Below are 115,343 nucleotides of genomic sequence, written 5' to 3' on the forward strand. Positions count from 1 at the left end.
GGAACCGGCGCCGAGGAAGGTGACTGTCTGATCGCGCAGCTGGCTGCCGGCGGCGCGGCTGGCGGCGATCAGGCTGCCGAGGGTGACCGCGGCGGTGCCCTGGATGTCATCGTTGAAGCAGCAGATCTCGTCGCGATAGCGGTTCAACAGCGGGGTGGCGTTGTTCTGCGCAAAGTCTTCGAACTGCAGCAGCACGTTCGGCCAGCGGCGTTTGACCGCCTGAATAAACTCTTCGACGAAGGCGTGGTACTCCTCGCCGGAGATGCGCGGATGGCGCCAGCCCATGTACAGCGGATCGTTGAGGCGCTGCGGGTTGTTGGTGCCGACGTCCAGCACCACCGGTAGCGTGTAGGCCGGGCTGATGCCGCCGCAGGCGGTGTACAGCGACAGCTTGCCGATGGGGATGCCCATGCCGCCGATGCCCTGGTCGCCTAGGCCGAGGATACGCTCGCCGTCGGTGACCACGATCACCTTGACGTTCTGCTTGGTGGCGTTTTGCAGCATGTCATCGATGCGATCGCGGTTCGGGTAGGAGATGAACAGCCCGCGCGCGCGGCGATAGATATCGGAGAAGTGTTCGCAGGCCTCGCCGACGGTCGGGGTGTAGATGATCGGCATCATCTCGCTCAGGTGCGAGTCCAGCAGGCGGTAGAACAGGGTTTCGTTGGTGTCCTGGATGTTGCGCAGGTAGATGTGCTTGTCGTTGTCGTTCTTGAAATCCTGGTACTGACGGTAGGCGCGTTCCACCTGTTCTTCGATGGTTTCCACCGCTTCCGGCAGCAGGCCGTGCAGGTTGAAGTGGCTACGTTCTTCCTCGGTGAAAGCGCTGCCTTTGTTCAGCAGCGGAAATTCCAGCAGAATCGGGCCGGCGTAAGGGATGTAGAGCGGGCGTTTGCTTTCGTATTCTAGTTCCATCAGTTTTACTCTTCACGTATCAGATAACTTTATTGCCGACGATCCTAAGAGATAAAGAGAAGATGTACAGCATTTGTTGCCAGATGATGAACCAGGTTGGCGTAATTATCGACAATCAAATGATTTTTTAACTAAAGAAAGTCTCTCTGGCGGCGTTGGGGCATTGTATTTGGCGGGCGGGGCTGTTAGCGGCGGAACCGGATGGCTCCGCCGTGGTGCGCTTAGAACGCGGCGCGGCTGACGTTTTGGCAGCCCAGTGCCGCCAGCGTGGCGCGGGTGGCGTCCCACTGGCTGAGGATTGCCTCTTGCGGTTCGACCAGCACGGCGCGGCGGATGTTCAGGCAATCGCCGCCGGAGAGGTTCAGCAGGATCAGCGCGGCCTGCAGCGGCGGCAGGCTCGGGTTGAAGGCGGCGTTTTCTGCATAGCGGCCGGCGTAGAGGTTACCGTCCTGCGTTTCCAGCGCCACGCCGCTGTGGGCGTTGCTGTACGGTGCGTGGCTCTGATTGGCCGCCGCCAGCGCCGCCTGCGTCAGCGCATCGTCCAGCGCCAACCGATGGCCGTGATCGACCTTGTCCATCAGCAGCGAAGCGATATCCAGATCTTTCGGGCCGAAGGCGTCCGGCAGATAGTCCGCCAGCGTGGCCGGCGCGCGGCCCGGCAGACGGATCTGCAGTTCGCCGCCGCTGTTCAGTTCATTCATAAACTGACGGCAGTGGCCGCACGGCGTGTAGTTGACGGTGACCGAGGCCAGCGCCGGCTCGCCGCGCAGCCAGGCATGGGTAACCGCGCACTGTTCCGCATGCACGGTTTGCTGCAGCGGTGCGCCGCTGAATTCCATATTGGCGCCGAAATAGAGGTTGCCACTTTGCCCGCGTGCGATGGCGCCGACGTGGAAGTGCGATATCGGGGTTAACGAGCAGGCCGCCGCCAGCGGCAGCAGCGCGAATGCCAGCGCGTCATCGTCCAACCCGCAGCCTGTGCGGATCGCCGCAGCTTGCTCGGCCGTGAACATCGCCGGAAAGTCAGGCGCGTCCAGATAGGGCCGCAGGGCGGATTGCAGTGTCGCAGGCAGTGCGCTGAACGCGGTGTGAAAACGCGGATGCATAGAAAGTCTCTCTACAGGTTAACGGGATAACATTCTAGGCAGGCCAGAGACATTAAAGTGTGATTAATGTCTCTTAATTGGTGAAATTAATGCAATGAGATACATAAATGCGAGATGTATCGCATGTTTCACCCTGTTCAACCAAACAGGTGCAGCAGCACCGGGAACAGGAACGGTGCCAGCAGCGAGGTGATGATGCCGCAGATCACCAGCGCCAGCGAGCCGAAAGCGCCTTCCTGGTAGTCCATCTCCGCGCAGCGTGCGGTGCCCAGAGCGTGGGATGCGGTACCCATCGCCAGACCGCGCGCCGAGTGGGTGGTGATTTTCAACAGGTTGAACAGCGTATGGCCGAACACGGCGCCGAGGATACCGACGAAAATGACGCAGACCGCGCTGATCGCCGGAATGCCGCCGAGCGAGTCCGCGACGGCCATGGCGATCGGCGTAGTGACCGATTTCGGCAGGATAGAGGCGGCGATTTCCGGCGTGGCGCCTAGCCACAGGGCGATGGCGCCGCCGCTGATCATGGCGGTCAGGCTGCCGATGAAGCACACCGCGATAATCGACTTCCAGCGTGCGCGGATCTGGTGCAGCTGTTCATACAGCGGGAAGGCCAGCGCGACGACCGCCGGCTGCAGCAGATCGTTGAGGATTTTGCTGCCCTGAAAGTAGCGCTCATAGGGGATGCCGGTGAGCAGCAGCAGCGGGATGATCACCGCCATGGAAACCAGCAGCGGGTTGAGCAGCGGCATGTTCAGCTTGCGCGCCAGCCAGCGCGCGGCGAAATAGACCGCCAGCGTCAGCGGCAGCGACCACCAGATTTCATGGATCATGGGTTGCCCTCCGTGTCATCGGGCTTACCGGCGATGCGGCGCTCGCGGTGAAAATAGTGTGAGGTATAGCCGACCACCACCAGCACCATCAGCGTGCTGATGAGGCAAGAGATAACCAGTGGGCCCAGATGCGCGACGATCTGGTCGTAGTATTTCATCACCCCGACGCCGATCGGCACGAACAGCAGCACCATGTAGCGGATCAGCAAATGGCAGCCGGGTTTAACCCATTTGGCCGGCAGGATCTGGGTAGAGAGCAGGGCGAACAGCAGCAGCATGCCGAGGATGCTGCCGGGAATGGCGAACGGCAGCAGCGCCGCCACTGCGTTGCCGACGAACAGACAAAGGTAGATGAGGAGCAGGGCTCTCAGGTATTTCCAGCACAGTGTGAGCACGTTGGCCATTGTCTTTTCCCGTTTAACCGATGCATTCATCATACAATTAAACTGTGAGCCATGCCACAGATCGCACCATGAATTCTCGCTATGGATGCCATGCCCGTTCGGCGGGTTGACAGCCCGCAATCGCCGGTACGCGTGGTTTCAGCGCGTGTCTTCGGCGGTTGCCGCCGCGTGTTCCGCCAGCCGGTGGCCGAGGAAGAAAAACAGCAGGCTGAGCAGCGCGGCGACGATCAGCATCACGAACATCAACGGCGGCGCAGCATAGCTGAGCAGCACCCCGCACAGCACCGGGTTGATGGCGCCGCCCAGCGCGCTGAGGTTCTGTACCCCATAGTAGCTGCCTTTCAGGTGCGGCGGCGCGATAAAGTCGATGAACATGTATTCCACCGGGATAACGATGATTTCGCCGAGGGTAAACACCGCCATCGCCGCCAGCCACAGCCAGACCGTCTGGCCGGCCACCATAAAACCGAGCAGCCCGACGATGAAAAACAGCGTGCCCAGCGCCAGCCAGCGCAGCATGTTTTCCTGACGCATGCCGCGGCTGAGCAGGTATTGCAGGGCGATGACGATGCTGGCGTTGACGATCATCACCAGCCCGATGATTTTGTAGGCGAACTCGGCGCTGGAGACGGTGATCAGGTACTGCGACAGATAGCCGGTGAACTGACCGAACACGACGGCGCCCAGGGTACTGCCGAGAGTGAAGTAGATCAGCCGCCGATCGCTACGCAGGATAGTCACCGTCTGGCGGAAGTTGGGGAGCGCCGCGGGGGCGGCGGCTAGCGTTGCGCGCTGTTCCCGACCGCGCAAGCGCAGGCTTAGCGTCGCCACCGTCGCCAGCGCCAACCCACCCGACAGGTAAAACGGCAGCAGTGGGCTAAGCCCGGCCACCAGAACGCCGAGCGCAGAACCGATCGCCCAGCCGACGTTGACCAGCGTGTAGTTGATTGAAAAAGCCTTGATGCGCTGCTCGACCGGCAGCCAGTCGGCGAAGCAGGCCTTAATGGTGATGCTCAGCACCGAATAACAGGTATGCAGGATCGCCAGCACCACGATCACGCCGCCGGGGCGCGGGATCCAGGGAAGGGCGAAGAAGCTCAGCGCAAACAATAAAATCGACAGCAGGATCAGGCGGTTCTTGCTGAATTTGTCCACCAGATAGCCGCCGTACAGGCTGGCAAGGATGCCGAGGGTCAGGCTTACGCCCAGGATCACGCCCACGCTCTTCGGCAGCAGATGGAAATGCTCGGTGAGATAGATGGTAATGAACGGCAGCGTCACGCCGCGGCCGATGGTCAACACCAGCGAACTGGCCAGCAGCATGTTAATCAGCGAGGGGAATCCCTTCATTCGAAGCCTGTGTATGCATACAGTTATTGGGCAATGCAGATAACATAGCGTATTTTGGCGAGGACGGAAGGGGAAAGCCGAAAATTAGTTTAAAAACAGAGGCTGCGTCGGCAGCCTCGTCAAAAACAGCATTATTTACCGTGTTCGGCCTGCAGCGTGGCGAACCACGGCTGCACGAAGTCGCTGCTGCTGCCCCAGCCGGGGATGATCTTCGCCAGCCCGGCGACGTTGACCGGCCCCGGCTGCGCCAGCAACAGCGCCTGCGGAATGACCGTCGCTTTGAACTGATAGCTGTCCGGCGTGCTTTCACCGGCAATCTTGTTGGCCACCAGGCGCAGGTTGACTGCACCGATAAGTTTCGGATCCACCGCCACGCTGACCTGCCACGGGCTGCCGGCTTCGCGCATCAGTTGTAAGTCCTGGTTGGAGATATCGATGCTGTACAGCTTGATCTCGGTGCGGCCGTTCTCTTTCAATGCCTTGTAAGCGCCCTGGGTGAAGGCGTCCCAGGTGCCCCAGATGGCGTCGATCTTGCCTTTCGGGTATTTCGCCAGCACCGCGCCCACTTTATTGGCGGTATCGCCCTGTACGTCGGAGGAGACCGCGCCGATCGATTCCAGCTCGTGAATGCCCGGATGCTGTTTCAGCAGCTGCTGATAGGCGGCCTGGCGGCGTTCCATCGGCGGGAAGCCGGCTACCCAGAGTTTGATGATGTTGGCCTGGCCGTTGAAATCCTTCACCAGCTGGCCGAAGGAGGCGTTGGCCAGCGAAGCGTCGTCCTGCTGCGAGACGGTGACGCCGGGAACGCTGCCGCTGACGTCGGTATCGAAAGCCGCGACGGCGATGCCGGCCGCCGCGATGCGTTTGACCAACTCGGTGGAATAGGGGGCTCGCCCCTGCGAGAGAATGATGCCGTCATATTTCTGGCTGATAGCCTGGTTGACGAAGTCCTGGAAGCGCGCGTCGTCGCCGTTGCTGAGGAAGGTGTCCACCTTGAAGCCCAGCTTGCGTCCTTCCTGAATGGCGCCCGCCAAAAATTGCGTGGTGTTGTCGTCGGATCCGAGGTTGCGGATCACCGCGATGCGCACCGGCCCCTGATGCTGAGCGATGGCGGCCGGCACGGCGGCGTTTTCTGCCGCCTGCAGCGGCAGGGCGGCCAGCAGGCTGAGGGCGAGCAGCGAAGTCTTGAGATTTCTCATTATTATAGGCTCCAAAAAAGCGGGTAAACGGTCCCGGTGAAGGTCTGTTATAGCAGTCTTTCTGTCTGGACGTCTATTTGTTGTTGCGGAGCATCATAGCGAGATGCGGCAGGCGAGGGAATCAGAGCGGTTATGACTTTTTCTTACTGTTTATAACGTCGGGTTTGAGGCATTAAAAAAGGGCCGAGCAAGCTCGACCCTTGATGTAACGCGCCGGCGCGGTTACTTGACCTGCATACCAGGCTGCGCGCCGCTGTCCGGGCTCAGCAGGAAGATCTCTTTCCCGCCGGGGCCCGCTGCCATCACCATGCCTTCCGAAACGCCGAAGCGCATTTTGCGCGGCGCCAGGTTAGCGACCATGATGGTCAGGCGGCCTTCCAGCGTTTTCGGATCCGGATAAGCGGAGCGAATGCCGGAGAAGATCTGGCGTGATTCGCCGCCCAGATCCAACTGCAGCTTCAGCAGTTTGTCGGAGCCTTCGACAAAGTCGGCGCTTTTGATCAGGGCGATGCGCATGTCCACCTTGGCGAAGTCGTCAAAGGTGATGGTTTCCTGAATAGGATCATCGGCCAATGGACCGGTCACCGGCTTGGCGGCGGCCATGTCTTCTTTCGAGGCGTTGACCATTTCGCTGACCTTGTCCAGATCGATGCGGTTGAACAGCGCTTTGAATGCGTTCACCTGGTGGCCCAGCAGCGGCTGCGGGATTGCGTCCCAGCTCAGCTCGGCGTTGAGGAACGCTTCGGCGCGTTCGGTCAGCGAAGGCAGCACCGGCTTCAGGTAAGTCATCAGCACGCGGAACAGGTTGATGCCCATCGAGCAGATGGCCTGCAGATCGGCGTCGCGGCCTTCTTCCTTCGCCACCACCCAAGGTGCCTGCTCATCCACGTAGCGGTTGGCCAGATCGGCCAGCGCCATGATTTCGCGGATCGCGCGGCTGAACTCGCGGCCGGCGTAAGCTTCGGCGATGCTCTGCGCCGCGTCGACGAAGGTCTGGTACAGCGCCGGATCGGCCAGGCTGTCGGCCAGCTTGCCGCCGAAGCGTTTGTTGATAAAGCCGGCGTTACGTGACGCCAGGTTCACCACCTTGTTGACGATGTCGGCGTTTACGCGCTGCACGAAGTCTTCCAGATTGAGATCGATATCATCAATGCGTGAAGAGAGCTTGGCGGCGTAGTAATAGCGCAGGCAGTCGGCGTCCAGATGCTGCAGGTAGGTGCCGGCCTTGATGAAGGTGCCGCGCGATTTGGACATTTTGGCGCCGTTCACCGTCACGTAGCCGTGCACGAACAGGTTGGTCGGTTTGCGGAAGTTGCTGCCTTCCAGCATCGCCGGCCAGAACAGGCTGTGGAAGTAGACGATGTCCTTGCCGATAAAGTGATACAGCTCGGTGGTGGAATCTTTGCGCCAGAACTCGTCGAAGTCCAGATCGCCGCGCTTGTCGCACAGGTTCTTGAAGGAGCCCATGTAGCCGATCGGCGCGTCCAGCCAGACGTAGAAGTATTTACCCGGCGCACCCGGGATCTCGAAGCCGAAGTAAGGCGCATCGCGGGAGATGTCCCACTGCTGCAGGCCCGATTCGAACCACTCCTGCATCTTGTTCGCCACCTGCTCTTGCAGCGCGCCGGAGCGCGTCCACGCCTGCAGCATTTCGCTGAAGGCCGGCAGGTCGAAGAAGAAGTGCTCGGAGTCGCGCATCACCGGCGTCGCGCCGGAAACCACGGACTTCGGATCGATCAGTTCCGTCGGGCTGTAGGTGGCGCCGCACACTTCGCAGTTATCGCCGTATTGATCCGGCGATTTGCATTTCGGGCAGGTGCCCTTCACGAAACGGTCCGGCAGGAACATGCCTTTCTCCGGATCGTACAGCTGAGAAATGGTGCGGTTCTTGATAAAACCGTTTTCTTTCAGGCGGCTGTAAATCAGGGTGGACAGCTCACGGTTTTCATCGCTATGGGTCGAATGGTAGTTGTCATAGCTGATGCCAAAGCCGGCGAAATCCTGTTGGTGCTCCTGGCTCATCTCCGCGATCATTTCTTCCGGTTTCACGCCCAGCTGCTGCGCTTTCAGCATGATCGGCGTGCCGTGCGCGTCGTCCGCGCAGATGAAATGCACTTCGTGGCCGCGCATTCGTTGGTAACGCACCCAGATATCCGCCTGGATGTGCTCGAGCATGTGGCCGAGATGGATGGAACCATTTGCGTACGGTAGCGCGCACGTCACCAATAATTTTTTCGCGACTTGAGCCATAGTGAGAACTTGCTTTCTGTAATGAATAAAAGGGCCTTCGATGTTAACCGATCGCGCCCTTCGCTGCTAGGGCGGTTTCTTGCAGGTTATATGCGCCAGCGGCAGCGCAGTTCTGATATGCTTAGCCGGAAGCTACTCATTCAAAATCAAGGAGCCGGGATGAACGCAAAATCCCCTGAGCAGACCAACCCCGAAGTTCTGCGCGCCCTGGTGACCGGTGTACTGGCCGCCTTTGAACACCCGACGTTGAAAAACAACCTGACCGCATTGAAGGCCATTCATCACTGCGCGTTGCTGGACGATGTGCTGCATATCGAACTGACGATGCCGTTTGCCTGGCAGAGCGGTTTTGAAGCGCTGCAGGCGAGCGTCGGCCCCGAATTGCTGCGTGTGACCGGCGCTTCCGCCATCGACTGGAAGCTGAAACACGACATCACGACGCTGAAACGCGCCAACGGCCAGGCCGGCATCAAAGGCGTGCGCAACATCGTCGCCGTCAGCTCCGGCAAAGGCGGGGTGGGGAAATCCAGCACCGCCGTCAACCTGGCGCTGGCGCTGGCCGCCGAAGGGGCCAAGGTCGGTATTCTGGACGCCGACATTTACGGCCCGTCGATCCCCAACATGCTGGGTACCGAACATGAGCGGCCGACCTCGCCGGACGGTCAGCACATGGCGCCGATCGTGGCGCACGGCCTGGCGACCAACTCCATCGGTTACCTGGTGACCGACGATAACGCCATGGTGTGGCGCGGCCCGATGGCCAGCAAGGCGCTGATGCAGCTGCTGCAGGATACGCTGTGGCCGGATCTGGATTACCTGGTGCTGGACATGCCGCCGGGCACCGGCGACATCCAGCTGACGCTGTCGCAGAACATTCCGGTGACCGGCGCGCTGGTGGTTACCACCCCGCAGGATATCGCTTTGCTGGATGCCGCCAAGGGTATCGTGATGTTCGAGAAAGTGCATGTGCCGGTGCTGGGCATCGTGGAGAACATGAGCGTGCACATCTGCAGCAACTGCGGTCACCATGAGCCGATCTTCGGCACCGGTGGCGCTGAGAAGCTGGTGCAGAAATACCACAGCCGTCTGCTGGGGCAGATGCCGCTGCATATCTCGCTGCGCGAAGACCTGGATCGCGGTACGCCGACGGTGATCAGCCGCCCGGACAGCGAATTCGCCGAGATGTATCGCCAGCTCGCCGGCCGCGTGGCCGCGCAGATGTATTGGCAGGGCGAGGCAATCCCGACGGAGATTGCTTTCCGCGCGCTGTAATCTGCCTATGGCAATGCACGAGCCCGGCTTAAACGCCGGGTTTTTTTATGGGATGCGAGCAGGGTTGTGCAAATCCGCGCGGGTATAAGGACGTTCGATTTGCGCCAGCGTTTTGGCGATATGTTCCAGCAACCCCTGGGTGGGGGCCGGCTGACGCTGTCCCATCAGTGCCAACGGCAAGGCCAGCGCGATGACGAATTGCGGCCAGGAGAGGTGCGGGCGCGTTTTGCTCTGCTGCAGCCACAGGAACAGTGCGCTGGCCAGGTAGCCTAAAATTAGCCCGCTGATCACCTCGGATACCGAGTGAACGCGAATTTCCAGCCGCGACACGCCGATGGTGAAAGGCAATATCCACCCGGTCAACAGCGCGAGGCTGCGCACCGGATGGGAAAATCGGCCGGTCAACGCCCAGAGCAGCGGCGGCCAGATGCTGGCCGCGAGGGCCGAATGGCCGCTGAATCCGGTGAAATCATAGCGCTCGCTGCCGATGCCCCAGCCCATAAAGGCCAGTTTGGACAGGCAGACCAGCCCGCCGGTGAAGCCGAAGGTCAGCGCCCACTGCCAGCCTGCCGCGCGGGTGGCGGAAGACGTGAGCAGCAATAAAAACAGAATCAGCGCGCAGGGCAGCAGCAGCATGCTGTCGCCGAAAAAAGTCAAAAAATACCAATCCAGCACATCAATCTCCGATGAAGGGCCACGGGGAGCATAAGTCAGCGCAGGAGTGTATCTTGTTACCGCGCGTTGCCCTAGCCGTGAGATTCTTAAAATGCTGCAGTGCCGATAAGACGAGACAGCCCGAATTCGCCCGCCGTCGCGCAATATACAGTGGCGCAAACCCCGACGACTCCCTATAATTGTCGCGTTTTAGTTCCCCCCTTCACATTACGAAATCAGGTCTTTAATTTTATGACTGACAATCCGCATCAGTGCGTCATTATTGGTATAGCTGGCGCATCTGCCTCCGGAAAAAGCCTTATTGCCAGCACGTTGTACCGCGAACTCCGCGAGCAGGTCGGCGATGAGCACATCGGCGTTATTCCAGAAGACAGTTACTATAAAGACCAGACTCACCTGACCATGGAAGAACGGGTCAAAACCAACTATGACCACCCGAGCGCCATGGATCACAACCTGCTGTTCCAGCATCTGCAGATGCTGAAGGCCGGCAAGGCGATTGAACTGCCGCTGTACAGCTACACCGAACACACGCGCAAGAAAGAAACCGTCCATCTCGAACCTAAAAAAGTGATTATTCTGGAAGGGATTTTGCTGCTGACGGATATCCGCCTGCGCCAGGAGATGAACTTCTCGATCTTCGTCGACACGCCGCTGGATATCTGCCTGATGCGCCGCATGAAGCGCGACGTCAACGAGCGCGGCCGCTCGATGGATTCGGTGATGGCGCAATACCAGAAGACCGTGCGCCCGATGTTCCTGCAGTTTATCGAACCTTCCAAACAATACGCCGATATCATCGTCCCGCGCGGCGGCAAGAACCGCATCGCGATCGATATTCTGAAAGCCAAAATCAGCCAATTCTTTGAATAATGCCGCTTAATGGCCGGAAATGTGCATTTCCGGCCGGTGGCCAACTATTTGCACCCCGGCGTAGACCTTTCGCCCGTTGTGTGGCAATTTTTGTTTAGTGACGCGTTTTGATGGAGAAGAAAGACATGAGACTGTGCGACCGCGATATAGAAGCCTGGCTGGATAGCGAGAAACTGGTGATTTCCCCGCGCCCGCCGCTCGAACGCATCAACGGGGCCACAGTAGATGTCCGTTTGGGCAATCAGTTCCGCGTGTTCAGTGGCCATACCGCGCCTTTTATCGATCTTAGCGGGCCGAAAGACGAAGTCAGCGCCGCGCTGGATCGCGTGATGAGCGACGAGATTGTCCTGCCGGAAGGCGAGGCGTTCTTCCTCCATCCCGGCGAGCTGGCCCTGGCGGTGACGTTCGAATCCGTGACGTTGCCGGACGATCTGGTCGGTTGGCTCGACGGCCGTTCTTCTTTGGCGCGCCTGGGGCTGATGGTGCACGTGACCGCGCACCGTATCGATCCGGGCTGGCATGGGCGCATCGTGCTGGAGTTCTACAACTCCGGCAAGCTGCCGCTGGCGCTGCGGCCGGGGATGCTGATTGGCGCCTTGAGCTTTGAGCCGTTGTCCGGCCCGGCGGCCCGGCCATACAACAGCCGCCAGGACGCAAAATATCGCGATCAGCAGGGCGCAGTAGCCAGTCGAATCGACAAGGACTAACGGCGCGGGATGCACCGTCGGTGTGGCGCTGACAAGAGGGTGGCATGAGAAGATTACTGACGACATTGGCGATTTTACTGGTGGTCGTGGTGGCGGGGATGTCCGCGCTGGTACTGCTGGTCAATCCGAATGATTTTCGCGGCTACATGGTCAAAAAAGTCGAGCAGAAGAGCGGCTACCAGCTGACGCTCGAAGGCGACCTGCGGTGGCACATCTGGCCGCAGCTCAGCATTTTGGCCGGCCGCATGACGCTAACCGCACCGGGTGCCAAAGCGCCGGTGGTGAGTGCGGAAAACATGCGCCTCGATGTCAAACTGTTGCCGCTGCTGTCGCATCAGCTGTTTGTGAAGCAGGTGATGCTGAAAAACGCGGTTATCCGCCTCACGCCCGACAGCGAAGAGCACTCGCAGGTGGATGCCCCGATCGCACCCGCCGGTAGCGGTACTGACGCGGCAGACGCGGCCTGGAAGTTCGATATCGATAACCTTCGGGTGGTGGACAGCCTGCTGATTTGGCAGCGTGCCGATAACGAACAAATCAATGTTCGGGATATCAACCTCACCCTGCAACAAACGCAAAAACGCCAGGCGCAGCTGGAACTTTCCAGCCGGGTCAACCGCGATCAGCGTGACCTGACCTTCAGCATGGCGGCCGATGTCGATCTGCAGCAGTTCCCACGCCAGATTGGCGCCAAAGTGACCCAGTTCAATTACCAACTGGCGGGCGCGGATATTCTGAACGGCGGTATTCAGGGAGAGGGGAATGCGCAGGTGGTCTATCAGCAGACGCCGGCGCAGATTGCCGTCAGCCAGCTGAACGTCAGCGCCAATAACAGTCAGTTGACCGGCGATATCAGCGCCACGCTGGGGGCAGTGCCCGGCTATGTGGTGAACCTCAATTCGGCAAACCTCGATCTTGACGCGCTTTCCGGCTGGCAATCCAGCACCACGACCGCCGAGCAGCCCGCCGTGACTTCCGCGCCGGTGATCGCCAGCCAGGTTGACGATCGGCAGCAAAACCTGGAGGCGCTGCGCGATTTCACTGCACAGTTGAACCTGCAGGCGGCACAGGTAACCTATCGCGGTATGAACGTTACCCAGTTGGCCGTTACGGCGGACAACCAACGCGGCCTGCTGACGTTGCACAAGCTTGCCGGGCAATTGGCCGGCGGAGATTTCTCCTTGCCGGGAACGCTCGACGCGCGCGGCAATAAACCGGTGATAAGCGTACAACCGGTGCTGAATCAGGTTGAGCTCGGCACGGTGCTCAAGGCATTCGATATGCCGCAGATGCTCACCGGCAAGTTCAGCATGAAAGGGGATCTGACCGGCGATCGCCTCTCTTCACAGGCATTTGAGCGCCGCTGGCGCGGTACGGCGCAGCTTGCGATGCAGGATGCGCAGCTGCACGGCCTGAATATTCAGCAGCTGATTCAGCAGGCGGTGGCGCGTAATGATAACAGCGTACGTGGGCAAGACAGCTATCAGCGCTATACCGAAGTCAAAAGCGTCTCGGCGCAGGCCAGCCTGAGTCAGGGCACGGTCAAACTCAGCGGCCTGACGGCGGATTCGCCTTTGCTGGCGCTGACCGGCGCCGGCAGCATCGATATGCCGGGCAAACAGTGCGACATGGCGCTCAACGTGCGCGTCACCGGCGGTTGGCAAGGGCGCGGCGAGCTGATTGAGCAACTGCAAAAAACGCCGATCCCGCTGCGGGTCTATGGGCCTTGGCAACAGCTGAATTATCAACTGCAGGTCGATCAAGTGCTGCGCAAAACGCTGCAGGATCGGGCCAAGGATGCGTTGAACAAATGGGCTGAAAAGAACAAGGATTCGCGCGAAGGCCAGGATCTGAAGAAGCTGCTCGACAAGCTGTAATCTCCTCTGACGCGGGTCGCATTGTGGCCCGCGTCAATCTCGATGTTTCCCGCGATAATTTCTCTCCGTTACCTTGATGAAGGTCATGAAGACTCGCGCGCAGTTTGTGCAGAGTAAGGGACTGTTCTGCTATGACTATGCGCCTGAGCGCGAAAACATGACGAGTTGAGGAAACATGATAGAGCTTCTTATTGGCGCCGTAGTGGCGGCGGGCGTGGGCCGTTACATCATCAAAGGGTATTCCGCCACCGGCGTCTTGATGGTGGGCGGGTTACTGCTGCTCGGTATCAGCGCCCTGATGGGGAAAACGCTGTTGCCGTCCGGCGCGGCCTCTACCGGCTGGCGCGCGACCGATATCATCGAATACGTCAAGATCCTGCTGATGAGCCGCGGCGGCGATCTCGGCATGATGATCATGATGCTGTGCGGTTTCGCCGCCTACATGACGCATATCGGCGCTAACGACGTGGTCGTCAAGCTGGCCTCGCGCCCGTTGCAGATGATCAATTCGCCTTATCTGCTGATGGTGGCGGCATACTTTGTCGCTTGCCTGATGTCATTGGCGGTCTCTTCCGCTACCGGCCTCGGCGTGCTGTTGATGGCGACGCTGTTCCCGTTGATGGTGAACGTCGGCATCAGCCGTGGCGCGGCGGCGGCTATTTGCGCTTCGCCGGCGGCGATTATTCTGGCGCCGACCTCTGGCGACGTGGTGTTGGCGGCCAAGGCGGCGGAGATGCCGCTGGTGGACTTCGCGTTCAAAACCACGCTGCCGATCTCGATTGCCGCCATCGTCTGCATGGCCGTGGCGCACTTTTTCTGGCAGCGCTATCTCGACAAAAAGAACAATGAACAGCATCACATCATGGACGTCAGCGAAATCAACACCCACGCGCCGGGGTTCTATGCGATTTTGCCGTTTACGCCGATCCTCGGCGTGCTGATTTTCGACGGAAAATGGGGGCCGGAGCTGCATATCATTACTGTACTGGTCGGGTGCATACTGTTGGCGGCCGTGATCGAGTTTGTGCGCAGTTTCAGCGCCAAACAGGTATTCAGCGGCCTGGAAGTGGCCTATCGCGGCATGGCGGACGCTTTCGCCAGCGTGGTGATGCTGCTGGTGGCCGCGGGTGTATTCGCGCAGGGGCTGAGCACCGTTGGCTTTATCAGCGGCTTGATCGGGCTGGCACAGTCGTTCGGCACCGGCGGTTTGATCATGATGTTGGTGCTGGTGGTGATCACCATGCTGGCGGCCATGACTACCGGTTCCGGCAATGCGCCGTTCTATGCGTTTGTCGAACTGATCCCGAAACTGGCGGCGCAGATGGGCGTGAATCCGGCCTATCTGGTGATCCCGATGCTGCAGGCGTCTAACCTTGGCCGCACGCTGTCGCCGGTCTCCGGCGTGGTGGTGGCGGTTTCCGGCATGGCGAAAATCTCGCCGTTCGAGGTGGTGAAACGCACTTCGGTGCCGGTGATTGTCGGGTTGGTGGTGGTGATCGTGGCGACCGAGCTGTTGGTTCCCCAGTAAAAGAAAGGCCGGGCGATGCCCGGCCTCAATGCTAAACCTCGTAGTCCTCCGGTGGGGGAGGCGGGGTGATCTTCACTTTCAGAATGCGGTGGCTGTTAACCTCCAGCGGTTCGAACAGATAGTCACCGATCTTGATTTGCTCGCCTTCTTGCGGCACACGCTGGCTGTGTTCCATCAGCAGCCCCGCCAGCGTGTGGTATTCGCGTTTTTCTTCCAGCGGCATCGGCAGGTACAGCACCAGATCTTCCAGCGGCATATAGCCGTTGGCAATCCAGCTGCCGTCTTCGTTTTGCTGAATGTCATGGCGTGCGTCCACCTCTTCGCCGGCCTCCGGCAGATTGCCGGCGATGGTTTCCATCACGTCCGTCAGGGTGACGATACCTTCGACGGAACCGAACTCGTCGACCACAAAGGCAAAGTGCGTCTGCGCCTGGCGGAACTGTTCCAGGGCGCTTAACAGCGTGAGCTGTTCCGGGAAGATCAGCGGTTGGCGTATCAGCGCGCGCAGATCCAACGGCGCCTGCGCCAACTGCTGTTTGAGGACGTCGATAGTATGGATAACGCCCAGCGGTTCGTCGCTGGCGCTGCTTTCCACCACCACGATGCGCGTGTGCTGATTACGCTCCAGCAATTGCGTCAGTTTTTCCTGCGGATCGTTCAGCTCGAGGTATTCGACGTCGTGACGCGAAGTCATGATGCTGCTGACTGTGCGCTGCGCCATGCCCAGCACGCGTTCGATCATGCGCCGCTCTTGTTGATTGAAGATCTCGCCGTTTTCGCTGTCGCTGTCCGCCAGCAGGTTGGCGGAGTGGCTGTCGACCTCCGCTTCTTCGTGTTTACCACTCAGCATGCGCAGTACCGCCTCGGCGGTGCGCTCGCGCAGTGGCCGCACCTTCGACAGGAAGCGCCGGCGGTTGAACTGTGCCAGTTGGTTCAATGCTTCGATCATCACCGAGAAGCCGATCGCCGCGTAGAGGTAACCTTTCGGAATGTGGTAGCCGAAGCCTTCCGCCACCAGGCTGAAGCCGATCATCAGCAGGAAGCTCAGGCACAGGATAACGATAGTCGGGTGAGCGTTGACGAAGCGCGTCAGCGGCTTGCTGGCCAGCAGCATCAGGCCGATGGCGATACACACCGCGATCATCATCACCGCCAGGTGGTCGACCATGCCGACTGCGGTGATCACCGAGTCGAGCGAGAAAACGGCATCCAGCACCACGATCTGCGCCACTACCGGCCAGAAACGCGCGCCTTTGCGTGTGCCGTGCTGCTCTTCATCCTTGCCTTCCAGCCGCTCGTTCAGCTCCATGGTGGCTTTGAACAGCAGGAATATCCCGCCGACCAGCATGATCAGATCGCGGCCGCTGAAGGGGTGCTCCGCAACGATGAACATCGGTTTGGTCAGCGTCGCCAGCCACGAGATGGAGGCGAGCAGCGCCAGACGCATCACCAACGCCAGCAGCAGGCCGACGACTCGAGCCTTATCTCTTTGTTGTTTTGGTAGTTTATCCGCCAGAATGGCGATGAAGACAAGGTTGTCTATACCCAGAACGATTTCCAGCACGACCAAGGTGGCCAGGCCGGCCCAAATTGTTGGATCAGCGATCCATTCCATACGCCCAATTTCACCTGTAAGTTCTACGGCTTATGCCGCAGGGGAATGATGGGCGCTGAGGCGGCAAAATTCAACTTTAAAACAGTGAAATCCACATGTTTACACGGTTTCCCCGCCCGCGATTGAGGGGGAAACAATGGGTAGGTTCAGGTAGGCGCCTCAGCGTGGCAAAGTCAAGCCGATCGATGACAATAACGATTTTGGCGCCGTGTACGGAGTTTGTCGATAAAGTAGTCATAACTATATTTTTTAAAATCAAGGTGTTATGCACGTTTTTCACAGCTACACTTAATTGCTCGGTAAACCCATAGTAGTCTTATTCTGAAAAGGACTCACAGGGGGGATCTTAGACTTGTGTCGTTAGAACAATAGTATAAGAATCTTAACCATGAAATGGGGGGGAACAATAACATCTGGTTATAAAAAGACCCAATTTTTTGTGATTATGTGAACCAAATTGCAGAAGTATCATGGTGCTGAATCCTGTTCATAGAAAAGTGTGATTAAGATTCAGTCGATAGACTAGGCGAGCGTGATTCAGTGCTTTGGTAGCTGCAAGCCAAGGGCGGTAGCGTGGGAGCGATGCGGTGCGAGGGTTCATTAGGCATGTTTTTTAAGTAATCCATTGATTTTTTATATTAAAATGTCAATTTTCGCACCTCATCATCTGGCGTTCATGCGAGATAGCCTGCCCTGGGAAATTTCATCGTTGTGCGAGGGGGATTTACACTTTTCTTCTCGACAAGTCCGACAGGATAATCGGAGTCGCTGAGTTCAAAATAATAATGTCAGAAAAACAGGCGGCATTTGGCTCTCGTACCGTTATCCTCTCGCCATTATTTACATTTTTGAGCGGAGCAGATATTTCCCGCATATACAATTTCGATGAATTTACCATAGTGATAAAAATGTAATGGAAAAACTGAAAGAAAAAACAACCAGAGGCCTGAAATGGAGTGCGCTGGAACGAGTGATGGCGCAAGGAGTGCAGCTTTGCGTAATGCTGATTTTAGCGCGAATGCTGGGGCCGACTTCATTTGGTCTGGTTGGCATGCTAGCGGTGTTTATTGCCGTAGCCCAGGTCTTTGTCGATAGCGGCTTCAGTGCGGCATTGATACGCAAACCGGAACGTAGCGAGGCCGATGTTGCCACTACCTTCTATTTTAATATCACGGTGTCGTTGGTTTGTTATGCCGTGCTGTATTTCAGTGCGGATAGCGTGGCCAGATTCTATAATCAAAGTGAGTTATCTTTATTACTGAAAGTGCTGGGGCTGGCCGTTATCTTTAACTCATTCCTGGTTATTCCCAGAACCAATCTGACGATCGCGATGGATTTCAAATCGCAGGCGAAAATTTCAATTTTAAGTGTGTTGGTGAGTGGTACGATTGCGTTGTTCTTGGCTTGGAAAGGCTACGGCGTATGGGCCTTAGTCGCGCAGACCTTGCTCGCGTCGCTAACCAGCGTAGTGATGTACAATATTATTTCCCCATGGAAACCTAAAGATCGGTTCTCTTTTGAGTCGTTTCGTTATCTTTTTGGTTTTGGTAGCAAGTTGCTTTGTTCATCGTTATTGGAAACGATCTACAATAATATTTATCAGCTCATTATCGGTAAGCATTTTTCGCCGAATTATGTCGGGCAATTTACGCAGGCTAATCAACTCGCCAGCGTACCTGCAATGACGGCGACAACCGTGATCCAGCGGGTTACCTTTCCCATGTTTAGCCACATGCAGAGCAGCCCGGAAAAAATGGATCAGGCCTATTTACTGACGTTAAAACTGGCGGCTTTCGTCATTTTCCCGCTATTGTCGATATTGTGTGTTGCTTCGACGCCGTTGCTGACCTTGATATTGGGTGTAAAGTGGATTTATGCCTCTCATCTTTTATCGATTTTATGCATTGGCTACCTGCTATATCCTATTCATGCGATAAACTTGAATATACTGCAAGTCAAGGGGCGTTCGGACCTGTTTCTAAAGCTTGAGGTTATCAAGAAAGTGTTGGGTGTGGCGATTTTGTTGGTCACTATGCAAATCAGTATCACGGCTATGTGTATAGGCATTGTGCTTCACTCATATCTTTCTTTGATTATCAATACTTACTATACAAGCCAGCTTACGCAGATTGGCCAATTGACTCAATTTAAAGCTTTATGGTCATTGTGGTTAGGTTCTGTTATGAGCGCTGCAAGCGCGTTTTATCTTAACCAGGCATTTGTTTTTTCGTTGCCTGTTGAGATCTTTATCGCGATATGTATTCCGGCTATTCTCTATATAATGTATTCGGTACTATTCCAAAGAGATTTGCTGAAGATTATCTTCACTGCAGTAAAAAAATAAACTCACGATAAGGATTAGCATGAAAAAGAATATTCCTGTAACACAGCCATTTCTTCCTGAGCTTGGCGAATTTGTCCCTTATCTGGAGGAGATCTGGTCAAATCGCTGGCTAACCAATAATGGTCCATTTCATCAACGACTGGAAAGTGAGCTTTGCGATTATTTAGGCGTTGAGCATATTTCTCTATTCAATAATGCGACTATCGCTTTGATTACGGCGCTTCAGGCATTGCGTATTTCTGGCGAAGTGATCACCACCCCTTACTCCTTTGTTGCGACTGCTCACTCTATTCTTTGGAATGGTTTGACGCCTGTTTTTGTTGATATCGACAGCGATAGTTACAATATCGATCCTAAAAAGATTGAGGCGGCAATTACGCCTCGAACCTCTGCAATCATGCCTGTGCATTGCTATTCTAATCCTTGCGCCGTTGAAGAGATTCAAAAGATTGCAGATAACTACGGTTTGAAGGTTATTTATGATGCTGCGCATGCCTTTGGTATAAACTACAAAGGTGAGAGTCTGCTGAGATATGGTGATCTTTCTATCTTGAGTTTCCATGCCACAAAAGTATTTAATACTTTTGAAGGTGGAGCTATCATCAGCCCTGATGCAAAAACCAAGCAACGTATTGATCGCCTGAAAAACTTTGGTATTGCTGATGAATTGACGGTAACGGCTCCTGGAATTAATGGGAAAATGAGTGAGATCAATGCAGCCTTTGGTTTGGTACAGCTGAAGTATATCGATCAAGCAATCAAAAAGCGCAAAGAGATTGATGAAAAATACCGTCAAGTGCTGTCGACAGTGAAGGGCATTACGCTGTCCAAATTGTCACCTGACTCCAATAGTAATCATTCTTATTTTCCCGTTCTGATCGAGAAAGAATTTCCACTCACTCGTGATGAGCTCTATGATAAGTTGAAGAACAACAATATTCTCTCTAGGAAATATTTTTATCCATTAATCAGTAATATGCCAATGTACCGCGGCTATGCCTCCGCTGCTCCTGAGAATCTGAAGCATGCGAACACCATCTCTGATAAGGTGCTGTGCCTGCCTATTTTCGATGCGCTGGAAGATGACGATCTGAATCTGATCATTACTTTGATCAGGGAGTGCTAGATCCGAAGGGCACAATTATAACTCTATATTATAAGATTAAATGTGCCCATGAATTGAACGTAGATGATAATTATATGGCAAAAAATTTATAAAGGGTAAGGAATGAAGTATTTAATTGTTGCCACGTCATATGATGAAAATAGCGGTGGCGTCATTGCTTTACACAAATTATGTCATGTGATTAATTCTCTCGGTGGTGAAGCTTATTTGCATCCGCGCGTAACCGAATCTCGCGCGGATTTTAAAAGCATGTTAAGAGCCGCCAAGTCCTTCTTGCGAGTGAGCTTCGGTAAATATAATACTAATCCTTCTTTTAATACGCCAGTTAAAAGACGAATCACTAAAAAAGAGCTGGAAGATTTTTGCGTAGTTTATCCTGAGAACATTAGCGGTAACCCTATCGGGGGCAAACAGGTTGTCCGTTGGTTTCTGCATCACCCTGGCTATCATTCAGGCCAGGTAAACTATTTTTCAGGTGAGTTGTATTTTTCATACGATTCCTTTGGCAGCGACTTCGCCATCCATGGTTCGAAAACCTCTGAGCATCCTCTGCGCGTCACGCACTTCTTTGACGAATATTATAATGATATTGGTACAGAGAAAGAGCGAACGGCTGTCGCCTACTGTTTACGTAAAGGTAAAGACCGTGAGATGGTTCATGATGTGGACCGTTCAACGTTGATTGACGGCCTCTCTCACCGAGAAGTGGCCTCTATTCTGCGGCGTTCTGATATTTTTGTCAGCTACGATCTTTATACGGCATATAGCTGGTTTGCCATTATGTGTGGTTGTGTACCGGTTATTATTCCTCAACCAGGGCTTAGTATTGACGAGTGGTATCCCAACTCACAGTCTAGATTGGGATTTGCTTATGGCTTTGACCAAATAGAACAGGCCAGAGCGGAGATGGAATCAGCGAAGAAAAACTTGAAAAACAAAGAAATTGAAACGATAGAAAACGTTAAGGTATTTTTGGCAGAAGTTGAAAACTATTTTTCAAAATGACCTTTTGCAGAAATAACGGTTAGTTGAATTTCATGCTGTATATAATTTGGAGGCTGAATTGATTTTGTTCTCCAGAATTAACGTTCGTTGGATGTTATCGGGGGAGGGGAATACATGAATGATTTTTATGAATGATTTTGTAACGGCTTTGCAGCAAAAGGGCGACAGATTGAGTATCTTCTTTAATTCAATTCGTTCGGATGCTAAGTAGTCTTATTCCTAAAAATCTCTTCATGGCGATGTAAGCCTTGTATCAGTAAGTTAATCGTATAAGAATTTGGTGCATATTTAGAGATGACATCACTTATCGAGGCGATAATACAAAATAGCCGTTTGCTGAACTGCAAGAAAGCGGCGCTGACGATGTTTATGTAATTACGTCAGTTACCTGGCTGAGAGCATGTTGCCATAGCATATTGGCCATGAAAGCCGAGGGCGGTAGCGTGCCTGGAACGTCGGAGCAAGCGCTTTCGGTTTTTTGCGCGCAATGAGGGAGTGAGTTGCCTAACCGGGTTTCCGACGCTGTGGTGGACCTTTGGCAGGTGTTGAACATGTATCTAGAACGGGGTTATGGGTAGTGAAGAACATTCTTTTTGTTATGCCGATTTTAGGACTGACTGGTGCGGATCGGGTTATTTTCACCTTATTGAACAACCTGGACAGAACGCGCTTTCGCCCAATGTTGCTGCTGTACAAAAATGATCCAAGCCTGAACGTGCTGGTCAAAGAGCTACGCCCGGACGTCGAAGTGACGTATCTGAACATCTCCGGGCGGGCCAGATTCTCTTTCCCAAAAATTTTGACCGGGATCCGGCGAGTCTGCCGGGAAAAAAATGTCAGCACGCTGTTCATCAGTTCAGGAACATCCAATGCGGTTATTTCACCTTTCTTGTTCCTGTTCGGCAAGCGAGTGAAAACAATTGCGCGAGAGTCGAACTTGCCGAGTTTGTTTGAAAAGAGCGCGATCGTTAAGTTTCTCTATCAGTACAGTTACAAGAATTATGACAAAATCGTCGCGCAAAGTGATGATATGCGTGAAGATTTGATTAAAAACTTCCAAATTCCTGCCGATAAGATAGTTAAAATCAACAACCCCCTCGATTATCGCTATATCAACGCATTATCGCAGCGGGACGGTGAACCATGTTTCAACGAGAACAAGATTAACCTGTTGAGCATTGGGCGACTGACATACCAAAAAGGTTTCGATTTACTGCTGAACGAATTCGCCAAGGTCGACGATCCGCGCTATCACCTGACTATTATCGGTGAGGGGGAGGACAAGGCCGCTTTACTTGCCTTACGTCGGCAGTTGACGTTGGAGGAGCGGGTTACTTTTATCGATAGCACGGATAATCCGTATCGCTTCATGCGGCAGGCTGACGTGTTTATTTCGAGTTCTCGTTGGGAAGGATATCCAAACGTCGTCATTGAGTCGCTGCTGTGCGGTACGCCTGTTTTGGCTAACAACTATCCGGGTGGAATCAACGAAATCATCGACAGTGAAAACGGCCAGGTTTGCGATCTGACCCGAGATTTTTCGTCGGCTCTCAAGCATGTCAGCGGTTTGCGGGATGTGAGTTTCGACGTGAAAAAGGTTGATGAAATTTTCAATAAATATAATGAGCTGGTTGATTAAAAGGCGATTTTAGCCGCGTGCACCTATGGCGGGCGCGGTGTGCGGAATCATTTGTGCATAGCCAACGGGTTCGGTTGACGCCAATCCGCTGCGCAGGCGGTGAGCCTTCACCTTTGCAGGCCGCCGGAAATTGCACCCTACATGTCTCATTTGGATAGAAACTATGCAAAAAAGAATCAAAGCCGTAATCCCTGTTGCAGGATTGGGAACCCGAATGCTTCCCGCCACAAAGGCGATTCCGAAAGAGATGTTGCCTGTCGTCGATAGGCCCTTGATTCAATATATTGTGGACGAGTGCGTTGCGGCAGGGATCCGAGATATCATTTTGGTCACCCACTCGTCGAAAAACGCGATTGAAAACCATTTTGACACTTCTTTTGAGCTGGAGGCGATGCTCGAATCCCGCGTCAAACGCCAGCTGTTGAAAGAGGTTCAGTCGATCTGTCAGCCAGATGTCACCGTTATGCAAGTGCGCCAAGGGCAGGCAAAGGGGCTGGGGCATGCGGTGCTTTGCGCTAAACCTATGGTGGGCGACGACGCTTTCGTGGTGGTCTTACCCGATGTTTTGCTTGATGATACGACGTGTAATCCGCTGCGTGATAATTTGGCCAAAATGATCTCGCGTTTTGAGCAAACCGCAGTAAGCCAGATTATGGTTGAACCCGTGCCGGAACAGGATGTATCAAAATATGGCGTGGTTGACTGCGGCGGCGTTGAATTGAACGCCGGAGAGAGTGCGGCCATGTCAGCCATTGTGGAAAAACCGGAGCGCGACGTTGCCCCCTCCAATCTGGCCGTCGTGGGGCGTTACGTGTTGTCTGCCGACATTTGGCCGTTGTTGGAAAAGACCCCGCCCGGGGCCGGCAATGAGATCCAGTTGACCGATGCGATTGCTATGTTGATGCAACGGCAAAAGGTAGAAGCTTTCCATATGAGCGGTAAATCACATGATTGCGGCGACAAACTGGGTTATATGAAAGCATTTGTGCAGTACGGCGTGCGCCATGCGTCGGAAGGGCAAGCCTTCAATCAGTGGTTGAAGCAGAAAATTAAAGGCTAATTTAGTGCCTGCCGTACGACGGCTCAATAGGTTAAAGGTAAATTCGATGACGACATTGAAAGCGGTTATCCCCGTAGCAGGGCTTGGCATGCGGATGCTGCCAGCGACGAAAGCTATTCCTAAAGAAATGTTGCCAATAGTCGACAAGCCACTCATTCAGTATATCGTTGGAGAGTGTGTGGCGGCGGGGATCAAGGAAATTATCCTGGTCACGCACTCTTCCAAGAATGCGATCGAAAACCATTTCGATACCTCTTTCGAACTTGAAGCCATGCTCGAAGCCAGGGTGAAAAGGCAACTGCTGGACGAAGTGCAGTCCATTTGCCCGAAAGGCGTTACGCTTATGCATATCCGTCAAGGGCAAGCAAGGGGGTTGGGGCATGCGGTACTGTGCGCCAAACCGCTGGTGGGCGATCACCCTTTTGTCGTCGTTCATCCGGATATCTTGTTGGACGATGCCACCTCGGATGCCAAAAAAGATAACCTTGCCCACATGATCGCGCGTTTTGAAACGACGGGCGTTAGCCAGGTGCTGGTGCAGGAAATGGATGCCGCTCTTTTGCGGAATTACTCTGCGGTGGCGTGTGAAAATCCGGATCTGCAGCCGGGAGACAGCAGTCGCATGCTCTCCATCATCGAAAAACCGGAGCCTGAAGTTAAACTCAGCTCAAATTTTTCCGCAGTAGGCCGATATGTTTTATCCGCGGACATCTGGCCAGTATTGGAAAGGACGGCACCTGGTGCTTGGGGGCGCATACAGCTCACCGATGCCATTTCCGGACTGCTCCGGGATAAAGCCATCGATGCGGTGCGCCTGGTGGGGGAGTCGTTTAACTGCGGCGAAAAAATGGGTTACCTGAGGGCGTTTGTCAGCTACGGGCTACGCCACCCTGTGCAGGGGGAAGCGTTTCGCAAATGGCTGGCGGAATTCGTAGCGTAAACGTTTTTGTCTGCTCAATGTACAGGGCCCTGCCAAAGGCAAAAAGTGATAATGGCCCCGTCGAAGCGGGGCGCTGTGGCTGAGGGCCATTTTTGAGCGTGAAGCATCGTGGCGGCATTAGCCGGATAGATGATACGATCAGAGAAAACCATCTAACGGTTATGGAATATGAAAATATCAGACTATAAATTACACTTGGCGGCGGTTGTTTTTCTCTTTTTATTCACGTTTTCGGGTGTCTTTTCCATTATCGCGGTTAAATTCGATAACCCGTTGATAAAAATATGGAAAGAGATTCTGATCATCGTGCTTTTCACGGCTTGCACGTTATTCGTATTTATGAAACGGAGCATAAATATCAGAAAGGTTTTGCTGCTCTTGATCTTTCTTATGCCATTTTTGGTTATTTATCTTATACTTACGATAGATTCCAATCGTCTTCTGGTTGCTTATCAGATTAAGAATGACGTAGTGCCATTTCTGTTTGTCGCTGCAGTTGCATTTATCGTCAATAGCCGAGAGTCAAAAGAGCATATCTATCTGAAGATGGTTAAGGTCGTCATTATCACCGGCATGATCAACTCAGTGTTCGTGTACTTTGAAAGCGCATTCTCTTCGCTCTTCATGTCGGTCCTCGCCATAGATGATATGAACAATGCCGGCGGCGCATCTGGCGTACGTCTTGATAATACGCTATGGGGACTTCGGGCGATGGGAACCATGACATCGTTCATCAACTCTGGCACGTTGATATTTTTCGCCATTGTTTGTCTCCTGGAAACCAAGTTGTACCGCGGTTGGAAGAAATTGGTCATGTTTGCCATGCTCGTAGCGGCAATGGTGCTGACGACCTATAAAACGACATTGCTGGCGATTGCGCTGTATTTTGGCGTAAAAGCGGTATATATGATGTTTAGCCGCGTGCGCGGCGCAAAAATGATCTATTTCTTTGCCACCGTTGTGGTGTTCACGGCGATGACCTACGTCTTTAACAGCATGGACGTCTATAATAAACTCGCCTTCACGCGGTACAAGGATGTGGCTTATAACTCTATCTACATTCGTGTTTTACAACATGCTGATATTATCAGGGATATGGAGGGTCGTGGCCAGTTCTACACCGGGTTGGGCGTTGGCGTAAACGGGACTTCAGGGCCGAGTGAAGATCTAAAGGTGAACAGTAAGGCGCTGGATAGCACTTACATTTACATCATGAGCAATTATGGCTTTATTGGCGTGTTTATCTATGTCTCCACGGCGTTCCTCATCTTGCTCTACCTGTGCCTCCAGGGGCGTGAGAACGATAATATCGCGATTGTTCTTTTATTCTACTCATTGTCGGTTGAGTTCTTTACCAACAATATTTTCGCCAATTTCCCCTGTAACTTGCTCATGTATACGCTGGTGTATCTTTCGATGATTTATTGCCGGCCGCAGGTCGTCAGGGAGAAAAAAATGCCGGCGATAAAAAGTGCTCCTGGGAACATGTTGGGGGCGTAATGTAAACCGCCTGCATGCGGGCGGTGTTGTTGATGAGGGAAGGCCTTTTTGTGAGAATAAACAGGTATCTTTCTTCATCAATACCCTTTACCTTTTGGCGTGGCAGCTACTCGCAAGCGGGGTGCTACATAAGAAACATCTGGACAGATGTTCCGGCCACTCCCTGACGCGCCATTTTCCTTTATCTGAAATAACTGATGGTAGTAAGTAGACATGAGAAAAATGAAAACTAAGCGAGTCGCCGTTCTGATCGCTAGTGCGCTGCTCGCTGGTTGTACTATCGCTCCTGGACAGCATCTTAGTACCAGCAACAAGGATGTTGTCCGACAGCAGGATGAAGATTTCGATCTCAACAAGCGGGTCAACGTTTATCCGATGACGCCAAAGCTGCTCGAGAGTTTGCGCGGCAAGCCGGTGATCGCCCAAGCGAACCCGCAGCTTGATCGTGAGCTGAAAGCGCATCAGTACCGGATCGGCATCGGCGACGTATTGATGATTACCGTATGGGATCACCCTGAGTTGACGACGCCGGCCGGTACTTACCGCAGCGCCAGCGATAGCGGCAACTGGGTCCATGCGGACGGCACCATTTTCTATCCGTACATCGGCAAGGTAAAGGTGGTGGACAAAACCGTGGTGGAGATCCGGCAGGATATCGCCAATCGCCTGGCCAAATATATTGAAAGCCCACAGGTTGATGTCAGCATCGCGGCTTTCCGTTCACAGAAAGTCTACGTGACAGGTGAGGTGAAAACCTCGGGTCAACAGCCTATCACCAATATTCCTCTGACCATTCTGGATGCCATCAATGCCGCCGGTGGTTTGACGGAAAATGCCGATTGGCGTAATGCGGTGTTGACCCATAACGGCAAGGAAATCCCTATTTCGCTGCAGGCTTTGATGCAGAACGGCAACTTGCAGGAAAACCACCTGCTTTATCCTGGTGATATTCTCTATGTTCCGCGCAACGACGATCTGAAAGTCTTTGTGATGGGCGAAGTTAAGCAGCAATCCACGCTGAAAATGGATCGTAGTGGCATGACATTGACAGAAGCGTTGGGTAATGCCTCCGGCGTTGATCAGGCCATGTCGGATGCGACCGGTATTTTCGTCATCAGACCGCTGCGTGGCAGACAGCCAGAAGGCAAGATTGCCGATATTTATCAGTTGAACGCCAGCGATGCGACGGCGATGGTATTGGGAACCGAGTTCCAGCTACAGCCATACGACATTGTTTATGTTACCACCGCACCAATAGTTCGCTGGAACCGCGTTATTACTCAACTGGTGCCGACCATTGCAGGTGTTCACGATATGGTTGAAACCGTGCGTTATATCAGGAGCTGGCCGCAATGAAGTTTGATTCCATTCTGGTCATTTGCGTTGGCAATATTTGCCGCTCGCCAACGGGAGAGGCGCTGTTGCGTCAAATGCTTCCCGGCAAGAAAGTGGCCTCGGCAGGATTGCAGGCGGTTGTGGGAGAAGGCGCCGACGCTAATGCGAAAATCACAGCCGAAAAGCATGGGGTATCGCTGGACGGACATGTCGCGCGTCAACTCACATCAGCACTATGCCGTGAGTATGATTTGATATTGGTGATGGAAAAACGTCATATCGATATGGTCGGCAATATCGCTCCGGAAGTCAGAGGAAAAACCATGTTGTTCGGCCATTGGATGGGGCAGCAGGAAATCGATGACCCCTATCGGAAAAGTTTGGAGGCCTTTGAATATGTTTATCAAATGTTGTCCAACTCTGCGAGTAAATGGGCCAAAGTGCTAGCTTCCTAATACGAGAATTGTTATGTCAGAAAAGAATAAATTGCCTAGTGGTTCTGCAGAGAGGCCTGAAGAAATCGACTTACGCCGCCTGCTGGGGGAACTGGTAGACAACAAGTGGCTGATTGTCGGCATCACCAGCCTGTTTAGCGTGTTGAGCTTGCTGTACGTTTTATTTGCGACACCGGTATATGAAACGGATGCATTGGTACAAGTAGAGCGTAACGTTGGCAATACGCTATTGACGGATATTTCTTCCATTCTTCCAGACAGTCAACCGCAAAGTCAGGCTGAGATTGAACTGATTCAGTCACGAATGGTAATGGGAAAAACGATTCAGGATCTTGGCCTCGAAACGAGCTCCGTGGTGAAGTATTTCCCCATTTTCGGCCGCGGTTGGGCTCGATTGATGGATGAAGAGCCGGCCAAGATCGCCTTATCGCGCTTGGTAGTGCCGGAGAAGTGGTTGAATATTCCGTTGGAACTCACCGTTGGCAAAGAGGGGCAGTATCAGCTTACTGCGGATGGTTCAACTGTGCTGAATGGCAAAATTGGCCAGTTGGCGTCAGGCAATGGTTTCACTTTACTGGTCAGCGATATTGATGCGGATGTCGGCACTACTTTTTATGTCATCAAACGCACCCCGCTCAATGTCATGCAGGAAATGTCCAAAAACCTGACGGTTGCGGATAAAGGTAAGGATACCGGCGTACTTGGGCTGACCTATACGGGGGACGATCCGGTACTGATTCAAAAAATTCTGAACAGCATCGCGCAAAACTATTTGCAGCAGAACGTTGAGCGTAAATCGGAAGAAGCCGGTAAGAGTCTGAAATTCCTAGAGCTGCAACTGCCTAAAGTTCGCGAGCAACTGGAGATTGCGGAAGACAAGCTTAATAGCTATCGCCAGCGAAAGGATTCGGTCGACATGTCGCTTGAAGCCAAATCGTTGCTGGATTCGGTTGTTGGTGTCGAATCGGAGCTGAATCAGCTCACCTTGAAAGAAGCCGAAATTTCGCAGCTATATACCAAGGACCACCCGGCATATAAAGCGTTGATGGATAAGCGACAGACGCTTACCAATGAACGGGATCGCTTTAATAAGCGCATTAGCACTATGCCGGCGACGCAGCAGGAAATTCTGCGTTTGACTCGTGACGTTCAGGCTGGGCAAGAAATTTACATGGAGCTGCTGAATAAGCAGCAAGAGTTGAGCATCAGCAAAGCCAGCACTATCGGTAACGTTCGCATTGTCGACAGTGCGATCACGTCGCCAAATCCGGTATCGCCGAAGAAAACGTTGATGATCCTGTTATTCACCTTCCTGGGCGCTTTGATCTCCTCCGGGGTGGTATTCCTGCGTGCATTGTTGCACAAAGGGATCGAAACGCCGGACGAGCTTGAGGAGTTGGGAATTAGCGTTTATGCCAGCATCCCTATTTCTGAGACTCAGCAGAAAAAGGATATGCTGTTCAGCCGCAGCAAAGGACGCTCCAAACATAGTGACATGCTGTTGGCATTGGCAAACCCGGCTGATTTGGCGGTGGAGTCGATTCGTAGCTTGCGCACCAGCTTGCACTTCGCCATGTTGGAAGCGAAGAATAATGTGCTGATGATTTCAGGGGCATCGCCAGAAATTGGTAAGACATTCGTATGTAGTAACCTTGCTGCCGTGATTGCCCAATCCGGGCTGAAAGTATTGCTGGTAGATGGCGATATGCGCCGTGGCCGTGTGCATGAGGTCATGCATGTGTCTAACGATAAAGGGCTGTCGGCCGTGTTGTCCGGGCAAGTTCCTATGGAGGAAGCGCTGTGCAAAACGGAAGTCGCTAACCTTGACTTCATTCCGCGTGGCAAGGTGCCGCCAAACCCTTCGGAACTCCTGATGCATCAGCGTTTCAGCCAGCTACTATCCTGGGCGCAACAGCACTACGATCTGGTGCTGGTGGATACACCACCGATTCTGGCGGTAACCGATGCTTCTATTGTGGGGCGTCATGCTGGTACCAACATGATGGTAACTCGCTTTGGTGTGACGACGCAGAAAGAAGTTGAGGTGAGCATGTCTCGCTTTGAAAACAGCGGCGTAGAGATTAAAGGGGTTATCTTCAACGCCATCGTGAAGAAAGCCAGCAGTTACTACGGCTATGGTTATTATAATTATGGTTACGAAAGCAAGTCAGAATAAGCTAGAGAAATAACCCACGCCCCGCAGTTCATACTATGGCCTGCGGGGCTGCTTTCTCATGATTTCATATAATAGATTAAAATCTTGATTTTATAAGTTTATTATATGTGATTATTTTTTTATTTGTTGTTAATTATGGTTTCGATTTTCGCAAGGACAGATTATGCTTTATATTAATGCACGTTTTTTGGCGCAAGATCTTACGGGCGTCCAGCGTTTCGCTGAACAGATATCTATAGCGCTTAATGAGATTCGTGATGATATTATTTTCCTTGTTCCTAAAGATACTAAGCGAAACGGCTTGTTGAAGAAGGTTAAATTTGAAGAGGTTGGCGAGCGTCAAGGTCACTTGTGGGAACAGTTGGACCTACCGGCATATTTGAAGAAAAAAGGCTCTCCACTATTATTGAATCTGTGCAGCACAGCACCGATATTTTACCGGAATCAAATTGTCACTCACCATGACGTGACCTATAGACGCTATCCAGAAAGCTTCTCAAGAAAATTTAGAGCGCTTTATCGAATTTTAATTCCTACCATGCTGAAAAATAGCAAAAAATTGATTACCGTTAGTGAGTTTTCTCGCAATGAGATAAATGAAGTTTATCATTGTCCAAAAGAGAAAATTGCGGTGGTGTATAATGCGGTTAGCGGTGATTTTTTCAGAAAGCCAGCTGTGCAACAAGAGAAGTATTTGCTTGCCGTGTCGTCGCCTAATTATCACAAAAATTTCCACGGAATGCTGGAAGCATTTGCTAGTTTACCGAAGGAAAGCGGCGTCTCCTTGAAAATCATTGGCAAGTCGGCAACAACTTTCGCAGCACAAGACTTCAGCAAATTGATTAATGGCTCGGATGACATTCAATTCATGGGGCGTGTCGACGATAAAGAATTAATTGAGCTTTACCAGAATGCTTTGGCTTTCGTTTTCCCGTCATTCTATGAGGGGTTTGGCATCCCACCGCTAGAGGCACAAGCTTGCGGTTGCCCGGTGATTGCCGCTAAAGCTGCATCTATGCCAGAAGTGTTGGCGGATAGCGTGGTTTATTTTGATCCGAATAATGTCAGTGATATTGCGGCGGCAATGGAAAGAATCATCACCGATGAGCGGTTGCGCGAGGATCTGATCGCCAAAGGCGAACAGAACGTCGCTCGTTTCTCGTGGCATCATTCCGCGGAGAAAGTGGATCAGATCGTAGGAGAGATTCAGGCTGTCTCCCAGGGGAGAAATGCATGAGGGTATTGCACGCAGCTGAAACGATCAAGGGCGGCGTTGCGACCGTACTGCGGCAGTTGATGATTAGCCAGCAGGATAATACTGAAATAGAGTCACTGGATTGTCTGGTTCCCGATGAACAGCGCGATGAGGTTAGCGCGGTGCGTGCAGAAAATGTGACGACATTCCACCGCACAGGAAGAAATATTGCTTCGTTCATCCGCTTCTTTATCGGTTTTTCGTCATTATTGCTTAGAAAGAATCCCCACATCGTGCATCTTCATAGCACTTTTGCCGGCGTGCTCGGCAGAATAGCTTTGATTATGCTTTGGCCGATCAGAAGGCCGAAAGTGATTTACTGCCCGCATGCGTTCTCATTTTTGATGCAGGGCAGCGAGAAACAGCAAAAAGCTTTTTCACTGGTCGAGAAGGCTCTGACAGGCATCACAGATGCTATTATCTGTGTCAGTGAACATGAGAGGGATAAGGCGATTGAATACGGTTTTCCCGCGCATAAATTGCATGTGATTTATAACGGCGTGCCCGCTGTTGCCAATGAAAACACAATGGCTAATCCGTACCCCGAAAATGTTCTTAACCTTCTTTTTGTCGGTAGATTTGATTATCAAAAAGGGTTCGACATCCTTATCACGGCGATGGAGAGTTTACGTGGGCACCCCATTCATCTCACTGCAGTTGGCGGTGGAGTGCATAACAAGTATGCGCCGGCCGACACCGCGCCGCAAACGACCTATACCGGGTGGTTAAATGCAGAAGCGCTGGAACCTTATTTTCGTCATGCCGACGTGCTGATCGTGCCTAGTAGATGGGAAGGATTTGCTATGGTGCCGTTGGAAGCCATGAGCTATGGATTACCGGTAATTGCCAGCAACTGCACCTCTTTTCCTGAAATGATTGAAGATCGCCGTACGGGGCTGCTCTTTGATCTGCAACAGCCGGAAATGCTCGTCCGCTACTTAATCGATACGCCTAAAGAGGATTGGAAGCGCATGGGGCAGGAGGCAAAACAGCTGTTTCTGCTCAAATTTACCGCTGAGACGATGATTGGCACTACGGCGGCTCTTTATAAGAAGGTTTTAGGCGCTTAACTTAAATTTTTGGCTGAATAAATTTACTATTTTAACTCGAGGGCGAAGTGTGAAAATGTTGCCAATTATCATGGCGGGCGGAAGCGGTAGTCGTCTTTGGCCTCTGTCCAGAGAACATTTCCCGAAGCAATTTCTAGCACTGCATGATCACCAGTCCATGTTGCAAATGACCATAGAGCGGCTGGGGGGATTAGAGGCCGGGAATCCTATTGTTATTTGTAATGAGAATCATCGCTTTATCGTAGCGGAACAGCTTCGTCAGATTGGACAACTATCCCACAATATCATATTGGAACCTATTGGCCGAAATACGGCGCCAGCCGTTGCCCTTGCTGCGCTCAGAGCCGTGAGTGACGGCAGCGATCCTTTGCTGCTGGTATTGGCTGCGGACCATGTCATCACGGATGCTGAAGAATTTCAACGGCAGGTTATCAGGGCGATGCCTTTCGCTGAGCAGGGCAAGTTGGTGACGTTTGGCATTGTTCCTCATGTACCCGAGACTGGTTATGGTTATATTCGCACCGGTAAACTGATGGATGATGGGGTACTGGCGCAGGTAGCTGAGTTTGTCGAGAAGCCCGATTTGCCAACGGCTGAGCAGTATGTTGCCTCGGGCGAATACTTGTGGAATAGCGGCATGTTCCTGTTTAAAGCCAGCACCTATCTTCGGGAGCTAACCCGTTTTTGTCCGGAAATCGTCACCTGTTGCGAAGCGTCTTTGCAAAATTTGGCGGAGGATATGGACTTTGTTCGGGTCGATCGTGAGATTTTCGCCACCTGCCTGGACATGTCGATTGACTATGCGGTGATGGAGCATACGCAAGATGCCGTTGTGGCACCCTTGGATGCTGGGTGGAGCGATGTTGGCTCATGGTCGGCATTATGGGACATCAGCGAGAAAGACGGCCTAGGTAATAGTATAAGTGGCGACGTCATTTGCAGGGATACCGCTAATAGCTATATTCGTTCCGAGCATAAGCTGGTGGCGACCGTAGGTGTTGAAAACCTCATCGTCGTTGAAACCAAGGACGCTATTCTGATCGCAAACAAAGATCGGGTTCAGGACGTGAAATCGGTCGTGGCAGATCTGAAGCTTCAGCAGCGCAGTGAGTATTTGCAGCACCGAGAAATCTATCGTCCGTGGGGGAAATATGACTCCATTGATGAAGGAGAACGCTATAAGGTGAAGAGAGTGACGGTAAAGCCAGGAGAAGGATTGTCGTTACAGATGCATCATCATCGTGCTGAACATTGGATTGTTGTTGCCGGAACGGCAAAAGTTACGCTTGATGGCCAAACGAGCATCGTTGCTGAAAATGAGTCTATTTACATTCCCCTCGGCGCTGCACATTCTTTAGAAAACCCTGGGAAGATTGCATTAGATATTATTGAAGTGAGATCCGGTGCCTATTTAGAGGAAGATGACATTGTTCGTCTCGAAGATCGTTATGGCCGTGTTTAGGGTATGTCATTTTTTTGATAAAACGAAATGAAACCAATGATTGCGTAACGGTATTGGAGTAATAATGACCAGCTCACTGACTTGTTTTAAAGCATATGATATTCGTGGAGAGTTAGGCAAGGAGTTAAACCCGGAAATTGCTTACCGAATAGGTCGCGCTTACGGAACCTTTCTTAAACCCGGGAAAGTCGTTGTGGGAGGCGATGTACGCCTAACGAGTGAAGAATTGAAAATGTCTCTGGCTAATGGATTGCGGGATGCCGGTACCGACGTTGTAGATATAGGCTTGAGTGGTACGGAAGAAATCTATTTCGCAACCTTCCATCTAGAGCTTGATGGCGGTATCGAGGTAACGGCGAGTCATAATCCGATTAACTATAATGGGATGAAGCTCGTAAAAGAAAATGCAAAACCTATTAGCGGTGACTCGGGGTTGAGAGAGATCCGGCGGCTGGCCGAGGAAAATCATTTCCCGGACGTTAAGCTGCGGGGGAGTTATGAGAAGATATCGGTTATTGACGCCTATGTTGACCATCTATTGAGTTACGTCAACTTCGCGAATTTAAAGCCCTTAACGCTGGTGGTGAACTCCGGAAATGGTGCTGCGGGTCATGTGATTGATGCGATTGAGCGTCGTTTCGCCGACCATAGCGTGCCGATTAAATTTGTTAAGATTCACCATGAGCCGAACGGTCATTTTCCTCATGGGATCCCCAATCCGTTACTGCCCGAGTGTCGTGCCGATACCGCCAAAGCCGTGATCGAACACGATGCGGACTTAGGTATTGCTTTCGATGGCGACTTTGACCGCTGCTTTTTGTTCGACAGCACCGGCAATTTTATTGAAGGCTATTATATCGTCGGTTTGCTGGCCGCCGCCTTCCTGACAAAAGAGCCGGGTGCCAAGATCATTCACGATCCACGGCTGTGCTGGAATACCATCGACGTTGTAACAGAACATCGGGGAACGCCAGTGATGTCCAAAACCGGCCATGCCTTCATCAAAGAGAGAATGCGTCAGGAAGATGCCGTGTATGGCGGCGAAATGAGTGCGCATCACTATTTCCGCGATTTCTCTTATTGCGACAGTGGGATGATCCCATGGTTGCTGGTGACCGAGTTGCTCTGTAAGACAGGACAATCTTTGTCTTCTCTGGTGGCCGAACGTATCACTGCGTACCCGGCTTCAGGGGAAATTAATGTGCGTTTAAACGATGCAAATACGGTGATTGAAAATATTTGTCAGATTTATCAACCAGGCTGTCTCGCCATCGATCGGACGGATGGTATCAGCATTGAGTTCGCCGACTGGCGATTTAATGTCAGGACCTCAAATACGGAGCCGGTGGTTAGGTTGAACGTTGAATCACGTGGGGACATCTCGTTGATGAAGGAAAAAACCAGCGAGTTACTGAAGTTATTGCAAGATTAGCCGGCTAAAATTTGGCCAGGCAAGCATGATTTAACGATAGGTAAGTCGGCGTCTTTGTGGCTTCTCGGCTCTTGCGGAATTATAGATAACGAAAGAGAAAATAGGGAATCGGTAATTGCATTGGATACTTAACGTTGCATTTTAGGGTGGTGGTTGCATGCGGGTGTATGCCTGAGCAACATGATAGGCAGCTAAAGCACAGCATGCACGGAACAACGTTAAATATATATCCTTAAAGCTAATTAAAAGAGCTATCTATGAACAGTGAAAATATAAAGTCAAAACCAGTGCTTGTTAAGTTCACACTGGCATTTTCAGATTTGTTTTTCTTTAATTTCTCCTTATTTTTGTCTGTGGCTGTTATTTCAGTTATCTCAAATGATATTTATGAGTACATTCCTAAGTCAGTGATGGGGACTTTTTTCTTTTCTCATTTTGTTTTGTCATTAGCCTGCGTATTCTGGTTTTTGGTCAGATTGCGTCATTATTCATACAGGAAGCCCTTCTGGTTTGAACTTAAGGAGATGCTAAGAACAATAATAATATTTGCTATTATCAGTCTGGCATTTGTCGGTTTCTCAAAATGGGAGCTGTCGCGCTATGTGTGGTTATTGACCTGGCTGTTTGCTTTGATTCTTATTCCTGCGTTCAGAATTATTACCAAACATGTTTTTAATGTGCTGGGTTTATGGAAAAAGCAAACCATCATTATAGGCAGTGGAAGAAATGCTGAGGAAGCCTATGTTGCGCTGCAAAGTGAAGAAATTCTTGGTTTTGATGTTGTGGCATTCTATTGCTTGTCACCTGAAGATGAAAGAGAAAGCCTGTTCGGAAAGAAACTGATAAAGTCTGAAGAAGAACTTTGGGACTTGGTCGATCCCGAGAATACACAGATTATTGTCGCCGTTGAGTTCGAGCAACACGCCCTGCGGGATTACTGGCTAAAAAGTTTTGCTAAGCACGCGTGCCGTTCGGTATCGGTCATTCCGACTTTGCGAGGGGTCCCGCTGTATGGAACAGACATGTCATTCATTTTCAGTCATGAAGTGATGATTCTGCGGGTCAATAACAATCTCGCAAAACTGACATCCAGATTTGTGAAGCGAATTTTTGACATTTTTGGCTCCCTGGCCATTATGACAATATTATCGCCTGTGTTATTGGGGATTTTACTGATGGTGTCCAAAGATGGCGGAAAACCTATCTACGGGCACGAGCGAGTTGGTCTGAAAGGACGAAAATTTAAATGCTTGAAGTTCAGATCAATGGTGACGAACTCTAAGGAAGTGTTGGCTAATTTGCTGGCGACAGACAGTGAAGCGCTTGCCGAGTGGAATAAGGATTTTAAGCTTAAGAATGATCCGCGGATCACAAAAATTGGTGGTTTCATTCGTAAAACCAGTCTTGATGAATTACCGCAATTGTGGAATGTTTTACGAGGCGATATGAGTCTGGTCGGCCCTCGACCAATCATCGAAGAAGAGCTGGAAAGATATGCCGGCGATGTCGACTATTATCTGATGGCAAAACCTGGCATGACGGGGTTGTGGCAGGTTAGTGGGCGTAACGATGTCGATTATGATACCCGAGTGTATTTTGACTCATGGTATGTGAAGAATTGGTCGTTGTGGAACGATATTGTCATCCTTTTCAAAACGGTGAATGTTGTTCTAAGAAGAGATGGGGCATATTAATAAAGGTACTCACGCCGAGTTAACTTGGCGTGATGACTCGTCTTGTCATTTTTTGCTGTGGCAGGCAGGAATAATTGCGGATGGTATGAGTCGCAATCTATCTGTCATTTATTCTAAGGTGTTATATGGATCTATGTGTCATTATTGTTACTTATGGTGAACGAGCCCATTTTGTCAAGCAGGTCGTCGATTCTTGTGCGGGTGAAATGGTCAAAAAAATCGTTATTGTAGATAACGGTTCTGGTGAGGAGAATAAGCGTAGTTTATCTGCTATTGCTGAAGCATATCCACAAACCGTTATAATACTGACTATGGATAGCAATACGGGTTCCGCCGGGGGGTTCTATGCCGCAATGGAATGTGCTGCGAGCATTAACGGCGTGAACTTTATTCTGGCTTTAGATGACGATAACAAGATTGCATCCGAAGATATCAATAAATTGGCTTGCTACTGGCAAGATCATGTTAATAAACACGTTGAAGATAATACGGCGTTACTCGCTTTACGTGAAGATAGGCTGCATTATATGAAGTTTATTGAGACGAGAAATGATGACGTATTACTCGGTGCAAAAAATAGTTTCATGGGTTTTCATGTTGCTAATTATGTAAGAAAAATCATCGGCGTATCAAATAAGAAAAAAAACATTGCGGAGAAAATTGTTTCGCCGATAGCACCTTATGGTGGCATGTTTTTTCATAAGAGCCTGCTGAAAAAACATGGTCTCCCTAAAAAAGAGATGTATTTGTACTGCGATGATACAGAGTTCTCCTATAGAATTACTAAGGCCGGGGGGGAAATTATCATCATCCCTGACGCGAAAATTGTCGATCTGGATCAGTCATGGGATTCCGGCGCGCGAAAGAAACGTTTTAACTCTCCGGTGCTTGAGACGAAAGATGATTTTCGAGTGCGCTATAGCTTCCGGAATCGCGTTTATTTTGAAAGGAATTACTTAGTTACTAATAAATTAATCTACTTGATGAATATCATAATATACTTATCAGACTTGGCCGTGAAGGCCGTATGCCATGGCAAGTTAAAACGAGTCGGTCTGGTTGTACGCGCTATTCGCGACGGTTTCAGAATGTGATTAAAGTAACAGTTTAGTCTCGGTGGATTTACAGATTTCAGGCAGTTGAGATGTTATTTTATGGGGTATGCTTCTTTATTCTATGACACACATAACCGGTGAATCTGTTAGTTATCGTTGTGAGCTTATGGATCATATTCCAAGTTTATTCCTTTGAGGGTTTATATGATGGCGACCAACCCCAGCAAGAACCGCCTCTTTTTTGCTCGCAGGCGAATGACCATGGCTGCATTGATGTTGATGAGTTCCAGTCAGGTAATGGCGTTGGATGCCATAGGCATTCACAGCCATTTTAATCACTACCCAGATTCGAGTGATACCTATCTAGCCATGATTAAGCAGTTTGGGTTTAATTCATTCCGCTCGGATCTGGCATGGAACTCCATTGAATCCCAGAAAGGGGTGTTCTCGATTAATGATGCGGGTAACCAGAAAGAGGATCTGGCTTTTCAGACAGGTTTCTCTCAATATGGGCTCAGTGCCTTAATGGTGCTCGGTTATGGTAACAAGCTCTACAGCAATAATGCGATTGATTTCCCAAGAACGCCAGAGCAGATCGCAGCATTCGCAAACTACGCGGCTTGGGTCGCTGCGCGCTACAAAGGAAAGGTCAAGTATTTCGATATCTGGAATGAGTGGTTGTATGGAACAGGGCTGACGTCTAAACCCCGTAATGTGCCTCCCGCCCAGGTCTATTTCGACGTGGTGAAAGCGACATCGGCCGCTGTGCGTAAAGTTGATCCGAACGCGGTGATACTGGCAGGTTCCTTTAACACGAATAAGCCCAGGGACGTCGCTTGGTTTGAAGAGCTGATGAAGCTAGGGATTCTGAACTATATTGATGGCGTTTCAATTCATCCATATTCACTTAAGTTGCCCGAAGATAATTTAGCGACTATCGATAAATTCGAAGAGCTTGCCAAGCGTTATGCCGGAAAAGAAGTCCCTGTTTATATTACCGAGATGGGGCAATCCAGTTCGACAGCACCGGGGTATGTCTCGGATGACGCCACCGCGCAGTTTGTTGTCAAATATACATTCCTGGCAAAAGCGCGACCTTATATCAAAGGATTGTGGTGGTATGACCTGGTGGACGATGGCCCCGACGTCAAAAATCGCGAGCACCGCTTTGGTTTTGTCACGCAGAGCAATCAACCGAAGTCCATGGCGTTGCAATTCCAAAAAATCGCCGAAGTTGCTCGCGACTACAAGGTTGAACGCTACCAGACGAACACGGATGGCAATGTCAGCATATCATTGAGCCATGGCGGGAAATATGCTCTGCTCGCCTGGCAGCAAACACCCGTTCAGGCTCAGGCTCCTCAGCAGGATCTGCTCAAGTCAGTAAAGAGTTTTGTGAAGATGGAAGGCGATAAAAGCGAAGGGGCGATACGCATGATTGATCCGCATTTCCAAGGGCAGTCATTGTATGAAGAAAAGTCTGCCTTGACGAAAAATTACGGCAATGTGCCTGTATTGGTGCAATCCGATAAGCCTATTGCGGCGCCGCAATAAGTTATTCTTTGTCTCGTCGTAATAGATGAAAAGCCCTGTAAAAAGGGCTTTTTTTGTGCCTGAGCGATCGTCGTCAGCTTGCAGGACTGTGAAGATAGACAGCATATGAAGCAAGAAAAGGCCCGGAGTGAAATCCGGGCCTTTTTTGTTACTGGTGCGCGCCATTAGGCATAGTGCAGATCGCTAACCAGACTTGCATGACTTTGACCCGTCAGATAAATCACGGTGTCGCCAGCATCCAGAGAGTGGTTATTGTTGTTATCGATAATAACGTAGTTGCTGTTGGTGCCGTTATCAAAGGCAACGGAAGCAACACCTACTTTCGCAGTCAATGAGCCTGTACTCAAGCCGAGAATACCGCCCAGCAAGCCGACGACCCCGCCGGTCAACGAGCCCAGCAAGCTACCCAATACGCCGTCGAGGATATCCGCCGAACGGGTACCGTAGTCCGCAACCGCTGTCCCTGTGTTCGACAGGGTCAGGCCTGACAGATGGTCGATGATCTTGTCTTTGGCGGTATTGAAGTCGGTAATGGTGTTACCTGCTTGCGAGGTACTGGATTGCAGCATGTAAGTGTTGGCGCCGGCGCCGCCGGTCAACGTGGTGTTTGCGGCAACGTTCAGCGTATCGCCGGCGCTGGATCCTTCAACGGTCATCTGATAACCGTTCAATCCCAACGTGTTGAGCACCGGTGTCAACAGCGATGTCGTCAAGGCGCTCAACGGCAGGATATTCAGCAATTGAACGATGAGGCCGTCACCCGTACCGCCGTTGCTGGTCGTCAGATTCAAACCGCCACTGTTGCCGGAGGCGTTGATGTCATGGATAAAGGTGAAGCCTGAACCTACGGTTAAGTCTAACTGGTGGTCGCCGGTCACGTTGATGTTGGTTAACACACTGTTGCTACCGGCCAATGACAGCACGTTCGCAAAGCTACCGGTACCGCCGGAAGCGATATTGAGTGCCGTCAGCGCGCTGCCGGTCAGGCCGATGGCACCAGCATTGACGTTAGATGAGCTGACGGCGTCAAAGTTGATACCAAACTGCGTTGCGGCGTTAACGAAGCTGAAGTTCAGCGTTGTCGACGCAGTCGCATCACCATTCACTTCCAATGCGGCTGCGGCACCGCCTGCGGCGTTGATGACGCTGGCGTTCGTCAGGCCATTCAGGACAAATCCCTGCGAACCCATATTGGTCGGCGTGGTTGCCTGGGTGACGGTGCCCCCGGCTGTACCTTCTACTGTTGCAGTGCCGTTTAGCAGACCGAAGTCAAAAACGTGGGACGGCGTGGTAACCGGTGTAGTGGTCGGGCTGCCGATCAGTGGCGTGGTGATCAGCGTACCGGTGGACTGGCCGATATAGCCGGTCAGATCGATTTTTTCAAAGTTGCTGAAGTTGTTGGCGTTGCTGCTGATCGTACTGGTGCGAATACCCAAGGCGTTTTGGTTGGTCACTACCGACTTAGTAAAGAAGTTAGCGGAAATGCTGTCCGTGCCGGCACCGCCATCCGCTTTGATCGCGGCGGATACGGTATTCGGACTGTTGGCTGCGGCATTACCTGCCCATTTCAGCGCATCGTTGCCGGCGCCCAGGTTGAAATTGGCCGTTCCGGTTGCGATGTTGGCTGTTGATGTGACGTTAACCACGTCGTTACCGGAGCTGGCGTTCAGGATTACATTACCGTTATTGACAGATACCGCAACGCCTGGGTTGACGCCGTTGGCGGAAAGATTAACGGTAGACGCCGCCGTGCCGTTGATCGTCAGGTTGGACAGATGATCGGCGAACTGCAGGTTAACCGTGCTGGCGGTGCTAGCATTCAGGATAACGTTGAGCAAAACAGCGGTTTCGGCATTGCTCAGCACATGGCTGCTGCCGGTGTTGATGGTGCCAGTGGCGTTACCGCCGGCGGCGGTGCTGGACAACGTGGCGTTAGTTTTATACAGCAGGCTGGTGCCGATAGCGTCTTCAAATGCGTGTTGTGCGCTGACGGTCGCGTTATCCGTAGCGGTAGAACTACGCAGATCATTGATGATCGCTTGCGCAATGGCGGTATTGTTGCCCAATGCGGTGTAGGTCGCCAGCTGAGTTGGTGTCGGTGCTGACCCCCACACATCCGTGAATACCTTGGTCACGAAGGCAGAACCGCTTAGCGCCGCGCCTTTGGCCTGGAACTCATTAGTAGCTAGCAGGGTGGTCAACAATTTACTGAACGTCGTGCCTGAGGCCAGCTGTTTACTGAAGGTGTCCAGCGCCTGCGAGTCGATGCCGCGATTCGGCACGGCAAGGTAAATCGACGCCACTTGTTCCTGGAAGCTCAAACCCGGCAATTGGCCTGGACTGTATACCTGGGTCGCGAGGTTGAATTGCTGTTGCGCGGCCAGATCGCCACTGGCGACGGTGCCCTTAATCAGGTTGATAATATCAACGATGACGGTGCCTCGGGTTGCACCACCATCCAACAGCGCCACATAGGTTGAAGATTCACTGGAAGTTGGCGCACGCAGGAAGGCGCTTTCAAACAGACGTGCGACAAAGTCTGTATTGTTCAATGAGGTCAGATAAGCGCGATCGTTAACAAATACCTGGGCTACGTTGGCAAGGTTTGCCCCGTTGGCCATTTGAGTGCCCCAGTAGTTAATACCTGACTGGGCTGCATCGACACCAATAACATAGTAAATGGCTTCAACCGCAGAGGCGCCAGCCGCTGCGGAGGATTGGGCGACTGGGTAAAGCACGGTGTTAATCGTGTTCTCGAAAGTGGCTTGCTGAGCAAGAGTCGTTGCATCAAACCCTTGGTAATTAAGTAGATTAGTCACCAGTTGGGACACAGCCGTTGTGGTTGACCCCACATTCAACAGATCTGTCAGCTGTGCGCTGGTCGGCGCTGTACCAAAAATGTTGGTGTAAATCTGCGTCAGGATCTCCGCTTGCGTTTTGGTAGCAAAGCGTGCCTGTCCATCGCTACCGGTCAGGAATACGTTGACCAGCTGCGCAGCGGTGGCCTGCCCGGTCTGCAAATACTGGCCGAAGTAATCATAGGTGGATTGAGACGCATTCTTACCCAAGACAGCGTAGTAGAGTGCCGCTGCCGCTTGCTGTGACGCTAGAGAAGCCATAATAAATTACCCCTTGGATAAATCAATTTAAGGAACAAATGTCCGGCCAGCATTGGGCTAACTATTTCCTTTATAAGGAATGTTTAGCGTCAAGCTGAAAGTTATTCTTTGCAAGAAAACAGAAAATAAAATCGAGAGGCAATGACGCGTGCAATAACGCGATCCTTTACTCTCTACCTAAGGAAAGGTGCGGAAGCCTATTTTGTCAAGGCTGTGGTCAACTTTTTGGGTTGAGGGGTGGTAACTATTTGTAATGGTTATAGGATTATTATTACTATATAAAAAATATAGTTTTTTTTCTTTTAATTAATAAAAAGTTTATCTGTTTCCATCTGGATTGTTTCATTTGAAATTATTGCATTTTGTTTGTTAGCTGCCTAATGATTTCCATTGGGCATCAATCACGGTGTTTATTTTAGGCCAAAACCGCAAGAATCGTGGGATTGGCATAGCTTATCCCATTGATTTTATATGCTGTTAATTCTTTTCCCCGGCGCCGGTTTTTTTTCCGTTTCGCCTTGCGGGATTTCAACTTGTCTAACTATAGTTAGTAAAAAAAGTATCTGCATTCTCGGGCATTTTTGGGGTGGTTTGGATATAAGATATTTCTTATGCAAATCAATGCGGGTGGGTAGTTGGTGCAGGTGAGGTTAAGGGATAGAAAGTGAATCAATTCATACCGCGCAATGAAATTGCGGATGTTATACGGACGCGCAGCAAAGTCTTTTGGACCGTTGGTATATTCACCGCATTTATAAATCTATTAATGCTTGTTCCTTCTGTCTATATGTTACAGGTTTACGATCGGGTTCTTCCCTCTCGTAACGAAATAACCTTGCTGATGTTAACGCTGATTATGCTGGGCCTGTTTGGCGTGATGGCGTTATTGGAGTATGTTCGCAGCATGGTGGTTATCCGCATCGGCAGCCAATTAGATATGCGTCTCAATACGCGCGTTTATACTGCTGCCTATGAGGCTAACTTGCAAAATGGTTCATCAGACGCCGGTCAGATGCTGGGCGATTTGACCACCGTAAGGCAATTTCTTACCGGTAGCGCGCTGTTCGCCTTTTTCGACGCTCCGTGGTTCCCCATCTATTTGTTGGTCATCTTCCTCTTTAACCCTTGGTTGGGCCTCTTTGCGCTCATTGGTTCGTTGCTGTTGATCGCGCTGGCCGTCGTCAATGAAATCGTCTCCAAAAAACCATTGGGCGAGGCCAGCAAGCTGTCCATCATGTCGGGCAATCTGGCGAGTACCAATCTGCGCAATGCGGAGGTGATCGAAGCGCTGGGCATGTTGCCTAATTTGAAACGCCGCTGGTTTGGGCTGCACCAACGCTTCCTTAACAGCCAACGCGTAGCCAGCGAACGTGCGACTACCGTCACGTCCATCACCAAATTTGTCCGTCTTTCCTTGCAGTCGCTGGTTCTCGGATTGGGGGGATGGCTGGCCATTGATGGGCACATCACGCCGGGTATGATGATCGCCGGTTCTATCTTGATGGGCAGAACGCTGGCGCCGATTGAACAGGTGATCAATATCTGGAAAAGTTGGAGCTCGGCCAAACTGTCTTATCAACGCCTGGTCAAGCTGCTGGAGATGCATCCGCAGCGGGGGACCGGGATGTCGCTGCCGCGGCCTGAAGGGATCGTGTCCGTAGAAGGCGTTACCGCTACACCTCCTGGCTCGAAGGGAGACTCGGTGCTGCACAATGTCAGTTTTGCGATTCAGCCTGGCGACGTGCTCGGCATCATTGGTCCCAGCGCCTCAGGCAAGTCGACGTTGGCACGCCTGTTAGTCGGGATCTGGCCGGTGAGCGAAGGCATCGTGCGCCTGGATAACGCGGACATTTATCAGTGGAACAAGGATGAGCTTGGGCCATATATCGGGTATCTACCGCAGGATATCGAACTGTTCGCCGGCACGATCGCCGAGAACATCTCGCGGTTTAACGATGTCGACTCCGAAAAAGTCATTGAAGCCGCCAAATTGGCGGGGGTGCATGAGCTGATCTTGCGTTTCCCGAACGGCTATGACTCGCTTATCGGCAACGGCGGGGCCGGATTGTCCGGTGGGCAAAAACAACGGATAGGCCTGGCGCGCGCCCTGTATGGCGATCCGTCGCTGATCGTCCTGGATGAACCGAACTCGAATTTGGATGATGCCGGCGAAAGGGCGCTGAACCAGGCGATCCTGTTCCTCAAGCAACGTAATAAAACCGTCATCTTGATTACGCATCGTACAAACCTGCTGTCGATGACCAGTAAGCTGTTGCTGCTGACAAACGGCGTAGTCAATGCTTTCGGGCCGACTCAACAGGTATTGCAGGCATTGACTAACGCACAAAAGACGCAGGCTAGCCAGCAAGCGGCTCGTGCGGTGAATGCGCCGGCGGATGAAGGCCCTTTCCCTAAAACTCAAACCAATTAGTTCTGAACTTGGCCGGTGGCGCAAATGCGTCGCCCGCACTGAAAGGAGTAGGTATGTCTACGCATGTTGGCGAGTCTCAGGACCCGTATGTTGAAGAGATCCCGCAAGATGAGCGGCGATTTACGCGTTTGGGATGGTTGGTGGTTGGCATAGGGCTGTTTGGTTTCTTTATCTGGGCTGCATTCGCACCGCTGGATAAAGGGGTGGCATCGCCCGGTTCAGTGATCGTTTCCGGCAACCGTAAAACGGTTCAGGCTCCGGCTGGTGGGATCATCAAAAGCATACTGGTGAAGGAAGGGGATCGGGTTAAAGCCGGTGAAATGCTGGTGCAACTCAGTCAGGTTCAGGCCCAGGCGCAGGTCGATTCTTTTCGCGTCCAGTATTACACCACATTGGCCACCGAAGGTCGGCTTCTGGCTGAACGCGATGGCGCAAGCCAGATCACCTTTTCCCCGGAACTGCTGAAGGCGAAAGAACAGCCGCGAGTAGCGGAAATCATCGCGTTGCAAACACAGCTGTTTTCATCCCGCCGCCTCGGTTTAAACAGTGAAATCGATGGGTATAAGCAATCGATGGACGGCGTGCGCTTTCAATTGAAAGGGCTGCAGGACTCCCAGGCGAACAAAAGTATTCAATTGTCCACCCTGCGCGAGCAGATGAACGGAATGAAACAGTTGGCCGCAGACGGGTATATTCCGCGCAATCGTTATTTGGAGGTGCAAAGGCAGTTTGCTGAAGTGAATGGTAGCATCGATGAAACGCAAGGGCGCATCGGCCAATTGCAAAAGCAATTGCTTGAATCGCGGCAGCGTATCGATCAGCGGTTTGCCGATTATCAGCGTGAGGTTCGCACGCAGCTGGCGCAGACGCAAATGGACGCCAACGAGTTCAGGAACAAGTTGGAAATGGCCAATTTCGATCTGGGTAACACGGCGATCGTTTCTCCGGTTGACGGCACCGTGGTTGGGCTGAATGTTTTCACTCTGGGGGGCGTGGTGGGGGCCGGCGATCATTTGATGGATATCGTGCCGAGCCAGGCGACTCTGGTGGTGGATTCACGTCTCAAGGTCGATTTGGTCGACAAGGTGTATGACGGCTTACCGGTTGATTTAATGTTTACCGCCTTCAATCAGAATAGGACACCGAAGATCCCGGGAACGGTGACGTTAATATCGGCAGACCGCCTAGTGGATAAAACGAATGGCGAACCCTACTACCAGATGCAAGTGACCGTTACCCCTGAAGGCATGAAAATGTTAAATGGCGATGATATCAAAGCCGGCATGCCCGTTGAGGTTTTCGTGAAAACGGGGTCTCGCTCGCTGTTAAGTTATCTGTTTAAACCTATTTTGGATCGCGCCCATACTTCATTAACAGAGGAATAATTTTGATTCGATTTAAACGACAGGTTGCTGGCCTTACTATCAGTACCCTATTGTTTGCGATATCTGCGCCAGTTTATTCCATAGGGATTTTAGACGCATATTCGCTGGCACTTGACAAGGATCCGACCTTTAGGGCGGCATTTAAAGAGAAAGAGGCGGGAGACGAGAGCAAAAATATCGGTATGGCAGGTTTATTGCCGAAGGTGGCATTAAACTATCAAAATTCACCGAAAAACTGGCAAACGGTAAAGTATCCGCAGAGCAACATATTTACCGGCGAGACTATCGAGGCGACGAACAGCCAGAAATACCGCAGCTACTCAAGTTCGGTCTCTGTGACGCAGCCGCTATTTGACTACGAGGCCTATGCTCGTTACAAGGCGGGGGTGGCGCAAACGCTGATGTCAGACGAGCGTTACCGTGCCAAGTTTATGGATTTGGCGGTGCGGGTCGTGACCGCCTATGTAGAAGTCGCTTACGCAAAAGATCAGATCTCTCTCGCGCAAGCGCAGAAGGCCGCTTATGCCACGCAGTTAAGCCAAAACAGCGAGCTGTTGCGGGCGGGTGAGGGGACGATTACCGATGTCTCCGAAACACAGGCGAGGTATAGCCTGGCAGAGGCACAAGAAATAGAGGCTCAGGATGCCCTGGACTCTGCCAAACGCGATTTGGAAGTCATCATCGGGGCTCCGCTTGAGCAGTACGGTTCGCTTCAGTTGCTTAAGCCGGGCAAATTCCAGGTTGCCCCATTGATCCCTTCGAAGTTTGAAGAGTGGCAAAAGATTGCCCTGGAGAATAACCCGGAGTTAGCTGCATCCCGCCACAGCGTAGATGCGGCAAAATATGAGGTCGAGAGAAATCGGGCCGGTTTTATGCCTCAGGTGCAGCTTTACGCTTCTCATTCTGAAAATGACTCCAGCAGCGATAACACCGTTAACCAAAAATACCGTACTGACAGTATAGGGGTACAGGTCAGCATGTCGCTTTATTCCGGCGGGGGCGTAGCAGCTTCTACTCGCCAGGCTGCAGCGCGTTACGGCCAGGCGATGTATGAAATGGATGCCCAGGTCGGGGACAAGCTGAACGATCTGCGTAAGCAATTCAATCTTTGTCTGAGCAGCCGCGCAAAGTTGGCCGCCTATGAGCTGGCGGTGCAATCCGCGACGAAACAGGTTGAAGCGACTAAAAAAAGCGTCGTTTTGGGGCAGCGGGTCAACGTCGATGTGCTGAATGCGGAGCAGCAACTGTACTCGGCTCGCCGCGATCTGGCATCGGCAAAATACACCTATATTAAATCTTGGATCACATTGTTGAGCGATTCCGGTACCTTGGATAAGAGCGATATTAATCGTGTCGCGCAATACTTTGAGTATGCTCGTTAGTGAGACCTCCCGGCGGCCTAACCCGCCGGGCAGGAGAGTAGGGCTTTTCTGAAAGCGCGCCAGAAGACTGCTTTTTCAAGCGGCTATGCGTTATGTTACTTCCATCCATTCCCACTCTCTGAGCTATCTGAAATGAATTCGGCGCATTCTCATATACGCGTCTTCGGTGTGCGGCAAGGGAGCGTAGGCGATTGAATCAATTTTTGAGGGGTTTATGAAAATTATTGTTACCGGTGGCGCCGGCTTTATTGGTTCCGCAGTTACCCGACATATTATCAATAAAACGATGGATCAGGTACTGGTGCTGGATAGCCTGACTTATGCAGGTAATCTTGAGTCCCTAAAACCGGTAGCGGGCTCTGACCGTTTCAGCTTTGAACCGGTGGATATTTGTAACCGCAGCGAATTGGACCGCGTGTTTGCTGATTTTAAACCGGATGCGGTGATGCATTTGGCCGCAGAGAGCCATGTGGATCGCTCTATCGATGGCCCGACGGCTTTCATCGAGACCAACATCGTAGGCACCTACACATTGCTTGAAGCTGCCCGGCAATACTGGCATACCTTACCGGAAACAGCGAAAAAGGCATTTCGGTTCCATCATATCTCTACTGACGAAGTGTATGGCGATCTGTACGGCACCGAGGATTTGTTCACTGAAACTACGCCTTACGGGCCAAGCAGCCCTTACTCTGCATCGAAAGCCGCCAGCGATCACCTGGTGCGTGCCTGGTTACGAACCTATGGTTTACCGACCCTCGTCACCAATTGTTCCAACAATTATGGACCGTACCATTTTCCCGAAAAACTCATCCCTTTGACGATCCTGAATGCGTTAGAAGGTAAGCCATTGCCGGTATATGGCGACGGCGCACAAATTCGCGATTGGCTGCATGTCGAGGATCATGCTCGCGCCCTATACAAGGTTGTGACGGAGGGCGAAGTAGGCGAAACCTATAATATCGGTGGCCATAATGAGCGCAAGAATATCGAGGTTGTGCAGACGATTTGTCGGTTGTTGGATGAGCTGGCGCCGATCAAGCCGGCAGGACTGAATAACTACTCAGAGTTGATAACCTTCGTGACCGACCGACCCGGCCATGACATGCGCTATGCCATTGATGCGACGAAAATAGACCGCGAGTTGGGTTGGAAACCCCAAGAGACCTTCGATAGCGGGATTCGCAAAACGGTTGAATGGTATCTGGCGAATGAAATCTGGTGGAGCCGTGTCAAAGACGGCTCATACGCCGGTGAACGCCTTGGGCTGACTCAATAATTTAAGGAACGGCTATGAAAGGTATTATTCTTGCAGGCGGTTCAGGCACTCGCCTTTACCCCATCACCCGCGGCGTGTCGAAACAGCTATTACCTATTTATGATAAACCAATGATTTATTATCCGATCTCGGTGCTGATGCTCGCCGGGATTCGCGATATTCTGATCATCTCCACCCCGGAGGATCTGCCTTCGTTCCGGCGCCTGTTGGGCGATGGGCAGCGTTTTGGTATCAAACTCAGCTATGCGGTACAGCCGAGTCCGGATGGATTGGCGCAGGCCTTTTTGATTGGCGAAGAGTTCATTAACGGCGAGCGCTGTGCGTTGGTCCTGGGCGATAATATTTACTTTGGTCAGAGTTTCGGCAAAAAGTTGGAAAGCGTTGCTGCACAGGAGGAAGGCGCGACGGTATTCGGCTACCAAGTGATGGATCCTGAGCGTTTCGGGGTGGTGGAGTTTGATCAGAACTTTAGGGCGTTATCGCTGGAAGAAAAACCACCGGTGCCAAAATCGAACTGGGCCGTTACCGGGCTCTATTTCTACGACCGCCATGTTGTTGAATTGGCTAAGCAGGTAAAACCTTCGGCCCGCGGCGAATTGGAAATCACCACGCTGAATCAAATGTATCTGGAACGCGGGGCATTGAACGTTGAAATCCTGGGGCGCGGTTTTGCTTGGCTGGATACCGGCACGCACGATAGCCTGATTGAAGCCGCCCAGTTCATCCATACTATCGAGCATCGTCAAGGCTTTAAAGTCGCCTGTCTGGAAGAGATCGCCTACAGAAAGGGGTGGCTCAGTACAGAACAGGTGGCGCAAGAGGCAAAATTATTGAGTAAGACCCAATACGGTCAATACTTAGCGCAACTGTTGGTGGAGAAGTAAAATGCAAGTGAGCGATACCCGAATTCATGGCGTCAAAATCGTCCAGCCTAAAGTGTTTGGCGATGCACGCGGTTTCTTTTTGGAAACGTTCGAAAAGAAACGTTACCAAGAGGCGCTGGATATAGAGTTCGAGTTTGTCCAGGACAACCATTCGCGCTCTTCAAGAGGAGTGCTGCGTGGCTTGCATTTTCAAACGGTAAACCCTCAGGGAAAGCTGGTGCGCGTCGTTCGCGGTGAAGTGTTTGATGTCGTCGTTGATATTCGTAAAGACTCGCCTAGCTACGGTGCCTGGGAGGGCGTCGTGCTTTCCGAAGAGAACAAGACTCAATTCTGGATCCCGCCAGGTTTGGCACATGGCTTCGTCGTGCTCTCGGATATCGCTGATTTTGAATATAAATGTACGGATTATTACAATGCCGCGCATGAAGGATGCCTGCTGTGGAACGATCCTGATGTCGGTATTGAGTGGCCTCTCGACAATCCACTGTTATCTGAAAAAGATAAACAGGGCAATTTTTTCAAAGCGTTGAAGTAAATTAATCGAGAAGATTGACGTTGAGAAGTGGGTCTTACAGGGTTGATCATATTTTTAATAACCACCGTAAGTTATTCTACGGAACTGGCATACATAATAGAGAGAAAGTATGACAATTTTAGTTACCGGTGGCGCCGGTTACATTGGTTCTCACACCGTTTTATCTCTGCTGGAACGTGGCGAAGACGTGGTGGTGTTGGACAATCTGTCGAACTCATCTGCAGAGTCTTTGCACCGCGTGGAGAAACTGGCGGGAAAGGCCGCGCTGTTCTATCAGGGAGACGTGCAGGATGCCGAATGCCTGCATCGCATCTTTGGCGCGCATGAGATCACTGCTGTCATCCACTTCGCTGGCCTTAAGGCCGTCGGGGAGTCGACGCGCAAACCGCTGGAGTATTATCAGAACAATGTCACCGGCACGTTGGTACTGTTGGATGCTATGCGTCAGGCCGGCGTACATGATTTCATTTTCAGCTCCTCTGCTACCGTATATGGGGCCAATTCGCCGGTGCCCTATGTCGAGACGACACCGATCGGCGGGACAACCAGCCCTTATGGCACATCCAAGTTGATGGTGGAACTGATCCTGCAGGATTTTGCCAAAGCAGAACCGCAATTCTCGATCATTGCTTTGCGTTACTTCAATCCGGTAGGGGCTCACGAATCCGGCCTGATTGGCGAAGATCCTAATGGTATTCCCAATAATTTGTTGCCGTACATCTCGCAGGTGGCGATCGGCAAACTGGAAAAACTGGGCATTTTCGGTGGGGATTATCCGACTAAAGATGGGACGGGAGAGCGTGATTACATCCATGTAATGGATCTGGCTGAAGGTCATCTGAAGGCAATGGATCATCTGCCGAAGCTCAACGGATTTAAGGCCTATAACCTGGGCGCTGGCATAGGGCACTCAGTGTTAGCAATGGTTCATGCATTTGAGAAAGCATCAGGCGTAACAATTCCCTATCAAATCTTGCCGCGCCGCGACGGTGATCTACCCGCGTTCTGGGCGGATGCAGAGCTGGCTTATCGAGAGCTGGGATGGAAAGTGACCCGGGGTCTCGATGACATGATGCGCGATACCTGGAACTGGCAAAGTAAAAATCCGCATGGCTATCGCTAATCTTTACTGAGATATCTTGATAGTGACAACTAGTTATGGGGGGGTAATTAGGGACGGGACGAGAAGCAATGAGGGCATAAAGATTTTTTTGCCCTCATGTCAAATTTGGCCTAACCTAAATATGCCCTCATGTTAAGGTGGGGCACTAAAATTGGATTTCTCTCTATATAACCAGCAAGTTATAAAGTGAGGCTGGCGTTATTTTTTAAGCCAATTTCTATTTACTATTTATTCCCATGAGCTCTTTGCTTTATGAGCCTAATTTTAGGCTCGGGCATTCGGTAGGTTGATTATGCAATCCGACGCGGGAGTGAATGACTACTCGATAACCCGTTGTTATCTAAAAAGACACCCTGGGTAAGTTTTACAGAGCGATAAAATAAGCGATATCAGAACGCCGGGCAGGTCAGCGGCTTGCCTTCCGGTTCGAATAAGATGAAACGTTGGCAGCCACTAAGTTTTAGGGCGTGAGTGTCGGGGCTTGTGAAGTAAAGATCTAAGTGAGATGCCACAGTGATGTCCGATGTGTTGAGCAAAGACCGTTGTCATGCTCGACGAACCCCCTGTTGGCATACCTGGTTAACCCATTCAGTATTTCTGCAAGATGTAAGCCACTTTCTGAGTTCGACGTGCTGAAACGTTCACGAGATTTTCAACGGTCGAACAATCAGCAAATTCCTAGATTATATGAATATTTCTTAAACAATCACTTTAAGGTAATGGCGAGAAGGCAGATAATCTGAGGGTCTTTTCGGATAGATGGTGATATCATATGGGCCGAGTTTTTTTGCAGAATGTGCTTTGGTTATCGCGCTTTATGTCGGGTCAAAAAGTGTGGTTTAGCATCTGTTAAGCTAGCCTTGTTTAAGCTGCAAAGATAAATCGCGAGACGGTACGGTCAGCTATTGGTTGCTGTAAGCCAAGGGCGGTAGCATTTCATAATGAAAGTGGTCTTTGTAACTACTTGATATTACTTAATATTTATTCTCTTCATCAATGTGGTTTGTGACCCTTTCAGGGCTCTAACAAGCAGTCCGCTGTCTCTGACGGCAGCATACGCGTTGTCAACGTGTTACAGGTTTAGCATCGCAATAACCTGATCGACAAGCGGGGCACTTCGGTGGTCCATTCAAGCTGTGGTTAATGTTAAGATATTTTAATGATAGATTTATGTCTAGTGAGCTATTGGATTAGTAAAAATGAATGTTATTTCGAGTAAAATTGCAGGTGTCAAAACAATCCTCCCAAAAGTATTCGGCGATGCACGGGGATTCTTTTTAGAAACATTCGAGAAAAAACGTTACCAAGAGATGCTCGATATTGACCTGGATTTTGTTCAGGATAATCATTCACGCTCTTCGAAAGGGGTGTTACGAGGCCTACATTTCCAGACGCGGAACCCACAGGGAAAACTGGTCCGTGTCGTGCGCGGCGAGGTTTTTGACGTCGCTGTCGACATTCGTCCCGACTCGCCGACATTTGGTCAGTGGGAAGGTGTCATCCTGTCTGAAGAAAACAAAACTCAGTTTTGGGTACCGCCTGGCTTGGCGCACGGTTTTGTCGTTCTGTCAGATATCGCCGATTTTGAATACAAATGTACGGACTATTACGATCCTTCTTCAGAAGGTTGTCTGCTTTGGAATGATCCGACTGTGGGTATCGAATGGCCTCTTGAGGCGCCCCTGCTGTCAGATAAAGATAAAGTGGGAAAATTCCTAATGGATCTTCAGCAGAGCAAATAATACTTTATTGCGTCGTGATTCGCGGCAATATCAATGTCACAGTGAGCAAATTTATCAGGTCATGATGATGAAAATTTTGATAGTGGGTAGTGCGGGGCAGGTGGGTAAAGAACTGGTTCTGCGAGCGCCAAAAACGTGGGAGGTTTTAGCACTTGATCGTCAAGCGCTTGACATCACTTGCATGGAGCAGGTAGAAAAAGTCGTTAATTCATTTTCCCCCCACGTGATTATCAATGCCGCTGCCTATACTGCCGTTGATCGTGCAGAGATGGATAGCGATCAGGCCTACATGATAAATCGTGACGGTGTTGCGAATCTGGCCCGTGCTTCTCAAGCATGTAATTCAAAGTTGTTACATATATCAACGGATTACGTTTTCCAGGGGGAGCAGCAAGCTGCCTATTGCGAACGGGATGAAACGGGGCCTACAGGTGTTTATGGTGCCAGTAAGCTTGCCGGCGAAATTGCGGCCGCAGCGGCCTGCCCGCAACATATCATTTTGCGAACTGCCTGGGTATTTGGTACACATGGTGGCAATTTCGTGAAGACGATGATTCGTCTTGCACAGGATAGAACGGAACTCAACGTAGTTGGCGATCAATTTGGTGGGCCAACCTATGCGGGCGATATTGCGGAAGCTTTATTGCTCATCGCCGGGAAAGTTTGCGATAAAAGCTTCGCTGATTGGGGGGTCTACCACTTTACTGGAACCCCTTATATCAATTGGGCGGGATTTGCTGACCAAATCATGCAACGGGCGCATGCGCGCGGCCTCACTCCTCATCTGACTAAAATCAACCCGATCCCAAGCAGTGATTATCCAACACCTGCCAAAAGGCCAGCCAACTCCATGCTCAACTGCAAAAAAATCCACGAAGTCTTTGGCATCGCACCAAGCGATTGGCAGACAGCATTAAATGACATAGTCAGTTATGCTGCGAAGGGATGAGATAATGCCTGAGTGGCGAAGCGTTACAGATAGAAAAATTAAATAGGTTTTTTGATGCAAAATTCGTTTAGCTCATCACCGCGGGAGATTGCAGCGACTTTCTTCCGGCACCATAAACTAATTTTTAACTTGACGAAACGAGAAGTTACTGGGCGCTATAAGGGGTCTCTGTTTGGCATCTTATGGTCTTTTTTCAACCCTATCTTCATGCTCGTCGTCTATACATTCGTTTTTAGCTTTATATTTAATGCACGCTGGAGTGTAGAAAGTACATCAAAAGCTGAGTTTGCGTTAGTTTTGTTCGCTGGACTTATTGTGTTTAACTTTTTCAGTGAATGTGCGATTAAAGCACCAGGAACAATATTATCTAATGTCAACTATGTTAAGAAGGTAATATTTCCGCTAGAGATATTACCGATCGTCAATGCAACCTCCGCATTATTTCATGCTTGCATCAGCATTATCGTATGGCTGATTTTTTATCTGATAGAGGTTGGTTTACCACACGCCACGGTATTGTTATTCCCAATATTTATTCTCCCCTTATTCATTTTTGTGCTCGGTGTCGGTTGGTTACTGTCTGCGTTAGGTGTTTTTTTGCGGGATGTCGGGCAAATGATCTCTATTTTCGTGACTGCTTTGATGTTTTTATCTCCTATATTCTATCCAATAACTGCAATCCCAGAGAAATATAGACCGCTCTTGAATATTAACCCACTGGCCCCAGCGATTTCTCAGTTTAGAGAAATTTTTTATTGGGGTACAGTTCCTTCACTGAGCGTGTACGTTAGCTATCTTGTTGGTTGTACAGTATTCGCATGGTTTGGGTTCGTTGTTTTCCAAAAAACAAGAAAGGGATTTGCTGATGTCCTCTGATAACGTTGCCATAAGCATTCAGGACATAAAAAAATGTTTTTATGTCTACAATAACCCTCATGACAGACTGAAACAGTTCATTTTGCCAAGAATAAATCATATGTTCGGGCGTGAACAGAGTAGCTACTACAAAGAATTTTGGGCATTGAAAGGTGTCACCTTTGAGGTTAACAAAGGGGAAACCGTTGGTTTGATTGGTAAAAATGGCAGCGGAAAGTCGACATTACTACAAATCATTTGCGGTACCTTGACGCCGACTAGCGGTGCAATAAGTACGAAAGGGCGTATTGCCGCTCTATTGGAACTCGGTTCTGGCTTTAACCCGGAGTTTACCGGGCTAGAGAATATTTTCCTCAATGCGGCGATCTTGGGCCTTAGCAAAGAAGAAACCGAGCGTAAGTTAGATGCAATCGCTGCCTTTGCGGATATCGGTGAGTTTATCCATCAGCCAGTAAAAACCTATTCCAGCGGAATGGTAGTGCGATTAGCCTTCGCTGTTCAGGCTCAGGTGGATCCAGATATCTTGATTGTCGATGAGGCATTGGCTGTGGGGGATGCCAAGTTTCAGGCAAAATGTTTTGATCGTCTACGCCAGTTAAAAGATAACGGAACCAGCATTCTTTTGGTGACGCATTCTGGTGAACAAATCGTCACTCACTGCGATCGCGCTGTGTTATTGAACTCCGGTGAAAAACTGTATCAGGGAACGCCGAAGATTGCAGTCAATAAATACATGGATATTCTTTTTGGCAAGAGTCAGCCAACTGCTCAGAATGGAGTAATAACTTCCTCTGCTGGAAGCTCGGTTGAAACTCACGCGGTTACGAGTGAAACGCTTAATTTAGAATGCGACAAGTTCAGCGATAAAAGCAATTATAATAAGAATGAGTATCGTTGGGGAGACGGCGCAGCGACTTGGCTTGATTACCAGGTTTGTGTTGGAGAACGATTGAATCCAACGACAATTTACTCCGCTGAAAAAGTAAAGATTAGATGCTCGATGTGTTTTGAACGGGATGTTCATAATCCTATTATTGGTTTTGCCATTAAGACGAAAGAAGGTCAAACTGTTTATAATACTAACTCCCATCTTTTGAATAATGAGAACACCTTAAAACATGGGGCTGCGGGGAGCTCTTCCGTCGTTGAATTCGAATTTTCAAATAAGTTAGGTGCAGGGGATTATTTTATTTCTCTCGGCATTGCTTCAATGATGAGTAACGAGGTCATTCCGCATGATCGAAGATATGATGTCATTCACTTTTTGGTGCCCACCGTTGATTCTTTTTCGGGTATCGCAGATTTAGAGTTGAATTTTGACATTAACCCACCTTCCGGTAGATAACTATGCTTTTAGATAAAAATATTTATGCTTTTCGTGAAAACACGGGCATTTGGGCAAAGCCAGATTATGCGGGTATCCCCTATAGTGATGGGGATACGCAGGAAAATTTGTTATTGAGCATTATTCAAAATACTCAAGATCGAAGTGTATCTTCCGCTGAGCTCAAAGCTCAATGCACAGATTGGGTAACGACCTACCATTTTTCTAGCTTGCGTTCAAATTTGTTACGGCCACTAAAATCTATCCTGCAGCCTGGTACTAAGATTTTGGAAGTCGGTGCAGGGTGCGGAGCCATCACGCGGTTTTTAGGCGAAATGGGATGCGAGGTAGTCGCATTAGAGGGAAGCTTGCGACGCGCCGCGATCGCCAGAACCAGGACTGAAGGCCTGGACAATGTTACCGTAGTCAGCGAAAGATTTGATGATTTCGAGAGTGATGTGCTCTTTGATGTGATCACTTTGATTGGCGTGCTCGAATATTCTAACCTATTCAGTCAAGGTGAAGATAGTGCAGTGAGCATGCTTGAAAAAATTAAAAAGCGCCTTAAACCAGGCGGAAAGTTGATCATTGCAATTGAGAATCAGCTTGGCTTGAAATATTTCTCCGGCGCGCGAGAAGATCACCTGGGTCAGGCGATGTATGGTATCGAAGGGCGCTATACGAAAGAACAGGCAGAAACTTTTGGGCACCACATCCTGAAGCAGAAGCTCGTAAGCATTGGTTTGCAGGCGATAGAAACGTTGCTGCCGTTCCCTGATTATAAACTGCCTGTTTCCGTTGTGACGTCTAACGGTGCTAGTGATCCCAATTTCGATGCATCCGTTTTTGCTGCGCAATCTGTACGTGCTGATATGCAATTGCCGGAGAAGTTAAACTTTGTGCTCGAGCTGGCTTGGCCAATTGTTTTCAAAAACAATTTAGCTTGCGAACTCAGCAACTCTTTCTTGCTGGTGGCAAGTGATGAGTCGAGTGAACTTATCGATAAGGACTTGCTTGCTATTCATTATGGCAGCGAACGCTACTCGCCGTTTTATAAAGAAACAGTATTCAGCAAAGATGAGAATGAGGAAATTAAGGTTAAACGCCATTTGCTGAGCCCCGGAGTGGCGATTGAAAATGATTTTGTTGATTTTAAATTAGATGGGTTTGAAAAATATATTAAAGGCGTTCCTCTACCCATAGAGTTCATCAAGATTGTGACGACGCCTGGGTGGGATATTGAGCAAGTTGCCGGCTATTTTCGCTATTACATCGAATGTCTGGAAGTGTGTTTAAAAGGCGAAGGAATACATTTTGAAGAGTTTAGCCAGCACACTGTTCTACCGTCGACTTATTTGGATGCGATTCCTTCAAATATATTGATAGATGCCGAGAGGCAGCCACGCTACTTTGAACGAGAGTGGTTGGCGAAAAAAGGGATTACGCTGGGTAATCTGACATTCAGAGCGGCGTTATCATTGCTCGGAAAAATATCCTCTTTCTCGCCGCCGGCCAATGGACGTTCATTAACTCGTGGAGAGTTTATTAAGCAACTCTTCGAGGCTTTGTCATTCTCTGCCGATAGTTCACTCTTTGAGCAATATCTGGTTCTTGAATCAGAGTTGCAGGTTTTCTCATCGGGATCGGATAAACATAAGCTTGATACCTGGTATCCTGAGCATGTGTTGCCTGGCTTACATGCATTGGAGCAAGCTGAAAGCCAGGAGGCTGAGCGCGTTGAAACCGAATCTGCATTGGAAGAACAGCGCCGAGCCTACGGCGAATTGTTGAAATCCAAAGATTATGCCGAGAAATTGGCATTTGAACGTATGGACGAGATAGAAACGTTAAAACTAGAATTAAATAATATTAAGTCCGGCATCTTTTGGCGGATCTCAAGACTATTCAGAGGCAAGAGGAATTGATATGAGCAGTGAGACGCTTCATTGGTCAATTGACTCGATGGTCAAAAGAGGGACAACGGTCTTCAGTTATGGCTGGATATTTAGCAAAACCAAAAGTATTAAGCGGCTCGCATTACTCCAGGTTGATGAAAGTGGTATATTATCTAGCATTAACATTGACTATGGTAAAAGCCGAGAGGATGTAGGTTCCTATTTTTCTGAATTCGAGCAAGCTGCTCATTCGGGGTATATTGTTTATGGCTCATTCAGTACATCCGTGGCACAGCATCGCTTAAAACTGCTTTGCACCTACGAGGACGGTACGACGGATAGCATTGATGTGCCAGAAAGCCATTATATCCACGCCGGCAATGATAATAACGAAGCGGCTATAAATAAAAAAATTGTTTTAAAGCAAATGTATGTGCTCGTCAAACGTGCTTTGATGTTACTTAAAGGTGGGAATATCTCCCTGCTTTATAATAAAATAAAACGATATAAGCGCCATGACCCCACTACAGGGTTAAATGTCGCGAGCGATATTTCTAAAATTTTAAATCCGAAAGAACGAGAGAAGGTTATCTTTTTCCTGGATCATGATCTGGGCGGGGGCGCTAATCATTATAGAAACAGGCTGATACAAGATAAGCTCGGAGATGGGTTCTCTGCACTGGTTCTTGCATTCAATATAAGAACACTGTCTTATAAATTGATTGTCAAAAGTGAGCGCGCCGAGGGGCATTATAAAATTCCGGATGAAGGGTTTGTTTTTGAACTTTTGAATTATGTGAAAATTCAGGAGATCGTCTATAATACCGGGGTTTCATTTGTAAACCCTGAAACCATCCCGAGTTTTTTGCTCGATCTGAAGCTTAAAACCAATGCTACACTGACGACATTGGCTCACGATCTTTTCCCTATTTGTCCTTCGCATTTTCTGATCGATGACAAAGGAAAGTATTGTGATGTTCCTGATCCTCAAGTTTGCCATTCATGCTTAAAAAATAACACGTACGGATTTACAACATTATTTGAATCTGGAGATATTAATGAGTGGCGCGATCAGTGGGGCGGATTGATTATCGCTTCAGATAAATTTATTACTTTTTCTCAAAATACGTTGGATATTTATCGGCGTGTTTACCATCAAATACAACCAGAAAAAACGGTGGTCGCTCCACACGTTGTGAGCTATATGCCTAGAAAGGCTGAAGTTCAGCAAAAAGAGAGATTACGCATTGGTGTCGTAGGGCAAATTGGGTATCACAAAGGGGCTGAGTTTGTTAAAGAGTTAGCCCTCGAAATCAAGAAAACGGGTAGTCCGGTGGATATTGTCATTATCGGCGCTATTGAAGCCTCGTGTCCATCAGATATCGTCACTCAGACAGGTCCTTATAAGCAGAGTGAGTTGCCAGATTTGCTTGAAGATAAAGGGGTGAATGTTATTTTATTCCCTTCGATCTGGCCTGAGACGTTTTCCTACGTCGTACAGGAAATGGTTGAGCTTGGTTATCCCGTCGCTTGCTTTAATCTGGGAGCGCCTGCTGAACGACTTAAGAATTATCCAAACGGTTTGATTTTGTCCTCAATGTCTGCTGGCAACGTCTTGCAAGAGTTGATAAAATTCCACCGAAAAATTTATACAATCCAATGAGGCAGGTATGTCTGAGATTCATGTTTTTACTAGCGCAGCGTTTAACTATATTCCGAAAGTGAGAATGCTGTTTCAGTCTATTCGTAAATATCACCCTGAATGGACAATTCACCTCGCCTTGGCCGATGAGAAACGGCCTGAAATTGATCTTAGCAATGAACCGTTTGACGAAGTCGTCTCAGTTTCTGAATTAGACATCCCGGATTGGAAAGGTTGGGCATACTGCCACACCATCGTGGAATTGGCGACGGCGATTAAACCTTTTATGCTGGCACGGTTGCTGCAACTGCCTGGTTGTAAAAAGGTTATCTATCTTGATCCCGATACGGTGGTCTTTTCTCGCCTCGATGACATTCTGGAGGCATTGGACTCTGCAAATGTCGTGCTGACACCACACCAGACAAAACCTGAAACGTCTCTATCCGCTGTGATGGATAACGAGATCTGCAGTCTGAAGCATGGCGTGTATAATCTGGGTTTCTGCGCCGTAGCGGCAACCGATGTCGGCCTCTCTTTTGCAAAATGGTGGGGAGAGCGCATTTATCATTTCTGCCGTGCAGACATTCCAAACGGCCTGTTTACCGACCAACGTTGGATCGATCTGGTCCCTGCCTTCTTCAACGACGTGGCGATCATGCGTTCCAGCCGCCACAACGTGGCCACCTGGAATTTAACAACTCGCGATTTTACCGTTGACGAGAAAGGAAATTACTTTGTTGATGGTGAACCGTTAGGCTTCTACCACTTCACAGGCTTCGACAGCGGCGCTCATCGAATCATGGCTTCTAAAAATGCCGGGGATAATTCTGATGTGCACAAACTGATTGATTGGTATGACGATCAGACGAAGAATCTTGCGCAGGATCCTTTAGCCAAAGTGGTGTGGGCTTACGGCCTGCATTCCGATGGCTCTGCCATTTCAAAGGCGCAGCGCCTGGTTTACCGTGAGCGTATTGATTTGCAAAAAGCTTTTCCTACGCCGTTTGATGCGAATACCTATAATCAGTGGTGGCTGCAACAAGGTCCAAAAGAATACCCTGAGTTGTTCGATAATAGCAGTAAAGATGATGCATTGCGTCAGTTCAGCACGGTGCTCACCCCTGGATTCCGCGGTGGCAATGCTGAGTTTGATAAAGATCGTTTTGTTGGCATTATTAAGCGTTCGCTTTCCAATCCCCGCACTGGCGTCACAATGGGTAAGAAAGGTTGGGAAGTATTAAAGAATGAAGGCATCAAAGGTATTAAGCGTCGCTTTCTGAACTAAATTCGTCCTGTTTCTCGCTGTAAGCCCTGTACATAGTTATGTGCGGGGCTTTTTAACGTAGTTCATATCTAAAATCACCGTTGAGGTTTTAAATATGAACTTTTTAGCACGTAGGTTAGCGGTGAACGATGAAAATAATATTTTCAATGTTTAGCCTGGTGTTGAAGCGTACTGCTTTATGATGAAGAATTTGTTGGCAGATTCAACTGTGACATGGATTCATCTTAAAACTCTTCAGGAAGTTTATGTTTCCCCTGACTGTACTTTAAACCTTGGTATGTTAAGTGAAAATAATTGCATCTCTTGTATTGTACCGACATGAATATCAATCTGTTCAGAAGACATTGGCTTCTCTTCTTGCAGAGGAAAGTATTTCTAAACTGGTCATTGTTGACAATGGCAGTTATTGCGATTGGCTTCTAAATTTAAATGAGCCAAAGCTCGAGATTATTCGAACGAAAGATAATGCGGGGTTTGGTGCTGGCCATAATGCTGTTTTTGAAAGGTTTAAAAATCTTGCCGATTATTTTTTAATTTGCAATCCAGATATTGCCTTTGAGAAGGGGGAGGTAGATAAGCTCTACCGATTCAGTCAAGTGGAAGCCTTGGGGTTGGCTATCCCTAAAATCGTCTATCCAGATGGACGGTTACAGCATGGTTGTAAATTGTTACCCTCGCCTTATCAACTTTTTGCTCGTCGATTTGTGTCTCGTTTCTCGCGATCTTTGAATCAGCGGTATGAATTGCATTGTGCAGACTACACTAAGTCTTTCTTTGCGCCGTCTCTTTCCGGTTGTTTTATGTTAGTGAGTAATCAGGCTATTCAGGATGTCGGGTATTTTGATACTCGCTTCTTTTTGTATCTTGAAGATGTCGATCTTTCTCGTAGAATTTGCTTGAAACATAAGACACGTTATTTCCCTGAATCCCTGGTAATTCACGAGTCTCAGCGTCGTTCTTATCAAGACAAGCGTTTTCTTGTATACCATATAATTTCAGCAATAAAGTATTTTAATAAATGGGGATGGTTTTTCGACCGGGATAAAGAATTCCTTAACCAGAGTTGCCTGAGCCAATTGCCAAAACAAAAATAGCTTAATCAGGGAATGGGAATAAAATAAGTCAAAATTTAACCATGACTTTCCAAGCTCAAGTCGTTAACGATTTTTGAGCTTGTATTTAAATGAATTGTCTTATTAAGGACAAGATAGCGATGCACCCAATACAGCAAAAAGAAAGAACTCAGAACGTGAAGTATCACTTTGATTCAATTGATATCCTTAGAGGCTTTGCCGCGATATCTGTCGTTGTTTACCATGTCATAGAGCATTTTAACTGGAGCTCTTTCCCTACCAATTGGCCGTGGCTGTGGTTCCGCTTTGGTTGGATGGGGGTCGATATGTTTTTCGTTATTTCCGGTTTTGTTATTGCTATGTCAGCCTTCAACCAACTGGATAGAAGTGGAAAAGATAAATTTTTTGTCCCTTTTATGAAGCGTCGTCTCAATAGAATTGTACCGCTTCATTATTTGACGTTGGCTGTTTTTGTCATTTTTGTTTCTCCCTATCTTCTCTTTAATCATTTTTCAATAAACCTGGTCTCTCATTTACTATTTATACATAACCTTAGTTATGATTTGCACGGCTCGATTAATGGAAGTAACTGGTCGCTTGGTGTAGAGATGCAATTTTATATACTTATTGCACTCACCGCACATTGGCTAAAACATGTTAAATGGTGGGTGCTGCTACTCTGCTCGTTGGGTATTTCCTATGCCTGGCGCTTGGCTGCAGTGTATCTCGTCGATTTACAACAACCACTTGGCGTTTTCAAATTATTTGTCAGCGCCACTCAGCTTCCGGGCATGTTAGATGAGTTCGCCGTGGGGATTTTACTTGCCCGTTTGCTCACTTCTGAACTTGGTCAGAAGTTGGTTTCCAACAGAAAATATTCTACAATTTCCTTAATGATTTTGGCCGTTGCACTTACCACAGGCGTAATGTGTATATACCTGAAGTATTCATCTTTCTGGAATTATCCTGCGATGGTTATCTTCTTCCGGACCCTGCTGGCGGCGGCATTTGGCATGATCGTGTTGACCCTCTGTTCGCTTAAAATTACACCATTCCTGAAAAGAGTATTGTACCCACTTTACTATTGCGGAACGATTTCTTACGGCATCTATCTATGGCATTTACCGATCTTGCTTTCTATCAAGAAATTAGATTGGTTAACTCATGGTCAATCACTCGCACTGGTATTGGCGCTAACGTTGGTAATGGCATCATTATCGTGGCACTTCTTTGAAAAACATTTTATCAAGAAGTAAGTTTTTCCGTCATTGCCCCGTTTTCACTGGCGATAGCGCATATAACCATCTTACGAGAAGACAATTATGTGACCTATCGCACCAATCACTACCCACCCGGTTCAATCCTGAGTTAACATGTGTGCCACATCACAAAACCTGCTGGCTGACGTTGCCGGCAGGGTCATCCTCAGACAGGAGTTCCTAAATGTCCAAGCAACAAATCGGCGTTGTCGGCATGGCGGTAATGGGCCGCAACCTCGCGCTGAACATCGAGAGCCGGGGTTACACCGTTTCCATTTTCAACCGTTCTGGCGACAAGACTGACGAAGTGATCGCTGAGAACCCGGGCAAAAACCTGGCGCCGTATTACACCGTTGAAGAGTTTGTTGAATCGCTGGAAAAACCGCGCCGCATCCTGCTGATGGTGAAAGCGGGCGAAGCGACGGATAAAACCATTGCCTCGCTGACTCCGCACCTGGACAAGGGCGATATCCTGATCGACGGCGGCAACACCTACTATCAGGACACCATCCGTCGTAACCGCGAACTGTCCGACCAGGGCTTCAACTTCATCGGCACCGGCGTTTCCGGCGGTGAAGAGGGCGCGCTGAAAGGGCCTTCCATCATGCCTGGCGGCCAGAAAGAAGCTTACGAGCTGGTGGCGCCAATCCTGGAGAAAATCGCTGCGGTTGCGGAAGGCGAGCCTTGCGTGACCTACATCGGCGCAGACGGTGCCGGCCACTATGTGAAAATGGTGCACAACGGTATCGAATACGGCGACATGCAGCTGATTGCCGAAGCCTATTCTCTGCTGAAGCAGGCGCTGAACCTGAGCAACGAGCAGTTGGCCGAAACCTTCGCCGAGTGGAACAAGGGTGAGCTGAACAGCTACCTGATCGACATCACCAAAGACATCTTCACCAAGAAAGACGAAGAGGGTAAATACCTGGTCGATGTGATCCTGGACGAAGCCGCCAATAAAGGCACCGGCAAGTGGACCAGCCAGAGCTCGCTGGATCTGGGCGAACCGCTGTCTCTGATCACCGAATCGGTGTTCGCACGCTACCTGTCCTCGCTGAAAGACCAGCGCGTTGCTGCCTCTAAAGTGCTGACAGGCCCGAAAGTGGCGCCGTTCACCGGCGACAAAGCCGAATTCATCGAGAAAGTGCGTCGCGCGCTGTATCTGGGCAAGATCGTGTCCTACGCGCAGGGCTTCTCTCAGCTGAAAGCCGCGTCTAAAGAAAACAACTGGGATCTGCACTACGGCGAAATCGCTAAGATCTTCCGCGCCGGCTGCATCATCCGCGCCCAGTTCCTGCAGAAGATCACTGACGCGTATGCGGCGGACGCCGATATCGCCAACCTGTTGCTGGCGCCATACTTCAAGCAAATCGCCGACGAATACCAGCAGGCGCTGCGTGACGTGGTGGCTTATGCCGTGCAGAACGGTATCCCTACGCCAACCTTCTCCGCCGCGATCGCCTACTACGACAGCTACCGCTCCGCGGTGCTGCCGGCGAACCTGATCCAGGCGCAGCGCGACTACTTCGGCGCGCACACCTACAAACGCATCGACAAGGAAGGCGTGTTCCATACCGAATGGATGGAATAACCCCGCCCGTTGAGCGATAAAAAAAGCCGCCGAGGTTAACGCCCGGCGGCTTTTTTATTGCGCGCGATTTAACGTTACGCTTTTTTCTGATGCCGCTCGCGCAGCCGGCCGATCACCGCGCTCAGATCCAGATCCTGGTCCTGCAGCAGCACCAGCAGGTGATAGATCAGGTCCGAAGCTTCGTTGGTCAGCTCTTCGCGATCGTTGACCGTGGCGGCCAGCGCGGTTTCCACGCCTTCCTCCCCGACCTTCTGCGCGATGCGCTTGGTGCCGCTGGCATACAGGCTGGCGGTGTACGAGCTATCCGGGCTGGCGTGCTTGCGCTCCGCCAACAGCTGCTCCAGCTGATAGAGGAACGCCCAGTCGCTGGCGGCCGGGTGGAAGCAGCTGCTGTTGCCGAGGTGGCAGGTCGGGCCGATCGGGTTGGCCAATACCAGCAGCGTGTCGTTATCGCAGTCCGGCGTGATGCTGACCACCTTGAGGAAATGGCTGGAGCTTTCCCCCTTGGTCCACAGACGCTGCTTGGTGCGTGAGAAGAAGGTGACGTTGCCGCTCTGCTCGGTAGCCGCCAACGCTTCCTGCGTCATGTAACCCAGCATCAGCACGTCGCCGGAAACGGCGTGCTGCACGATGGCCGGCATCAGGCCGTCGGTTTTTTCCCAGTCCAGCTGGTTTCTCTGTTGTTCTGTCAGCACACGCGAATCTCCACGCCTTGTTCAACCAGGAACCTTTTCAGTTCGCCGATATTGATGATTTGTTTGTGGAACACCGACGCCGCCAGCGCGCCGTCGACGTCCGCATCGCGGAACGCTTCCAGGAAGTGCTCCATGGTGCCCGCGCCGCCGGAGGCGATCAGCGGCACCTTGCAGGCCTCGCGCACCAGGCGCAGCTGCTGCAGATCGTAACCGTTGCGCACGCCGTCCTGGTTCATCATGTTCAGCACGATCTCACCGGCGCCGCGGCGCTGCACTTCCTGTATCCAGTCGAGGGTTTCCCACTGGGTGATGCGGGTGCGGCTCTCATCGCCGGTATATTGGTTGACGTGATATTTGCCGGTTTCACTGTCGAACCAGGTGTCGATGCCTACCACGATGCACTGCACGCCGAAGCGTTCCGCCAGGCGACTAATCAGCTCAGGATCGGCCAGCGCCGGCGAGTTGATTGAAATCTTGTCGGCGCCGAAAGACAGGATCTGGCTGGCGTCCTCGGCGCTTTTAATGCCGCCGGCGACGCAGAACGGGATATCAATCACCTCCGCCACGCGCGATACCCAGCTTTTGTCCACCACCCGGCCGTCGCTCGAGGCGTTGATATCGTAAAACACCAGCTCGTCCGCACCTTCTTGCGCATAGCGCTGCGCCAGCGGCACAATGTCGCCGATGATTTCGTGGTTGCGGAACTGCACGCCTTTCACCACTTGCCCGTCTTTAACATCCAGGCACGGGATTATCCGTTTTGCCAGCATGCGATCGCCTCCTCAACGCTAAATTTACCTTCCAGCAGGGCGCGCCCCACGATCACGCCGGCAACGCCGCTGCCGCGCAGCTGGGCGATGTCGTCCAGATTGCCGATGCCGCCCGAGGCCTGGAAGGCCACCTGCGGATAACGGCGGCCGATCTCCTGATACAGCGCCACGTTGGACCCAGCCAGCGTACCGTCGCGCGAAATGTCGGTGCATAGCACGTGCTTGAGCCCGTAGGGCAGGAACTGCTCCACCACCTGTTCCAGCGTGGCGTCGGAATCCTCCTGCCAGCCGCTAATGGCTACGCGTTTCACGCCCTGCGCGTCGATGCGCACGTCCAGCGCCAGCACCAGCGCGTCGGCGCCGTAGCGCTCGAACCAGCTCTGCACCAACTGCGGCTGTTTCACCGCGGTGGAGCCGATCACCACGCGCGTGGCGCCGGCCTCCAGCAGGGCGCTGACGTCCTGCTCATTGCGGATGCCGCCGCCGACCTGCACCGGTACGTCAACCCCCGCCAACAGCTTGCGCAGCAGCGGGATCTGGCGCGCCGCCGGATCCTTGGCGCCGGTCAAATCGACCAGGTGCAGCACCTGGGCGCCCTGTTGTTGATAGTCCTGCAGGCGCAGCAGCGGATCGTTGCCGTAGTCGCGCTGTTGGCCGTAATCGCCCTGATGCAAACGCACCACGTTGCCGTCGATCAAATCCAAAGCCGGAATAATCATGCTGCCTACATCTCCAGAAAGTTTTTCAACAGTTGCGCGCCGGCCGCTCCAGATCGTTCTGGATGAAACTGCACGCCGAAGAAGTTGTCTTTTTGCACGGCGGCGGTGAAGGGCTCGCCGTAGTTCGCCTGGGCGATGGTGCTGGGGCATATCGGCATCGCATAGCTGTGAACGAAATAGAAGTAGGCGCCGTCATCGATGCCGCGGAACAGATGGTGGCCCGCCTGCGCGGACACTTGGTTCCAGCCCATGTGCGGCAGCGGCAGGCCGAAGTCGGTCATCTGCTTGACCGGCGTATCGATGAGGCCGAGCGTGGTCACGCCGCCGTTCTCTTCGCTGCTGGCCGCCAGCAGCTGCATGCCGAGGCAGATGCCCAGCACCGGCTGCGTGCAGGCCTTGATCAGTTCGATCAGATCGCGCTCGCGCAGTTGATCCATCGCCGCCTGTGCGGTGCCGACGCCCGGCAGGAACAGCTTGTCGGCGCGCAGCACGATCTCCGGATCGCGGCTCACCTCCGGCTGATAGCCCAGGCGCCGCACCGCGTAGGTGACGGAGGCCAGGTTGGCGCAGCCGGTATCCAAAATCACCACGTTCATCACAGCACTCCTTTCGAGCTCGGCAGGGTATTGCCCTCGACGCGGATCGCCTGGCGCAGCGTGCGGCCAAACACTTTGAACAGGCTCTCGACCCGGTGGTGGTCGTTTTTGCCCTTGGTCTTCAGGTGCAGCGTGCAGCCCATGGTGTAAGAGAGCGAACGGAAGAAGTGCTCGACCATTTCGGTGCTGAGATCGCCGACGCGCTGATAGTTGAACTCGGCCTTGTACTCCAGGTGCGGGCGGCCGGAGATATCCAGCGCGCAGCGCGCCAGGCATTCGTCCATCGGCAACACGAAGCCGAAGCGGGCGATGCCGCGCTTGTCGCCGAGCGCCTTGTTCAGCGCTTCACCCAGCGCCAGGCCGGTGTCTTCCACCGTGTGGTGATCGTCGATATACAGATCGCCTTTGACGTCGATCTCCATGCGGAAGCCGCCGTGGGTGGCGATCTGATCCAGCATGTGATCGAAGAAGCCGACGCCGGTTTTGATCTTGCTGCCGCCTTCGCGATCCAGCCACACGTTGACGTCGATCTGCGTCTCTTTGGTCACGCGATTAACCCGCGCGTGGCGATCGCGCAGCGTCAGCTGGCGCACGATCTCTTTCCAGCCCAGCACGCCGCGCTGGTAGCGCAGCCCATGGATGCCCATGTTTTCCGCCAGCTGCACGTCGGTCGGCCGATCGCCGATCACGTAGCTGTGGGCGGCATTCAGCACGCCGGGTTCGAGGTAACCCTTCACCAGCGCGGTTTTCGGCTTGCGGCAGTCGCAGTTGTCCGCCGGCAGGTGCGGGCAGATCAGCACATCGGCGAACTGAATGCCCTGCGAGCTGAGGATCTGCATCATCAGGTTGTGCGGCGGATCGAAGGTTTCCTGCGGGAAACTGGCGGTGCCGAGCCCATCCTGATTGGTGATCATCACCAGCTGATACCCCGCCTGTTGCAGCGCCAGCAGGGAAGGGATCACGTCCGGCTCGAGCGCCAGCTTGTCCAGGCGGTCAACCTGGAAATCTTCCGGTGGCTCGGCGATCAGCGTGCCGTCACGATCGATAAAGAGGATTTTTTGGCTCACATTGGCTCCTGGCGAGTCTGGTTGGCACCGGGCAGGGCGGACAAGGCGTCCACCACGCGTTGACATTCGTCGCGGGTGCCTATGGTGATGCGCAGGCAGCCGGACAACCCGGGCTGTTTGTTTTGGTCTCGTAAGATAATGCCCTGATCCCACAAGCTTTTAAACACATTACTTGAGGCGGTGAAGCGGGCCAGCAGGTAATTGCTGTCGCTGGCGAAAACCTGCTCGACGCAGGCGCATTTTTCCAACTGTTGCTGCAGCCAGCTGCGGGTGGCGGCAATGTCGGTGACGCGCTGGCGCATGGTGCGGATACCTTCTTCGCTCAGCGCCTGCGCGGCGATATCCGCCACCGGCGTCGAAAGCGGGTAAGGCGCGATCACTTTCAGCAGCAGGGCGATCAGATCTTCGTTCGCGAGCGTAAAGCCGCAGCGCAGGCCGGCCAGCGCAAAGGCCTTCGACAGCGTGCGCAGGATAGCCAGGTGCGGATAGTCGCTCAGCCACCCGGCCACCGAGGCCTGCGGGCAAAACTCGATATAGGCTTCGTCCACCGCGACGATCGCCTTGCCTTTGGCCAGCTCCAGCAGGTTGCGCAGAGAGTCCGGATCGATCAGGTTGCCGGTCGGGTTGTTCGGGCTGCAGACGTAGATCAGCTTCACGTTGTCCATGCTGTCTGCGATGGCCGGCAGATCCAGCTGCCAGTCTTCTTTGGCGGCTACGGTGCGGCGCTCCACGCCGAAGGTTTCGGCGCTGACGGCGTACATGCCGTAGGTCGGCGGGCAGAACAAGATGGCGTCTTTACCCGGCTCGCAGAAGGCGCGGATCAGCAGCTCGATGCCTTCATCGGCGCCGCGGCTGACCAGCACCTGCTCTTTCTTCACCCCGGCGTAGGCGGCGTAGCGTTCGATCACCAACGCCGGCTGGCACTCCGGATAGCGGTTGAAGGTTTGCGCGGTCAGCTGGAACTCGGGCGCGATCGGGTATTCGTTGGCATTGAGCCACACGTCGCCCTTACCGCCGAGGCGACGCGCCGATTGATAAGGGGTCAGCTCGCGAACGTTGGCGCGTGCCAGTTTTTCGATGCTCATGCTTGCTCCTTCAGGGCGGCGACGCGCAGGGTCACGGCGTTCTTGTGGGCGATCAGCTGCTCGGCGGCAGCCAGCGTCTCGATGGTGGCGGCCAGGTTGCTGAAGCCCTGCGGCGTCAGCTCCTGCACCGTCATGCGTTTTTGAAAATCGGCCAGCCCCAGGCTGGAGCAGGTGGCGGTGTAGCCGTAGGTCGGCAGCACGTGGTTGGTGCCGGAGGCGTAATCGCCGGCGGACTCCGGCGACCAGTCGCCGAGGAACACCGAGCCGGCGCTGGTGATGCCGTCTACCAGCTCGCGCGCATTGCGGGTCTGAATGATCAGGTGCTCCGGGCCGTAGCGGTTGCTGATGGCCACGCACTCAGGCAGATCGCGCGCTACGATCAGGCGGCTGCTCGCCAGCGCCTGGCGGGCGGTCTCGGCGCGCGGCAGCTCGGCCAGCTGGCTTTCCACCGCTTCGGCCACTGCCTGCGCCATTGCCGCGTCCGGCGTCAGCAGAATCACCTGCGAATCCGGGCCGTGTTCGGCCTGCGACAGCAGATCGGAAGCGACGAACGCCGGGGTGGCGCCGGCGTCGGCGATCACCAGCACCTCCGAAGGCCCGGCCGGCATGTCGATGGCGGCGCCGTCGAGACGCTGGCTGACCTGCCGCTTGGCTTCGGTCACGAAGGCGTTGCCCGGCCCGAAGATTTTCGCCACGCGCGGTACGCTTTCGGTGCCGAATGCCAGGGCGGCGATCGCCTGTGCGCCTCCGACCTGAAACACTTCCTGCACGCCGCACAGCTGTGCCGCATACAGGATCTCATCGGCGATCGGCGGCGGCGAGCACAGCACCACCCGGCGGCAACCGGCGATGCGCGCCGGCGTCGCCAGCATCAGCACGGTGGAGAACAGCGGCGCCGATCCACCGGGAATATACAGGCCCACCGAGTCGATTGGGCGGGTCACCTGCTGGCAGCGCACGCCCGGCTGCGTTTCGACGTCCACCGGCGGCAGTTGCTGCGCGTTGTGGAAGGTGTCCACGTTGGCGACGGCCACCGCCATCGCCTGTTTGATGTCATCGCCCAGTCGGGCGCAGGCGGCGGCGATCTGCTCGGCGCTGACGCGCAGCGCGGCGACGTCCGCCTTGTCGAAACGGGCGCTGTAGTCGCGCAGCGCCCGATCGCCGTTGGCCTTCACGTTGTCGAGGATCTCGCTCACCGTGCGGGTGATGCTATCGGAAGCGGCGATTGCCGGGCGCATCAGCAGCTCGGCCTGGCGTTCGGCGCTGCACGTTGCCCAATCGATCGGCGTGTTGAAGGTCGACATGGCGTTACTCCATCATCTTTTCAATCGGCAGCACCAGAATCGAGCTGGCGCCGAGCGCTTTCAGTTTTTCCATGGTTTCCCAGAACAGGGTTTCGCTGCTCACCATGTGCATCGCCACGCGGTTCTGCGCGCCGGCCAGCGGCAGAATGGTCGGGCGCTCGGCGCCCGGCAGCAGCGCGACGATCTCGTCCAGCTTCTCGCTCGGCGCGTGCAGCATGATGTATTTGGATTCGCGCGCCTGGATCACGCCCTGAATGCGGGTCATCAGGCGGTCGATCAGCTGCTGCTTGGCTTCCGGCATTTCGCCGTCGCGCTGAATCAGGCAGGCCTTGGAGCGGTAGATCACTTCCACTTCGCGCAGGCCGTTGGCCTCCAGCGTGGCGCCGGTAGAGACCAGATCGCAGATGGCGTCGGCCAGGCCGGCGCGCGGCGCCACTTCCACCGAGCCGTTCAGCAGGCAAGATTTAAAGCGCACGCCCTGCTTGTCGAGGTATTGCTTCAGCAGGTGCGGGTAAGAGGTGGCGATGCGGGCGTCCTGCAGGTTTTGCGGACCGGTATATTCGGCGTCGAGCGGGGTGGCCAGCGACAGGCGGCAGCCGCCGAAATCGAGGCGGCGCAGGGTGAAGTAGCGCGGGTCTTCGCCCTGAGCGCGGCGGCTGAGCAGCTCTTCTTCCAGCACGTTTTCGCCGATGATGCCCAGATCGACCACGCCGTCCATCACCAGGCCCGGAATGTCGTCGTCGCGCACGCGCAGGATATCGATCGGCATGTTTTCCGCGAAGGCGATCAGGCGCTGTTGCTGCAGGTTGATCTTGATGCCGCAGCGCGCCAGCAGCTCCTGGGATTCATCGCTCAGGCGGCCCGACTTCTGCATTGCGATCCGTAAACGTGTCTTGTCCAGCATGGTAACCTCTGTTTAATCTGTAATTTTATGAATTTATTGTAAAAACTATTCTTTTCTGTCTGTCCGGAGCCAAAAAAAAAACCCTCGGAAGAAATCTTCCGAGGGCTCTCTCTTGCGTTCTGCGCGCCACTGGAAGATTAACAAACCGTCTTCCAGCACTCATCGCCTGAAAGACTAGTCAGGGTGATGGTGATGATGGTGGTTGAACTGAACGCGTGTCATGGTGTTTTTCTCTAATCAAAAGCCGGTAAAAACCGTATGCCAATTAAGCTAAACTATCCGCTGTCCACCGCGCAACCCTTTTTTAACGTCATAAATTTAATTTATTGAAACAGGTTAGGTTATTAGCCACAGACGGCTTTACCTAACCTTAAGCCGGGCAGATTGTATCGTCGTGCACAGTGGCGTAGCCTTAGGGGTAGGGCGCTGCGATCTTCAGGAGAGGAAGAGGATGAAAAAGGTAGCCATTATTGGTTTGGGTTGGCTGGGCATGCCGTTGGCGCTGTCGCTGATGGGGCGCGGGTATGATGTGGTCGGCAGCAAAACCACGCCGGACGGCGTCGAGGCCGCGCGCATGAGCGGCATCGAATGCTATCAACTGGAGCTGACGCCGGAGCTGGTGTGCGATCCGGACGATCTGGAATCGCTGCTGCGCGTGGATGCGCTGGTGGTGACGCTGCCCGCTCGCCGCACCGTCGAAGGCAGCGAGAACTATTTCAATGCGGTGCGTATGCTGGTGGACAGCGCGATGGCCTTCGGCGTGCCGCGGGTGATCTTTACCAGTTCCACCTCGGTGTACGGCGAAACCGCCGGCACGCTGCGCGAAGAGTCGCCGCTGCGGCCGGTCTCGCCGTCGGGCCGGGTGCTGGCCGAGCTGGAGCGCTGGCTGCATGAATTGCCGAACACCTCGGTGGACATTCTGCGGCTGGCGGGGCTGGTGGGCGCCGATCGTCACCCCGGTCGCTTCCTGGCGGGCAAGCTCGATGTGAAGGGCGGTTCGCAGGGGGTGAATCTGGTGCACCAGGACGACGTCATCGCCGCCATCCAGCTGTTGCTGAAGCTGCCGAAGGGCGGTCACGTGTACAACCTGTGCGCGCCGCGTCATCCGGCCAAACGCGAATTTTATCCGGCGCTGGCCGAGCAGCTGCACCTGGAGCCGCCGCAGTTCGCCGACGAAGCGGAGCAGGATGAGCGGCTGGTGGACGGCAACCGCATCTGCAACGAGCTGGGTTTTGAGTACCAGTATCCCGATCCGGCGCGCATGCCGGTCAGTTAAGGCAGCATACGTCGTTTAAAGCGGGAAAAGGTGGCTCGTCACAAAGTCGACGAACAGCCTGATTTTGACTGACAGGTGGCGGCCCGACGGCCAGAGGACATGAAAAACCATGTTCTCGCGGTCGTATTCATCCAGAACCGTCACCAGGCTGCCCTGTTCCAGCTGTCTGCGCACGGCGATCTCCGGCAAATAAGCGATGCCGAGCCCTTGCTCCGCGAAGCACACCTGCGGATCGAGGGTATTTGTCACCATGCTGGCCGGCCGTTCGGGGATCGTCTCCGTCTTGTCCCCCAGCGGCCAGACATCCAGTTTGCCGGTGCTGGGAAAGCGATAATGCAAACGGGCATGGCTTGTCAGATCCTCGGGCTTGCTCGGCATACCCGCTTGGCTGAAATAGCTTGGCGCGCCAACGAAAACCTTGCGGCAGGTCCCCAACCGGCGGGCAACCAGCCGTGAATCGCTCGGGGTGCCGCTGCGGATAACGGCATCGAAACCTTCCTCAATCACGTCAACCAACCGATCCGAATAATCAATATCCAGCTCGATCTCAGGATAGCGGCGCTTGAAGTCCCCCAGTTTTGGCATGAAAAGCGTGCCCAGCGACGGGAGACTGATGCGCAGCTTACCCTGGGGCGTTCCTCGCGTTTGCAACAGTTCGGCTTCCGCGTCTTTCACCTCGCTCAAAATGCGTCGGCACCTCTCTAGGAACAAGGCGCCTTCCGGCGTCAGGTTGACCGTGCGGGTGGAGCGGTGAAACAACCGCACGCTGAGCCGTTCCTCCAGCCGGGCGATGGTTTTGCTGACCGCCGACGCGGAGATCCCCAGCTGTTGCCCGGCCGCCGTGAAACTGCGGCTTTCACTGACCCGCACGAAAACGTCGAGAGAACCCAAGCTTTCCATAGGCTTCCATTCTATTGATGACCTTTACGTCATGAGTGTTATTCACTTTAGCCTGTTTTTCTTTTATCGGCGAGTGGGCAGCATGATGCAAACGTCATCCGCAATGGGCGGAAACATCTTTGAATGAGGAGTGATTGATGAATCAAACGACGATATCTGCGCCTGCCGCGAGCAGCGAGCGGTTGCCGCTGGGGGGCCTGCTGGCGTTGGCGATGGCCGCTTTTATCACGCTGCTGACCGAGATCATGCCGGCGGGCGTGCTTTCTTCGATTGCGGGCGATTTGAGCGTGTCTGAAAGCCTGGCGGGGCAATTCATCACCGCCTATGCGGTGGGGGCGTTGGTCGCCGCCATTCCGCTCACCGCATTGACGCAGGGCATGCGGCGCCGCCCCTTGCTCTTGAGTGCGATCGGCGGCTTTGCCATCGTCAACCTCGTCACGGCGCTGTCGCATGATTACCACGTCTCATTGGCGACGCGTTTCTTCGCCGGCGTTTTCGGCGGCATCGTTTGGTCCTTGCTGGCCGGTTACGCCGTGCGCATGTCACCGGCCCATCTTGGCGGCCGCGCTATTGCGATCTCCGGCGCCGGCGCCACCCTGGCGCTGGTGCTTGGCGTACCGCTCGGCACGTTGCTTGGCCGAGCCATCGGCTGGCAAGGCGCCTTTGGCCTGATGACGTTGATGGCGGTGATGCTCGTGGTGTGGATCATCGCCATCGTGCCGGATTTCCCCGGCCAGGCTAAGGCGCATCGCCCGTCTCTGAGCGGCGTATTCTTGCAATGCGGGATCCGCGCCGTGCTGTTCGTGGTGTTCACCTTCATCGTTGCCCACAACATTCTGTATATCTACCTGGAGCCTTTCCTCAAACCGTCGGGGTTATCCGAGCGGGTCGATATCGTGCTGTTTATCTTCGGGCTGGGCGCGATTGCCGGATTGGGCGTCGCCGGGATGCTGGTCGATCGACGAGTCCAATCTCTTACGGTAATGAGCATCGTCACCTTTGCCCTCGCCGCCGTGCTGCTGGGGAGTGGGGGACGGATAGCCCCGATGGTTTATCTCGCGGTCGCATTGTGGGGCGTGGCTTTCGGCGGTTTCGCCACCCTCACGCAGACGGCATTGTCACGCCTTTCCGGCCGCGCGGCCGATATGGCGCAGTCCATGTATACGACGGGCTGGAATACCGCCGTGGCCGCCGGTGGCGCGATCGGCGGCATGCTGCTCGACAAGGGCGGAACGGCCTCTTTTGCCTGGGCCATCATCGGGCTCCTCATCCTGTCTTTAACCGGCACGCTGTTTGCCATGAATCGGGCGCTGGCCTCTCAGCGATGAGGTGATTGGCGTGCGGCGCGCGCCAAATCCTCCAGCAGCGCGTTCAACGCCTCGTCGGGCTGGACAGGGCGGCTGACCAGGCTGAGCGTGGCGCGGTAAGAGAGCGCCGCGCCGCCCAGCTGCCGCAGCAGCCCCTGTTCCACCCAGCGCGCCGCGTAGTGGGTGGGCAGGTAGCCGAGACAGGAACCGCTCAGTACCAGATGGGCGACGCTTTCCATATGGTGGGCCACCGCAGCCAGGTGAGGCGGCGCGATCGGGCACAGCTGCTGCGCCAGCAGGTAGCCGCGCTTGACCCAACGCGCGTTTTCAATCTGCTCGCGCTCCGGTTCTTCCACCGCGAACAGCGGGTGATCCGCGCTGCAGTAGATCGCCTGCGTCTCCTCCAGCCATGACTGATAACGCAACGCCTCCAACTGTTGGCCGAAGTAGCCGATGCCCAGATCGAGCTGCCGGTGCAGCAGCCCCTGCTCAATCTCGTTCGGTGAACAGATGCGGCACTGCAATTGCACGTCCTGATGTCGGCGCTGGAAGTGTTTGATGGCCTGGCTGAACGGGTTGCCCGGCAGCGAAACCAGATTATCCACCAGACCGATCTGCAGATCGCCGGTCAGCAGGCCGTTCAGCGACTGGCTGACCCGGGTGAAGTCGCGGGCGGCGTTGAACAGCGAACGGCAGGCGATCAGCATGCGTTCGCCCTTGGGCGTCAGCCGGAAGCCTGAGCGGCCGCGTTGGCACAGGCGAAAACCCAGCCGGGTTTCCAGCGAGGCCAGGTGGGTGCTGATGGTGGATTGGTTCATCAGCAGCGTTTCCTGCGCGGCGCTGACGCCCTGGGCTTCTGCCACCGCGACGAACACCCGCAGCAGTTTCAGATCGATATCGCTTAGGTTGGTGAGCATTCCCCCTCCGAAGAACGTCGGCCGGTTAACCCATTTTTAACATCGAAGAAATAGGGGCGGCGCTGAAGATATGGCCTTCCTTATGGCATGAATTGGAAATAAAAATCAATACTTCAATAAGTTAGTTGCATCGCGTTTTTCGATGTTTACATGCAAAAGCGGGAATGGTAGCCGGGGTGGCCAACGGGGTAGTCTGCGAATGTTGCTCAAATGTTTCAATTCATCGCAGATCAAGACAAGGAAACGCCATGCTGAACCAACCCCAAAGCGGTAACGACATGCCGCGCTTTGCCGGTATTCCCACCATGATGCGCCTGCCCGCGGCCGACCAGGCGCACGGTCTGGATGCCGCCTTTGTCGGCATTCCGCTGGATATCGGCACCTCCAACCGCAGCGGCACCCGCTATGGCCCGCGCCAGATCCGCCAGGAGTCGGTGATGATCCGCCCTTACAACATGGGCACCGGCTCCGCCCCGTTCGAACGTCTGCAGGTGGCCGATCTGGGGGATGTCGCCATCAACCCTTACAGCCTGGCGGACAGCGTGCAGCGCATCGAGGCGGCTTACCACGAGATCCTGGCGCACGGCTGCATGCCGTTGACGCTCGGCGGCGACCACACGCTGACGCTGCCGGTGCTGCGCGCCGTCGCCCGTCGGCATGGCCCGGTCGGGCTGATCCACGTCGATGCGCATTCCGACACCAACGAGGAGATGTTCGGCGAACAGCTGGCGCACGGCACCACCTTCCGCCGCGCGTTCGAGGAGGGGCTGCTGGCGCCGGAAAAGGTGGTGCAGATTGGCCTGCGCGGCAGCGGCTATGCGGCGGACGACTTCGACTGGTCACGGCGCCAGGGCTTCCGCGTGGTGCCGGCCGAGGCCTGCTGGCACCGGTCGCTGACGCCGCTGATGGCGGAGATCCGCGAACAGATGGGCGATGCGCCGGTTTACCTCAGTTTCGATATCGACGGACTGGATCCGGCCTTCGCACCGGGCACCGGCACGCCGGAAGTCGGCGGGCTGTCGGTCTGGCAGGGGCTGGAGATCGTGCGCGGCTGCCACGGGCTGAACCTGGTGGGCGGCGACGTGGTGGAGGTGTCGCCACCTTACGATCGCTCCGGCAACACGGCGCTGCTGGCCGCCAACCTGCTGTTTGAAATGTTGTGCGTGCTGCCGGCCCGCTGAGGCCGGTGCGCTGACCCTACCGGCGGAGCGGTTGCGTCGGGGCCCCTGATAACAATAACAACGGAGTGGAGGTACCCATGAATCTCGATCTGCTGGTCGTGGTGTTTTACTTTCTGGTGATAGGCGCGGTGGGGTGGATGGGCATTCGCCGCGCCAATTCCAAAGAGGCGTATCTGGTCGCCGGGCGCAATCTGGGGCCGGGGTTGTATTTGGGCACGCTGTCGGCGGTGGTGCTCGGCGGCGCGTCGACCATCGGCAGCGTCAAACTCGGCTACACCTACGGCATCTCCGGCGTCTGGCTGTGCGGTGCGCTCGGGCTGGGCATCGTGGTGCTGAGCCTGGTGCTGGCCAAGCCGCTGCTCAAGCTGAAGCTGTATACCGTCAGTCAGGTGCTGTCGCGGCGCTATCACCCGGCCGCGCGGGTCACCAGCGGCGCGATCATGCTGGCGTATGACCTGATGGTGGCGGTGACCTCGATCATCGCCATCGGCAGCGTGATGCAGGTGATGTTCGGCCTGTCGTTCAGCGCGTCTATCCTGCTCGGCGGCGGGCTGGTGGTGCTGTATTCGACGCTGGGGGGCATGTGGTCGCTGACGCTGACCGACATCATTCAGTTCATCATCATGACCGTCGGCATGATGCTGGTGCTGATGCCGATGAGCATCGTCAAGGCCGGCGGCTGGGAAGCCTTCACCAGCCTGCTGCCCGCCGGTTACTACCAACTGTCGTCGATCGGGTTGGACACCATTCTGGTGTTCTTCCTGATCTACTTCTTCGGCATTCTGATCGGCCAGGACATTTGGCAGCGGGTGTTTACCGCCCGCAGCGCCAACGTGGCGCGCTTCGCCGGGCTGGGGGCGGGCGTCTATTGCGTGCTGTACGGCGTGACCGGCGCGCTGATCGGCATGGCCGGCAAGATCGTACTGCCGTCGCTCAGCAACACCGACGGCGCCTTTGCCGCCATCGCGCAGGCGGTGTTGCCGGTCGGCGTCAGCGGGCTGGTGGCCGCCGCGGCGTTGGCAGCGCTGATGTCCACCGCCAGCGCCTGCCTGCTGGCCTCTTCCACCATCGCGCTGGAGGACGTATTGCCGGCCATCCGGCGCAAACCTTCCGGCGGGTTGGCCGCCGGGCGCTTCACCACGCTTCTCATGGGCGTGGTCATGCTGGGGCTGGCGTTTGTGGTACGCGACGTGCTGGCGGCGCTGACGCTGGCTTACAACCTGCTGGTGGGCGGCATGCTGATCCCGCTGGTGGGGGCGATCTTCTGGCCGCGCGCCACCAGCGCCGGGGCCATCGCCAGCATGCTGACCGGCAGCCTGTGCGTGGTGGGGCTGATGATCTGGCACGGCATCGACGCCAACAGCCCGATCTACGGCGGCCTGCTGGGCGGCGGCGTCGCCTTCGTGTTGGGCAGCCTGTTGAGCCGCCCGGCAGCGCAGCTGCAGCCGCAAACCGAGCGTTGAGACGAGGCTAATGATCGCGACGAGGTGGAACATGAACAATCGCAATGTGGCGTCACGCTCAAAAATTGAAGTGCGCTCGATAGACTATGTGCCCCGTCACGAGCGGCATGGCAAGGTTTGGCATCAGGCGCCGTTTTGGTTTACCGGTAATTTCGTTTTGACGACGATGGTGGTCGGTTTCACCGGCCCTGCGTTGGGGCTGGGTGCGCTTTATTCGATGCTGGCCATTGCCGCCGGCGTAGGGTTCGGCACGTTCTTCATGGCGTGTCATGCCAATCAGGGGCCGCGCATGGGGCTGCCGCAGATGATCCAGTCGCGGGCCCAATTCGGCCTGCGTGGCGCCATCGTTCCCTTTGCCGCCGTGGTGTTTGTTTACATCGGTTTCAACGTGTTCAACGTTATTCTCGCGACCGATGCGATCAACACAGTGCTGCCGGGCCACCGTCTGCCCTGGTATGCGTTGCTGATCGCGGTGGCCGTGCTGTTGGCGATCGTCGGCCACGATATGCTGCATGCGGTGCAGCGCTGGCTGACCTATGTGATGATGGCGGTGTTCGGCGTGCTGACGATCGGCGCCGCGTTGTCGCTGCGGATGGATGCCGCCGTCGGCGCCGGGCATTTCTCGTGGGCGGCCTTTTTGATTCAGCTGTCGGCCGCCGCCGGCTACCAGATCAGCTACGCGGTGTACGTTTCCGACTATTCGCGCTATCTGCCGCAGGAAACGCCGTCTGCCAAAGTGATCTTTTGGACTTATCTGGGGGCGGCAGGATCGGCGCTTTGGCTGATGTCGCTGGGCGCGTTTCTGGCTTCAGCCTTACCGGCCCCCGATGCGATCGGCAGCGTACAGGCGGTGGGTAATGCCGTTTACCCGGGGTTTGGCACGCTGGCCGTGCTGATCGCCGTGCCCTCGCTGGTCGGCATCATGGCGGTCAACTGTTATGGCGCAATGCTGACCAGCCTCAGCGCGATTGACGCGTTCCGTAAAGTGACGCCGACGTTGAGATTACGCATGATCGGCATTGGCGTCGTCGCCCTGACGGTGTTTGCGGTGGCGTTGGCTATCCCGGCGAGCTATCTCGCCAGCTTCAATACCTTCGTGCTGCTGATGCTGTATTTCCTGGTGCCCTGGACGGCGGTGAATCTGATGGACTTTTACGTGGTGCGCGGCGGGCATTACGCGATCGGTGAAATCTTCAACCCGGCGGGGATCTACGGCCGCTGGGGGCGCTCCGGCCTGACGGCCTACGCGATCGGCCTGCTGGCGATGGTGCCGTTCATGACGTTGGGCTTTTACACCGGCCCCTTTGCTGTTTTACTGGGCGGTGCGGATATCGCTTTTCTGGTCGGCCTGCTGGTGGCCGGGAGCGTTTATGTCGTGATGTGCCGGAAGCTCGATCTTGAAGCCGAACGGCGGGTGGCGTTGTGCTGCGAGGGTTTATTGGAAGGAGAACGGGAGTGAAGGAAAAAATCAGCGTCGCATGCTGCCAGTTAGCGTTGCGGGTCGGGGAAGCGGAACACAATCGGGCGCTGTCCGCCCAGGCGATCCGCCGGGCGGCGCAGTGCGGCGCCAACGTCATCGTGCTGCCGGAGCTGGTGAACAGCGGCTACGTGCTGCGCGATAAGGCGGAGGCGCGCGCGTTGGCCGAGGCCGAAGACGGGCCGAGCCTCAGCCTGTGGGGAGCCCTGGCGCGCGAGTTGGATGTTGCGATCGTCGCCGGTTTCTGCGAGCGCCTGCCCGATGGCGAGGTGGCCAACAGTGCGGCATTGATCGATGCGCAGGGGGTGAGGGCAATTTATCGCAAAGCGCACCTGTGGCACGAAGAGAGCACCATTTTTACCGCCGGCGATCGGCCGCCGCCGGTCATCGAGACCCGCTTCGGCCGGTTGGCGGTGATGATCTGCTACGATCTCGAATTCCCTGAGTGGGTGCGGCTGCCGGCGCTGGCCGGCGCTCAGTTGCTGTGCGCGCCGGTCAACTGGCCGCTGGCGCCGCGCCCGCAGGGCGAACGGCCGGCGGAGATGGTGAAGGCGCAGGCCAACGCCGCCGTCAATCGGCTGTTCATCGCGGTGTGCGATCGTTGCGAAACGGAGCGCGGCGTCGCGTGGATCGGCGGCTCGGCGATCGTCGACGCCGACGGCTATCCGTTGACGCAGAGCCTGGCGGGCGAAGGCATGGTGCTGGCATCGATGGATATCGGCGCGGCCGATGACAAGCACATCGGCCGCCACAATCACGTGCATCGCGATCGGCGGCCGCTGCTGTATTGAAGCGGCGGGGCGGGCTGCCCCGCAGAGGGTTTTTGCCGGCGGCAACAGCCGCCGTTTTGGCGCTTACAGCCAGCCCGATTTCTTCAGCTTCTGATACAGGAAAATGCAGCCGACGGCGGTCACCCCCAGCGTGGCGTGGTAGGCCCACGGGAACTTCAGCTCCGGCATATCGGCGAAGTTCATGCCGTACAGGCTGAAGACCACCGTCGGAATGGCCAAAATCGCGCCCCAGCCCGCCAGCCGTTTCACCACTTCGTTCTGCTTGACCGTCACCAGCGCCAGGTTGACGTGCATGGCGTTGGTCAGCATTTCACGCATGTCGTCGATATTGCTGACCACCTGATGTGCGTGATCCTGCACGTCGCGCACGTAGGCGCGCAGCTCTTTCGGGATCACCTCTTCGTGCAGGCGGATCAGCTGGTTGCAGATTTCATCCATCGGCAGTGCGGCGTTGCGCAGCGCCAGCAGATGGCGGCGCAGGGTATAGACGTTCTCGATCGCCGCCTGATCGAACTCCGACTGGAACATGTTGGCTTCGATATTCTCGATGGTGCTCTCGAAGCGCGCCACCACGCTGCGGTAGTTGTCCACCACGAAGTCCAGCACCGAATAGAGGGCGAAGCCCGGCCCGCGGCACATCTGCTTGCGGTTCTCTTCCGCCTTGGCGCGGATCGGCGCGTAGCTGGGCGAGGCGCCGTGGCGCACCGTCACCAGAAAGTTTTTGCCGACGAAGAAGTGGGTTTCACCGTATTCGATTTCGTCGTGCTCGCCCCACTGCGCGGTTTTAACCACGATGAACAGCGAATCGCCGTAGGTCTCCAGCTTCGGCCGCTGGTGCGCGCACAGCGCGTCTTCGATCGCCAGATCGTGCAGGCCGAACTCCTCCTGCACCTTGCGCATAAACGCCGGTTCCGGCTGCCGGAGCCCCAGCCAGACGAAGGTGTCCGGCTGTTTGACCACCTCGCTGATATCGTCGATGGTCACTTCGCCCAGCCGTTGGCCGGCTTTGTACGCCACACAGTTCACCACCATGCTTTTGCTGTCCATCCGTCCATCCATTAATCAGTCAGAGTTTTGGTGAGAAAATAACACTCATGTTCCACCGGATAATCTTTCAGCGTCATTTGCAGCTGATAGCCGAGTTTTTCGTAGAACGGCCGCGCCTGGAAGCTGAAGGTATCCAGGCGAGCGTAGCGGCAGCCGCGCGCCTGCGCCTCGCGTTCGGCGGCGCGCATCAACCGGCCGCCGAGGCCGCTGCCGCGTTGGGAGTCCGCCACCCACAGCCACTCGACGCTCAGCCAGTTGCCCCAGGTTTCGGCGGTCAGCCCGCCGATCACCGTGCCGGCCTCGTCGCGCGCATAGACGCTGAGCGGCTTGCGGTGACGGGCGTCGATATGCGGCAGGTTGTAAGCGCGCAGGCCTTGCCTGATCGCATCGAGGGTGTGTTCGTCAATCGCGTCGGTAACGGTAATGTCCATGATTCCTCCTGGGTGATGCGTTAACTTAAGCACACTGCGGCCAAAAGGCAACCTGTTGAAATGTAATGCAAACGACCGAGCCCGCTGAGTGGGCTACACTAAACGGGTCATTTCACCCCCAGGAGGATGCCATGCCCCGATTGACTTTGCTGGCCGGTTTGCTGCTGTGCAGCGGCCTGCTGCACGCCGCGCCGACGGTCAGCCAACTGCAGGACGGTCTGGAACACCCGTGGTCGCTGGCCTTCTTGCCGGCGGAACAAGGCCTGCTTATCACCGAGCGGCCCGGCCGGCTGCGGCTGTGGCAGCAGGGCAAAGGCCTGTCGCCGCCGATCGTCGGCGTGCCGCAGGTTTACGCCGAGGGGCAGGGCGGCCTGCTGGAGGTGTTGCCGGCCCCCGACTTCGCCGCCAGCCGCCGGGTGTACCTCAGCTTCGCCGAGCCGGGCGAGGGCGGCAAAGCCGGCACGGCGGTCGGCTACGGCCGTTTGAGCGAAGACGGCGCGCGGCTGGAAAACTTCAAGGTGATCTTCCGCCAGTTGCCCAAGCTGTCGGTCGGCAATCACTTCGGCGGCAAGCTGGCGTTCGACCGGCAGGGCTACCTGTTTATCGCGCTGGGCGAAAACAACCAGCGGCCGACGGCGCAGGAGACCGACAAGCTGCAGGGCAAGCTGGTGCGGCTGACCGCCGAAGGCGCAGTGCCGCCAGACAACCCCTGGGTCGGCCAGGCCGGCAAACGGCCGGAAGTTTGGTCCTACGGCCACCGCAATCCGCAAGGGCTGGCGCTGAACCCGTGGAGCGGCGCGATCTGGGAACACGAGCACGGCCCGCGCGGCGGCGATGAGCTCAACATCCCGCAGCCGGGTAAAAACTACGGCTGGCCGCTGGCCACCTACGGCATCAATTATTCCGGCCAGCCGATCCCGGAGGCCAGGGGGGAACGGGTGCCCGGCACCGAACAGCCGCTGCACTATTGGCGGGTTTCGCCCGGCCTCAGCGGCATGGCGTTTTATGACGGGCAGCGCTTCCCCGCCTGGCGGCACTCGCTGTTCATCGGCGCGCTGGCGCAAAAGGAACTGATTCGCCTGACGCTGGAAGGCGACAAGGTGGTGGCGGAGGAGCGGTTGCTGGGCGATCGCGGCGAGCGCATTCGCGAGGTACGTAGCGGGCCGGATGGCTACCTGTATCTGCTGACGGACGAGCGGGACGGCAAGCTGCTGAAAGTCGGGGCGTCGTAACGCCCCGCAGCGATCAGGTAAGTTCGCTCATCACGCCGCGCTGGTAGGCCGGGCGAGCGCGCAGCTGCTGATACCAGCGCTCCATGTTCGGCCGCGAACGGCGGGCGATCGGCATCTCGAACCAGGCGTAGGCGAAGCTGCCGAGCGGAATATCGCCAAAGCCGAACGCTTCGCCGGAGAGGTAAGGCTGATGTGCTAGCGCCTGTTCAATGACGTCGAAGTGTTTTTCCAGCGTGGCGATCGCCGCTTCGATTTTCGCCATGTCGCGCAATTCCGGCGCGGTGCGGATCAGGCCCCAAAAGACGATGGTGAAGGCCGGGACGATGGTCGAGGTGGTCCAATCCATCCACTTCTCGGCGGCGGCGCGTGCCTGCAGATCTTGCGGATAGAACGTCGCGTCGCCGAATTTCGCCGCCAGGTAGCGCACGATGGTGTTGGATTCCCACAGCACGAAGTCATCGTCCTGCAGCAGCGGCACCAGGCCGTTCGGGTTCAGCACGCGGTAACTCTCTTCGTTCACCTTGCCGAACGCGCCGCCGGCGTTGATGTGGGTATAGCTCAGCCCCAGTTCGGCGGCGCACCACAGCACCTTCCTGACGTTGTTCGAATTCTCACGACCCCAAATGGTCAGCATGGGATAACTCCGTTAGCGGATTAAAGACCCTTAATACCTACGCCACAATGCGCTTTTTGTCACACCGCAGGGCACTTTTTGCCTGCCGCTCAGCGCTCCCAGCGGCACACTTCCCAGCTGTGCTCCGCCGCCAGCGCGCTCAACTCGCTGTCGGGGTTGATCACCGTAGCGCTGTCGACGAATTGCAGCATCGCCTTATCGTTGAGGGAATCGCTGTAGCCGTGGCTGTGTTCGAATTTCAGGTGCGGATGCTGCGCCAGCCAGTGTTGCAGGCGGATCACCTTACCCTGTTGGTAGGTCATGGTGCCGTAGGTGTTGCCGGTGAAGCGGCCGTCGCTGATTTCCACGCCGATCGCCAGCGCATCGTCGGCGCCGAGCTGTTCGGCGATCGGCGCCACCAGGTGCTCGCCGGTGGCGGAGATCACCAGGATGCAGTCGCCGCGCTCGCGGTGCCATTGCAGGCGTTCACGGGCGGCGGGGTAGACGCGCGGCAGGATATCGCGGCGAATGTAGCGTTGCACCCAGCCGGCCACGGTTTGCACGCTCAGGCCGGTCAGCGGCGCCAGCGTAGCCTGCATATAGTCCTCCATCGACAGCTTGCCCTGATAATAGAGCTGCATCAGCTGCTGCTCTTGCAGTTCCAGCTCCGCCGGCGCGAAGCCCTGGCCGACCAGCCAGCGGATCCACAGGCTGGCGCTGTCATCGTCAATCAGGGTTTCATCCAGGTCGAATAAGGCTAAATCCATCAGTATTTCTCCGGCAGGCAGGGTATGAGGTCGTTTACAGGATAGCGGATAGCGCCCATCGCCAGCCAGCGGCGTCGGCGAAATTGCGCAGAGCATAAGAAACATTGATGACGGTTTTGCGACAGTTTGTTGAACGTTTGCATAACTTAGAACGCAACAATATTGGCCGCTCCGGCGAGCGCGGTGATAACTATGGAGCAAATGCAGCCACCCGCTGGAGAGAGACAATGTTGATTATTCGCCTGTACGGCAGCCCGATCGCGATCGGGGAAGAAGAGGAACCGCATGATGACGCACCTGACGACGCTGAAGACGCTGCCGCTGCTGGATCTTTCGCAGCTTGACGGCGATGCGCGCCGGCGGCGCGCCTTTCTTGACGATTTGCGCGCGGCGGCCCGCGACGTCGGTTTTTTCTATCTGCGCGGGCACGGTGTGGACAGTGCGCTGAATGCGCGGCTGCAGCAGGGCGCGCGGCAATTCTTCGCGCTGCCGGAAGCCGACAAATTGGCGGTGCAGATGGTGCATTCGCCGCACTTTCGTGGTTACAACCGGGCGGCGGCGGAGCTGACGCGTGGCCAGCCGGACTGGCGTGAGCAGTTCGATATCGGCGCCGAACGCCCGGCGCTAACGCTGTCTGACGACACCCCGCGCTGGGCGCGGCTGCAGGGGCCAAACCAGTGGCCGGCGGCGCTGCCGACGCTGAAACCGCTGCTGCTGCAGTGGCAACAGGCGATGACCGCCATGTCGCTGCGGCTGCTGCGCGCTTTCGCTTTGGCGCTGTCGCTGCCGGAGCAGGCTTTCGATCGCTTGTACGGCGAGAAGCCCAACGAACACATCAAACTGATTCGCTACCCGGGGCGGGACGCTACCGGCAGCGCACAGGGCGTCGGCGCGCACAAGGACTCCGGCTTTCTCAGCTTCCTGCTGCAGGACGCGCAAAAAGGGCTGCAGGTGGAGGTGAGCGAAGGGCGGTGGATTGATGCCCAGCCGCGTGAGGACACCTTCGTGGTGAACATCGGCGAGCTGCTGGAGCTGGCGACCAACGGCTACCTGCGCGCCACGGTGCACCGGGTGGAAACGCCGCCGGCGGGGCGCGACAGGCTGTCGATCGCCTTCTTCCTCGGCGCGCGATTGGACGCGGTGGTGCCGTTGTATCAACTGCCGCCGTCGCTGGCGGCGCAGGCGCGCGGCCCGGCCAGCGATCCGCTCAATCCGCTGCTGCGCGACGTGGGGTATAACTACCTGAAAGGCCGCATCCGTTCCCACCCCGATGTGGCACAGCGCTTTTATCGGGACGTCATCGGCGTCTGAACATCAGGCACAAAAAAGCCCGGCGCGTCGGCCGGGCTGATGGCGATTGATTCTGGCGATTATTCCGCCAGCGCCTGCTGCAGATCGGCGATCAGATCTTCCACATCTTCAATCCCCACCGACAGGCGCACCAGCTGCGGCGTGATGCCGGTTGCCAGGCGCTGTTCCAGCGGAATGGAGGCGTGCGTCATGCTGAACGGCTGGCTGATCAGGCTTTCCACGCCGCCCAGGCTTTCCGCCAGGGTGAACAGGCGCGAGCGCTGAATGACCCGGCGCGCATAGGCGTCGTCGCCTTTCAACCGCACCGAGATCATGCCGCCGAAGCGCGTCATCTGGCGCGCCGCCAGCTCATGCTGCGGGTGGCTCGGCAGGCCGGGATAGTAGACGTTTTCCACCTGCGGCTGGCTCTCCAGCCACTGGGCGATGCGCAGCGCGCTGTCGCTGTGGCGCTGCATGCGCAGGGCCAGGGTGCGGATGCCACGCAGCGTCAGGAAGCTGCTGAACGGATCGAGAATGCCGCCGACCGCGTTTTGCAGGAAACCGAGCTGCTCCGCCAGCGCCGGGTTATCCCCCACCGCCGCGACGCCGGCCACCACGTCGGAGTGGCCGTTGAGGTATTTGGTGGCGGAGTGCACCACCACGTCAAAGCCCAGATCCAGCGGACGCTGCAGATACGGCGAAGCGAAGGTATTGTCCGCCACGCTGATTAGCTGATGCTTTTTGGCGATCGCGGCGATGGCGCTCAGATCCGCCAGTTTCAGCAAGGGGTTGGTCGGGGTTTCCACCCAGATCATTTTGGTATCCGGCTCGATCGCCTGTTCCAGCCCGGCGAGATCCGCCGGTGACACGTAGGTGACGCGCAGGCCGGCGGTGCGGCTGCGCACCTTTTCCAGCAGGCGATAGGTGCCGCCGTACAGGTCGTCTACCGCGATCAGGTGGCTGTCTTTATCGAGCAGCTCCAGCACCGTGGAACAGGCCGCCAGGCCGGAGGCGAAGGCGTAGCCGCGGCTGCCGCCTTCCAGTTCGGCGATGGCACTTTCCAGCGCGGTGCGCGTCGGGTTGGCGCTGCGGGAGTATTCGTAGCCGGTATGCTCGCCCGGCGCCGGTTGGGCGTAGGTGGAGGTGGCGTAAATCGCCGGCATCACGGCGCCGGTGGCGTCCGGGGTGTAACCGGCGTGAACGGTCAACGTATCAAACTTGGCCATAATGGGTCCTTATTAACGTAATTTTTGGCGCCAGGCGTTAAGCACGTCTGTGCGGGTAATCAGGCCGAGGAAGCGCTCGCCGTCGAGCACCACCGCGACGTGGCCATGGTTGAAGGTGGCCTGCAATTCTTCGTAGCCGGCTTCTTTTTGCAGCGTATGGACCCGCTTGGTCATTGCGCTACTGGCCGGCAGGCTGAAGTGGGCGGCGTCGGCCTGGACGGCGTTCAGCAGATCCCACTCATCGATCAGGCCGACCACCCGATCGCCTTCCAGCACCGGCAGCTGCGAGATGTCGTACAGCCGCATGCGGGCGTGCACAATCGCCAACGTGTCGTCCGGCGCGGCAGAAACGGCCGCGCCTTCGTCGTGGCGGTAGGCGATCAGATCGCGCAGATCGCCGTGCTGCGGTTTGCTCAGCAGGCCCTGTTCCAGCATCCAGTGGTCGTTATACATTTTAGACAGGTATTTGTTGCCGCTGTCGCAGACAAAGGTCACTACCCGCTTGGGTTCGGTCTGTGCGCGGCAGTAACGCAGCGCGGCGGCCAGCAGGGTGCCGGTGGACGATCCCGCCAGCACGCCTTCCTTGCGCAGCAGATCGCGCGCGGTGGTGAAGGCTTCGGCGTCGCCGATGCGGTAAGCGTGGCGGACCTGGTCAAAGTCGCTGAGCGGCGGGACGAAGTCTTCACCGATGCCTTCCACCAGCCAACTGCCCGCTTCGCCGATGCGGCCGTTGTCGAGATAGTCCGCCAGTATTGAACCCGCAGGGTCGGCCAGCACGAATTCCGTCTGCGGCGAAACGTCGGCGAAATAGCGGCTCAGCCCGCCCAGCGTGCCGCCGGAGCCGACGCCAACCACGATAGCGTCCACGTCATGCTCCATTTGCCGCCACAGTTCGGGGGCGGTGGTGGTGGTATGGGCCGCCGGGTTGGCCGGGTTGTTGAACTGATCGATATAAAAGGCGCCGGGGATCTCCCCGGCGAGGCGTTTGGCGTAATCCTGATAGTAGGCCGGATGCCCCTTGCCGACGTCCGAGCGGGTCAGCTGCACTTCCACGCCCAGCGCGCGTAGGTGGAAGATCTTCTCGCGGCTCATCTTGTCCGGCACCACCAGCAGCAGCTTATAGCCTTTCAGCGCCGCCACCAGCGCCAGTCCCAGGCCGGTATTGCCGGCGGTGGCTTCGATGATGGTGCCGCCCGGCTGCAGCTTGCCGTCGCGCTCGGCCTGCTCGATCATCGACAGCGCCACGCGGTCTTTGATCGAACCGCCGGGGTTTTGATTCTCCAGTTTGACGAACAGCCGGCACGGGCCGGTATCGAACTGGGTCAGTTCCAGCATCGGGGTATTGCCAATCATCTCGATGACGGAATGGGGGATCGCCATGACTCATCTCCAGGATTATTCGGTATAAAAGTCGTTATATGGATGATAGCGCTGAGGATAAGCGCTTTAAAAAGAACAAATAACGGTTCTATATGCCATTATGGAATATATTAATCTTTTTTAGACGTATAGAAGCGCAGATGTTTAGCGGTGCAGATGCTTGGCCGTGTAGCCGTGGATGGATGCAAAAATGCGCGCCGCGATGTTTTTTTGAACGATAAGCGGGGGCCTGCGTACAGTTATGTAAAAATGCTGAAAATTCACGCTAAACCCTGCAAAAATAAGATAAATCACATAAACTCACAGCAAGGGCATTTTCGGTGCGTTGCGTTACCCGCTATGGGCGCCGCAGGGGGTTGCGGCCGGCACGCGCGCACCGGGCCACTCTCGCTGGTTGGCTTAAAACGTGAACATGTTTGAAAGTTAACGCTATTTCAATGGTTTGAATGGACACTCTGGCGACGTCATGATGAAAAAAAACTTATCCACTTCCCTGAAAAAACTGACCTTCAGCGTAGGCATCCTGTTGCTGGCCGCCCCGGCCGTGCACGCGGCCGAGCCGCCGGCGCCGCCGCAGGTAGACGCCAAGGCCTACATTCTGATGGATTACAACAGCGGCAAGGTGCTGACCGAAGGCAATGCCGACACCCGTCTCGATCCCGCCAGCCTAACCAAGATCATGTCCAGCTACGTGATCGGCCAGGCGATCAAGGCCGGCAAGATCAAGCCGGAAGACCTGGTCACCGTCGGCAAAGACGCCTGGGCTCCCGGTAACCCGGCGCTGCGCGGTTCTTCGCTGATGTTCATCAAGCCGGGCGATCAGGTGCCGGTACTGGAGCTGAATAAGGGCATCGTGATCCAGTCGGGCAACGACGCCAGCATCGCGCTGGCGGACTACGTGGCGGGCAGCCAGGATTCGTTCGTCGGCCTGATGAACAACTACGCCAAATCCCTGGGGCTGCAGAATACCCACTTCCTGACGGTGCACGGTCTGGATGCGGAAGGGCAGTACAGCACGGCGCGCGACATGGCGCTGCTGAGCCAGGCGCTGATCCGCGACGTGCCGGACGAATACGCGCTGCATAAAGAAAAAGAGTTCACCTTTAACAAGATCCGCCAGATTAACCGCAACCGCCTGCTGTGGAGCAGCAACCTGAACGTCGACGGCATCAAAACCGGTTACACCAGCGGCGCCGGCCATAACCTGGTGGCGTCGGCCACCGACGGCCCGATGCGTCTGATCTCGGTGGTGCTGGGCGCGCCGAGCGATCGCGTGCGCTTTAGCGAAAGCGAAAAGCTGCTGACCTGGGGATTCCGCTTCTATGAAACCGCGACGCCGATCAAGGCCGATAAGCCGTTCGTCACCCAGAAAGTGTGGTTCGGCGACGTCAGCGAAGTGCCGCTCGGCGTAGCGAAAGACGCCTCGGTCACCATTCCGAAAGGGCAGATGAAAAACCTGAAGGCCAGCTACAAGCTGACCCAGCCGACGCTGGAAGCACCGCTGGCGAAAAACCAGGTGGTCGGCACCATCGATTTCCAGCTGGACGGCAAGACCATCGAACAGCACCCGTTGGTGGTGATGCAAGAGGTGAAAGAGGGCAACTTCTTCAGCCGCATCTGGGATATGGTGATGATGAAGCTGAGCCAGTGGTTCGGCGGGATCTTCGGCTAAATACCCTGATGTGAGGCGCGCGCCCCGGGCGCAAGATTCTCGACCAAGCCGCAACGGAGACGTTGCGGCTTTTTTTTCGCGAGTTCCTGGGTCGCGGTGATTAAAAGTAGTCCACCAGCATGGTGGCGCCGCTGGTGAAATCGCCTTCCGCGAGGGTGACGGCGCTGTTTTTCACCGGCACTGCATCAAGCGTCGGCGGATTGGCGTAATCGATGTTCAGCGGCGTATTGATGGCGAAGGCCTTACCGTTGGCCAACAGCTTGATGCCCAATCCATTGACGCTGCTGGTTAACACGCTGCCGTCGAAGGCCGCCGCGCCGCCCATGATCTTCATTTTCAGCTGGCGGCTGTTATCCAGAAACTCGCATTTGATGCTGTAATCGATGCGTTGCATATAGCGATTGCCGTCGATGCGCTTGATGCCGACCTTGCCGAAGTCGATATCGATGGTGCGCCCGTCATTGATCACGCAAGGCGGAGGCGCCACCACGGTGGCGGTGATGTTGACCTTGGTGCCCTGGTCGGCGGCCTGGGTGGTGGCGCTGATCAGGCTCAGCGACCACAGCAGAGCGCAGCGTGTTTTTTTCGTCATGTTCATTCTGGCTCCCGTTTCAAGGTGCGCTGAAGATCAGCGTGGCCGAGCCTGACAGCGGGCCGGTGGCGATGCTGGTGTAAGGCACATTGTTCTTCACCGGCACAAAGGTTACGGTGTCGTTGCCCAGCCCGTTGACGATGCGCGTTCTGAAGGCATTGTTGGGCTTTACCACCGCTCCGTTGTACACCATGGCCACGCCGACGTTAGGGTTGCTGGTTTTGATAAAATCGCTGGAGAAGCCACTGGCGTCGCTGACCATGCGGATCAGAATATCCTGCGTCGCGCTCTGGTCGTCGCATTGGTAGCTGAGCGCCTTGTCCTGTTTGATTTGGGCGTCGCTGGCGCTTTGAGTCAGAAAGTCCTGGCGGATCTGGCCAAAGTCGACATTGATTTGCTGGCCGTTGTTGATGGTGCAACTGGTGGTGACGAAGTAGGCGTCGTTGTCGGCGATCAGGCGCCAGCGATAAACGCCGCACTGCGGGCAACCCGGCTGATCGTTGGTCTGAATAAAGTTTATTTGGCCGATGACGTCGCCCTTGTTCACCTTGATGTCCGGCGTTGGGAAACGGTTCAACACGATATAGACCCGGATGGCGACCGACTGGGTCTGTAACCCGGTAAGGCTGAGTACGCTGATACCTGATGGCACCGGAGAGTTGTAATCGCTGCCGTTGATGGTGGTACCGCTGCCGATGGTGCCAAAAATCGCACTGTTCATCGACAGCGCCGGGCTGTCGGTTTTGAGATAGTCATACCAGCTCGCGACGTCGTTTTTACAGGTGACCTGGCTGACGTTGACGATTTCGTTTTTGCCATAAGAAAGCTGTGGCCCGATGCGTACCCGGACGTCAACCGGCGTGGTCGAGCCCCCGGGTGGAATCAGTCCGCCATCGGACGTGCGGCAGGTAAATGCGTTGGCATTGCCAAGCAGCATGAAGAAAGATAATGCCAGGCAGCAACGTAAAAATAGCAGGGCTGTTTTTCTCACGATAATATCCCAATATATATAAATAGTGTGCGGCATTACTCCGCAATGAAATATCGCCAATCAGGCCGGTTGGCCATATTTATTCCGTTAAAGGGGAGTGAGGGCATCTCTGTTGGGGATGCCGTCGTTATCACCGTTCAGCAACGCGGTGGGATACCACCTCAACGAGTTGTTGATAGAGCCGTCCGTCACAATCACTTTTTGCCGGGCGACAAGATCCAACAACAGCCGCCGAGCCCGGTAAACACCGACGTTGACGGCATTGGCCAGTTGCCGCGTCGATAGCCATTGCTGCGGCGGCGGCAGACCGGCGACGGGGCACTTGCGGGGTGACTGCGCAAATAATGTTTGCAGCAGATCGTGCTGCAATTGCCGTATTTCCTTTTGTTTCGGAGATAACGCTTCCATAGCACTTCCTCTGTATTCCGATTGCCGTATTCCTAAGAAAAAACAAACTTTCGCTGCCTACCAACAACGAGGTAAAACGCGAACAAAGAAAAATCCTATCTATTTATCAGGATTGAAAAAAAAGGCGTTGCCCGCCCCGTTTTTACCTATACCAAGGCAGGGGTGGCGTCACGCTGAAACCTAAAATTTTGGTTTATTATATTCACAAAGTGCCACTTTGCGATCTGATTACTTGGGAATCACAGAAAAACAGGATATTGCTCTATAAAAGCATCTTTTACGATCTATGAGCCTAAAAATAACAGTAAATTAACTTCAATTAGGAAATAAATTGCGAATGTTCGCCTTGATCAAAAAAAGCCTTTTTTTGCTTGGAGGCATTTGCCAGAATATTCATCGCCGAACAAGAAGGGCGGATTAGAAAGTATTGGTCTCTGCTTGTTGTGATTTTGTTTATTTTTATATGACGAATTCATTAATGGGTGGGCCGCTGCGAACTTGCCGTAATCGACATGTTTATTGTCGGTGCCTTTGGGTTTTGGCAGTTAACCAACCAGCAAGATGCTAAAGAATCAGGGCTGCGCATATATAAGCGCGAGCGGGTTTCCTGTTGCTCTTTTTCTTGATTGGAATATGCATTTTTTCTTATAAGGAATATAGGTTCTATGAAACTTAACAAAATCATGATGGCTGCAGTGATTGCATTTGGCGCAAGTTCTTTTGCACAGGCAGCCGATCAGGGACACGGTAAGGTCACCTTCACGGGCTCTATTATTGATGCGCCATGCTCTATTGCACCCGAGTCGATCGATCAGACCGTAGATCTGGGCCAGGTTTCCAACGTGGCGTTGAAAAACGGCGGCAAATCCAACCCGCGTCCGTTTGAAATCAAACTGGAGCAGTGTGATATCACCACGCTGAAAACCGTTAAAACCACCTTCAGCGGCGTAGCGTCGTCCACCGACAAGGATCTGTTGGGTATCGCGGGTACCGCCAGCGGCGCCGGCGTAGCCATCTCTTACAATGGTCAGCCGATCAAACTGGGTGAAGCGACTACCGCGCAGACCCTGAACACCGGCAACAACACTCTGCATTTCGCCGCCTACCTGCAGGGTGAAGGCGCTTCCGCCGCCATCGTTCCGGGCGATTTCACTGCCGTAGCCGATTTCACCCTGGCTTATCAGTAAGTGAGTCCGAAGGCTTAATCAACCAGGCATGGGGTTCGCCGCATGCCTGGTGAATCTCCCTGTCAAAGGAATGTCGCGATGTTTTTACCAAGGAATCGAGCGGGTGCCGTTCTTTTGGCGTCGTTGGCGTTTGCGCCCGGCTATGCAATTTCCGCCGCGCAGGGGTGGGGCAAAGTCAACATGCACGGCGCCATTATCGACACCGCCTGCGCCATTGCTGCCGGCAGCCGCGATCAGACGATCGATATGGACACTATTCCTCTCGGACAGATCATTCGTGACGGCCAGGGGATGACCAAACCTTTCAGTATCGAATTGGTCAATTGCATTTTGGAACGGCCGGAAAACAAGCCTGACTGGAAATTCTTTCAGGTCACGTTTGATGGTTATGCGGAAGGTGCTCTGTTTGGCGTACAGGGCGATGCGCGCGGCGTTGCCTTGGAGATAAAAGACAGCAGCGGCACGGCGGTTATTCCAGGGAAACCTTTGCCGATGGAGGGAATAATACCGGGAAACCGAGTGCTGAATTATTCCATGACGTTGATGCCGAATCACCAGCCGTTGAAGGTGGGAGCGTATTTTTCCACAGTGCGTTTTAAGCTGGATTATTTTTGATTTTTTCTCGTACTGACGGTTAATTCGTTATTGAAAGGACTTTATTATGCTTTCACCGGCAGGGAAGTTATTTCGTCTTCAGGCCTTGGGGCTTTGCGTTGCCCTTTCTCTGGGAAATCCAATCGCGTTGGTCTATGCCGCCGACGTGATTCAATTCAATACCGACGTATTGGACATCAACGATCGTAAAAATATCGATCTGAGCCAATTTACGCGCAGCGGCTACATCATGCCGGGCGTTTATACCATGGTGGTGCACGTCAATAAGAACGATCTGCCGGAACAGCCGGTAACGTTTATGGCGCCCGAGAACGATCCAAAAGGCAGCGAAGCCTGTCTTTCGCCGGAATTGGTCAACCAACTGGGGCTGAAAGAAAAACTGTTAAGCACGCTGAATTGGACGCACGGCGGCCGTTGCCTTGACGCTTCCAGTCTGGCGGGGATGGAAGCCCGCGGCGATCTTGCCAGCTCCTCACTGTATCTGAACATTCCTCAGGCCTATCTGGAATACAGCTCGGAAAACTGGGACCCGCCTTCGCGCTGGGATGACGGTATTCCCGGGCTGCTGTTTGACTATAACGTCAACGCCCAAACGCAAAAGCATCAGAAAGGCGGCAGCAGTTACAGCCTGAGCGGCAACGGTACCGGTGGCGCCAACCTGGGCGCCTGGCGTCTGCGCGCCGACTGGCAGGCCAACCTCAACCATCAGACCGGTTCTTCTCAGTCGACCGATAAACAGTTCGACTGGAGCCGCTATTACGCCTACCGGGCGATCCCGGCGCTGCGTTCGCGGCTGACGATGGGTGAGGATTACCTGAACTCCGACATTTTCGACAGCCTGCGCTTTACCGGCGTCAGTCTGCGATCCGACGACAGCATGTTGCCGCCCAACCTGCGCGGCTATGCGCCGGAAGTGACCGGCGTGGCGAAAACCAACGCCAAGGTGGTGGTCAGCCAGCAGGGGCGCGTGCTGTATGAAACGCAGGTAGCGGCGGGGCCGTTCCGCATTCAGGACATCAACGATGCGGTTTCCGGCGAGCTGGACGTGCGCGTCGAAGAGCAAGACGGCAGCGTGCAGGAGTTCAAGATGAACACCGCCAACATTCCTTATCTGACGCGGCCGGGTACGGTGCGTTACAAGCTGGCGACGGGCAAACCGTCAGAGTGGGGGCACCATCTGCGCGGGCCGATGTTCGGCACCGGCGAGTTCTCCTGGGGGATCAGCAACGGCTGGTCGCTGTACGGCGGGGGCATCGCCGGCGGCGATTACAACGCGCTGTCGCTGGGGATCGGGCGCGATCTGATGGCGCTGGGGGCGCTGTCGTTCGATGCCACGCAGTCGCGTGCGCGTTTGCCGCAGGATGGCACGCTGACCGGCGGTTCGTACCGGCTGAGCTATTCGAAGAACTTCGATGAATACGACAGCCAGGTCACCTTTGCCGGTTACCGCTTCTCCCAGGAAGATTTCATGAGCATGGGGGACTACCTGGATGCGCGTTACGAAGGGGGGCGCAGCGGCAAGAGCAAGGAGATGTACACCATCACCTTCAACAAGCAGTTCCGCGAACTGGGGCTGAGCACCTATCTCAACTACAGCCACCAAACCTACTGGGATCGGGCGCCGAACGATCGTTACAACCTGATGGTATCGCGCTACTTCGACATCGGCGATTTCAAGAACGTCAGCGTGTCGCTGTCGGCCTATCGCAACCGTTATAACGAGCGCAACGACGACGGGATGTATCTGTCGCTGTCGCTGCCCTGGGGCAGTGCAGGCACGCTCAGTTACAACATGACGCTCGATCGCGAAGAGAACGCTCACCGGGTCGGGTACTACAACCGGGTCGATGAACACAACAACTATCAGATCAGCGCCGGCGCCGCACGCAGCGGAGCGACGGCCAGCGGTTATTACAGCCATCAGGGCGACATGGCGCAGATCAACGCCAACGCCAGCTACCAGGCCGGCCGCTACAGCGCCGTCGGCATCGGTGCGCAGGGCGGCCTGACGATGGCGGCGGAAGGGGCGGTGCTGCACCGCGTCAACACGCCGGGCGGGACGCGCTTGCTGCTCGATACCGAAGGCGTCGCCGGTGTGCCGGTGCGCGGCTACGGCAGTACGGTGCTGACCAACCGTTACGGCAAGGCGGTGGTGGCGGATGTAAACAGCTACTACCGCAACAAGGCCAGCATCGATCTCAACAGCCTGAGCGACAACGTCGAGGCGACGCGTTCCGTGGTGCAGGCCACGTTGACCGAGGGGGCCATCGGCTACCGCAAGTTTGAAGTGATTGCCGGTGAGAAGGCGATGGCGATCGTCAAGCTGGCGGACGGCAGCGAGCCGCCGTTTGGCGCCACGGTGCTGAATGCCCGCAAACAGGAGACCGGCATCATCAATGACGGCGGCAGCGTTTACCTGTCCGGCCTTAACCCCGGCGAGCGCATGAGCGTGCACTGGAACGGCGCGGCGCAGTGTGAAATCCAGCTGCCGTCGCCGCTGCCGGCCGAAATGTTGATGAATACGTTGCTGCTGCCTTGCCGTCCTCTTGCCGGCAACAAGCCGGCGGCTGACGCCAACTGACATACACCCGGCGGAGCCCGCTCCGCCGCTAAACCGCCGGGGCGGGCTCGTCCGCTTCCGGCCGACTGGAACCGTGAAGACATGATGAATCTGACTATGACCAGAAAGACCGTTTTCCTTGTGGGCCCGCTCGCCGCCGCGTTGACGATCGGCGCGGTCAGCCTGCCCGCTCATGCGGCCATCGCGCTGGATCGCACGCGCGTGATTTTCGACGGCGACCTGAAAACGGTCAGTCTTAACATCAGTAACCAGAACAAACAGTTGCCGTATCTGGCACAGGGATGGATCGAAGACGATCGCGGCAACAAGATCCAAAGCCCTTTCACCGTGCTGCCGCCGGTGCAGCGGGTGGAACCGGGCAAACCGAGCCAGGTGAAGATCCAGTCGCTGCCGGCGGCGCGTCAGCTGCCGCAGGATCGGGAGACGCTGTATTACTTCAACCTGCGCGAGATCCCGCCGCGCAGCAATAAGCCGAACACGCTGCAGATAGCGCTGCAGACGCGCATCAAAATGTTTTATCGCCCGGCGGCGCTCGCCCCGAAGAAGAACGCGGCGCCGTGGCAGGAGCAGCTGACGCTGACCCGGCAGGGCGACAAGTACGTGGTGAACAACCCGACCCCGTATTACGTGACGATCGTTGAGGCGAGCGCCGGTAAGGGCGGGAAAGGGGCGGCGGGCTTCGAACCGTTGATGGTGGCGCCGAAGGCCAGCGCCCCGCTGAACGTCTCCGCCGCGAGCCTCGGCAACGGTCCGTCGCTGGCATACATCAACGATTACGGTGGGCGGCCGCAGTTGAACTTCCGCTGCGCCGGCAATGCCTGCCAGGTCGTGCCGGTCGCCAAATGACGAGCCGCGCGCAGGCAGGGAAGACAGAGTGAACACAGCGGAGTGAACGAATCATGCAACGAAAGATCCCCATGCTGTTGGGAAAGGCCTATGAACGTCATCAGCGACGCACTATCGGCCTGACGGTGTTGGCCGCGCTGATGGTACCGCTGACGGCGGGCACGATGCTGATGCTGATGCCGCCGGCCCGCGCGGTGGACAACTGGGACGTGGAGGGGGCGAACGGCACGCTCCACGTCTACGGCGCGTTGACGGAAAGCGCCTGCAGTCTGGAAATGACCACCGCTCGTCAGGAGGTGTGGCTGGGGGAGACAGGAACGGCGCACTTCCAGCGCCCGGGCGATCGCGGCACGCCGGTGGCGTTTGAGCTGACGCTGAAAGACTGTCTGCGGGCACCGGCGAGCAACCGCGACGCCTGGACCGGGGTTCTGGCCTGGAGCGGCAGCCAGCCCGCGGTGTCCGTGGCGTTTGCCGCGCCGGCGGATAACGACGCGCCGGGTTTGGTCAGGGTGGCAGGCGTCACTGGCTTGGGGCTGCAGTTGGCGGATGCCAGCGGCCTGCCGGTGCGCCTCGGCGCGCGTAACAAACCGATCTTGCTGACGCCGGGGCAAAACACCCTGACGTATACGGTGACGCCGGTGCGAACCCCGGCGACGCTGAGCGCCGGCGCCTACCGTGCGGCGATCGATTTCCGCCTTTATTACGACTAATACGCCGCTTGCGTCGGACCGGCGCAAGCACAACCAAAGGGAGTGGCGACATGCGCGCGACAGAGACGAACCGGCGCCGGAGCGCGCTGTTGGGGGCAGGCATGGTCATGGCGGCCGGCATGATGGCGCCGCCGGCGACTGCGGCGGAAAACATGCGCTTTCACGGTACGCTGGTAGCCGAGCCGTGCGTCATTCAGCCGGGAGATGAGGATATCCAACTGGATTTCGGCACCATCGTCGACAAATACCTGTATCTGAACACCCGTACCCATAGCCAAAGCTTCGCGTTGCACCTGACCGAGTGCGATCTCAGCCTGGGCAATACGGTGGCCATCACGTTTACCGGCACCGAGGACGCTAAGCTGCCCGGCCTGTTGGCGCTGGATGCCGGCAGCCTGGCCTCGGGGATCGGCATCGGGCTGGAGGACAGCACCGGCAAGGCGCTGCCGCTCAATCGCGCCAGCGATAAATTCCGCCTGAATGCCGGTAACACCACGCTCACGCTGCAGGCCTATGTGCAGGGGGAGCCGGAGGCCATCCAAACGAAGTCCATCGGCCGCGGCACCTTCAGCGCGGTGGCCACTTTTACGTTGGAATATGAATAAGCGTCTACAAGGACAAAAAACGCAATGATGATAAAGCCCCTCAATCGCGCCCTGCGCATGGGTCTGCTGTGCCTGTTGGCGTTGAGCGCCGCCGCCTGTCAAAACCAAAAGTCGGGCAAGCCGGCTGTGAACACCAAAAATCAGGCTGTGCAAGCTCCGTCAGAAGAGGCTTTGCGCAAGCAGCGTGAGGCTGAGCAGCTGCAGCAGTGCCAGGAGCAACTGGGTGCATTGCACACGATCGACGAGAAACAATATCAGCGCTATAAACAGGCCTTCGACAGCCTGATGAGCGGCGCTTCGCAGTACGCCAACTTGCGCGCACGGGTAAACGGCGACACGCAGGAGACGGTGGATGCGCTGTATCGCTACAAGGTCAACTATCTGTGCGCCGGGGTGAATCAGGCGGTGTTGACCGGCTTGGCGGATCGCGGGGAGCAGGTTAAATGAGGCTGCGCCTGCTGGGCTGTGCGGCTCTGCTGTTCACCGGCGTCGCGCAGGCGGACGACGGCGTGCCGGCGCTGCTGCAGTTTGCCGAGCAGTATCAACGGCAGAACACCGGGCCGGCGAGCGAAAACGCGGCGCCCGCCGACCGCGGGGCGGGGCAAAAAAAGCGTGAGCCGGCAAAGCGTCCGTCGGATACCCACCAGCCTGGTTCCCCGGCCAAAGCTTTTACGCTGAGCCAGGAATTATTGGCGCGTGACCAACAGCTGGCGCGCCAGCGAATGGAACTGACGGTGTTGCGCCAGGAACTCGCCGCGCTGCGGGCGGAGAAAGCGGCACCACCCGTCGCGACGTTGCCCGATTCGTCAACGCTGCAGCAGTGGATCGCCGGGCTGGGCGCCGCCTGGCGCGGCTCGCCCGATGCGCAGCGCGCCGAGGCGCTGCTGCGGCAGGCGACGCAGGAAACCGCCAAAACCAAAGCGACGGCGATGCAGGCCGAACGGCGCGTCACCGAGCTGGAGTCCGCTGCGCAGGCATCGGCACAGACGCTTGCACAACGCCAGCGCGAGCACCAGGAGGAACTGCACACTCTGCGTACCGCGCTGGAGGCGAGTGAGCAGAAGCGGGCCGATGAGCAGAAAGTGACCCAGCAGGCGCGCGAAGCGCTGTTGGCGCTGCATAAGCGGCTGCAATGGGAGGTGACGCCGGAGCAGTTGAAGGATGAACGCAAGCGTTTGTCCTATGCGGCGGGCAGTGCGCTGGGGCGGGATATTCAGGGGGTAGTGACGGAGCGTCAAAGCTGGGGCGTACCGGTGGACCGCGACAGCCTGTTGGCGGGCGTCATCGATAGCGTGTCGGGGCGTTTGCAGCTGCCGCCGGATGAACTGAATACGCTGACGGCGCAGGCGGATGCCGCCGCCATGGCCGCGCGTGAGAAACGCGTTAACGAACAGCGGCGGCGTGATGAAGATTATCTGGCGCAGTTCAGTCAACAAAAGGGCGTAAAGCAGTCGGCGATGGGCTTTTGGTATCGGGTGGATTACGCCGGGGAGGGCGTGCTGGTGCCAACGGCGGTGGTCGATGTGGTCGTGAAGGAGAAATTGACCGACGGCACGGTGATCCAGGATATGGAGCTGAGCGGCAAGGTGCTGTCGCAACCGCTGTCCGAGTATCCGCCGCTGTTCAGGGAGGCGATAAGCCATCTGCATAACCACGGTTCGCTGACGATGGTCGTGCCGCCGGCGCTGGCCTACGGCGAAACCGGCTACCCGCCGAAAGTGCCACCTAACGCCACCATGATTTATGAATTACGCATCGACAACAGTCAGGCTCCGACAAAGGGGGCCCAGGCGGTTAAACGGGAAGCCGGAACGGCGGGAGGGCAGGGATGAACACCATGATAAAAATCGCGCTATTTGATGAAAACCGTTACTTCAGCGCCGGTTGGCAGGAGGCCCTGGCGCTGCATTTCAGCACTTACGGCAAGCGCACGCTGTTACTGGATACGCAGCAGGTTCACGAAGCCGATCTGGTGTTCTGCTATTTTCCTCCTGGCGTGCAAAGCTGCTTTTGTCACTTCTTTGAGGCGCAGGCCGCAGGGCGCAAAACGCTGTATTTCTCGTTGCGAACGCCGGAGGGGCGGCATAAACGCACCGTCGGCACCCGATGCTCGCTGGAGGCCGGCGTCATTTACCACGATACGCCGCTGGTATCGGCATTGTATCAGGTGAGCGCCGAACTGGAGCGGCGCAGCAAATGGCCGGGTAGGCCGGGTTGTGGCATGAACTGCGTATGTCAGCACCGAGGCCTGACGCTGCGGGAACAGGAGATCATGCGCTGCATGACGCGGGAGATGGGGGTGACGCAAATTGCGCGGATGCTGGACATCAGCGTGAAAACCGTCAGCAATCACAAGATGAGCGTTATGCGCAAGATGGGATTCCGGCGTAATGCCGAACTTTACGGTTGGCTGCGGCACAGCGCCCGTCCCGGCGCCGTGGGGGCTCGAGCCGGCATTCAGCCGGGCGTTGCGGCAGGGAAAGAGCGGCATTGAAACGGCGCCGGCCAGATCGGAACGGCCGGCGCCTTTAGTGATTCGCCGTGGCGGTCAATTGCAGGCCACGACCTTGATCGCCAGCCCGCCCTGGGAGGTTTCGCGGTATTTGGCGTTCATGTCTTTGCCGGTTTCGTACATGGTTTCGATCACCTTATCCAGACAAACTCGCGGTTCGCTGGTGCGGCGCATCGCCATGCGCGCGGCGTTGACCGCCTTGACGGCGGAAATGGCGTTGCGTTCGATGCAGGGCACCTGAACCTGGCCGGCGAGCGGATCGCAGGTCAGCCCCAAATGGTGCTCCATGGCGATCTCCGCCGCGATGCACACCTGCGCCGGGCTGCCGCCCAGCAGCTCGGTCAACCCGGCCGCCGCCATCGAGCAGGCTACGCCCACTTCCCCCTGACAACCCACTTCGGCGCCGGAGATCGAGGCGTTCATCTTGTACAGCGCGCCAATCACCCCGGACGCCAGGAAGTAGCGGGTGTAGGAATTGGCGTTTACCGGACGGATGAACTTGTCGTAGTAAGCCAGCACCGCAGGGATGATGCCGCAGGCGCCGTTGGTCGGCGCGGTGACCACGCGGCCACCGGCGGCGTTCTCTTCGTTGACCGCCAGTGCGAACATGTTGATCCAATCGACCACGTTCATCGGGTCGATATTGTTCTTGTCGCCGGTCACCAGAATGCGGCGCAGCGCGGCGGCGCGGCGCGGCACTTTCATCGGGCCGGGCAGCAAGCCTTCGGTGTTGATGCCGCGTTCGATACCGGCGCTCATCACCTGCCAGACGTCGGCGAAGTGCGCGTCGATATCCGCCTTGCTGCGCAGCGCCAGCTCGTTCTGCATCACCAGGCCGGACAACGACAGCCCGGTGTCTTTGCAATGCTGCTGCAGATCGTGCGCCGATTTGAACGGGTAGGGCACCGGCGTGGCACCCTCGGCGGACTGGCCGAAGTGCTCTTCGTCAACGATGAAACCGCCACCGATCGAGTAATAGGTTTTGCTGTGCAGCAGGCGTTCACCGGCGAAGGCGCGGATGCGCATGCCGTTTTCGTGCAGCGGCAGGTTGTCGCTGTGGAAGTTCATGCCGCCGTGCAGCGGGAAATCCACCTCGTGATGGCCGTTGGCCAGCGGCAGGCGGCCGCGCTGTTCGACGTCGCGGATAAAGCCCGGAATGCTGTCGATGTCCACGTCGTGCGGCAGGTTGCCGGCCAGGCCCATGATGATGGCGATATCGGTGTGGTGGCCTTTACCGGTCAACGACAGCGAACCGTACACGTCGACCACCACGCGGGTAGTGTCCTGCAACTGCTGGTGGGCGATCAGATCGTCGACGAACTGTTTGCCGGCTTTCATCGGGCCAACGGTGTGGGAACTGGATGGGCCGATGCCAATTTTGAAAATATCGAAAACGCTGACCATGGTCTCGCCTCCTTCTTCAGGTTTCAGGCGGTGAATACGGGAAATGGGGGAGTGCGGGAGGGCCGGCGCGCAGCGGCGCCGGCCGGACGTGATTAGCCGAGCAGGCTGAACACGATTGCAGAGATGGCGATCAGACCCATCACAACCACGAACACGTTGCTGATGTGGCCGCTGTACTTGCGCATGGCAGGCACTTTACGGATGGCATACATCGGCATCAGGAACAGCAGCATGGCGATGATTGGGCCGCCCAGGGTTTCGATCATGCCCAGGATGCTTGGGTTCAGGGTGGCGACGATCCAGGTGGTCACCAGCATGAAGATTGCGGTCATGCGGTTCAGCTTGGCGGTGCTGACGGTTTTGCCGCGGCTCTTCATCGACTTGGCAACCAGGCCGTTGAAGCCTTCACGGGCGCCCAGGTAGTGGCCCAGGAACGATTTGGTGATGGCGACGAAGGCGATAACCGGCGCGATGTACGCGATCATCGGGTTGTTAAAGTGGTTAGCCAGGTAAGACAGAATCGAGATGTTCTGCGCCTTGGCTTCCGCCAGGTTTTCCGGCGTCAGGCTCAGCACGCAGCTGAACACGAAGAACATCACGGTCAGCACCATCATGATGTGTGCATAAGCCAGAATGCGGGAGCATTTTTTCTCGGCGTCTGCGCCGTACTCTTCGCGTTTGGCGACGGCGAAGGCGGAGATGATCGGCGAGTGGTTGAAGGAGAACACCATTACCGGGATCGCCAGCCACAGGGTCATGATCAGGCCGTGGCCCATGCCGGTACCGCTGCCGGACAGCGACACGTTTTCGAAGATGGCGCCGGTCCAGTTAGGGATCAGATACACCGCCAGCAGCATCAGCACCGCGACAAACGGGAAGACCAGGATGCTCATGGTTTTCACGATGGCCTGCTCGCCGAAGCGCACGATGGTCATCAGGCCGACGATCAGGATCAGCGACAGGATGGCGCGCGGTGGCGATGTCATGCCCAACTGGTGGGTGATGAAGCTGTCGACGGTGTTGGTGATCGCCACGCTGTAAACCAGCAGAATCGGGTAGATGGCGAAGAAGTACAGCAGGGTAATCAGCTTACCGGCGGTGATGCCGAAGTGCTCTTCTACCACGGCGGTGATGTCTTCACCGGGATTTTTGCCGGACAGAACGAAACGGCACAGGCCGCGGTGGGCAAAGAAGGTCATCGGGAAAGCGATGATGGCCATGATGATCAGAGGAATCAAACCGCCGATACCGGCGTTGATTGGCAAGAACAGGACGCCTGCGCCGATGGCGGTGCCGTACAGGCCCAACATCCACATGGTATCCGTTTTACGCCAGGTACTGCTGGAGCCCGAGGCCGCAGAGGCAATTGTGCCGGTCTGTGTAGTGTCCATAAATATCTCCGAAGTGAACACGAATTTAAAATTAAAAGGCAAAACTTAAGGTTAAACCGTCAAACGTCCTATTCAGGCAACGCTTGCGGTAAGAATCAGGTGTTGCTTGCGGGGATGTTTTGGCGTCCCCCTGGTTGTTTATTGCGTTCATTACCAAGGCACAGCGCCGGGTAATTCACTAAAGACTTTTCACCGTCACGGGTGATAAAAGTCGTTACCGCTGCCGACAGGTCTTTGCCTATCGATTTTTGTTGGCGGCAAGATAACGATTTACAGTAGAAACAACCGTGATCCTGCTCTCAAATGCGCAATATGTGCAGTTATCGGCTTTTTTATCGATTTTTCGCGCATTTGTTGCACATTTGTGTAAGATTTTGTGCTGAGAACGCTCTCATAAAGATTTCTGCGATTATGCGGTTTGTACAATAATTAGCCGGATAAAGCGCTGTGCTCAGCAGCAAGCCGAGCAATATATTTTATGCGTGGTTTTGGATCTAGCGAAAAACCCGGATTAAGCAGTTTTAGTGACGTAGATCACATTGTATTTTTAAGTAAAATTCAATTCATATATTTGTTTTTAATGGTTTTTTGTTAAAAATCACCGCTAATAACGAAGGGAAATTACTTACGTGGTTAGCGGATAAAAATGCGTAACCATTCATCATATAAATAACAGATAACTAACAGGTATTGGCGAGATTTGCTGCAATCGCTTAAACCGCCGTTTATTTAAACATCCCGGCCTTTGGCGCGATTTATCATATAAAAGCCATAAATAGTCGTTAATTCACGCAGCCGACAGCCGGTTTAGCCTGCGAGAAAATAATCACTCGGGTGATCTGTTGCATTTTATTAACCTGATGTTGCGTGCGGATAAGCGAAAAACGCGAATCGATTGCGCATTATTTGTTCATTTTCGGGCGGGAAAAGAAGGGGATTGCAACGGTGCGCCGTCGGTTTCGACGGCGCAGAAGGCGGACTAATAGCGGGTAGCGATGGCGTTGTCGTTGAAGAACGCCATGAAGTCGGCGTCCGGTTGGCGGTCGCTGATCACCCGATCGAACTGCGTCAGGGGGCCGATGCAGGCCGGTTTGGTTTTGCCGAACTTGCTGTGGTCTGCCACCAGGATCTTTTGCTGCGCCATCGCCATGGCGCGATGCTTCATCTCCAGCTCGTCGAAGTTGAAGCAGGTGGCGCCGTGCTGCAGGCTGAGGCCGGCGGCGGAGATAAAGGCGATGTTCGGGCAGATGTGATCGAGCTCGTTACGGCCGCTGACGCTGGAAAAGATGTAGTTGTTCGGCTTGAACTCACCGCCGCACAGGACCACCTTGCAGTTAGGTTTGTCTTGCAGCGCCAGGAAGGTGTTCAGCGAATGACAGACGGCGGTGAAGGTCAGCTCGTCGGCGATGGCGTCGATGATCGCCGGGGTAGTGGTGCCGCAGTCGAAAAACACCGTGTCGTTTTCATTGATCAACGGGGCCGCCAGCAGGCCGATACGCCGTTTCTCCGTCACCTGCTTGGCTTTTTGATCGGAAACGAAGTAGTTGGTCACGCCGTTGCTGCGCGGATCGGTCACCACATAGCCGCCGAGCAGCACCACCGCCGCCGGTTCGGCGCTCAGATCGCGGCGAATGGTCATCTCCGAGACCCCCAGCAGCACGGCGGCTTCTTTCAGGTGGATCTTGTCAGCGCGTTTTAACGCCTGAACTAGCCGGTTGATACGTTCTTCGCGCCGCGTTTCCATAGGTCCGTCTTCCCACAGGTAGTAGAGGTAAAAGGGCGTGCCGGCGTGTCCGGCGCTAAACACAACAATGCGGGGCAATATCGGGCCGCCTTGGCCGCCCGTATTGTCCCGCATCGGAGTGTATTGGCTGTGCCCGTCAGGGCATGCCGACGATCAGTAGCTGCCCGCCGCCGGCTGGGCGCCGGAAACGATGGCGACGCCGGAGCTGGTGCCGATACGCGTGGCGCCGGCGTTGATCATCTTCTCGGCGGTGGCGCGATCGCGCACGGCGCCGGAAGCTTTCACGCCCATTTCGCTGCCCACGGTCTCGCGCATCAGTTTGACGTGCTCTTCCCGAGCGCCGCCGGTGCTGAAGCCGGTGGAGGTTTTCACGAAGGCCACATCGAGTTCGCGACACATTTCACAAACCTGGACGATCTGCGCATCGCTGAGCAGGCAGGTTTCCAATATTACCTTCAACGGGATCGCCGCGCAAACCTCGCGCACGGCGGCGATGTCGGCTTTCACTTCGTCCAACAGGCCGCTTTTCAACCAGCCGACGTTGATCACCATATCGATCTCTTGTGCGCCGGCGGCGATTGCCGCTTTGGCTTCAAAGGCTTTGGCGACGGTCAGGCCGGCACCCAGCGGGAAACCGATCACCGAGCAGACTTTTACGGTGCTTTCTTGCAGCAGCTGGGCTGCCAGCGGCACGTAGCCGGAGTTGACGCATACCGCATAGAAGTTGTGCTGCTGCGCTTCTTCGCACAGTTTGGCGATCTGCAGTTCGGTGGCGTCCATCGCCAGCAGGGTGTGGTCAACATAGCTGGCGTAATCGATGGTTTCGGTGGTCATCGCGATTCCTTAGTGAGGTTAAGACAGTAAGCGGGATGGGTAATGTGAAAATAATAACATTCAGATGCCGATAAACCTAGTGATGTTTAAAAAATGTCGATCCGATCGTCGCTATCAGGCTGTTATAGGTATAACTTAAAGGCGTTTCATTTGTTATTTAAATAACATTTAAGGGCTCGCGGCCTGCGCGGGCGCAACGTCGAGGGAAAAAAGATGAAGATCAACATCGATCTGGCTCCTGAAGCTTTCGGGGCGCATCGGCAGGAACTGTTCCGTAATGCGGATTTCGCGGTGAGCACGCATCGCTGCACAGAACGCGGGCCGATGCTGACGTTGGCGAATCATCGTGGCGCACTGACGGTTTTACCGTATCAGGGCCTCGCGATCTGGGACGCCGAGTTTGACGGTTATTCGCTGAAGTCGGGCCGCCGCAGCGTAAAGGGTGCCGGAAGAAAGCGCGCTGACGATGCCGCGTTCTGCCCTGCCTGGCCGAATCAGGACGGTGAGCCGCTGCAGATGCAACGCGTGTGGCTCCAACTGGCGGGCGATGAGCTGACGTTGCACGGCGAGGGGGAGCGGGCGGGTGGGCGTTGGCGCATCGGCCCGGCGCTGCGTCTGGCGGCGCAGAGCGCGCAGTTCGCCATTGAAATGACGGTCACCAACCTGGACGAGCGGCCGCAGCCGCTGCGCTATGTGTGTCGCCTCAACTACGGCTGCATTCCCGACGCGGTATTCCGTCAGAACCTGCCGGCGCCGGCGCTGTTGGGGGATGCGCTCGGGCAGGAACTGCTGTGCTCCGACGATCTGTCGCGCTATGTGGATCAGGCCGAGTTCTTTATGCTGGCGCCGCAAGGCCGACGCTATGTGACGCGCTTCGCTACCGGGCAATTCAACTATGGCCTGCGGCGCATCGCCGTTCAGGGCAACCGGCGGCTGCTGGCTTTTATCCAGCCGGCGAACTGTCGCCCGAATGCGCTGGAGGAAGAGGCGGGAATGATGCTGGGGGCGGGAAAAACGCGGGCGTTTTGCGTGACCACCGGCGTGGTGTGAAATAACGGGGCGGTAACGCCCCGGTCATGTTGTGCAGTTACTCTTTCACCCAGCCACGGCGAATGGCGAAGGCGAACAGGAAACGATACAGGCGCGACAGCTTGTCGGCGATGACATCGCCGAACAGATTCCACACCAGCTGGGCGAACAGACAGCCGACCAGGCCGAGCAGGAAACCGCCGACCATATCCAGCGGCCAGTGCACGCCGAGGTAAACGCGTGACCAGGCGATGCCGACGGCGACGATCATCAGCAGCACGCCGGACCAGACCCGGTGCCAGAACAGAAACGCCAGCGCAAAGGTAAAGATGGCGGTGCCGTGATCGCTCGGGAACGAGCTGTCCGGCGCATGTGCCAGGAAGGTATAGCCAACGCCGGCGACGAACGGGCGCTCATGCGGCAGCAGCGCGCCGATGGTGGCGGCGGCGAGCATGGCGAACAGCAGAGCGATAGTGGTTTTCGCCACCACCTGGCGCTGCGAAACCAGCTGGCTTTGCGGCCCCCACAGCCACAGGCCGACGATCAGCAGCGGCACGATGATGATCAGATCGCGCGCCAAAAAGGTGGCGAAATCGATCATCCACTCGGGAGACGCCGGGGTCGCATTGATCCAGGCGAAAAGAAAATGGTTCAACTGTTCCATAACCGTTACCTCGTCTTGCGGCGCCAATAGCCGCTAACCGTCCAATAAATAGCCAACTGGCTTAACCAAACCCACCAACCCGCCCACAGGTTATGGGTAAGAAAATGGGCGCCGCGCATGATCTGGCCAAAGCCCATCAGCATACCGAGCGCAATGCCGCCGCACCAGCACCACCAGGCCAGGCGCGGACGCTGCGGATAAAACAGGAAAAACAACGCCATGACCGCGAAACCGCTTGAGGCGTGCCCGCCGGGGAAGCAGCGGCCGGGGCCCGGCAGCGGCGGTACCGCGCCGAACAGCGGGAAGGACATCGCCTTGCCGCCGTACTCGATCAGATCCCACGGGCAGGAGTGCGCGCTGGTGGCCTTGAGAATGCCCACCACCAACGGGCCGATCCCGATCAACAGCATGGTCACGATCAGGCGCGCGCTGCGGCGATAGATGCCCCAAAACAGCGTCAGCACCGCCCCGACGATCACTATTTGCTTCAGCAGGCGGTGGTTGATCAGATCCAGCCAATAATTGTTTTGCCACGGGAAATGCCCGCTGGCGGGATCGTACCAAAAGTTGCTGATCGCCCAGTCCAGCTGTTCGTTGCGGGAGAGCCACAGGAACAGCAGGCCGCTGATCAGCAGGCCAAAAACCTGCCAACGGTAAAAGGATGCCGGCAGGGAGTAAAGGGCGGTTGTCTTAATTTGCGGTGCCGTTGAGGATTGATTTAATGACGATTCTGGATTCACGCGCAGGCTCGGTGGCAGGATTGAATAACGCCACTGTAATAATTCTGTCTTAAGAAAACCTTAGTCCACCGGTAAGAAAACCCTATCCGAGGCCACCGCCTTCGGCTAAGGTAATCGTTTGCTTTTTTTCGGGATGAGAATGTGGTGATGCAGAATAAAGCGCGTGTCTTACTGTTGGCGGCTGCCGGTGCGGCCTTTTCTCCGCTGAGCTTTGGCCAACCTGCGGCCGCCGGGCCGATCGTGGTGCAGGGCGCCATGCCGGTGGAGGCGGAACGTTTTGCCCAGCGGTTGGAAAACCCGCGCGAGGAGCAGATCGGCGGCTGGCGCTTTTGGCACGGCACCGTAGACGGCTACCCGGTGGTGGTGTCGGAGACGCTGAAGGGCATGTCCAACGCCGCGGCGGCCACGGCGATCGCCGCCACGCAGTTTCACCCGGTGGCGATCATCAACCAGGGTACCGCCGGCGGCCATGATCCGGCACTGAAAGTATATGACATCGTGTTGGGCAAATATTCGGTCAATCTCGGGGCGTTCAAAACGCCGGCCAAGGCGTTGGGGGAAGGCAGCGACTCGCGGCAGTGGCAGCCGATGGATCTGTTGGCTTCCAAAGGCAGCGCCGGCGAGGACAAAAAGGCGCACAGCCTGCGTCAGTTTCCCGCCGACCCCAACCTGCTGGCGATTGCGCAAAGCGTTAAGGGCGATTACCGACAGGGCAAGGTCGTGGAAGGGGTGATCGGCTCGGCCGACGTATGGAACAGCGAGCTGGATCGCATTCGCTATTTCCACGACAGCTACCTGACGTCGGTCGAAGAGATGGAGACCGCCTCCGCCGCGCAGATCGCCGCCGAGTTCAAGGTGCCGTTCGTCGGCATTCGCGTGTTGTCCAACAACATCACCAATCAGGGCAAGTACGATCCGCAAACCGGGCTGGCATGCCAGGATTATGTCTATCAGGTGGTGAAGGCCTATGTTGCCAACCTGAAGAAACGCTGAGTCATTGCTCCGGTTAATCGGCGATATCAGGCGATTGTCACTATTGATCGCCTATTGTAAAGAAGATTAAACCTGTGGCGGGCTTGGCTGTAGTGTATTAGTTTATAGGCGGATTATTTGACAACGTGTAGGGATAAAACATGAACAAGGCATCCGTTGTATTTTCTGGCCTGCTGATGGCCGTTTCCGCCGGCGCCATGGCGGCGACCTCTGGCGATGATGCGGATATCAGCAAACAGCCGCTGGAAAAGATCGCGCCTTACCCGAAAGCCGAGAAGGGCATGAACCGCCAGGTGATCTACCTGCCGAAGCAAGAGCACGAAGAGAACTACAAGGTGGAACTGCTGATCGGCAAGACGCTGGAAGTGGACTGCAACCGCCACATGATTGGCGGCACGCTGGAGACCAAAACCCTCTCCGGCTGGGGCTATGACTACCTGGTGCTGGAGAAGCTGTCCGATCCGGCCTCCACGCTGATGGGCTGCCCGGACAACACCAAGACCAAGCAATTCATCGCCGCCAACCTGGGTGATGCCGCGATGCAGCGCTACAACAGCCGTCTGCCGATCGTGGTGTACGCGCCGAAAGACGCGGAAGTGAAATATCGCATCTGGAAAGCCGAAGATACCGTAAGCCAGGCCGAACAGAAGTAATCGCCGCCTGACGCCACTCCGCTTGCCGTGCGCGGCAGGCGGAGACTTTTCCCCGTTATGCTTTCCCTTCGCTCGCCAACACCGCCCGTTCGGTTTCTTCCCCCATGGCGATCAGCCAATCCAACACCGTTGAGAAGATCGCATCCTCCTGGCCGTCGGCCTGGGTCATCAGCACGTAATCCGTCCCGTCAGGCGCAAAGCCATATGGCGCCACCAGCGCGCCGTTGACGATATCATCCGCCACCAGCGCCAATGGGCCGATGCCGATACCGGCACCGGCGACCGCCGCCTGCAGGCTGAGATAGAAATGTTCGAAACGCAGCTCGTTGCCCGGCCGGATCTCGATGCCGCTGTGGGCACACCAGTCGCGCCAGGCATACGGGCGCGTCTCGGTGTGGAGCAGGGTACCGCGCAGTTCATGCCCCGCCGCGGCATGCTCCCGGCGGCATACCGGGCCGACCCGTTCTTTGAGGAACGGGCGGGCGACCACGTCGTCGGCGATCGGGAAATCGTTGCGGCGGATCGCCAGATCGATGCCTTCACGCGAGAAGGCGACGGCGCCGCCGGCGGAGACCAGCTGCAGATCGCGTTCTTTCCCCACCGCCTGCTGCAAACCGGCCAGACGCGGGATCAGCCAGCGGATCAGAAAGGTCGGCTCGCAGGAGATCACCAACGGGCGATTCTGATGATGCCGACAGGCGCGGTCGATCGCCGACTGCAGGTTGTCCAGCCCCCGGCCGATCTCGCTCGCCAGCTCTTGCGCCTGCGGCGTCGGGTGCACCATGCGGCTGGTGCGTTGAAACAGCGCGAATCCCAGGGTCTGCTCGAATTCGCGCACCGCGCGGCTGACGGCGCCGTCGGTGACGTTGAGAGATTTGGCGGCTTTCGACACGCTGCCGTACCGCACCGTAGCTTCGAAAGCCCGCAATACCGCCAGGTTAGGCAATCTTCGTTGACGCACTGCGCCCCCTTTTGATTGAGTTTTTGTCAATCATCGATACTACGCAAATCGTTTTTTATTGCCAGCCAAATCCGCCAAAGTGTGCATCACTTTCCACTTACGGGTAACTGCGATGATTGCCATTCTCGCCGATGATCTTACCAGCGCGCTCGACGGCGCGGCCCCGTTCGCCGCACGCGGACTGAATGCCTGCGTCATGCTGCGCCTGCCCGATGCCGCGTTGCAGGACGCGGAGATCGTCGCCTTCGATTTAGATTCCCGCTTCGTTTCGCCGGAGCAGGCGGAGCGGCGTTTTCGCCATGCCGCCGCCTGCGTGAAACCGGCGCGCCTCATCTACAAAACGGTGGATTCCACGCTGCGCGGCAATCTGGGGCCGGAAACGCGCGGGGCGCTGACGGGCAGCGGGCGCCGTCTCGCCATCGTCGCGCCGGCCTTCCCGGATGCCGGCCGCACCACGGTGGGCGGCCGGCAATACGTCGACGGCGTCGCGCTGGAGCAGACCGCCTTTGCGCGCGATCCGAAGAACCCGATCGTCACCGGCTACGTCATGGAGCGCATGGCGGGGCTGGAGCCGACGCGCTTTCAGGTATTCGACGCCGCAGACAACGGCGAGCTGGATGAGGTCGTGAGGCGGATCGGCATTGCCGAACCGGTGGTGTGGGTGGGATCGCCAGGCCTGGCGGCGGCGCTGTCGCGCGCGTTGTCCTCGGAGGAGAACGCGCCGCCCGCTCAACCGCCGCTGCGAGCCCGCAAGGTGCTGGTGGCGATTGGCAGCCTGCATCCGGCGAATGACGCCCAGCTGGCAAGCCTGCGGCAGGCGGGCGCGGTGCTTGTCACGCTGCCGGAAGCGGCCGATCTCGAGGCGATAGCGCAAGAGGTGCGAGCGGCGTTTGCGCGTGCCGATGTGGTTTGCCTGATGTCGCCCCGGTCGCGAGCGGCCGCGGCGGATCATGCCGCTGCGCTGGGCGCGGTCGTCAGCCGTTGCACGCCCGCCTTCGACGGGCTGGTGGCGACCGGCGGCGATACCGCGCGGCGCATCGTCGACGCCATGGCGGCCGGCTCATTGACGTTGTTCGGTGAGGTGGAACCCGGCGTGCCTTTCGGGTTGTTAAATCTGCCGGGCCGCAGGCTGCCGTTCGCCACCAAGGCGGGCGGTTTTGGCCGGGCCGGTACGTTGTTGAACTGCGTAACCCGGTTGCGCGCTGACCGAGAAGGAGAAAAACGATGACCCTTTCCACCTTGCCGCTGGCGATAACCATGGGCGATCCCGCCGGCATCGGGCCGGAGATCATCGCCAAACTGGCGGCCAAAGAGCGGTTGAGCACGCCTTATGTGGTGATTGGCGATGCCGGTGCCCTGGCGCGCGCGGCGGCCAGTCTGGGGCTGACGCTGCACCTCCGCGAGCTGCCCGCCTCGCTGGCGGGATGGGACGAAGCCTGGATGCGGGGAGAAACCGCCGTCTATTCCGCCGGCGTTGCGCTGCCGGCGGACTTGCCCCTCGGCAGGCTCGATAAGCGCGCGGGCGCGGCGTCTTATGCCTGGGTGGTTGCCGCCATCGATCTGGCGTTGGCGGGGCGTATCGCCGGCATCGTCACCGCGCCGCTGAACAAGGAGGCTATGCGCCTGGCGGGGATCGATTATCCGGGGCACACCGAGATCCTGGCGGCGCGCTCGGGCACCCCGGACTTCGCCATGATGCTGGCCAACGACGAGCTGCGGGTGATCCTGGTTTCCATTCACGTTTCGCTACGGGACGCCATCGACGCGGCGACCGTGGAAAACGAACTGCGCGCGTTTCATCTGGCGCAAACGGCCTGTCGGGCGCTGGGCATTGCGAAACCGCGCATTGCGGTGGCCGGCCTGAATCCGCATGCCGGGGAGAATGGCCTGTTCGGCCGCGAAGATCTTGACGTCATCGTGCCTGCCATCGCCCTGGCGCGGGAACAGGGGTTGGACGTCAGCGGCCCCTGGCCCGGCGATACCGTTTTCATGCGCGCCCGGCGCGGGGAGTTCGACATCGTGGTCGCCCAATATCACGACCAGGGCCTGATCCCGGTGAAATATCTCGGGGTGGATCACGGCGTTAACGTCACCGTCGGCCTGCCGTTTATCCGCACCTCGGTCGACCACGGTACGGCGTTCGATATCGCGGGCAGCGGACGGGCGGAACACGCCAGCCTGCTGTACGCCTTCCGGCAGGCGGAAAAAATGTTGCACGCCCAATAACTCATATCACCTGAAGACAATAAGGAAACACCATGCACACACCCGAGTTTATTTTCATGCTGACGCG

Annotated in this window: 101 protein-coding genes and 1 other annotated feature (2 of these 102 cut by a window edge); of the genes, 64 read left to right on the forward strand and 37 right to left on the reverse strand. The window is 55.2% G+C overall.

Annotation, left to right across the window (positions count from 1 at the left end; all coding sequences use genetic code 11):
* The 7 genes from AWX27_RS09610 to metG all read right to left on the reverse strand — a co-directional run.
* On the reverse strand, nucleotides 1-915 hold the 5' portion of the coding sequence (locus AWX27_RS09610) for an NAD-dependent malic enzyme (RefSeq protein WP_004938945.1). The gene continues 783 nt to the left of window position 1, outside the view; 915 of the gene's 1,698 nt are visible here — the first part of the coding sequence; it begins with the start codon at nucleotides 913-915; the stop codon falls past the left edge of the window.
* Between the two features lie 221 nt (nucleotides 916-1,136).
* Entirely contained in the window at nucleotides 1,137-2,021 is an 885-nt protein-coding gene (gene cdd / locus AWX27_RS09615; protein ID WP_060421403.1) for a cytidine deaminase, read from the reverse strand.
* Between the two features lie 137 nt (nucleotides 2,022-2,158).
* On the reverse strand, nucleotides 2,159-2,854 hold the full coding sequence (locus tag AWX27_RS09620) for a CidB/LrgB family autolysis modulator (protein WP_019454415.1): 696 nt from the start codon (nucleotides 2,852-2,854) through the stop codon (nucleotides 2,159-2,161).
* Nucleotides 2,851-3,258 (reverse strand): CidA/LrgA family protein, encoded by a 408-nt coding sequence (locus tag AWX27_RS09625; RefSeq protein WP_060421408.1) that lies wholly within the window; start codon nucleotides 3,256-3,258, stop codon nucleotides 2,851-2,853. The genes AWX27_RS09620 and AWX27_RS09625 overlap by 4 nt, the downstream gene beginning before the upstream one ends.
* A gap of 138 nt (nucleotides 3,259-3,396) precedes the next feature.
* Nucleotides 3,397-4,608 (reverse strand): MFS transporter, encoded by a 1,212-nt coding sequence (locus AWX27_RS09630; RefSeq protein ID WP_060421411.1) that lies wholly within the window; start codon nucleotides 4,606-4,608, stop codon nucleotides 3,397-3,399.
* Between the two features lie 131 nt (nucleotides 4,609-4,739).
* Entirely contained in the window at nucleotides 4,740-5,807 is a 1,068-nt protein-coding gene (locus AWX27_RS09635) for a sugar ABC transporter substrate-binding protein (protein WP_060421413.1), read from the reverse strand.
* A gap of 222 nt (nucleotides 5,808-6,029) precedes the next feature.
* A complete protein-coding gene (metG, locus tag AWX27_RS09640) occupies nucleotides 6,030-8,057 on the reverse strand; it encodes a methionine--tRNA ligase (RefSeq protein WP_060421416.1) in 2,028 nt (675 codons plus the stop codon).
* A 159-nt stretch (nucleotides 8,058-8,216) separates the two neighbouring features.
* Between metG and apbC the strand changes: the two genes are divergently transcribed.
* The gene (gene apbC, locus AWX27_RS09645) at nucleotides 8,217-9,329 is read left to right on the forward strand and encodes an iron-sulfur cluster carrier protein ApbC (protein WP_038880999.1); all 1,113 of its coding nucleotides are present in this window, start codon (nucleotides 8,217-8,219) and stop codon (nucleotides 9,327-9,329) included.
* Nucleotides 9,330-9,374: 45 nt separating this feature from the next.
* On the opposite strand, the gene AWX27_RS09650 is transcribed toward apbC, so the two are convergent.
* Nucleotides 9,375-10,004 carry a phosphatase PAP2 family protein gene (locus AWX27_RS09650; protein WP_060421419.1) on the reverse strand — a complete coding sequence of 210 codons (630 nt, stop codon included), beginning with the start codon at nucleotides 10,002-10,004 and terminating at the stop codon, nucleotides 9,375-9,377.
* A gap of 231 nt (nucleotides 10,005-10,235) precedes the next feature.
* On the opposite strand from AWX27_RS09650, the gene udk reads away from it, so the two are divergent.
* From udk to dcuC, 4 genes are all read left to right on the forward strand, one after another.
* Complete coding sequence (udk, locus tag AWX27_RS09655) at nucleotides 10,236-10,877, forward strand: uridine kinase (RefSeq protein WP_004938922.1); 642 nt, start codon at nucleotides 10,236-10,238, stop codon at nucleotides 10,875-10,877.
* Between the two features lie 125 nt (nucleotides 10,878-11,002).
* Nucleotides 11,003-11,584, forward strand: a complete 582-nt coding sequence (dcd, locus tag AWX27_RS09660; protein WP_019454407.1) for a dCTP deaminase — start codon at nucleotides 11,003-11,005, stop codon at nucleotides 11,582-11,584.
* A 44-nt stretch (nucleotides 11,585-11,628) separates the two neighbouring features.
* The gene (gene asmA / locus AWX27_RS09665) at nucleotides 11,629-13,461 is read left to right on the forward strand and encodes an outer membrane assembly protein AsmA (RefSeq protein ID WP_060421423.1); all 1,833 of its coding nucleotides are present in this window, start codon (nucleotides 11,629-11,631) and stop codon (nucleotides 13,459-13,461) included.
* A 175-nt stretch (nucleotides 13,462-13,636) separates the two neighbouring features.
* Complete coding sequence (gene dcuC / locus AWX27_RS09670; RefSeq protein WP_060421426.1) at nucleotides 13,637-14,989, forward strand: anaerobic C4-dicarboxylate transporter DcuC; 1,353 nt, start codon at nucleotides 13,637-13,639, stop codon at nucleotides 14,987-14,989.
* Nucleotides 14,990-15,020: 31 nt separating this feature from the next.
* Here the strand turns inward: dcuC and AWX27_RS09675 are convergent, their stop codons facing one another.
* Nucleotides 15,021-16,604, reverse strand: a complete 1,584-nt coding sequence (locus tag AWX27_RS09675; RefSeq protein ID WP_060421430.1) for a TerC family protein — start codon at nucleotides 16,602-16,604, stop codon at nucleotides 15,021-15,023.
* Between the two features lie 913 nt (nucleotides 16,605-17,517).
* Here AWX27_RS09675 and AWX27_RS09680 point away from each other — a divergent pair.
* The 17 genes from AWX27_RS09680 to AWX27_RS09760 all read left to right on the forward strand — a co-directional run bounded on the left by AWX27_RS09680 (nucleotide 17,518) and on the right by AWX27_RS09760 (nucleotide 39,706).
* Nucleotides 17,518-18,948, forward strand: a complete 1,431-nt coding sequence (locus AWX27_RS09680) for a lipopolysaccharide biosynthesis protein (RefSeq protein ID WP_060421433.1) — start codon at nucleotides 17,518-17,520, stop codon at nucleotides 18,946-18,948.
* A 19-nt stretch (nucleotides 18,949-18,967) separates the two neighbouring features.
* On the forward strand, nucleotides 18,968-20,074 hold the full coding sequence (gene vioA, locus AWX27_RS09685; RefSeq protein ID WP_060421435.1) for a dTDP-4-amino-4,6-dideoxy-D-glucose aminotransferase VioA: 1,107 nt from the start codon (nucleotides 18,968-18,970) through the stop codon (nucleotides 20,072-20,074).
* Between the two features lie 102 nt (nucleotides 20,075-20,176).
* On the forward strand, nucleotides 20,177-21,079 hold the full coding sequence (locus tag AWX27_RS25040) for a hypothetical protein (protein WP_072265453.1): 903 nt from the start codon (nucleotides 20,177-20,179) through the stop codon (nucleotides 21,077-21,079).
* A gap of 577 nt (nucleotides 21,080-21,656) precedes the next feature.
* Nucleotides 21,657-22,718 (forward strand): glycosyltransferase, encoded by a 1,062-nt coding sequence (locus tag AWX27_RS09695; protein ID WP_230200976.1) that lies wholly within the window; start codon nucleotides 21,657-21,659, stop codon nucleotides 22,716-22,718.
* Between the two features lie 163 nt (nucleotides 22,719-22,881).
* Nucleotides 22,882-23,778, forward strand: a complete 897-nt coding sequence (gene galU, locus AWX27_RS09700) for a UTP--glucose-1-phosphate uridylyltransferase GalU (protein WP_060421444.1) — start codon at nucleotides 22,882-22,884, stop codon at nucleotides 23,776-23,778.
* Nucleotides 23,779-23,824: 46 nt separating this feature from the next.
* Complete coding sequence (locus tag AWX27_RS09705) at nucleotides 23,825-24,718, forward strand: sugar phosphate nucleotidyltransferase (RefSeq protein WP_060421447.1); 894 nt, start codon at nucleotides 23,825-23,827, stop codon at nucleotides 24,716-24,718.
* Nucleotides 24,719-24,886: 168 nt separating this feature from the next.
* Nucleotides 24,887-26,218, forward strand: a complete 1,332-nt coding sequence (locus tag AWX27_RS09710; protein WP_060421450.1) for a hypothetical protein — start codon at nucleotides 24,887-24,889, stop codon at nucleotides 26,216-26,218.
* Nucleotides 26,219-26,431: 213 nt separating this feature from the next.
* Nucleotides 26,432-27,574: a polysaccharide export protein gene (locus tag AWX27_RS09715; protein ID WP_046897001.1), complete on the forward strand. Its 1,143-nt coding sequence runs from the start codon at nucleotides 26,432-26,434 to the stop codon at nucleotides 27,572-27,574.
* Complete coding sequence (locus AWX27_RS09720) at nucleotides 27,571-28,008, forward strand: arsenate reductase/protein-tyrosine-phosphatase family protein (protein WP_060421452.1); 438 nt, start codon at nucleotides 27,571-27,573, stop codon at nucleotides 28,006-28,008. Before AWX27_RS09715 ends, AWX27_RS09720 begins: the two co-directional genes overlap by 4 nt.
* A 13-nt stretch (nucleotides 28,009-28,021) precedes the next feature.
* Nucleotides 28,022-30,184 (forward strand): tyrosine-protein kinase Wzc, encoded by a 2,163-nt coding sequence (gene wzc / locus AWX27_RS09725; RefSeq protein WP_060421456.1) that lies wholly within the window; start codon nucleotides 28,022-28,024, stop codon nucleotides 30,182-30,184.
* 163 nt (nucleotides 30,185-30,347) lie between these two features.
* Nucleotides 30,348-31,421 (forward strand): glycosyltransferase family 4 protein, encoded by a 1,074-nt coding sequence (locus AWX27_RS09730; protein ID WP_060421459.1) that lies wholly within the window; start codon nucleotides 30,348-30,350, stop codon nucleotides 31,419-31,421.
* Nucleotides 31,418-32,509, forward strand: coding sequence for a glycosyltransferase (locus AWX27_RS09735; protein WP_060421462.1), 1,092 nt, complete (start codon nucleotides 31,418-31,420; stop codon nucleotides 32,507-32,509). Before AWX27_RS09730 ends, AWX27_RS09735 begins: the two co-directional genes overlap by 4 nt.
* A 55-nt stretch (nucleotides 32,510-32,564) precedes the next feature.
* Nucleotides 32,565-33,971 carry a mannose-1-phosphate guanylyltransferase/mannose-6-phosphate isomerase gene (locus tag AWX27_RS09740; RefSeq protein ID WP_060421465.1) on the forward strand — a complete coding sequence of 469 codons (1,407 nt, stop codon included), beginning with the start codon at nucleotides 32,565-32,567 and terminating at the stop codon, nucleotides 33,969-33,971.
* Nucleotides 33,972-34,035: 64 nt separating this feature from the next.
* Entirely contained in the window at nucleotides 34,036-35,403 is a 1,368-nt protein-coding gene (gene cpsG, locus AWX27_RS09745; protein WP_060421468.1) for a phosphomannomutase CpsG, read from the forward strand.
* Between the two features lie 257 nt (nucleotides 35,404-35,660).
* The gene (gene wbaP / locus AWX27_RS09750; RefSeq protein ID WP_060421472.1) at nucleotides 35,661-37,097 is read left to right on the forward strand and encodes an undecaprenyl-phosphate galactose phosphotransferase WbaP; all 1,437 of its coding nucleotides are present in this window, start codon (nucleotides 35,661-35,663) and stop codon (nucleotides 37,095-37,097) included.
* A 125-nt stretch (nucleotides 37,098-37,222) separates the two neighbouring features.
* A complete protein-coding gene (locus AWX27_RS09755) occupies nucleotides 37,223-38,191 on the forward strand; it encodes a glycosyltransferase (RefSeq protein WP_072265452.1) in 969 nt (322 codons plus the stop codon).
* Nucleotides 38,192-38,356: 165 nt separating this feature from the next.
* Nucleotides 38,357-39,706 (forward strand): cellulase family glycosylhydrolase, encoded by a 1,350-nt coding sequence (locus AWX27_RS09760; protein WP_060421478.1) that lies wholly within the window; start codon nucleotides 38,357-38,359, stop codon nucleotides 39,704-39,706.
* Nucleotides 39,707-39,870: 164 nt separating this feature from the next.
* Here the strand turns inward: AWX27_RS09760 and AWX27_RS09765 are convergent, their stop codons facing one another.
* Nucleotides 39,871-42,825, reverse strand: coding sequence for a beta strand repeat-containing protein (locus AWX27_RS09765; RefSeq protein WP_060421481.1), 2,955 nt, complete (start codon nucleotides 42,823-42,825; stop codon nucleotides 39,871-39,873).
* Between the two features lie 664 nt (nucleotides 42,826-43,489).
* Between AWX27_RS09765 and AWX27_RS09770 the strand changes: the two genes are divergently transcribed.
* From AWX27_RS09770 to gndA, 17 genes are all read left to right on the forward strand, one after another.
* Entirely contained in the window at nucleotides 43,490-45,256 is a 1,767-nt protein-coding gene (locus tag AWX27_RS09770) for a type I secretion system permease/ATPase (RefSeq protein WP_060421484.1), read from the forward strand.
* Nucleotides 45,257-45,309: 53 nt separating this feature from the next.
* Nucleotides 45,310-46,641, forward strand: a complete 1,332-nt coding sequence (locus AWX27_RS09775; RefSeq protein WP_060421487.1) for an HlyD family type I secretion periplasmic adaptor subunit — start codon at nucleotides 45,310-45,312, stop codon at nucleotides 46,639-46,641.
* A gap of 2 nt (nucleotides 46,642-46,643) precedes the next feature.
* Entirely contained in the window at nucleotides 46,644-48,023 is a 1,380-nt protein-coding gene (locus AWX27_RS09780) for a TolC family outer membrane protein (RefSeq protein ID WP_060421490.1), read from the forward strand.
* Between the two features lie 214 nt (nucleotides 48,024-48,237).
* Complete coding sequence (rfbB, locus tag AWX27_RS09785) at nucleotides 48,238-49,302, forward strand: dTDP-glucose 4,6-dehydratase (RefSeq protein WP_060421493.1); 1,065 nt, start codon at nucleotides 48,238-48,240, stop codon at nucleotides 49,300-49,302.
* Nucleotides 49,303-49,316: 14 nt separating this feature from the next.
* The gene (gene rfbA / locus AWX27_RS09790) at nucleotides 49,317-50,186 is read left to right on the forward strand and encodes a glucose-1-phosphate thymidylyltransferase RfbA (protein WP_060421496.1); all 870 of its coding nucleotides are present in this window, start codon (nucleotides 49,317-49,319) and stop codon (nucleotides 50,184-50,186) included.
* Nucleotide 50,187: 1 nt separating this feature from the next.
* Entirely contained in the window at nucleotides 50,188-50,721 is a 534-nt protein-coding gene (gene rfbC / locus AWX27_RS09795; protein WP_060421499.1) for a dTDP-4-dehydrorhamnose 3,5-epimerase, read from the forward strand.
* Nucleotides 50,722-50,830: 109 nt separating this feature from the next.
* Nucleotides 50,831-51,844 carry a UDP-glucose 4-epimerase GalE gene (galE, locus tag AWX27_RS09800; RefSeq protein ID WP_060421503.1) on the forward strand — a complete coding sequence of 338 codons (1,014 nt, stop codon included), beginning with the start codon at nucleotides 50,831-50,833 and terminating at the stop codon, nucleotides 51,842-51,844.
* A 1,199-nt stretch (nucleotides 51,845-53,043) separates the two neighbouring features.
* Nucleotides 53,044-53,586, forward strand: coding sequence for a dTDP-4-dehydrorhamnose 3,5-epimerase (gene rfbC, locus AWX27_RS09805; RefSeq protein WP_060421505.1), 543 nt, complete (start codon nucleotides 53,044-53,046; stop codon nucleotides 53,584-53,586).
* A gap of 61 nt (nucleotides 53,587-53,647) precedes the next feature.
* Nucleotides 53,648-54,535: a dTDP-4-dehydrorhamnose reductase gene (gene rfbD / locus AWX27_RS09810; protein ID WP_230200975.1), complete on the forward strand. Its 888-nt coding sequence runs from the start codon at nucleotides 53,648-53,650 to the stop codon at nucleotides 54,533-54,535.
* 54 nt (nucleotides 54,536-54,589) lie between these two features.
* On the forward strand, nucleotides 54,590-55,411 hold the full coding sequence (locus AWX27_RS24480; protein WP_072265451.1) for an ABC transporter permease: 822 nt from the start codon (nucleotides 54,590-54,592) through the stop codon (nucleotides 55,409-55,411).
* Complete coding sequence (locus tag AWX27_RS09815) at nucleotides 55,401-56,756, forward strand: ABC transporter ATP-binding protein (RefSeq protein ID WP_060421508.1); 1,356 nt, start codon at nucleotides 55,401-55,403, stop codon at nucleotides 56,754-56,756. Before AWX27_RS24480 ends, AWX27_RS09815 begins: the two co-directional genes overlap by 11 nt.
* 2 nt (nucleotides 56,757-56,758) lie before the next feature.
* On the forward strand, nucleotides 56,759-58,660 hold the full coding sequence (locus AWX27_RS09820) for a class I SAM-dependent methyltransferase (RefSeq protein ID WP_072265449.1): 1,902 nt from the start codon (nucleotides 56,759-56,761) through the stop codon (nucleotides 58,658-58,660).
* 1 nt (nucleotide 58,661) lies between these two features.
* Complete coding sequence (locus AWX27_RS09825) at nucleotides 58,662-60,293, forward strand: glycosyltransferase (protein WP_060421515.1); 1,632 nt, start codon at nucleotides 58,662-58,664, stop codon at nucleotides 60,291-60,293.
* Between the two features lie 7 nt (nucleotides 60,294-60,300).
* On the forward strand, nucleotides 60,301-61,557 hold the full coding sequence (locus tag AWX27_RS09830) for a glycosyltransferase (RefSeq protein WP_060421518.1): 1,257 nt from the start codon (nucleotides 60,301-60,303) through the stop codon (nucleotides 61,555-61,557).
* Between the two features lie 284 nt (nucleotides 61,558-61,841).
* Nucleotides 61,842-62,651 carry a glycosyltransferase family 2 protein gene (locus tag AWX27_RS24485; RefSeq protein WP_072265448.1) on the forward strand — a complete coding sequence of 270 codons (810 nt, stop codon included), beginning with the start codon at nucleotides 61,842-61,844 and terminating at the stop codon, nucleotides 62,649-62,651.
* Nucleotides 62,652-62,770: 119 nt separating this feature from the next.
* Entirely contained in the window at nucleotides 62,771-63,886 is a 1,116-nt protein-coding gene (locus AWX27_RS09840) for an acyltransferase family protein (RefSeq protein WP_060421525.1), read from the forward strand.
* A gap of 187 nt (nucleotides 63,887-64,073) precedes the next feature.
* Nucleotides 64,074-65,480 carry an NADP-dependent phosphogluconate dehydrogenase gene (gndA, locus tag AWX27_RS09845; protein ID WP_004938815.1) on the forward strand — a complete coding sequence of 469 codons (1,407 nt, stop codon included), beginning with the start codon at nucleotides 64,074-64,076 and terminating at the stop codon, nucleotides 65,478-65,480.
* Nucleotides 65,481-65,554: 74 nt separating this feature from the next.
* Here gndA and hisIE read toward each other — a convergent pair whose 3' ends face one another.
* The 9 genes from hisIE to hisL all read right to left on the reverse strand — a co-directional run bounded on the left by hisIE (nucleotide 65,555) and on the right by hisL (nucleotide 72,842).
* Nucleotides 65,555-66,175, reverse strand: a complete 621-nt coding sequence (gene hisIE / locus AWX27_RS09850) for a bifunctional phosphoribosyl-AMP cyclohydrolase/phosphoribosyl-ATP diphosphatase HisIE (RefSeq protein WP_060421528.1) — start codon at nucleotides 66,173-66,175, stop codon at nucleotides 65,555-65,557.
* The gene (gene hisF / locus AWX27_RS09855; RefSeq protein ID WP_060421531.1) at nucleotides 66,169-66,945 is read right to left on the reverse strand and encodes an imidazole glycerol phosphate synthase subunit HisF; all 777 of its coding nucleotides are present in this window, start codon (nucleotides 66,943-66,945) and stop codon (nucleotides 66,169-66,171) included. The genes hisIE and hisF overlap by 7 nt, the downstream gene beginning before the upstream one ends.
* Nucleotides 66,927-67,664 (reverse strand): 1-(5-phosphoribosyl)-5-[(5-phosphoribosylamino)methylideneamino]imidazole-4-carboxamide isomerase, encoded by a 738-nt coding sequence (hisA, locus tag AWX27_RS09860; protein WP_060421534.1) that lies wholly within the window; start codon nucleotides 67,662-67,664, stop codon nucleotides 66,927-66,929. The genes hisF and hisA overlap by 19 nt, the downstream gene beginning before the upstream one ends.
* 5 nt (nucleotides 67,665-67,669) lie before the next feature.
* Nucleotides 67,670-68,260 carry an imidazole glycerol phosphate synthase subunit HisH gene (gene hisH, locus AWX27_RS09865; protein ID WP_033637766.1) on the reverse strand — a complete coding sequence of 197 codons (591 nt, stop codon included), beginning with the start codon at nucleotides 68,258-68,260 and terminating at the stop codon, nucleotides 67,670-67,672.
* On the reverse strand, nucleotides 68,260-69,327 hold the full coding sequence (gene hisB / locus AWX27_RS09870) for a bifunctional histidinol-phosphatase/imidazoleglycerol-phosphate dehydratase HisB (RefSeq protein WP_060421537.1): 1,068 nt from the start codon (nucleotides 69,325-69,327) through the stop codon (nucleotides 68,260-68,262). The genes hisH and hisB overlap by 1 nt, the downstream gene beginning before the upstream one ends.
* The gene (hisC, locus tag AWX27_RS09875) at nucleotides 69,324-70,412 is read right to left on the reverse strand and encodes a histidinol-phosphate transaminase (RefSeq protein ID WP_033646737.1); all 1,089 of its coding nucleotides are present in this window, start codon (nucleotides 70,410-70,412) and stop codon (nucleotides 69,324-69,326) included. Before hisC ends, hisB begins: the two co-directional genes overlap by 4 nt.
* A complete protein-coding gene (gene hisD, locus AWX27_RS09880; protein ID WP_060421541.1) occupies nucleotides 70,409-71,716 on the reverse strand; it encodes a histidinol dehydrogenase in 1,308 nt (435 codons plus the stop codon). The genes hisC and hisD overlap by 4 nt, the downstream gene beginning before the upstream one ends.
* Before the next feature lie 4 nt (nucleotides 71,717-71,720).
* The gene (gene hisG, locus AWX27_RS09885) at nucleotides 71,721-72,620 is read right to left on the reverse strand and encodes an ATP phosphoribosyltransferase (protein ID WP_049202244.1); all 900 of its coding nucleotides are present in this window, start codon (nucleotides 72,618-72,620) and stop codon (nucleotides 71,721-71,723) included.
* A 72-nt stretch (nucleotides 72,621-72,692) separates the two neighbouring features.
* Nucleotides 72,693-72,819 (reverse strand) — a sequence feature (His leader region).
* On the reverse strand, nucleotides 72,795-72,842 hold the full coding sequence (hisL, locus tag AWX27_RS25045; RefSeq protein WP_100396937.1) for a his operon leader peptide: 48 nt from the start codon (nucleotides 72,840-72,842) through the stop codon (nucleotides 72,795-72,797). Its footprint overlaps the feature before it by 25 nt.
* Nucleotides 72,843-73,071: 229 nt before the next feature.
* Between hisL and AWX27_RS09890 the strand changes: the two genes are divergently transcribed.
* Complete coding sequence (locus AWX27_RS09890) at nucleotides 73,072-73,896, forward strand: SDR family oxidoreductase (protein ID WP_015377257.1); 825 nt, start codon at nucleotides 73,072-73,074, stop codon at nucleotides 73,894-73,896.
* A gap of 15 nt (nucleotides 73,897-73,911) precedes the next feature.
* On the opposite strand, the gene AWX27_RS09895 is transcribed toward AWX27_RS09890, so the two are convergent.
* On the reverse strand, nucleotides 73,912-74,796 hold the full coding sequence (locus AWX27_RS09895) for a LysR family transcriptional regulator (RefSeq protein WP_060421544.1): 885 nt from the start codon (nucleotides 74,794-74,796) through the stop codon (nucleotides 73,912-73,914).
* Between the two features lie 137 nt (nucleotides 74,797-74,933).
* Here AWX27_RS09895 and AWX27_RS09900 point away from each other — a divergent pair, with 137 nt between their 5' ends.
* A complete protein-coding gene (locus AWX27_RS09900) occupies nucleotides 74,934-76,124 on the forward strand; it encodes an MFS transporter (protein WP_080432944.1) in 1,191 nt (396 codons plus the stop codon).
* Here AWX27_RS09900 and AWX27_RS09905 read toward each other — a convergent pair.
* Nucleotides 76,115-77,020, reverse strand: a complete 906-nt coding sequence (locus AWX27_RS09905) for a LysR family transcriptional regulator (RefSeq protein ID WP_060421547.1) — start codon at nucleotides 77,018-77,020, stop codon at nucleotides 76,115-76,117. The two genes, AWX27_RS09900 and AWX27_RS09905, sit on opposite strands and share 10 nt — an antisense overlap.
* 248 nt (nucleotides 77,021-77,268) lie before the next feature.
* On the opposite strand from AWX27_RS09905, the gene speB reads away from it, so the two are divergent.
* The 4 genes from speB to AWX27_RS09925 all read left to right on the forward strand — a co-directional run bounded on the left by speB (nucleotide 77,269) and on the right by AWX27_RS09925 (nucleotide 81,932).
* Nucleotides 77,269-78,201 (forward strand): agmatinase, encoded by a 933-nt coding sequence (gene speB / locus AWX27_RS09910; RefSeq protein WP_033637774.1) that lies wholly within the window; start codon nucleotides 77,269-77,271, stop codon nucleotides 78,199-78,201.
* Between the two features lie 77 nt (nucleotides 78,202-78,278).
* Complete coding sequence (locus tag AWX27_RS09915; RefSeq protein ID WP_060421550.1) at nucleotides 78,279-79,664, forward strand: sodium:solute symporter family protein; 1,386 nt, start codon at nucleotides 78,279-78,281, stop codon at nucleotides 79,662-79,664.
* 31 nt (nucleotides 79,665-79,695) lie between these two features.
* Nucleotides 79,696-81,123, forward strand: a complete 1,428-nt coding sequence (locus AWX27_RS09920) for a purine-cytosine permease family protein (RefSeq protein WP_060421554.1) — start codon at nucleotides 79,696-79,698, stop codon at nucleotides 81,121-81,123.
* Entirely contained in the window at nucleotides 81,120-81,932 is an 813-nt protein-coding gene (locus AWX27_RS09925) for a nitrilase-related carbon-nitrogen hydrolase (RefSeq protein WP_060421557.1), read from the forward strand. Before AWX27_RS09920 ends, AWX27_RS09925 begins: the two co-directional genes overlap by 4 nt.
* Nucleotides 81,933-81,995: 63 nt before the next feature.
* Here AWX27_RS09925 and AWX27_RS09930 read toward each other — a convergent pair whose 3' ends face one another.
* Nucleotides 81,996-82,979: a magnesium and cobalt transport protein CorA gene (locus tag AWX27_RS09930; protein ID WP_055312326.1), complete on the reverse strand. Its 984-nt coding sequence runs from the start codon at nucleotides 82,977-82,979 to the stop codon at nucleotides 81,996-81,998.
* 11 nt (nucleotides 82,980-82,990) lie between these two features.
* Complete coding sequence (locus tag AWX27_RS09935) at nucleotides 82,991-83,410, reverse strand: GNAT family N-acetyltransferase (protein ID WP_033654621.1); 420 nt, start codon at nucleotides 83,408-83,410, stop codon at nucleotides 82,991-82,993.
* Between the two features lie 131 nt (nucleotides 83,411-83,541).
* Between AWX27_RS09935 and AWX27_RS09940 the strand changes: the two genes are divergently transcribed.
* Nucleotides 83,542-84,642, forward strand: a complete 1,101-nt coding sequence (locus AWX27_RS09940; RefSeq protein WP_060421561.1) for a PQQ-dependent sugar dehydrogenase — start codon at nucleotides 83,542-83,544, stop codon at nucleotides 84,640-84,642.
* Nucleotides 84,643-84,655: 13 nt separating this feature from the next.
* Here AWX27_RS09940 and AWX27_RS09945 read toward each other — a convergent pair whose 3' ends face one another.
* Both AWX27_RS09945 and AWX27_RS09950 read right to left on the reverse strand, forming a co-directional pair.
* Complete coding sequence (locus AWX27_RS09945) at nucleotides 84,656-85,276, reverse strand: glutathione S-transferase family protein (RefSeq protein ID WP_060421564.1); 621 nt, start codon at nucleotides 85,274-85,276, stop codon at nucleotides 84,656-84,658.
* 89 nt (nucleotides 85,277-85,365) lie between these two features.
* A complete protein-coding gene (locus AWX27_RS09950) occupies nucleotides 85,366-86,022 on the reverse strand; it encodes an HAD family hydrolase (protein WP_060421567.1) in 657 nt (218 codons plus the stop codon).
* Nucleotides 86,023-86,129: 107 nt separating this feature from the next.
* On the opposite strand from AWX27_RS09950, the gene AWX27_RS25050 reads away from it, so the two are divergent.
* Entirely contained in the window at nucleotides 86,130-86,366 is a 237-nt protein-coding gene (locus tag AWX27_RS25050) for a hypothetical protein (RefSeq protein ID WP_072265446.1), read from the forward strand.
* Entirely contained in the window at nucleotides 86,311-87,333 is a 1,023-nt protein-coding gene (locus tag AWX27_RS09955) for an isopenicillin N synthase family dioxygenase (protein ID WP_060421854.1), read from the forward strand. Before AWX27_RS25050 ends, AWX27_RS09955 begins: the two co-directional genes overlap by 56 nt.
* A 59-nt stretch (nucleotides 87,334-87,392) precedes the next feature.
* Here the strand turns inward: AWX27_RS09955 and AWX27_RS09960 are convergent, their stop codons facing one another.
* Nucleotides 87,393-88,538, reverse strand: a complete 1,146-nt coding sequence (locus tag AWX27_RS09960) for a trans-sulfuration enzyme family protein (protein WP_025302206.1) — start codon at nucleotides 88,536-88,538, stop codon at nucleotides 87,393-87,395.
* A 12-nt stretch (nucleotides 88,539-88,550) separates the two neighbouring features.
* Nucleotides 88,551-89,918 carry a pyridoxal-phosphate dependent enzyme gene (locus AWX27_RS09965; RefSeq protein ID WP_060421572.1) on the reverse strand — a complete coding sequence of 456 codons (1,368 nt, stop codon included), beginning with the start codon at nucleotides 89,916-89,918 and terminating at the stop codon, nucleotides 88,551-88,553.
* 466 nt (nucleotides 89,919-90,384) lie between these two features.
* Here AWX27_RS09965 and AWX27_RS09970 point away from each other — a divergent pair, with 466 nt between their 5' ends.
* The gene (locus AWX27_RS09970; RefSeq protein WP_038881127.1) at nucleotides 90,385-91,590 is read left to right on the forward strand and encodes a serine hydrolase; all 1,206 of its coding nucleotides are present in this window, start codon (nucleotides 90,385-90,387) and stop codon (nucleotides 91,588-91,590) included.
* Nucleotides 91,591-91,690: 100 nt separating this feature from the next.
* Here the strand turns inward: AWX27_RS09970 and AWX27_RS09975 are convergent, their stop codons facing one another.
* From AWX27_RS09975 to AWX27_RS09985, 3 genes are all read right to left on the reverse strand, one after another.
* Nucleotides 91,691-92,182 (reverse strand): fimbrial protein, encoded by a 492-nt coding sequence (locus tag AWX27_RS09975; protein WP_225528983.1) that lies wholly within the window; start codon nucleotides 92,180-92,182, stop codon nucleotides 91,691-91,693.
* A 19-nt stretch (nucleotides 92,183-92,201) separates the two neighbouring features.
* Complete coding sequence (locus AWX27_RS09980; protein WP_072265445.1) at nucleotides 92,202-93,119, reverse strand: fimbrial protein; 918 nt, start codon at nucleotides 93,117-93,119, stop codon at nucleotides 92,202-92,204.
* Nucleotides 93,120-93,260: 141 nt separating this feature from the next.
* Nucleotides 93,261-93,581: a hypothetical protein gene (locus tag AWX27_RS09985; protein WP_047728024.1), complete on the reverse strand. Its 321-nt coding sequence runs from the start codon at nucleotides 93,579-93,581 to the stop codon at nucleotides 93,261-93,263.
* A 665-nt stretch (nucleotides 93,582-94,246) separates the two neighbouring features.
* Here AWX27_RS09985 and AWX27_RS09990 point away from each other — a divergent pair.
* The 9 genes from AWX27_RS09990 (at nucleotide 94,247) to AWX27_RS10030 (ending at nucleotide 102,619) form a co-directional block, all read left to right on the forward strand.
* A complete protein-coding gene (locus tag AWX27_RS09990) occupies nucleotides 94,247-94,768 on the forward strand; it encodes a fimbrial protein (RefSeq protein ID WP_025302212.1) in 522 nt (173 codons plus the stop codon).
* 78 nt (nucleotides 94,769-94,846) lie between these two features.
* On the forward strand, nucleotides 94,847-95,383 hold the full coding sequence (locus tag AWX27_RS09995; RefSeq protein WP_060421578.1) for a fimbrial protein: 537 nt from the start codon (nucleotides 94,847-94,849) through the stop codon (nucleotides 95,381-95,383).
* A 46-nt stretch (nucleotides 95,384-95,429) separates the two neighbouring features.
* Nucleotides 95,430-97,964, forward strand: coding sequence for an outer membrane usher protein (locus tag AWX27_RS10000; protein ID WP_072265443.1), 2,535 nt, complete (start codon nucleotides 95,430-95,432; stop codon nucleotides 97,962-97,964).
* Nucleotides 97,965-98,045: 81 nt separating this feature from the next.
* Nucleotides 98,046-98,810: a fimbria/pilus periplasmic chaperone gene (locus AWX27_RS10005; protein ID WP_048321394.1), complete on the forward strand. Its 765-nt coding sequence runs from the start codon at nucleotides 98,046-98,048 to the stop codon at nucleotides 98,808-98,810.
* A 71-nt stretch (nucleotides 98,811-98,881) separates the two neighbouring features.
* Nucleotides 98,882-99,520: a fimbrial protein gene (locus tag AWX27_RS10010; protein ID WP_060421584.1), complete on the forward strand. Its 639-nt coding sequence runs from the start codon at nucleotides 98,882-98,884 to the stop codon at nucleotides 99,518-99,520.
* A gap of 50 nt (nucleotides 99,521-99,570) precedes the next feature.
* A complete protein-coding gene (locus AWX27_RS10015; RefSeq protein ID WP_060421587.1) occupies nucleotides 99,571-100,125 on the forward strand; it encodes a fimbrial protein in 555 nt (184 codons plus the stop codon).
* A gap of 24 nt (nucleotides 100,126-100,149) precedes the next feature.
* Nucleotides 100,150-100,572, forward strand: a complete 423-nt coding sequence (locus AWX27_RS10020) for a hypothetical protein (protein WP_060421591.1) — start codon at nucleotides 100,150-100,152, stop codon at nucleotides 100,570-100,572.
* The gene (locus AWX27_RS10025) at nucleotides 100,569-101,957 is read left to right on the forward strand and encodes an FKBP-type peptidyl-prolyl cis-trans isomerase N-terminal domain-containing protein (protein WP_060421594.1); all 1,389 of its coding nucleotides are present in this window, start codon (nucleotides 100,569-100,571) and stop codon (nucleotides 101,955-101,957) included. Before AWX27_RS10020 ends, AWX27_RS10025 begins: the two co-directional genes overlap by 4 nt.
* A complete protein-coding gene (locus AWX27_RS10030) occupies nucleotides 101,954-102,619 on the forward strand; it encodes a response regulator transcription factor (protein WP_060421597.1) in 666 nt (221 codons plus the stop codon). The genes AWX27_RS10025 and AWX27_RS10030 overlap by 4 nt, the downstream gene beginning before the upstream one ends.
* A gap of 54 nt (nucleotides 102,620-102,673) precedes the next feature.
* Here the strand turns inward: AWX27_RS10030 and AWX27_RS10035 are convergent, their stop codons facing one another.
* From AWX27_RS10035 to deoC, 4 genes are all read right to left on the reverse strand, one after another.
* Nucleotides 102,674-104,041 carry an L-serine ammonia-lyase gene (locus AWX27_RS10035; RefSeq protein WP_025302221.1) on the reverse strand — a complete coding sequence of 456 codons (1,368 nt, stop codon included), beginning with the start codon at nucleotides 104,039-104,041 and terminating at the stop codon, nucleotides 102,674-102,676.
* 92 nt (nucleotides 104,042-104,133) lie between these two features.
* The gene (locus AWX27_RS10040; protein ID WP_038881129.1) at nucleotides 104,134-105,432 is read right to left on the reverse strand and encodes an HAAAP family serine/threonine permease; all 1,299 of its coding nucleotides are present in this window, start codon (nucleotides 105,430-105,432) and stop codon (nucleotides 104,134-104,136) included.
* 979 nt (nucleotides 105,433-106,411) lie between these two features.
* The gene (gene deoR / locus AWX27_RS10045; RefSeq protein WP_060421601.1) at nucleotides 106,412-107,176 is read right to left on the reverse strand and encodes a DNA-binding transcriptional repressor DeoR; all 765 of its coding nucleotides are present in this window, start codon (nucleotides 107,174-107,176) and stop codon (nucleotides 106,412-106,414) included.
* 153 nt (nucleotides 107,177-107,329) lie between these two features.
* On the reverse strand, nucleotides 107,330-108,010 hold the full coding sequence (gene deoC / locus AWX27_RS10050; RefSeq protein ID WP_038881133.1) for a deoxyribose-phosphate aldolase: 681 nt from the start codon (nucleotides 108,008-108,010) through the stop codon (nucleotides 107,330-107,332).
* 213 nt (nucleotides 108,011-108,223) lie between these two features.
* On the opposite strand from deoC, the gene AWX27_RS10055 reads away from it, so the two are divergent.
* Nucleotides 108,224-109,060 (forward strand): aldose epimerase family protein, encoded by an 837-nt coding sequence (locus tag AWX27_RS10055; RefSeq protein WP_060421606.1) that lies wholly within the window; start codon nucleotides 108,224-108,226, stop codon nucleotides 109,058-109,060.
* 37 nt (nucleotides 109,061-109,097) lie between these two features.
* Here AWX27_RS10055 and ybjG read toward each other — a convergent pair whose 3' ends face one another.
* Together ybjG and AWX27_RS10065 are read right to left on the reverse strand one after the other, a co-directional pair.
* Nucleotides 109,098-109,703 carry an undecaprenyl-diphosphate phosphatase gene (ybjG, locus tag AWX27_RS10060; RefSeq protein WP_060421609.1) on the reverse strand — a complete coding sequence of 202 codons (606 nt, stop codon included), beginning with the start codon at nucleotides 109,701-109,703 and terminating at the stop codon, nucleotides 109,098-109,100.
* Between the two features lie 5 nt (nucleotides 109,704-109,708).
* Nucleotides 109,709-110,443: a phosphatase PAP2 family protein gene (locus tag AWX27_RS10065; RefSeq protein ID WP_060421613.1), complete on the reverse strand. Its 735-nt coding sequence runs from the start codon at nucleotides 110,441-110,443 to the stop codon at nucleotides 109,709-109,711.
* A gap of 147 nt (nucleotides 110,444-110,590) precedes the next feature.
* Here AWX27_RS10065 and AWX27_RS10070 point away from each other — a divergent pair, with 147 nt between their 5' ends.
* Entirely contained in the window at nucleotides 110,591-111,436 is an 846-nt protein-coding gene (locus tag AWX27_RS10070; protein WP_060421618.1) for a 5'-methylthioadenosine/S-adenosylhomocysteine nucleosidase, read from the forward strand.
* A 140-nt stretch (nucleotides 111,437-111,576) separates the two neighbouring features.
* Entirely contained in the window at nucleotides 111,577-112,089 is a 513-nt protein-coding gene (gene eco, locus AWX27_RS10075) for a serine protease inhibitor ecotin (RefSeq protein ID WP_049202226.1), read from the forward strand.
* 55 nt (nucleotides 112,090-112,144) lie between these two features.
* Here the strand turns inward: eco and AWX27_RS10080 are convergent, their stop codons facing one another.
* The gene (locus tag AWX27_RS10080; protein ID WP_060421622.1) at nucleotides 112,145-113,050 is read right to left on the reverse strand and encodes a LysR family transcriptional regulator; all 906 of its coding nucleotides are present in this window, start codon (nucleotides 113,048-113,050) and stop codon (nucleotides 112,145-112,147) included.
* A 112-nt stretch (nucleotides 113,051-113,162) separates the two neighbouring features.
* Between AWX27_RS10080 and AWX27_RS10085 the strand changes: the two genes are divergently transcribed.
* The 3 genes in view from AWX27_RS10085 to AWX27_RS10095 are tightly spaced (at most 32 nt apart) and all read left to right on the forward strand, a layout consistent with a single transcriptional unit that may run on beyond the window.
* Nucleotides 113,163-114,278, forward strand: a complete 1,116-nt coding sequence (locus AWX27_RS10085; protein WP_060421626.1) for a four-carbon acid sugar kinase family protein — start codon at nucleotides 113,163-113,165, stop codon at nucleotides 114,276-114,278.
* Nucleotides 114,275-115,276, forward strand: a complete 1,002-nt coding sequence (gene pdxA, locus AWX27_RS10090) for a 4-hydroxythreonine-4-phosphate dehydrogenase PdxA (protein WP_060421630.1) — start codon at nucleotides 114,275-114,277, stop codon at nucleotides 115,274-115,276. The genes AWX27_RS10085 and pdxA overlap by 4 nt, the downstream gene beginning before the upstream one ends.
* 32 nt (nucleotides 115,277-115,308) lie before the next feature.
* On the forward strand, nucleotides 115,309-115,343 hold the start of the coding sequence (locus AWX27_RS10095) for a beta/alpha barrel domain-containing protein (protein ID WP_060421635.1). Its footprint extends 658 nt past the window's final position; 35 of the gene's 693 nt are visible here — the first part of the coding sequence; it begins with the start codon at nucleotides 115,309-115,311; the stop codon falls past the right edge of the window.

Origin of the sequence: Serratia sp. 2880STDY5682894 (genome assembly GCF_001537385.1) — a bacterium.
Taxonomy (GTDB): Bacteria; Pseudomonadota; Gammaproteobacteria; order Enterobacterales; family Enterobacteriaceae; genus Serratia; species Serratia nevei.

Coding starts and splice junctions, on each gene's coding strand:
- cdd (WP_060421403.1), bottom strand. CDS start 2,021: ATGCATCCGCGTTTTCACACCGCGTTCAGCGCACTGCCTGCGACACTG.
- AWX27_RS09620 (WP_019454415.1), bottom strand. CDS start 2,854: ATGATCCATGAAATCTGGTGGTCGCTGCCGCTGACGCTGGCGGTCTAT.
- AWX27_RS09625 (WP_060421408.1), bottom strand. CDS start 3,258: ATGGCCAACGTGCTCACACTGTGCTGGAAATACCTGAGAGCCCTGCTC.
- AWX27_RS09630 (WP_060421411.1), bottom strand. CDS start 4,608: ATGAAGGGATTCCCCTCGCTGATTAACATGCTGCTGGCCAGTTCGCTG.
- AWX27_RS09635 (WP_060421413.1), bottom strand. CDS start 5,807: ATGAGAAATCTCAAGACTTCGCTGCTCGCCCTCAGCCTGCTGGCCGCC.
- metG (WP_060421416.1), bottom strand. CDS start 8,057: ATGGCTCAAGTCGCGAAAAAATTATTGGTGACGTGCGCGCTACCGTAC.
- apbC (WP_038880999.1), top strand. CDS start 8,217: ATGAACGCAAAATCCCCTGAGCAGACCAACCCCGAAGTTCTGCGCGCC.
- udk (WP_004938922.1), top strand. CDS start 10,236: ATGACTGACAATCCGCATCAGTGCGTCATTATTGGTATAGCTGGCGCA.
- dcd (WP_019454407.1), top strand. CDS start 11,003: ATGAGACTGTGCGACCGCGATATAGAAGCCTGGCTGGATAGCGAGAAA.
- asmA (WP_060421423.1), top strand. CDS start 11,629: ATGAGAAGATTACTGACGACATTGGCGATTTTACTGGTGGTCGTGGTG.
- dcuC (WP_060421426.1), top strand. CDS start 13,637: ATGATAGAGCTTCTTATTGGCGCCGTAGTGGCGGCGGGCGTGGGCCGT.
- AWX27_RS09675 (WP_060421430.1), bottom strand. CDS start 16,604: ATGGAATGGATCGCTGATCCAACAATTTGGGCCGGCCTGGCCACCTTG.
- AWX27_RS09680 (WP_060421433.1), top strand. CDS start 17,518: ATGGAAAAACTGAAAGAAAAAACAACCAGAGGCCTGAAATGGAGTGCG.
- vioA (WP_060421435.1), top strand. CDS start 18,968: ATGAAAAAGAATATTCCTGTAACACAGCCATTTCTTCCTGAGCTTGGC.
- AWX27_RS25040 (WP_072265453.1), top strand. CDS start 20,177: ATGAAGTATTTAATTGTTGCCACGTCATATGATGAAAATAGCGGTGGC.
- galU (WP_060421444.1), top strand. CDS start 22,882: ATGCAAAAAAGAATCAAAGCCGTAATCCCTGTTGCAGGATTGGGAACC.
- AWX27_RS09705 (WP_060421447.1), top strand. CDS start 23,825: ATGACGACATTGAAAGCGGTTATCCCCGTAGCAGGGCTTGGCATGCGG.
- AWX27_RS09710 (WP_060421450.1), top strand. CDS start 24,887: ATGAAAATATCAGACTATAAATTACACTTGGCGGCGGTTGTTTTTCTC.
- AWX27_RS09715 (WP_046897001.1), top strand. CDS start 26,432: ATGAGAAAAATGAAAACTAAGCGAGTCGCCGTTCTGATCGCTAGTGCG.
- AWX27_RS09720 (WP_060421452.1), top strand. CDS start 27,571: ATGAAGTTTGATTCCATTCTGGTCATTTGCGTTGGCAATATTTGCCGC.
- wzc (WP_060421456.1), top strand. CDS start 28,022: ATGTCAGAAAAGAATAAATTGCCTAGTGGTTCTGCAGAGAGGCCTGAA.
- AWX27_RS09730 (WP_060421459.1), top strand. CDS start 30,348: ATGCTTTATATTAATGCACGTTTTTTGGCGCAAGATCTTACGGGCGTC.
- AWX27_RS09735 (WP_060421462.1), top strand. CDS start 31,418: ATGAGGGTATTGCACGCAGCTGAAACGATCAAGGGCGGCGTTGCGACC.
- AWX27_RS09740 (WP_060421465.1), top strand. CDS start 32,565: ATGTTGCCAATTATCATGGCGGGCGGAAGCGGTAGTCGTCTTTGGCCT.
- cpsG (WP_060421468.1), top strand. CDS start 34,036: ATGACCAGCTCACTGACTTGTTTTAAAGCATATGATATTCGTGGAGAG.
- wbaP (WP_060421472.1), top strand. CDS start 35,661: ATGAACAGTGAAAATATAAAGTCAAAACCAGTGCTTGTTAAGTTCACA.
- AWX27_RS09755 (WP_072265452.1), top strand. CDS start 37,223: ATGGATCTATGTGTCATTATTGTTACTTATGGTGAACGAGCCCATTTT.
- AWX27_RS09760 (WP_060421478.1), top strand. CDS start 38,357: ATGATGGCGACCAACCCCAGCAAGAACCGCCTCTTTTTTGCTCGCAGG.
- AWX27_RS09765 (WP_060421481.1), bottom strand. CDS start 42,825: ATGGCTTCTCTAGCGTCACAGCAAGCGGCAGCGGCACTCTACTACGCT.
- AWX27_RS09775 (WP_060421487.1), top strand. CDS start 45,310: ATGTCTACGCATGTTGGCGAGTCTCAGGACCCGTATGTTGAAGAGATC.
- rfbB (WP_060421493.1), top strand. CDS start 48,238: ATGAAAATTATTGTTACCGGTGGCGCCGGCTTTATTGGTTCCGCAGTT.
- rfbA (WP_060421496.1), top strand. CDS start 49,317: ATGAAAGGTATTATTCTTGCAGGCGGTTCAGGCACTCGCCTTTACCCC.
- rfbC (WP_060421499.1), top strand. CDS start 50,188: ATGCAAGTGAGCGATACCCGAATTCATGGCGTCAAAATCGTCCAGCCT.
- galE (WP_060421503.1), top strand. CDS start 50,831: ATGACAATTTTAGTTACCGGTGGCGCCGGTTACATTGGTTCTCACACC.
- rfbC (WP_060421505.1), top strand. CDS start 53,044: ATGAATGTTATTTCGAGTAAAATTGCAGGTGTCAAAACAATCCTCCCA.
- rfbD (WP_230200975.1), top strand. CDS start 53,648: ATGATGATGAAAATTTTGATAGTGGGTAGTGCGGGGCAGGTGGGTAAA.
- AWX27_RS24480 (WP_072265451.1), top strand. CDS start 54,590: ATGCAAAATTCGTTTAGCTCATCACCGCGGGAGATTGCAGCGACTTTC.
- AWX27_RS09815 (WP_060421508.1), top strand. CDS start 55,401: ATGTCCTCTGATAACGTTGCCATAAGCATTCAGGACATAAAAAAATGT.
- AWX27_RS09820 (WP_072265449.1), top strand. CDS start 56,759: ATGCTTTTAGATAAAAATATTTATGCTTTTCGTGAAAACACGGGCATT.
- AWX27_RS09825 (WP_060421515.1), top strand. CDS start 58,662: ATGAGCAGTGAGACGCTTCATTGGTCAATTGACTCGATGGTCAAAAGA.
- AWX27_RS09830 (WP_060421518.1), top strand. CDS start 60,301: ATGTCTGAGATTCATGTTTTTACTAGCGCAGCGTTTAACTATATTCCG.
- AWX27_RS09840 (WP_060421525.1), top strand. CDS start 62,771: ATGCACCCAATACAGCAAAAAGAAAGAACTCAGAACGTGAAGTATCAC.
- gndA (WP_004938815.1), top strand. CDS start 64,074: ATGTCCAAGCAACAAATCGGCGTTGTCGGCATGGCGGTAATGGGCCGC.
- hisF (WP_060421531.1), bottom strand. CDS start 66,945: ATGCTGGCAAAACGGATAATCCCGTGCCTGGATGTTAAAGACGGGCAA.
- hisA (WP_060421534.1), bottom strand. CDS start 67,664: ATGATTATTCCGGCTTTGGATTTGATCGACGGCAACGTGGTGCGTTTG.
- hisH (WP_033637766.1), bottom strand. CDS start 68,260: ATGAACGTGGTGATTTTGGATACCGGCTGCGCCAACCTGGCCTCCGTC.
- hisC (WP_033646737.1), bottom strand. CDS start 70,412: ATGAGCATCGAAAAACTGGCACGCGCCAACGTTCGCGAGCTGACCCCT.
- hisD (WP_060421541.1), bottom strand. CDS start 71,716: ATGTCGACCTTCAACACGCCGATCGATTGGGCAACGTGCAGCGCCGAA.
- hisG (WP_049202244.1), bottom strand. CDS start 72,620: ATGCTGGACAAGACACGTTTACGGATCGCAATGCAGAAGTCGGGCCGC.
- AWX27_RS09890 (WP_015377257.1), top strand. CDS start 73,072: ATGAAAAAGGTAGCCATTATTGGTTTGGGTTGGCTGGGCATGCCGTTG.
- AWX27_RS09895 (WP_060421544.1), bottom strand. CDS start 74,796: ATGGAAAGCTTGGGTTCTCTCGACGTTTTCGTGCGGGTCAGTGAAAGC.
- AWX27_RS09900 (WP_080432944.1), top strand. CDS start 74,934: ATGAATCAAACGACGATATCTGCGCCTGCCGCGAGCAGCGAGCGGTTG.
- AWX27_RS09905 (WP_060421547.1), bottom strand. CDS start 77,020: ATGCTCACCAACCTAAGCGATATCGATCTGAAACTGCTGCGGGTGTTC.
- speB (WP_033637774.1), top strand. CDS start 77,269: ATGCTGAACCAACCCCAAAGCGGTAACGACATGCCGCGCTTTGCCGGT.
- AWX27_RS09915 (WP_060421550.1), top strand. CDS start 78,279: ATGAATCTCGATCTGCTGGTCGTGGTGTTTTACTTTCTGGTGATAGGC.
- AWX27_RS09920 (WP_060421554.1), top strand. CDS start 79,696: ATGAACAATCGCAATGTGGCGTCACGCTCAAAAATTGAAGTGCGCTCG.
- AWX27_RS09930 (WP_055312326.1), bottom strand. CDS start 82,979: ATGGACAGCAAAAGCATGGTGGTGAACTGTGTGGCGTACAAAGCCGGC.
- AWX27_RS09935 (WP_033654621.1), bottom strand. CDS start 83,410: ATGGACATTACCGTTACCGACGCGATTGACGAACACACCCTCGATGCG.
- AWX27_RS09940 (WP_060421561.1), top strand. CDS start 83,542: ATGCCCCGATTGACTTTGCTGGCCGGTTTGCTGCTGTGCAGCGGCCTG.
- AWX27_RS09945 (WP_060421564.1), bottom strand. CDS start 85,276: ATGCTGACCATTTGGGGTCGTGAGAATTCGAACAACGTCAGGAAGGTG.
- AWX27_RS09950 (WP_060421567.1), bottom strand. CDS start 86,022: ATGGATTTAGCCTTATTCGACCTGGATGAAACCCTGATTGACGATGAC.
- AWX27_RS25050 (WP_072265446.1), top strand. CDS start 86,130: ATGACGGTTTTGCGACAGTTTGTTGAACGTTTGCATAACTTAGAACGC.
- AWX27_RS09955 (WP_060421854.1), top strand. CDS start 86,311: ATGACGCACCTGACGACGCTGAAGACGCTGCCGCTGCTGGATCTTTCG.
- AWX27_RS09960 (WP_025302206.1), bottom strand. CDS start 88,538: ATGGCCAAGTTTGATACGTTGACCGTTCACGCCGGTTACACCCCGGAC.
- AWX27_RS09965 (WP_060421572.1), bottom strand. CDS start 89,918: ATGGCGATCCCCCATTCCGTCATCGAGATGATTGGCAATACCCCGATG.
- AWX27_RS09970 (WP_038881127.1), top strand. CDS start 90,385: ATGATGAAAAAAAACTTATCCACTTCCCTGAAAAAACTGACCTTCAGC.
- AWX27_RS09975 (WP_225528983.1), bottom strand. CDS start 92,182: ATGACGAAAAAAACACGCTGCGCTCTGCTGTGGTCGCTGAGCCTGATC.
- AWX27_RS09980 (WP_072265445.1), bottom strand. CDS start 93,119: ATGCTGCTTGGCAATGCCAACGCATTTACCTGCCGCACGTCCGATGGC.
- AWX27_RS09985 (WP_047728024.1), bottom strand. CDS start 93,581: ATGGAAGCGTTATCTCCGAAACAAAAGGAAATACGGCAATTGCAGCAC.
- AWX27_RS09990 (WP_025302212.1), top strand. CDS start 94,247: ATGAAACTTAACAAAATCATGATGGCTGCAGTGATTGCATTTGGCGCA.
- AWX27_RS09995 (WP_060421578.1), top strand. CDS start 94,847: ATGTTTTTACCAAGGAATCGAGCGGGTGCCGTTCTTTTGGCGTCGTTG.
- AWX27_RS10000 (WP_072265443.1), top strand. CDS start 95,430: ATGCTTTCACCGGCAGGGAAGTTATTTCGTCTTCAGGCCTTGGGGCTT.
- AWX27_RS10005 (WP_048321394.1), top strand. CDS start 98,046: ATGATGAATCTGACTATGACCAGAAAGACCGTTTTCCTTGTGGGCCCG.
- AWX27_RS10010 (WP_060421584.1), top strand. CDS start 98,882: ATGCTGTTGGGAAAGGCCTATGAACGTCATCAGCGACGCACTATCGGC.
- AWX27_RS10015 (WP_060421587.1), top strand. CDS start 99,571: ATGCGCGCGACAGAGACGAACCGGCGCCGGAGCGCGCTGTTGGGGGCA.
- AWX27_RS10020 (WP_060421591.1), top strand. CDS start 100,150: ATGATGATAAAGCCCCTCAATCGCGCCCTGCGCATGGGTCTGCTGTGC.
- AWX27_RS10025 (WP_060421594.1), top strand. CDS start 100,569: ATGAGGCTGCGCCTGCTGGGCTGTGCGGCTCTGCTGTTCACCGGCGTC.
- AWX27_RS10030 (WP_060421597.1), top strand. CDS start 101,954: ATGAACACCATGATAAAAATCGCGCTATTTGATGAAAACCGTTACTTC.
- AWX27_RS10035 (WP_025302221.1), bottom strand. CDS start 104,041: ATGGTCAGCGTTTTCGATATTTTCAAAATTGGCATCGGCCCATCCAGT.
- AWX27_RS10040 (WP_038881129.1), bottom strand. CDS start 105,432: ATGGACACTACACAGACCGGCACAATTGCCTCTGCGGCCTCGGGCTCC.
- deoR (WP_060421601.1), bottom strand. CDS start 107,176: ATGGAAACGCGGCGCGAAGAACGTATCAACCGGCTAGTTCAGGCGTTA.
- deoC (WP_038881133.1), bottom strand. CDS start 108,010: ATGACCACCGAAACCATCGATTACGCCAGCTATGTTGACCACACCCTG.
- AWX27_RS10055 (WP_060421606.1), top strand. CDS start 108,224: ATGAAGATCAACATCGATCTGGCTCCTGAAGCTTTCGGGGCGCATCGG.
- ybjG (WP_060421609.1), bottom strand. CDS start 109,703: ATGGAACAGTTGAACCATTTTCTTTTCGCCTGGATCAATGCGACCCCG.
- AWX27_RS10070 (WP_060421618.1), top strand. CDS start 110,591: ATGCAGAATAAAGCGCGTGTCTTACTGTTGGCGGCTGCCGGTGCGGCC.
- eco (WP_049202226.1), top strand. CDS start 111,577: ATGAACAAGGCATCCGTTGTATTTTCTGGCCTGCTGATGGCCGTTTCC.
- AWX27_RS10085 (WP_060421626.1), top strand. CDS start 113,163: ATGATTGCCATTCTCGCCGATGATCTTACCAGCGCGCTCGACGGCGCG.
- pdxA (WP_060421630.1), top strand. CDS start 114,275: ATGACCCTTTCCACCTTGCCGCTGGCGATAACCATGGGCGATCCCGCC.